The sequence below is a fragment of the Bradyrhizobium sp. USDA 3262 genome, from assembly GCF_054060035.1.
This window is the reverse complement of the sequence record NZ_JBSSCT010000001.1, coordinates 5678093-5791481: the sequence shown is the minus strand read 5'-3', so window position 1 is coordinate 5791481 and position 113389 is coordinate 5678093. Positions and strand designations below refer to the sequence as shown.

102 protein-coding genes, 3 tRNA genes, 1 pseudogene and 1 riboswitch are annotated in these 113389 nt (G+C 65.3%); of the genes and pseudogenes, 61 read left to right on the top strand and 45 right to left on the bottom strand.

All coding sequences use genetic code 11. From position 1 onward, the window contains the following. Positions 1-122: 122 nt before the first annotated feature. From lexA to ACVWYP_RS27080, 9 genes are all read right to left on the bottom strand, one after another. Positions 123-827: a transcriptional repressor LexA gene (gene lexA / locus ACVWYP_RS27120; RefSeq protein ID WP_016841600.1), complete on the bottom strand. Its 705-nt coding sequence runs from the start codon at positions 825-827 to the stop codon at positions 123-125. Between the two features lie 242 nt (positions 828-1069). Beyond that, positions 1070-2281 (bottom strand): molybdopterin molybdotransferase MoeA, encoded by a 1212-nt coding sequence (locus ACVWYP_RS27115; RefSeq protein ID WP_304495520.1) that lies wholly within the window; start codon positions 2279-2281, stop codon positions 1070-1072. A gap of 26 nt (positions 2282-2307) precedes the next feature. Further along, positions 2308-2934 (bottom strand): HAD family hydrolase, encoded by a 627-nt coding sequence (locus ACVWYP_RS27110; RefSeq protein WP_453946000.1) that lies wholly within the window; start codon positions 2932-2934, stop codon positions 2308-2310. A 392-nt stretch (positions 2935-3326) separates the two neighbouring features. After that, positions 3327-3482 carry a hypothetical protein gene (locus ACVWYP_RS27105; RefSeq protein ID WP_168855882.1) on the bottom strand — a complete coding sequence of 52 codons (156 nt, stop codon included), beginning with the start codon at positions 3480-3482 and terminating at the stop codon, positions 3327-3329. A gap of 71 nt (positions 3483-3553) precedes the next feature. Next, a complete protein-coding gene (locus ACVWYP_RS27100) occupies positions 3554-4825 on the bottom strand; it encodes a serine hydroxymethyltransferase (RefSeq protein WP_304495519.1) in 1272 nt (423 codons plus the stop codon). Between the two features lie 36 nt (positions 4826-4861). Further along, a riboswitch (ZMP/ZTP riboswitch) is annotated at positions 4862-4947 on the bottom strand. A gap of 132 nt (positions 4948-5079) precedes the next feature. Further along, a complete protein-coding gene (locus ACVWYP_RS27095; RefSeq protein ID WP_080686678.1) occupies positions 5080-5526 on the bottom strand; it encodes a YybH family protein in 447 nt (148 codons plus the stop codon). 104 nt (positions 5527-5630) lie between these two features. After that, positions 5631-6323, bottom strand: coding sequence for a winged helix-turn-helix transcriptional regulator (locus ACVWYP_RS27090; protein ID WP_028339681.1), 693 nt, complete (start codon positions 6321-6323; stop codon positions 5631-5633). A gap of 213 nt (positions 6324-6536) precedes the next feature. After that, positions 6537-7199 carry a response regulator transcription factor gene (locus tag ACVWYP_RS27085; protein ID WP_304495518.1) on the bottom strand — a complete coding sequence of 221 codons (663 nt, stop codon included), beginning with the start codon at positions 7197-7199 and terminating at the stop codon, positions 6537-6539. Then, positions 7196-8617: a sensor histidine kinase gene (locus ACVWYP_RS27080; RefSeq protein WP_304495517.1), complete on the bottom strand. Its 1422-nt coding sequence runs from the start codon at positions 8615-8617 to the stop codon at positions 7196-7198. The genes ACVWYP_RS27085 and ACVWYP_RS27080 overlap by 4 nt, the downstream gene beginning before the upstream one ends. Positions 8618-8843: 226 nt before the next feature. Between ACVWYP_RS27080 and ACVWYP_RS27075 the strand changes: the two genes are divergently transcribed. The 4 genes from ACVWYP_RS27075 to ACVWYP_RS27060 all read left to right on the top strand — a co-directional run bounded on the left by ACVWYP_RS27075 (position 8844) and on the right by ACVWYP_RS27060 (position 12684). Further along, a complete protein-coding gene (locus tag ACVWYP_RS27075) occupies positions 8844-9773 on the top strand; it encodes a DUF2380 domain-containing protein (RefSeq protein ID WP_453946002.1) in 930 nt (309 codons plus the stop codon). Between the two features lie 137 nt (positions 9774-9910). Then, on the top strand, positions 9911-10822 hold the full coding sequence (locus tag ACVWYP_RS27070; protein ID WP_304495516.1) for an amino acid ABC transporter substrate-binding protein: 912 nt from the start codon (positions 9911-9913) through the stop codon (positions 10820-10822). Positions 10823-11082: 260 nt separating this feature from the next. Beyond that, entirely contained in the window at positions 11083-12099 is a 1017-nt protein-coding gene (locus ACVWYP_RS27065; RefSeq protein ID WP_244435814.1) for an ABC transporter substrate-binding protein, read from the top strand. Positions 12100-12534: 435 nt separating this feature from the next. Next, complete coding sequence (locus tag ACVWYP_RS27060; RefSeq protein ID WP_018271828.1) at positions 12535-12684, top strand: hypothetical protein; 150 nt, start codon at positions 12535-12537, stop codon at positions 12682-12684. A gap of 100 nt (positions 12685-12784) precedes the next feature. Here the strand turns inward: ACVWYP_RS27060 and ACVWYP_RS27055 are convergent, their stop codons facing one another. Further along, complete coding sequence (locus ACVWYP_RS27055) at positions 12785-13189, bottom strand: hypothetical protein (protein WP_439711097.1); 405 nt, start codon at positions 13187-13189, stop codon at positions 12785-12787. Between the two features lie 234 nt (positions 13190-13423). Here ACVWYP_RS27055 and ACVWYP_RS27050 point away from each other — a divergent pair, with 234 nt between their 5' ends. Together ACVWYP_RS27050 and ACVWYP_RS27045 are read left to right on the top strand one after the other, a co-directional pair. Next, positions 13424-14617: an NADH:flavin oxidoreductase/NADH oxidase gene (locus ACVWYP_RS27050; protein WP_304495515.1), complete on the top strand. Its 1194-nt coding sequence runs from the start codon at positions 13424-13426 to the stop codon at positions 14615-14617. A gap of 153 nt (positions 14618-14770) precedes the next feature. After that, positions 14771-16129: a S41 family peptidase gene (locus ACVWYP_RS27045; RefSeq protein ID WP_304495514.1), complete on the top strand. Its 1359-nt coding sequence runs from the start codon at positions 14771-14773 to the stop codon at positions 16127-16129. Positions 16130-16316: 187 nt separating this feature from the next. Here the strand turns inward: ACVWYP_RS27045 and ACVWYP_RS27040 are convergent, their stop codons facing one another. Then, the gene (locus tag ACVWYP_RS27040) at positions 16317-19049 is read right to left on the bottom strand and encodes a bifunctional diguanylate cyclase/phosphodiesterase (RefSeq protein WP_453946004.1); all 2733 of its coding nucleotides are present in this window, start codon (positions 19047-19049) and stop codon (positions 16317-16319) included. A 273-nt stretch (positions 19050-19322) separates the two neighbouring features. Continuing rightward, complete coding sequence (locus ACVWYP_RS27035) at positions 19323-20729, bottom strand: FAD-dependent oxidoreductase (RefSeq protein WP_304495512.1); 1407 nt, start codon at positions 20727-20729, stop codon at positions 19323-19325. A 163-nt stretch (positions 20730-20892) separates the two neighbouring features. On the opposite strand from ACVWYP_RS27035, the gene ACVWYP_RS27030 reads away from it, so the two are divergent. After that, a complete protein-coding gene (locus ACVWYP_RS27030) occupies positions 20893-22146 on the top strand; it encodes an alpha/beta fold hydrolase (protein ID WP_456684231.1) in 1254 nt (417 codons plus the stop codon). Here ACVWYP_RS27030 and moaC read toward each other — a convergent pair. The 4 genes from moaC to ACVWYP_RS27010 form a co-directional block, all read right to left on the bottom strand. Further along, entirely contained in the window at positions 22128-22655 is a 528-nt protein-coding gene (moaC, locus tag ACVWYP_RS27025; RefSeq protein ID WP_304495510.1) for a cyclic pyranopterin monophosphate synthase MoaC, read from the bottom strand. The two genes, ACVWYP_RS27030 and moaC, sit on opposite strands and share 19 nt — an antisense overlap. Before the next feature lie 4 nt (positions 22656-22659). Next, on the bottom strand, positions 22660-23481 hold the full coding sequence (gene trpC, locus ACVWYP_RS27020; protein ID WP_304495509.1) for an indole-3-glycerol phosphate synthase TrpC: 822 nt from the start codon (positions 23479-23481) through the stop codon (positions 22660-22662). A gap of 15 nt (positions 23482-23496) precedes the next feature. Continuing rightward, positions 23497-24510 carry an anthranilate phosphoribosyltransferase gene (trpD, locus tag ACVWYP_RS27015; RefSeq protein ID WP_028334043.1) on the bottom strand — a complete coding sequence of 338 codons (1014 nt, stop codon included), beginning with the start codon at positions 24508-24510 and terminating at the stop codon, positions 23497-23499. A gap of 70 nt (positions 24511-24580) precedes the next feature. Then, positions 24581-26482 (bottom strand): peptidylprolyl isomerase, encoded by a 1902-nt coding sequence (locus ACVWYP_RS27010; RefSeq protein WP_304495508.1) that lies wholly within the window; start codon positions 26480-26482, stop codon positions 24581-24583. Positions 26483-26723: 241 nt separating this feature from the next. On the opposite strand from ACVWYP_RS27010, the gene tpiA reads away from it, so the two are divergent. Beyond that, positions 26724-27476: a triose-phosphate isomerase gene (gene tpiA / locus ACVWYP_RS27005; RefSeq protein ID WP_304495507.1), complete on the top strand. Its 753-nt coding sequence runs from the start codon at positions 26724-26726 to the stop codon at positions 27474-27476. Between the two features lie 206 nt (positions 27477-27682). Here the strand turns inward: tpiA and ACVWYP_RS27000 are convergent, their stop codons facing one another. Both ACVWYP_RS27000 and ACVWYP_RS26995 read right to left on the bottom strand, forming a co-directional pair. Further along, on the bottom strand, positions 27683-28216 hold the full coding sequence (locus ACVWYP_RS27000; protein ID WP_028339694.1) for a GNAT family N-acetyltransferase: 534 nt from the start codon (positions 28214-28216) through the stop codon (positions 27683-27685). A gap of 3 nt (positions 28217-28219) precedes the next feature. Continuing rightward, positions 28220-28786, bottom strand: coding sequence for a helix-turn-helix domain-containing protein (locus tag ACVWYP_RS26995; protein ID WP_028339695.1), 567 nt, complete (start codon positions 28784-28786; stop codon positions 28220-28222). A 205-nt stretch (positions 28787-28991) separates the two neighbouring features. Between ACVWYP_RS26995 and secG the strand changes: the two genes are divergently transcribed. Both secG and ACVWYP_RS26985 read left to right on the top strand, forming a co-directional pair. Further along, a complete protein-coding gene (gene secG / locus ACVWYP_RS26990) occupies positions 28992-29381 on the top strand; it encodes a preprotein translocase subunit SecG (RefSeq protein WP_028339696.1) in 390 nt (129 codons plus the stop codon). A 167-nt stretch (positions 29382-29548) separates the two neighbouring features. Continuing rightward, a complete protein-coding gene (locus ACVWYP_RS26985; RefSeq protein ID WP_304495506.1) occupies positions 29549-31180 on the top strand; it encodes a CTP synthase in 1632 nt (543 codons plus the stop codon). Positions 31181-31203: 23 nt separating this feature from the next. Here the strand turns inward: ACVWYP_RS26985 and ACVWYP_RS26980 are convergent, their stop codons facing one another. The 3 genes from ACVWYP_RS26980 to ACVWYP_RS26970 form a co-directional block, all read right to left on the bottom strand. After that, complete coding sequence (locus ACVWYP_RS26980) at positions 31204-31866, bottom strand: class I SAM-dependent methyltransferase (RefSeq protein WP_304495505.1); 663 nt, start codon at positions 31864-31866, stop codon at positions 31204-31206. Positions 31867-32082: 216 nt separating this feature from the next. Next, positions 32083-33462, bottom strand: coding sequence for a sensor histidine kinase (locus ACVWYP_RS26975; protein ID WP_304495504.1), 1380 nt, complete (start codon positions 33460-33462; stop codon positions 32083-32085). Continuing rightward, a complete protein-coding gene (locus ACVWYP_RS26970) occupies positions 33459-34133 on the bottom strand; it encodes a response regulator (RefSeq protein WP_304495503.1) in 675 nt (224 codons plus the stop codon). Before ACVWYP_RS26970 ends, ACVWYP_RS26975 begins: the two co-directional genes overlap by 4 nt. A 169-nt stretch (positions 34134-34302) precedes the next feature. Between ACVWYP_RS26970 and ACVWYP_RS26965 the strand changes: the two genes are divergently transcribed. Then, a complete protein-coding gene (locus ACVWYP_RS26965) occupies positions 34303-34629 on the top strand; it encodes an NIPSNAP family protein (protein WP_076825453.1) in 327 nt (108 codons plus the stop codon). A gap of 58 nt (positions 34630-34687) precedes the next feature. On the opposite strand, the gene ACVWYP_RS26960 is transcribed toward ACVWYP_RS26965, so the two are convergent. Then, positions 34688-35023 (bottom strand): PAAR domain-containing protein, encoded by a 336-nt coding sequence (locus ACVWYP_RS26960; RefSeq protein WP_304495502.1) that lies wholly within the window; start codon positions 35021-35023, stop codon positions 34688-34690. A gap of 165 nt (positions 35024-35188) precedes the next feature. Here ACVWYP_RS26960 and kdsA point away from each other — a divergent pair, with 165 nt between their 5' ends. From kdsA to glsA, 3 genes are all read left to right on the top strand, one after another. Beyond that, positions 35189-36043 carry a 3-deoxy-8-phosphooctulonate synthase gene (gene kdsA, locus ACVWYP_RS26955; protein ID WP_304495501.1) on the top strand — a complete coding sequence of 285 codons (855 nt, stop codon included), beginning with the start codon at positions 35189-35191 and terminating at the stop codon, positions 36041-36043. 15 nt (positions 36044-36058) lie between these two features. Continuing rightward, the gene (locus tag ACVWYP_RS26950; protein WP_253623842.1) at positions 36059-37252 is read left to right on the top strand and encodes an MFS transporter; all 1194 of its coding nucleotides are present in this window, start codon (positions 36059-36061) and stop codon (positions 37250-37252) included. A gap of 166 nt (positions 37253-37418) precedes the next feature. After that, entirely contained in the window at positions 37419-39269 is a 1851-nt protein-coding gene (gene glsA / locus ACVWYP_RS26945) for a glutaminase A (RefSeq protein ID WP_304500314.1), read from the top strand. 9 nt (positions 39270-39278) lie between these two features. Here the strand turns inward: glsA and queF are convergent, their stop codons facing one another. Then, the gene (queF, locus tag ACVWYP_RS26940) at positions 39279-39740 is read right to left on the bottom strand and encodes a preQ(1) synthase (RefSeq protein ID WP_155258392.1); all 462 of its coding nucleotides are present in this window, start codon (positions 39738-39740) and stop codon (positions 39279-39281) included. A 69-nt stretch (positions 39741-39809) separates the two neighbouring features. After that, positions 39810-40793, bottom strand: coding sequence for a Vgb family protein (locus tag ACVWYP_RS26935; protein ID WP_304495500.1), 984 nt, complete (start codon positions 40791-40793; stop codon positions 39810-39812). Between the two features lie 174 nt (positions 40794-40967). Between ACVWYP_RS26935 and eno the strand changes: the two genes are divergently transcribed. From eno to ACVWYP_RS26870, 13 genes are all read left to right on the top strand, one after another. Beyond that, the gene (gene eno, locus ACVWYP_RS26930; RefSeq protein WP_028334059.1) at positions 40968-42251 is read left to right on the top strand and encodes a phosphopyruvate hydratase; all 1284 of its coding nucleotides are present in this window, start codon (positions 40968-40970) and stop codon (positions 42249-42251) included. 48 nt (positions 42252-42299) lie between these two features. Beyond that, entirely contained in the window at positions 42300-43436 is a 1137-nt protein-coding gene (locus ACVWYP_RS26925; protein ID WP_304495499.1) for a zinc-binding dehydrogenase, read from the top strand. A 170-nt stretch (positions 43437-43606) separates the two neighbouring features. Then, positions 43607-44158, top strand: coding sequence for an NADPH-dependent FMN reductase (locus ACVWYP_RS26920; RefSeq protein ID WP_304495498.1), 552 nt, complete (start codon positions 43607-43609; stop codon positions 44156-44158). A gap of 140 nt (positions 44159-44298) precedes the next feature. After that, on the top strand, positions 44299-44613 hold the full coding sequence (locus ACVWYP_RS26915; protein WP_028339710.1) for an FtsB family cell division protein: 315 nt from the start codon (positions 44299-44301) through the stop codon (positions 44611-44613). A 159-nt stretch (positions 44614-44772) separates the two neighbouring features. Further along, complete coding sequence (gene pdhA / locus ACVWYP_RS26910; protein ID WP_304495497.1) at positions 44773-45792, top strand: pyruvate dehydrogenase (acetyl-transferring) E1 component subunit alpha; 1020 nt, start codon at positions 44773-44775, stop codon at positions 45790-45792. A gap of 44 nt (positions 45793-45836) precedes the next feature. Continuing rightward, the gene (locus tag ACVWYP_RS26905; protein WP_304495496.1) at positions 45837-47243 is read left to right on the top strand and encodes a pyruvate dehydrogenase complex E1 component subunit beta; all 1407 of its coding nucleotides are present in this window, start codon (positions 45837-45839) and stop codon (positions 47241-47243) included. Between the two features lie 5 nt (positions 47244-47248). After that, entirely contained in the window at positions 47249-47554 is a 306-nt protein-coding gene (locus ACVWYP_RS26900; RefSeq protein WP_018271806.1) for a DUF5076 domain-containing protein, read from the top strand. A gap of 2 nt (positions 47555-47556) precedes the next feature. Beyond that, on the top strand, positions 47557-48921 hold the full coding sequence (locus ACVWYP_RS26895) for a pyruvate dehydrogenase complex dihydrolipoamide acetyltransferase (RefSeq protein ID WP_304495495.1): 1365 nt from the start codon (positions 47557-47559) through the stop codon (positions 48919-48921). Between the two features lie 12 nt (positions 48922-48933). Beyond that, a complete protein-coding gene (locus ACVWYP_RS26890; RefSeq protein ID WP_162832423.1) occupies positions 48934-49110 on the top strand; it encodes a hypothetical protein in 177 nt (58 codons plus the stop codon). Continuing rightward, positions 49111-49353, top strand: coding sequence for a hypothetical protein (locus tag ACVWYP_RS26885; protein WP_304495494.1), 243 nt, complete (start codon positions 49111-49113; stop codon positions 49351-49353). It begins immediately after the preceding gene. Between the two features lie 17 nt (positions 49354-49370). After that, positions 49371-50792, top strand: coding sequence for a dihydrolipoyl dehydrogenase (gene lpdA, locus ACVWYP_RS26880; RefSeq protein ID WP_304495493.1), 1422 nt, complete (start codon positions 49371-49373; stop codon positions 50790-50792). Positions 50793-50954: 162 nt separating this feature from the next. Beyond that, complete coding sequence (locus ACVWYP_RS26875) at positions 50955-52196, top strand: threonine synthase (RefSeq protein WP_304495492.1); 1242 nt, start codon at positions 50955-50957, stop codon at positions 52194-52196. A gap of 79 nt (positions 52197-52275) precedes the next feature. Beyond that, on the top strand, positions 52276-53244 hold the full coding sequence (locus ACVWYP_RS26870; protein ID WP_304495491.1) for a tripartite tricarboxylate transporter substrate binding protein BugD: 969 nt from the start codon (positions 52276-52278) through the stop codon (positions 53242-53244). A gap of 159 nt (positions 53245-53403) precedes the next feature. Here ACVWYP_RS26870 and ACVWYP_RS26865 read toward each other — a convergent pair whose 3' ends face one another. Continuing rightward, positions 53404-55623: a lytic transglycosylase domain-containing protein gene (locus ACVWYP_RS26865; protein WP_304495490.1), complete on the bottom strand. Its 2220-nt coding sequence runs from the start codon at positions 55621-55623 to the stop codon at positions 53404-53406. Positions 55624-55923: 300 nt separating this feature from the next. Between ACVWYP_RS26865 and ACVWYP_RS26860 the strand changes: the two genes are divergently transcribed. Further along, a complete protein-coding gene (locus ACVWYP_RS26860) occupies positions 55924-56772 on the top strand; it encodes an SMP-30/gluconolactonase/LRE family protein (protein WP_304495489.1) in 849 nt (282 codons plus the stop codon). Positions 56773-56792: 20 nt separating this feature from the next. Here the strand turns inward: ACVWYP_RS26860 and ACVWYP_RS26855 are convergent, their stop codons facing one another. Then, positions 56793-56954 carry a hypothetical protein gene (locus ACVWYP_RS26855; RefSeq protein ID WP_304495488.1) on the bottom strand — a complete coding sequence of 54 codons (162 nt, stop codon included), beginning with the start codon at positions 56952-56954 and terminating at the stop codon, positions 56793-56795. Positions 56955-57073: 119 nt separating this feature from the next. Here ACVWYP_RS26855 and ACVWYP_RS26850 point away from each other — a divergent pair, with 119 nt between their 5' ends. Further along, positions 57074-57211, top strand: coding sequence for a hypothetical protein (locus ACVWYP_RS26850; protein WP_304495487.1), 138 nt, complete (start codon positions 57074-57076; stop codon positions 57209-57211). 38 nt (positions 57212-57249) lie between these two features. On the opposite strand, the gene ACVWYP_RS26845 is transcribed toward ACVWYP_RS26850, so the two are convergent. Genes ACVWYP_RS26845 through dctP form a run of 3 tightly spaced genes read right to left on the bottom strand, consistent with a single transcriptional unit; the run spans position 57250 to position 60178 of the window. Next, on the bottom strand, positions 57250-58608 hold the full coding sequence (locus ACVWYP_RS26845) for a TRAP transporter large permease (RefSeq protein ID WP_028339719.1): 1359 nt from the start codon (positions 58606-58608) through the stop codon (positions 57250-57252). Then, positions 58605-59159, bottom strand: a complete 555-nt coding sequence (locus ACVWYP_RS26840) for a TRAP transporter small permease (protein WP_016842495.1) — start codon at positions 59157-59159, stop codon at positions 58605-58607. Before ACVWYP_RS26840 ends, ACVWYP_RS26845 begins: the two co-directional genes overlap by 4 nt. Further along, positions 59156-60178 (bottom strand): TRAP transporter substrate-binding protein DctP, encoded by a 1023-nt coding sequence (dctP, locus tag ACVWYP_RS26835; protein ID WP_028334073.1) that lies wholly within the window; start codon positions 60176-60178, stop codon positions 59156-59158. The genes ACVWYP_RS26840 and dctP overlap by 4 nt, the downstream gene beginning before the upstream one ends. 361 nt (positions 60179-60539) lie before the next feature. Between dctP and ACVWYP_RS26830 the strand changes: the two genes are divergently transcribed. After that, complete coding sequence (locus ACVWYP_RS26830; RefSeq protein ID WP_439711096.1) at positions 60540-60773, top strand: pentapeptide MXKDX repeat protein; 234 nt, start codon at positions 60540-60542, stop codon at positions 60771-60773. Between the two features lie 58 nt (positions 60774-60831). Here the strand turns inward: ACVWYP_RS26830 and ACVWYP_RS26825 are convergent, their stop codons facing one another. Together ACVWYP_RS26825 and ACVWYP_RS26820 are read right to left on the bottom strand one after the other, a co-directional pair. Beyond that, on the bottom strand, positions 60832-61188 hold the full coding sequence (locus ACVWYP_RS26825) for a DUF6481 family protein (RefSeq protein WP_304495486.1): 357 nt from the start codon (positions 61186-61188) through the stop codon (positions 60832-60834). A gap of 208 nt (positions 61189-61396) precedes the next feature. Further along, positions 61397-61621 (bottom strand): hypothetical protein, encoded by a 225-nt coding sequence (locus tag ACVWYP_RS26820; protein WP_304495485.1) that lies wholly within the window; start codon positions 61619-61621, stop codon positions 61397-61399. Between the two features lie 188 nt (positions 61622-61809). Between ACVWYP_RS26820 and ACVWYP_RS26815 the strand changes: the two genes are divergently transcribed. Together ACVWYP_RS26815 and ACVWYP_RS26810 are read left to right on the top strand one after the other, a co-directional pair. Continuing rightward, the gene (locus ACVWYP_RS26815) at positions 61810-61986 is read left to right on the top strand and encodes a hypothetical protein (protein ID WP_162832424.1); all 177 of its coding nucleotides are present in this window, start codon (positions 61810-61812) and stop codon (positions 61984-61986) included. 140 nt (positions 61987-62126) lie between these two features. After that, positions 62127-62402, top strand: a complete 276-nt coding sequence (locus ACVWYP_RS26810; protein WP_304495484.1) for a hypothetical protein — start codon at positions 62127-62129, stop codon at positions 62400-62402. Positions 62403-62493: 91 nt separating this feature from the next. Here ACVWYP_RS26810 and ACVWYP_RS26805 read toward each other — a convergent pair whose 3' ends face one another. Further along, the gene (locus tag ACVWYP_RS26805) at positions 62494-62670 is read right to left on the bottom strand and encodes a hypothetical protein (protein ID WP_167350394.1); all 177 of its coding nucleotides are present in this window, start codon (positions 62668-62670) and stop codon (positions 62494-62496) included. 196 nt (positions 62671-62866) lie between these two features. On the opposite strand from ACVWYP_RS26805, the gene ACVWYP_RS26800 reads away from it, so the two are divergent. The 3 genes from ACVWYP_RS26800 to ACVWYP_RS26790 all read left to right on the top strand — a co-directional run bounded on the left by ACVWYP_RS26800 (position 62867) and on the right by ACVWYP_RS26790 (position 64787). Next, on the top strand, positions 62867-63082 hold the full coding sequence (locus ACVWYP_RS26800) for a hypothetical protein (RefSeq protein WP_026192800.1): 216 nt from the start codon (positions 62867-62869) through the stop codon (positions 63080-63082). A 143-nt stretch (positions 63083-63225) separates the two neighbouring features. Continuing rightward, positions 63226-64140 carry a 2-dehydro-3-deoxygalactonokinase gene (locus ACVWYP_RS26795; protein WP_304495483.1) on the top strand — a complete coding sequence of 305 codons (915 nt, stop codon included), beginning with the start codon at positions 63226-63228 and terminating at the stop codon, positions 64138-64140. An 11-nt stretch (positions 64141-64151) separates the two neighbouring features. After that, positions 64152-64787, top strand: coding sequence for a 2-dehydro-3-deoxy-6-phosphogalactonate aldolase (locus tag ACVWYP_RS26790; RefSeq protein WP_028339726.1), 636 nt, complete (start codon positions 64152-64154; stop codon positions 64785-64787). A 16-nt stretch (positions 64788-64803) separates the two neighbouring features. On the opposite strand, the gene ACVWYP_RS26785 is transcribed toward ACVWYP_RS26790, so the two are convergent. Beyond that, positions 64804-65109 (bottom strand): hypothetical protein, encoded by a 306-nt coding sequence (locus tag ACVWYP_RS26785; RefSeq protein ID WP_028339727.1) that lies wholly within the window; start codon positions 65107-65109, stop codon positions 64804-64806. A 233-nt stretch (positions 65110-65342) separates the two neighbouring features. Here ACVWYP_RS26785 and ACVWYP_RS26780 point away from each other — a divergent pair, with 233 nt between their 5' ends. Then, positions 65343-65756, top strand: coding sequence for an SRPBCC family protein (locus tag ACVWYP_RS26780; protein WP_028339728.1), 414 nt, complete (start codon positions 65343-65345; stop codon positions 65754-65756). Positions 65757-66446: 690 nt separating this feature from the next. Here the strand turns inward: ACVWYP_RS26780 and ACVWYP_RS26775 are convergent. After that, positions 66447-66875, bottom strand: a complete 429-nt coding sequence (locus ACVWYP_RS26775) for a DUF992 domain-containing protein (protein WP_453946006.1) — start codon at positions 66873-66875, stop codon at positions 66447-66449. A gap of 1235 nt (positions 66876-68110) precedes the next feature. Between ACVWYP_RS26775 and ACVWYP_RS26770 the strand changes: the two genes are divergently transcribed. Then, positions 68111-68605 (top strand): hypothetical protein, encoded by a 495-nt coding sequence (locus tag ACVWYP_RS26770; protein ID WP_304495481.1) that lies wholly within the window; start codon positions 68111-68113, stop codon positions 68603-68605. A 113-nt stretch (positions 68606-68718) separates the two neighbouring features. Then, positions 68719-70332, top strand: coding sequence for an alpha/beta hydrolase domain-containing protein (locus ACVWYP_RS26765; RefSeq protein WP_456684230.1), 1614 nt, complete (start codon positions 68719-68721; stop codon positions 70330-70332). Here the strand turns inward: ACVWYP_RS26765 and ACVWYP_RS26760 are convergent. Then, a pseudogene (locus ACVWYP_RS26760) lies at positions 70319-70479 on the bottom strand (transposase); the annotation flags it as partial. The gene ACVWYP_RS26765 and the pseudogene ACVWYP_RS26760 sit on opposite strands and share 14 nt — an antisense overlap. Positions 70480-70607: 128 nt before the next feature. Between ACVWYP_RS26760 and acuR the strand changes: the two are divergent. Next, positions 70608-71240, top strand: a complete 633-nt coding sequence (gene acuR, locus ACVWYP_RS26755) for an acrylate utilization transcriptional regulator AcuR (protein ID WP_165123711.1) — start codon at positions 70608-70610, stop codon at positions 71238-71240. 190 nt (positions 71241-71430) lie between these two features. Here acuR and ACVWYP_RS26750 read toward each other — a convergent pair. Further along, a tRNA-Arg gene (locus ACVWYP_RS26750) sits at positions 71431-71507 on the bottom strand. 286 nt (positions 71508-71793) lie between these two features. Between ACVWYP_RS26750 and ACVWYP_RS26745 the strand changes: the two genes are divergently transcribed. From ACVWYP_RS26745 to ACVWYP_RS26715, 7 genes are all read left to right on the top strand, one after another. Further along, positions 71794-77001, top strand: a complete 5208-nt coding sequence (locus ACVWYP_RS26745; RefSeq protein ID WP_304495458.1) for an alpha-2-macroglobulin family protein — start codon at positions 71794-71796, stop codon at positions 76999-77001. Further along, complete coding sequence (gene pbpC / locus ACVWYP_RS26740) at positions 76998-79112, top strand: penicillin-binding protein 1C (protein WP_304495457.1); 2115 nt, start codon at positions 76998-77000, stop codon at positions 79110-79112. Before ACVWYP_RS26745 ends, pbpC begins: the two co-directional genes overlap by 4 nt. A 163-nt stretch (positions 79113-79275) precedes the next feature. After that, positions 79276-80940 (top strand): ArnT family glycosyltransferase, encoded by a 1665-nt coding sequence (locus tag ACVWYP_RS26735; protein WP_304495456.1) that lies wholly within the window; start codon positions 79276-79278, stop codon positions 80938-80940. Position 80941: 1 nt separating this feature from the next. After that, positions 80942-81787, top strand: a complete 846-nt coding sequence (locus ACVWYP_RS26730; protein ID WP_304495455.1) for a phosphatase PAP2 family protein — start codon at positions 80942-80944, stop codon at positions 81785-81787. A 66-nt stretch (positions 81788-81853) separates the two neighbouring features. Then, positions 81854-82645 (top strand): glycosyltransferase family 2 protein, encoded by a 792-nt coding sequence (locus tag ACVWYP_RS26725; RefSeq protein ID WP_304495454.1) that lies wholly within the window; start codon positions 81854-81856, stop codon positions 82643-82645. Beyond that, entirely contained in the window at positions 82645-82983 is a 339-nt protein-coding gene (locus tag ACVWYP_RS26720) for a lipid-A-disaccharide synthase N-terminal domain-containing protein (RefSeq protein ID WP_016845896.1), read from the top strand. The genes ACVWYP_RS26725 and ACVWYP_RS26720 overlap by 1 nt, the downstream gene beginning before the upstream one ends. 141 nt (positions 82984-83124) lie before the next feature. Next, positions 83125-84924, top strand: a complete 1800-nt coding sequence (locus ACVWYP_RS26715; RefSeq protein ID WP_304495453.1) for a M23 family metallopeptidase — start codon at positions 83125-83127, stop codon at positions 84922-84924. Between the two features lie 49 nt (positions 84925-84973). On the opposite strand, the gene ACVWYP_RS26710 is transcribed toward ACVWYP_RS26715, so the two are convergent. Continuing rightward, positions 84974-86671: a Na/Pi cotransporter family protein gene (locus ACVWYP_RS26710; protein ID WP_028339753.1), complete on the bottom strand. Its 1698-nt coding sequence runs from the start codon at positions 86669-86671 to the stop codon at positions 84974-84976. Between the two features lie 338 nt (positions 86672-87009). Here ACVWYP_RS26710 and ACVWYP_RS26705 point away from each other — a divergent pair, with 338 nt between their 5' ends. Further along, on the top strand, positions 87010-87255 hold the full coding sequence (locus ACVWYP_RS26705) for a PilZ domain-containing protein (protein ID WP_026192789.1): 246 nt from the start codon (positions 87010-87012) through the stop codon (positions 87253-87255). Between the two features lie 140 nt (positions 87256-87395). Next, positions 87396-88220: a tetratricopeptide repeat protein gene (locus ACVWYP_RS26700; RefSeq protein WP_411780475.1), complete on the top strand. Its 825-nt coding sequence runs from the start codon at positions 87396-87398 to the stop codon at positions 88218-88220. A gap of 19 nt (positions 88221-88239) precedes the next feature. Here ACVWYP_RS26700 and ACVWYP_RS26695 read toward each other — a convergent pair whose 3' ends face one another. The 5 genes from ACVWYP_RS26695 to metC form a co-directional block, all read right to left on the bottom strand. After that, entirely contained in the window at positions 88240-89508 is a 1269-nt protein-coding gene (locus ACVWYP_RS26695; RefSeq protein ID WP_028339755.1) for an AAA family ATPase, read from the bottom strand. Beyond that, on the bottom strand, positions 89505-90242 hold the full coding sequence (locus ACVWYP_RS26690) for a CpaD family pilus assembly protein (RefSeq protein ID WP_304500312.1): 738 nt from the start codon (positions 90240-90242) through the stop codon (positions 89505-89507). Before ACVWYP_RS26690 ends, ACVWYP_RS26695 begins: the two co-directional genes overlap by 4 nt. A 33-nt stretch (positions 90243-90275) precedes the next feature. Then, on the bottom strand, positions 90276-91724 hold the full coding sequence (locus ACVWYP_RS26685; RefSeq protein ID WP_411780476.1) for a type II and III secretion system protein family protein: 1449 nt from the start codon (positions 91722-91724) through the stop codon (positions 90276-90278). A 34-nt stretch (positions 91725-91758) separates the two neighbouring features. Beyond that, positions 91759-92559, bottom strand: a complete 801-nt coding sequence (cpaB, locus tag ACVWYP_RS26680; RefSeq protein WP_304495452.1) for a Flp pilus assembly protein CpaB — start codon at positions 92557-92559, stop codon at positions 91759-91761. A gap of 287 nt (positions 92560-92846) precedes the next feature. After that, the gene (metC, locus tag ACVWYP_RS26675) at positions 92847-94043 is read right to left on the bottom strand and encodes a cystathionine beta-lyase (RefSeq protein ID WP_304495451.1); all 1197 of its coding nucleotides are present in this window, start codon (positions 94041-94043) and stop codon (positions 92847-92849) included. A gap of 334 nt (positions 94044-94377) precedes the next feature. Here metC and ACVWYP_RS26670 point away from each other — a divergent pair, with 334 nt between their 5' ends. The 4 genes from ACVWYP_RS26670 to ACVWYP_RS26655 are packed head-to-tail and all read left to right on the top strand — an operon-like array spanning position 94378 to position 98892. Then, positions 94378-95394: an amino acid ABC transporter substrate-binding protein gene (locus ACVWYP_RS26670; RefSeq protein ID WP_028331912.1), complete on the top strand. Its 1017-nt coding sequence runs from the start codon at positions 94378-94380 to the stop codon at positions 95392-95394. A gap of 23 nt (positions 95395-95417) precedes the next feature. Continuing rightward, the gene (locus ACVWYP_RS26665) at positions 95418-96623 is read left to right on the top strand and encodes an amino acid ABC transporter permease (protein ID WP_304495450.1); all 1206 of its coding nucleotides are present in this window, start codon (positions 95418-95420) and stop codon (positions 96621-96623) included. Then, positions 96620-98140: an amino acid ABC transporter permease gene (locus tag ACVWYP_RS26660; RefSeq protein ID WP_304495449.1), complete on the top strand. Its 1521-nt coding sequence runs from the start codon at positions 96620-96622 to the stop codon at positions 98138-98140. Before ACVWYP_RS26665 ends, ACVWYP_RS26660 begins: the two co-directional genes overlap by 4 nt. Positions 98141-98151: 11 nt before the next feature. Next, on the top strand, positions 98152-98892 hold the full coding sequence (locus ACVWYP_RS26655) for an amino acid ABC transporter ATP-binding protein (protein WP_028339762.1): 741 nt from the start codon (positions 98152-98154) through the stop codon (positions 98890-98892). Positions 98893-99038: 146 nt separating this feature from the next. Here ACVWYP_RS26655 and ACVWYP_RS26650 read toward each other — a convergent pair whose 3' ends face one another. Beyond that, positions 99039-100073, bottom strand: a complete 1035-nt coding sequence (locus tag ACVWYP_RS26650; RefSeq protein ID WP_304495448.1) for a cysteine synthase A — start codon at positions 100071-100073, stop codon at positions 99039-99041. Between the two features lie 587 nt (positions 100074-100660). Here ACVWYP_RS26650 and ACVWYP_RS26645 point away from each other — a divergent pair. The 6 genes from ACVWYP_RS26645 to ACVWYP_RS26620 all read left to right on the top strand — a co-directional run bounded on the left by ACVWYP_RS26645 (position 100661) and on the right by ACVWYP_RS26620 (position 110825). Then, positions 100661-102157: an efflux transporter outer membrane subunit gene (locus ACVWYP_RS26645; RefSeq protein ID WP_304495447.1), complete on the top strand. Its 1497-nt coding sequence runs from the start codon at positions 100661-100663 to the stop codon at positions 102155-102157. Next, the gene (locus ACVWYP_RS26640) at positions 102147-103595 is read left to right on the top strand and encodes an efflux RND transporter periplasmic adaptor subunit (protein ID WP_304495446.1); all 1449 of its coding nucleotides are present in this window, start codon (positions 102147-102149) and stop codon (positions 103593-103595) included. Before ACVWYP_RS26645 ends, ACVWYP_RS26640 begins: the two co-directional genes overlap by 11 nt. Before the next feature lie 48 nt (positions 103596-103643). Next, positions 103644-106772 carry an efflux RND transporter permease subunit gene (locus tag ACVWYP_RS26635; protein WP_304495445.1) on the top strand — a complete coding sequence of 1043 codons (3129 nt, stop codon included), beginning with the start codon at positions 103644-103646 and terminating at the stop codon, positions 106770-106772. Then, the gene (locus ACVWYP_RS26630; RefSeq protein WP_453946009.1) at positions 106769-109873 is read left to right on the top strand and encodes an efflux RND transporter permease subunit; all 3105 of its coding nucleotides are present in this window, start codon (positions 106769-106771) and stop codon (positions 109871-109873) included. The genes ACVWYP_RS26635 and ACVWYP_RS26630 overlap by 4 nt, the downstream gene beginning before the upstream one ends. 35 nt (positions 109874-109908) lie before the next feature. Beyond that, entirely contained in the window at positions 109909-110631 is a 723-nt protein-coding gene (locus tag ACVWYP_RS26625) for a tRNA-uridine aminocarboxypropyltransferase (protein WP_304495444.1), read from the top strand. A 120-nt stretch (positions 110632-110751) separates the two neighbouring features. Next, a tRNA-Cys gene (locus ACVWYP_RS26620) sits at positions 110752-110825 on the top strand. A gap of 43 nt (positions 110826-110868) precedes the next feature. On the opposite strand, the gene ACVWYP_RS26615 is transcribed toward ACVWYP_RS26620, so the two are convergent. Next, entirely contained in the window at positions 110869-111051 is a 183-nt protein-coding gene (locus ACVWYP_RS26615) for a hypothetical protein (RefSeq protein ID WP_304495443.1), read from the bottom strand. Positions 111052-111489: 438 nt separating this feature from the next. Then, positions 111490-112134, bottom strand: coding sequence for a TetR family transcriptional regulator (locus ACVWYP_RS26610; RefSeq protein ID WP_304495442.1), 645 nt, complete (start codon positions 112132-112134; stop codon positions 111490-111492). Between the two features lie 94 nt (positions 112135-112228). On the opposite strand from ACVWYP_RS26610, the gene ACVWYP_RS26605 reads away from it, so the two are divergent. The 3 genes from ACVWYP_RS26605 to ACVWYP_RS26595 all read left to right on the top strand — a co-directional run bounded on the left by ACVWYP_RS26605 (position 112229) and on the right by ACVWYP_RS26595 (position 113374). Further along, positions 112229-112714 (top strand): anthrone oxygenase family protein, encoded by a 486-nt coding sequence (locus ACVWYP_RS26605; RefSeq protein ID WP_453946011.1) that lies wholly within the window; start codon positions 112229-112231, stop codon positions 112712-112714. Between the two features lie 273 nt (positions 112715-112987). Further along, positions 112988-113062, top strand: a tRNA-Asn gene (locus ACVWYP_RS26600). 132 nt (positions 113063-113194) lie between these two features. Continuing rightward, positions 113195-113374: a hypothetical protein gene (locus ACVWYP_RS26595; RefSeq protein WP_016842100.1), complete on the top strand. Its 180-nt coding sequence runs from the start codon at positions 113195-113197 to the stop codon at positions 113372-113374. Positions 113375-113389 lie beyond the last annotated feature (15 nt).

Genomic DNA, 113389 nt, shown 5'->3' with positions numbered 1-113389 from the left:
TCACAAACACGCGACGCTGCGCGAGAGGTATCGGAGCGCATCGGGCAGGCCGTACGCTACACTATCATGCAAGGAACGATCCGACGTGTTGCTCGTTCCCGGCCGCCGCAAGTATTTGCAATTCAGTATTTGCGATAAAGGCCGATCAGCTTGCCCTGGATGCGGACCCGGTTCGGCGGCAGGATGCGCACTTCATAGGCGGTGTTGGCCGGCTCGAGTGCGATCGATGCGCCGCGGCGGCGGAAGCGCTTCAGGGTGGCTTCCTCCTCGTCGATCAGCGCCACCACGATGTCGCCGGTATTGGCGACGTCGTTGCGCTGGATCAGCGCCATGTCGCCGTCGAGGATGCCGGCATCGACCATCGAGTCGCCGCGCACTTCGAGCGCATAGTGCTCGCCGGCGCCGAGCATGTCGGGCGGCACGCTGATGGTGTGGCTGCGGGTCTGCAGCGCCTCGATCGGCGTACCGGCGGCGATCCGGCCCATCACGGGGACCGCGACCGGACGGTTGCCGTCGTCCTCGGCGATCGGCGGCGTGCTGGCGCGCCGGCCGAGGGTGCCTTCGATGACGCTGGGCGTGAAGCCGCGGCGGCCGTTGCCCCCGCCGGCCGAGAGTTCGGGCAGCTTGATGACCTCGATGGCGCGGGCGCGGTTCGGCAGGCGGCGGATGAAGCCGCGCTCCTCCAGCGCAGTGATCAGGCGGTGGATACCGGACTTCGAGCGCAGGTCGAGCGCATCCTTCATCTCGTCGAAGGAGGGCGGTACGCCGGCCTCTTTCAGACGTTCATTGATGAAACGCAGAAGTTCGTACTGTTTGCGCGTGAGCATCTCGAGTATCCCCCGGTTGATAGCGTCGTTCGATTCCGAGACTCTTCTGGTGGGGCCTGCAGGCGGGGCCTGACCTCAGGAGCATGTGCTCGTTGCACCTGCTTCCACCCGGCTTCCCGATTGTAGACACCAGTACTCGAAACAAATCATGAACGGACACTATATGTTCGATATGTGTTCCGCAACCACTTAATTTCCGGTGAACGGATCAGGCAACGCACAAGCGGCGGGGCGCAAAAACCCTATTCGGGCAGTGTCAGGATCTCGCATTCGCTGCCTTTGACGGCCGCAGCCGCGAACGGCGGACGCACGAGAAGTGCCCGTGCCGCAGCGAGATTCCCGAGCAGCGACGAGTCCTGCTGCGTCACCGGCGTCGCGATCAGCGTGCCGTCCTCGCGCGCTTCGAGCCGTGCACGCAGATAGTCCTCGCGCTGGTCGTTGGCGGCGAGGTCGCGGCCGAGCAGGGCGCTCGTGCGGCGATGATGGATCACTTCCCGGCCGCTCAGCGCCCGAATCAACGGCACCAGGAACAGGAAGGCGCAGACATAGGACGACACCGGATTGCCGGGCAGGCCGATCACCCGCATCGCATCGAGCCAGCCATGCATCATCGGCTTGCCGGGCCGCATCGCAATCCGCCAGAACGTCATGTCGACGCCCTCGGCTTCCAGCGACCGCTTGACGAGATCGTGGTCGCCGACCGAGGCGCCGCCTGTCGTGATGAGGACGTCGGCGCCGGCCTCGCGCGCCCGGCGAATGCCGGCCGTGGTCGCCTCCACCGTGTCGGCGGCAACGCCGAGGTCGACGGTCTCGGCGCCCTCGGCGCGCGCCAGCGCCCGCAGCGCGTAGCCGTTGGAATAGACGATCTGGCCGGGGCCGGGCCGCGAGCCCGGCATCACCAGCTCGTCGCCGGTCGCCAGCACCGCGACCTTCGGGCGGCGGCGCACCGCAAGTTCCGGATAGTTCATGGCGGCCGCCAGCGACAGCGCGCGGTCGGACAGGCGGCTGCCGCCGCTGAGCAGCACCTCGCCCGCGCGGAAGTCGACCCCGGCCGGGCGGATGTGCCGTCCGACGCTGGCGGCCTCCGTGATCGTGATGTGGTCGCCGTCGACGGTGGTGTCTTCCTGGATGATCACCGCGTCGGCGCCATTGGGGATCACGCCGCCGGTGAAGATCCGCACCGCCTCGCCGGCGCCGACCGTCCGCTCGAACGGCCGGCCGGCGGCGACTTCGCCGATCACCTTGAGCCGGGCCTTTAGATCAGCCGCATCGGCGGCGCGCACCGCATAGCCGTCCATCGCCGACATCGGCTGCGGCGGCTGGGTGCGCAGCGCGGCGAGGTCGTGCGCCAGGGTGCGGTGGTAGGCGGCATCGAGCGCGATCATCTCCTCCGGCAGCGGTTCGGCGCCGGCGAGGACGGCGGACAGGGCATCGGCAACCGGCATCAGGGCCACGCTCAGAGCTCCTCAATTCCTCATGTTCAAATACCAAGTGCGGTCAAAGCCCTTGCCACGTCATCCGTCGACGTCACGTGGATAGCATGAAGGCCGCGCGCCCGCGCACCTTCGATATTGGCGGCCAGGTCGTCGAAAAACAGGATCCGCGACGCCGGCACGCCGATGGCTTTTACCACATGATCGTAGGCCTCGGCGTCGGGTTTGCGGAAGCCGATGCTCGAGGACAGGAAGACGTTGCGGAAATGGCTGAGCAGCTCGGCATGGGTGACCGAGAAATGCGCGACATGGGCCGGATTGGTGTTGGAGAAGGCGTAGAGCGGCATCCGCTCGGCGGCCGCCGCGAGCAGCGGGGCGATGCCCGGCATCTCGCCGGTGAAGATCGCGTTCCAGCCTTCGAGGAACTGGGCGTCCGTGATGTCGATGCCGAGCGTCAGGCGCAGGCTTTCGAAGAACGCCGCGTCGTCGATCCGACCGATCTCGTGATGCTTGAAACTGTCGTCGACGACAAAGCGGGTGGCGAGCTCGGCGGGCGCACAGCCGGCATGCTGCGCCCAGTGCGCCATCACCTTCTCAAAGTTGATGTCGAGCACGACGCGGCCGATATCGAACAGCAGCACGTCGACGGAGTTGGGAGAGAATTGCGAGGTCATTGCATGAAACCGTGTACGAGAATTGCGGACAGGCGGCAATGTCCTCGATTTCAGTGACGGGTGTGTGGATTGTACGTGGCGTTGCATTCATCGCGAGACTGTGCCCGCGCGCACCACCGTCGTCCCGGCGAAGGCCGGGACCCATACGCCGCAGCGGGTGTTGAGAACGGGACGCGTGTCGTCCCAGCATCGTTCAACAATCAGCATTTGTGGTTATGGGTCCCTGCTCCCGTGCGCAATTGCGCACTAGGCAGGGACGACACCCAATATAAGTCGTCGTTTGTGGGTCGGGCAACTCAGTGGCACGCGCCAGCTTTCAGCGCACCAAGCGACTTGATGCTTGCCGGCGGCTTGATGCCAGCCGGCGGCTTGGTGCCCGCCGGACGTGGCTCTCACAGCCTGGACAGCGCCAGGCCGAGGTAACCGATCAGCGCACCGGTGCTGAGAATGATGACGACGAGCGCCTGTTCCGAGCGTGCTTGCAAGGTTTTCCGGGTCACGGCGTTGGACGCTCCGTCTTCGAGATCATGCGGTCCAACGAACAGCATCAATTTCCGTTCCGGTCCTTCCCCCGGGAACCTTCACGACCTGCCGAGTGACGCGAATGCGGCTGGGCCGCCTATGAGGGCGGCGCGATCCCCGGAACGGGGAAAGCGCGGCACATCTCGACGCTGTTCGACCTCAGTCGCTTGACGACCGCTGCATCTCCCTTCGATCGGAGGGACTCCACAATGAGTTCGGCGATGAGGCGCATTTCGGGCTCGCCCATGCCGCGCGTGGTCGCCGCCGGCGTCCCGAGGCGAATGCCGCTCGGCTTGAGCGGCGGACGCGGATCGTCGGGAATGATCTGCTTGTTTGCGGTGATCCCCACGGTGTCGAGGATGTTCTCGGCCGCACCGCCGTCCACGCCGACGCTGGCCACCGTATCCACAACCATCATGTGATTGTCGGTTCCGCCGGTGATCAACGTCATGCCGCGTTCCATCAACGCTTCGGCCAGGACCTTCGCGTTGCGCATGACCAGCCTTGCATAGGCCTGAAAATCGGACGTCGAAGCCTTCTTCAGCGTGACCGCGGTTCCGGCCACAACGTTCATGTGCGGACCTCCCTGCAATCCCGGGAACACCGACGCGTCGATCTTGCCGGCGAACTCCCGGCGACAGAGAACGATGCCGCCGCGCGGCCCGCGAAGCGTCTTGTGCGATGTCGTCGTCATCACGTCGAAACCCGCATCGAGCGGATTGCGCAAGGCGTTGCCGGCGATCAGGCCGCCGTAATGGCTGACGTCGGCCATGGTCAGTGCACCCACCTCACCGGCGATGCTCTTGAAGGACGCATAATCCAGATCGCGCGGATAAGAGCTGTAGCCGCACAGCACCAGCTTCGGGCGGACGTGCCGGGCCATGGCGCGGAGCTCATCGAAATCGATGGCGCCGCCGTTTGACGGCTGCGTCTTGTAGCGGGCGAAGTTGAAGAGCCGCCCCATGTGCGACACGGGCGCGCCATGGGTGAGATGGCCGCCGTGTGACAGGTCCATCGCCAATATCGTATCGCCGGGCTGCAGCAGGCCGAGATACACGGCCTGGTTCATTGGCGATCCGGACAGAGGCTGAACGTTGGCATGTTCGGCGCGGAACAGCGCGCACGCTCGCTGTCGGGCAAGGTTCTCTATCTGGTCGGTAAATTCCTGGCCGCCGTAATAGCGGCGTCCCGGATAGCCCTCGGAATACTTGTTGGTGAACACCGATCCGAGCAGCTCGAGAACCTCGGGATAGGTGTAGTTCTCCGACGGAATCAGCTCGACGCCGTCTTGCTGGCGGCGCTCTTCGCCCTCGAGCGCAAGGGCAACTTCGGAATCGTTGAGGTGGAGTTCATTGCGGAATGACGGCATGGTCCGGGCTCCCTAAGACGCTGGATCATCAGCTGAACGGGTTGCCCAGGCGAACGGCCATAGAACCCTTCGCGCTTCACCGTGGTCAATTCCACGTAAGCTCGCCAGTCGCGCGAGGGGCGAATGAGCCTGCGAGCTCATCGCGAGCAGAAGGCTATTCAATCCTCGGCGGTCCCGCAAGGGTTCCATAGCTGGCAGGGTTCCATAGCTGGCGTCGCCGGGAGGCTGACTGTGTAGCAGTAGCACCCGCGAATCTATTCCTTGACGAAAATGTGGGACTTTATCTTCCACTGCCCGTCGGGTTGGCGTTCAAGCAGTCTCACGGTGCTGCCAGAAATTGGCGCCGCCTTCTCATTTACCACTAGCGTGGCCGTGAAATGCGAGGTGGTGTAGGCGTAGTTTCCCATGGACAACACATCGACCAGCTCAACCTTGTGCTCTCTGACGCTTCTTCCCCGCCCGGCAAAGAAACTACGGATTGCCAAAGGGCCGGTGACCGGCTGCGCACCGGGCGGCATCAATCTGCCGTCAGCGGTATACAATGGAAGTAGGGCATCGAAGTCTGCGTTGTTGATGGCGGCATCCCACTTGGCAGCCACAGAGGAAAGTTCGTCGGCAAGTGGGTCTGCTGCTGCATGACCAACGCAAGCACAAGTGAAGATCAAAAGCAGGGCGTATGAAAGAAGAGAAGGGCGGCTCATCCTTGCCTCCTTTAGCTGAGATGCTCAGCGCATGAGCGCATTCGCAAACGCTACAGCTGGGGGAAGCAGGGTCACTAGTCCAAAAAGTGGACTGGAGGTGTCTTTCAGCTAGCTAAGACTTGCCCCGCGGCCGCAGACGCCTCACTGGCATATTTGCTACGTGGAAACCAAGCCCGCATGCTGTTCACAAGATGCTTAGGACCGTCGATCTCGATTTTGCCGAGCTCACGCGCCCGTAGCAGCGGCATCTCGTCTACGAAAATCTGCACAAGCGTCAGCAGACTCGCATAGAGGCTGATATCGACCTTGAAGCCGGGGTCATCCCAGCAGAGATCGGCTTCCTCCTTCTTCACAACAAACCACCAGCGCTTCGGCCGAGCGTCCGCAATCTCAATGTACAGCACGAAGTCGCATGGAATGTGCCTTAGATCGAACGAACGGCGCATATTCCACATGAGCCGGCCCGCGTGGAGTTCGTTCGGTGTGAGCTGGCTGCGAGCCCATTTGTGGCCCCAATAGCCCATTGCATCGATAATTGGCCTGGCTTCCCTGGCCGCCTGGGTTGGATGGTACTCCCAATGCCCGTTGTCGCCTGGTTGGCGTGAGACTAGCCCGGCCTCTTCTAGAGTTTGCAGGCGCTTGGAGAGGAGGGTCGGCGACATCTGTGGAATGCCGCGGCGAAGCTGGTTGAAGTGGCGGGACCCCAGCAGCAGTTCGCGGAGCAAGAGCGGGGTCCACCGCTCCGTGAGAATTTCCGCAGCTTTGGCTACGGGGCAAAATGATCCATAGCCTTTCATGACGAGAACTTTAGCATCACGAGGGCCACCAAGGTAGTCCAGTCTCTGGACTATGGTCCCAGGCGCGCCAGTATCGAGGCTCTCCTGTTACGCCTGGTACGCGACTTTCTCGGGACTCGGCCATTCGACGATGCGGCTCGATGTTCGGTTTGCCCGGAGGCAAATGCGGCTCGATTTACCGGTACGCGGCCTCGCTGGCGCCGCCACGGAGGCTCAGCGTTCGCCGAGGTCGGTCTGCGTCAGGATACCCTGCCGCAACGCGAGGCGGACCAGCTCGATATCCGTGCCGACGCCGAGCTTGTCCTTGATCAGGGAATGCAGGTTCGCGACCGTCTTCGGGCTGAGGTGCAGCGCCTCGGCGATCTCCTCGGTGGTGTTCTCCGCGAGCAGCATCCGCAGCACCTCGAATTCCCGCGCGGTCAGGAGGTCGGCAGCCTTCCTCTCGCCGGCAAGGTGGCTGAGCGCGAGCTCGTGGTCGATATCCGGGCTGATCGCGATCTTGCCCGACAGCGCATCCATCACGGCGTGCACCAGCGTCTCCGGCGGGCTGGTCTTGGTGACATAGCCGATCGCGCCGGCGCGGATCGCCTGCACGGCAAAGGCCGCGTTCTGGTGCATGGTGAACACCAGGATTTTTGCGCGCCTGTCCCACTGCCGGAGGCGGCGGATGGCCTCGATGCCGCCGATACCGGGCATCGACAGGTCCATGATGACGAGGTCGGGCCCGGTCTCCTTGTAGAGGCGGTAGGCCTCGACGCCGTCGGAGGCTTCGGCGACGACGCAGAGGCCCGGCTGCTTCTGCAGCATCGCCCGGTAGCCCTCCCGGACGACGGCGTGGTCGTCGACCAGCATGATGGTTCGCGCCGCATTGCTCATGCCGCGCGCTCCACCGGTGCGGCCTCTCGGCTGGCCGCGACGGGAACGATGACGCGGAGCGAGGAGCCGCTGGGCTGTCCGGTCTCGAAGCTGAGCCGCCCGCCCAGCGCGGCGACCCGTTCGCGCATGCCGAGCAGGCCGAGGCCGGACTTGAGCTGGGGATCGCCTTGCGGATCGCCGGGCTGGCCGTCATCGTCGATCGCGAGCACGATCGCGCTGCCGCCGCCGCCAGGCGGCGCCTCGCGCATCTCAAGCCGCAGCATCACGCGCGTGGCGCCGGCATGCTTGGCGGCGTTGGTGAGCGCCTCCTGCACGATGCGGTAGAGATTGGCGCTGACGGAGGCGGCAAGGCGCTCGAACGATCCCGATATGGTGATCTCGAACCGCGGCTGTCCCCGGCTGCGGCCGTTCCAGCCGGCGACCAGACCCTCGAGGCTGGCCGCAAGTCCGAGCTCGTCGACATCGGGCGGGCGGAGCCGGAAGAGGGCGCCGCGCAACGTCTCCATCATGTCGGTCGCGGTCCGCGCGATGCCGTCGCATTCGGCGAGCAAAGGCTGGCAATCCGCCGCCGCGGTCTGGCGCGCCGAGGCGGCGAGCGCACGGATGGCGGCCAGCGACTGCCCGAACTCGTCATGCAGCTCGCGCGCGAGGTGTCGGCGCTCCTCATCCTGCACCAGGATCAGTTTCTGCGTCAGCGCGTTGCGGTCGGAGAGCGCGGCGGCGAGGCGCTCGGCGAGCTGGTTGAAGACGTCGCCGATCGCCGACAGTTCGGCAAGATCGAACGCTGGCAGGCGCGCGGCGAGGTCGCCTGCTGCGATCCGCTCGAGCCCGTCGCGGATCTGCCGCGTCGGACGCAGCGCGCGCGCCAGCGCCGCATAGACCAAAGCGCAGAGCAGCGGCAGCGCGATCATGAACACCGCCATCAGCCGGCCGGCATCGTGCCAGGCCTCGGCGGTCGGCACCGCCGGATCGATCCAGGCCACCGCCTCGCCGATGGCGTTGCCGCGCGAAACCACCTGCCGCACCGCCTCGCGGCCGGGATCGAACAGGCGGCGATAGAGAGCCGCGAAGGCCAGCGGCGGCGCGGCCGTGTCAGTCTGCGCGCCGCCGCAGAAGCGTTGGCTGATCTCGCCGCTATTGCTGCGAAAGGCAATGCACAATCCCGGCGTCATGACCGTAGCGGCAACGCTGTCGAGATCGGGAAAGTCGGAACGCGCATTGTTCAGCCACTGGATCTTGCTCTGCTGCAGCTCCAGCGTCTTGGCGGCGACATCGGCAACCGCCGCGATCCGCCCGCGCACCGAGCGGTCGGCCTCGATCAGGAAATAGCCGGAGATGACGGCAAAGCAGAGCGTCGAGACGATCGCCACGCGCAACGTCAGCCGCAGTTTCAGATCGCTTCCGGACCAATTCCACATTGGCGTATCCTCAAGATCGCAGACGAGCCTCAGTGCGCGATCGCGGGCAGGGCCGTCATGCACATTAAACGGCAGAACGGAGCCGCCGAGAAGCGCCGCTATGGGCGCGGACCATCGTCGTGAAATTTTCCCGGCACCAGGCGGGAGGCACTCCGCTGCGGCGCTGAGGCCCGCCGGCCTAGGCTGAGGCCGACCCGCCCGCGCCAGCAGCTGAAAGGCCCCAATCATGCGTCAGTCCCGTCTCGTTGTGCTCTCTGTTGCCTTGATCGGCCTGCTGGCCGGAATCTGCCCTCTGCGCGCCGAGACCGGCGCCGCGACGGTACTCCCGCCTGGCGTCAGCATCGACGATTTCGGCTATGTTGATACGTCGGGCGAGGTGATCGACCAGACCGCTGCGCACCAGAGGCGGCTGGATGCGTTGATGCGGACGTTGCGCGCCGATGTCGCCGCGGAGCCGCACTATCGCCTGGTGCCATCGACGGCGCCCGCGGGCGAGGCCCGGATCAAGGTTATCGGCGGCGTGCAGAAGATGAGCACGCTGATCCAGTGGGCCAAGGTGGCGGTCATCGACGTCAGCGCGAGCCAGGTGCTCTACGAGAAGCTCTACACGTTTCGCGGCGACACTGACGAGGCATGGGACCACGCGGCGATGTTCGTGTCGCGCGAGGTGCGCCGCGCCCTTGCGGCCGCGCTGCCGCCGACCGCCGCTGCGGCGCCGATCGGGCTTGCGGTGTTCGAATTCGAGCTTGAGGATACCTCGGCGGCAACCGCGTCCGGCCCTGCCGGCTCCGATGCAGCCTATCTCGCCGATGTCACGAAGGGCGTGCGTGACCGGCTTGCGCAGTCGGGCCGCTACCGCCTGGTCGATACCGGCAGTGCGACCGAGGAGCCCGTCAAGGCACATACGCTGCGCGACTGCGACGGCTGCGAGGCCGCGATCGCGCAGCAGCTCGGCGCCGATCAATCGCTGATCGGCGTAATCAGGCGGGTCAGCCGGACCGAATACACGGTCGGCTTCCAGCTGCGCGACGCCCGCAGCGGCGCGGTCGTCTCACGCGGCGACAGCGGCCTGCGGATGGGCGCCGATTATTCCTGGACCCGGGGCGCGGTCCGCCTGGTCGGCGACCGCCTGCTCGAGGGCGGGGCGCAGCGCTAGGGATGCGTCGCGGCCGCGGCTGCAACTCTGGCAGGCGGACCATAGCAAAGTGCGATAGCTGCTAGACACACCGTCATCTGGCTCCGGGCTCATGCGTGCGCTATCACCGCCGTCTGATCACCGCACAGGAGCCGCCGATGCGTTTGCCCGCCATCCTCTTCGCTCTCACGCTCGCCGCAAGCCCCGCGGCGGCGGAGGAGCCGTCGGGCACGCTGCAGAAGATCAAGGAAACGAAGAAGGTCACGCTCGGCTTTCAGGAGGCTTCCGTTCCCTTCAGCTATCTCGACGACAATCAGCGGCCGATCGGCTTTGCGCTCGACATCTGCCTGAAGATCGTCGATGCCGTGAAGAAGGAGCTCGGCGTATCTGACATCGCCGTCGACTACCTCCCGGTGACCTCGTCGAACCGCATTCCGTTGATGGTCAACGGCACGATCGATCTGCATTGCTCGGCGACCACCAACAGCGCCGACCGCCAGAAGCAGGTGACCTTCACCAACACGCACTTCCTCAGCGCGACACGCTTTGCCGCCAAGAAATCCGCTGGGATCAACACGATCGACGATCTCAAGGGGAAGTCCGTCACCGCTGTTGCGGGCTCGGTGAACCTCACGCAGCTCATCAAGGTCAACACCGAACGCAAGCTCGGCATCAACGTCCTCCCGGCCAAGGACCAGGCCGAGGCGTTCCTGATGCTGGAGACCGATCGCGCCCAGGCCTACGCGCTCGACGACGTCCAGCTCGCCGTCGCGATCGCGCGATCGAAGCAGCCGGCGGTCTACATGATCAGCGAGGAGGCCTTCTCGAAGGCAGAGCCCTTCGGCATCATGCTGCGCAGGGAGGACACCCCGTTCAAGACGCTCGCCGACCGCGCCACGGCGGAGCTCTACAAGAGCCCCGAGATCGAGATCATGTACAGGAAGTGGCTGGAAGCGCCGACCCCGCCGAAAGGCATCAATTACAACGTGCCGATATCGCCGGCGCTGCGCCACGCCTTCGCCAATCCGAGCTCGAGCTTCGATCCCGATGTATACGAGGTCGGCAAGTAGTAGAAAGTAGCCCGCATGAGCAAAACGACATGCGGGTAAGGTCCAGCTTGAATCGATGGCGGGACCCCGGATATCGCGCTCGCTCATCCGGGCTACAATTGGCCGACAGGGCGGCGGAAAACAGATCGCCGCGTCCGGCCATCAATCCATGGAACGGCTTTTCGCGCGCATGGCGAAAAACGAAATAGCGTCTCATATACATCGGGCGGTTTTCTCTTAAGCTCGCAGCAGTTGTGACTGTTGTTCAGGAGCTCAAGCCGGTGACTACGCCATTTTCGCTTTCGCGACGTTCTGCGCTCGGCGTGCTTGCCGGAAGTCTGATCACCGGCGGTGCGCGCGCGGAGACCGGGGCGGGGGGCGGCACCGATCTCAGCGGCGTTACATTGCGCGTTGCCTACTACAAGGGCGGCTGGCGCCAGCTGTTGCAGGCCGCGGGCGAGGACAAGACGCCGTACAGGATCGAGTGGAAGGAGCTCAACAACGGTGTGCTCCACATCGAGGCCTTGAACGGGGACGCGCTCGACATCGGTTCGGGCAGCGAGATTCCGGCGATGTTCGCGGCGCGCCAGAATGCCAAGGTGCGCTTCGTCGCCGTCACCCATGAGGATCTCAACATCCAGGTCACGGTGGCGGCGAAAGACGCGCCGATCCATTCGATCGCTGATCTCAAGGGAAAGCGCGTCGGCTATGTGCGCGCGACCACGGCGCATTATTTCCTCGCCAAGCAACTCGAGGAAGCCGGCCTTGCGTTTGGCGATATCGAGGCCATCAATCTGACGCCGTCCGACGGCTATTCGGCGTTCGCCTCCGGCAAGCTCGATGCCTGGGCGATCTACGGTTATAACGGGCAACTCGCGATCGCCAAGCAGGGCGCGCGGCTGCTCAAGACCGGCGCCGGCTATCTCTCGGGGAATTTCCCGATCTACGCCAATCCGAAGGCCGTCGACGATCCGCTGCGTCACGCGGCCGTGAGCGATCTGCTGCTGCGGATCCAGCGCGCTTATGCGTTCGCCAACAAGAATTTTCCGGTGTATGCGGCCGCGCAGGTGGCGGAGACGCATCTGCCGTTGCAGGACATCCTCGACCAGTTCGCCCGTCGCAGCGACGACTTCGCGCTCGCCGGGGTGACGCCTGACGTGCCGGAGACGCACCAGAAGGTCGCCGACACCTTCCTCAAGCTCGGCGTGCTCGACGCGCGCGCGGAGGTTGGAAAATTCTGGGACACCAGCTTCAACGAAGCAATCGCGGCGGGCGCGGCGAGGCTCGCGAAGCTCTGACCGCGATCTGTATAGGCTACGTCATTTGCGGGCCCGCCCCGCGCAAATCGATTGTGGTTCTCGGAGATCGTTCACTCACCCCGCGACCAACAGCAGTCCGCGTGCACCTCCAATGATTTACGGCCCCAGCGTGACGGCTGGGGCCGCAGGAGGTGGTGTGTGCCTCTGGGGCAATGAATCAGAGGACAGCCTCTGAACCGCACACCGATGACAATGTTCCAACAGGCTGCGGCCAGCCGTGCCATGCTGCCATGCAGACTGAGAAGCTTGCGGACCGCACCAGGACCGTACCATCATGACGTCGGCCGGCCCGAATCGAATGCGGGCCCGGTGGACGCCCCCCAGCGTCGGCTCTCGGCCCCAAAGGGTGCCGGGGTCACATTTCCGCTTGCAGCTGATTTTTTCCGTTATGCCGATTGTTCTGCGGAGCCGACATTGAACCACGACGCATTGGCCAAGCTCACCGTCACCATCATTGTCCTGGTCGCGTTGCTGGTATGGCGCGTCGCCGACCAGAAGAAGTCGATTGAATGCGGAGCAAATTGCCCGACCGACCTCTCCGCGAGCCGCAAGGCCGCTCAATAGGATCGGAACACCTTCGCTCGACGGCTCGTGTCGAACCTGCGCCGATCAGCGAACTTTGCCGGCCCGGGTTACGGCCGCCTGGTCAGCATGGCGGTGCAGCCTAGCGCTTTGCGGGTGGACCGCTCTTGTTGCCGGGCTGTCCCTTGATGTTCGACGAATCCTGTTCCTGGACATGCAGGTTTTGCGAGTTCGAGCCGACCGTGCCTTGCTTGGCGGGCGGCCCGCTCTTGTTGCCCGGCGCGCCGGCGATCCCGGTTCCGGAACTCTGAGCGCTCGGAGACGTAGTGGCATCTGGGGAACCGGCGGCCGTATCGGGGCGTCCGGGAGGCGTTGCGGCCGCGCCGGGCCTGTCCTGATCGCCGACATAACCGGATTCACCGGAGTTGCGGGTCTTGGCGCCCTTGTCGGCCTCGTTTTGCAGGTTCTGGGCAACCGCGTGTTGCGCCAGGATCGGGCCGGTTGCCATGGCACCGGCGATGAGCAGTGCGATCGTGCGGGTCCTCATGAGTGTCCCTCCTCTGGGTTGCCGGGGGACAACACGCATCGCGATCATCATTTCCTATGCGGGCGAAAAGTCGCCGCGAGGGAACAGGCATGGCGAACGTGCCGCGGCTCGCTACAGCGATCCGTTTGAGTGGCCGCCGCGTGCCTCTATCGGCCATCGCGCGGTGCGTATATCGTCCGCGCCAAACACAAGATCGGTCCCGCGCGCCGGGTAACGACGAATAATGAGGAAGCGATGTCCGACAAGCTGCTGTTTTCGCCAATGACCATCCGCGGCGTCACGCTGAAGAACCGCATCGTGGTGCCGCCGATGCACCAGTATTCCGCCGAGAAGGGCTTTCCGACCGACTGGCATCTGATGAATGCCGGCAAGTTCGCCGCCGGCGGCGCCGGTCTCGTGATCGTCGAATCGACCAAGGTCGAGCGGCGCGGCTGCGGCACGATCGGCGATCTCGGCATCTGGGACGACAAGTTCATCGCGCCGCTCAGCCGCCTCGTCGGCTTCATCAAGCAGCAGAACGCGGTCGCCGGCATCCAGCTCGGCCATTCCGGCCGCAAGGCGCGCGCAAGCCGGCCCTGGGAGGGCGATCGTCCGCTCGAACGCACCGCCGAGATCGAGGATTGGGATGCCTGGACGCCGGTGGCGCCGAGCGCGATCGCCCATAGCGAGCGCTGGCCGCTGCCGCGCGCGCTGGACACGCACGAGGTGAAGGATCTCGTCGCGGCCTGGGGGCAGGCGGCACGGCGCGCGCATCAGGCAGGGTTCGAGGTGCTGGAACTGCACGGCGCCCATGGCTATCTCGTGCACGAATTCCTCTCCGGGCGCTCCAACCAGCGCAGCGACGAATATGGCGGCTCGGAAGCCAACCGGATGCGCTTCCTGACCGAGGTCACCGAGGCGGTGCGGGCGCACTGGCCGGATCACAAGCCGCTGTTCGTGCGGCTGTCGGTCGAGGACAATGCCGGCTGGGGCCCTGAGCAGAGCGCGCGGCTCGCCAGGATCCTGAAAGCGAAGGGCGTCGATGTGATCGACTGCTCATCGGGCGGAATCAGCGAGATGGCGCCGATCCTGGGCAAGGAGATCAAATACAACTATCAGGTGCCGCTCGCGGAATATGTCCGCGCCCATGCCGATATCATGACCATGGCGGTCGGCCTGATCATCCACGGGGACCAGGCCGAACAAATCCTGCGTGATAAACAAGCAGATTTGATCGCCGTCGGCCGGGAAATCCTCAATAACCCGAACTGGCCGATGGACGCCGCGCTCAAGCTCGGCGTCGAGGGGCCGTTCCGCAATGTTCCTCCGCAGTTCGGCTATTGGCTGGGCACGCGGGCCAAGCGCGGATTCGGCACCCAGCCGTCGACCTGGCAGAACGGGTTGCAGGAGACTGGGCCAAAGGCCGACGAAAGGCTGACAGGGGGCTGACAAGAGGCCGATCCGGGCAGCGTGACAGGACCGTAATGGTCCGGTGACAAGGCGGCCTTGATCCGACCAAAAAGCCGTTGTGTGGTGCCCCGCGTCGGGGTGGGGCCGAATGTTGCGAAACGTTGCCGGCCGTTAGCGAAGGGATCACGGATAATGCGCAAACATGTTGGCTTCTTGCTCGGAACGGTCGCGGGCGCGTGTCTCACCTTGCTCGTGGCCTCGCCGCAGGGCGCGCATCTGTTCGCCGTCGCCAACGCCGCCGCACATTCCGACAACAGCAACACCTATTCGCAGCTCAATCTGTTCGGCGAGGTGTTCGAGAAGGTCAAGACCGACTACGTCGAGAAGCCCGAGGACTCCAAGCTCGTCGAGGGCGCGATCAACGGCATGATCTCCTCGCTCGATCCGCACTCTCGCTACATGAACGAGAAGGGCTGGGCGGAGATGCAGGAGACCACGCATGGCGAGTTCGGCGGGCTCGGCATCGAGGTCACGATGGAGGACGGCTTCGTCAAGGTGGTGGCGCCGATCGACGACACGCCGGCCTCGCGCGCCGGCATCATGTCGGGCGACGTGATCACCTCGATCGACGATGACCAGATCCAGGGCATGACGCTCGACCAGGCCGTCAACAAGATGAAGGGTGCGCCCAACAGCTCGATCCGGCTGAAGATCATCCGCAAGGACGCCGACAAGCCGATCGAGGTCTCGATTACGCGCGAGATCATCCGCGTCCGTCCGGTGAAGTATCACGTCGAGGGCGGCGACATCGGCTATATCAGGATCACCTCTTTCAACGAGCAGACCACCGAAGGTCTGCGCAAGGCGATCGGCGATATCCAGAAGCAGGTCCCGCAGGACAAGCTCGCCGGCTACGTCGTCGACCTCCGCAACAATCCGGGCGGTCTGCTCGACCAGGCAGTCTCGGTAACCTCGACCCTGATGCAGCGCGGCGAGGTGGTCTCGACCCGCGGCCGCAATCCCGAGGAAACCCAGCGCTTCACCGCGCATGGCGGCGACATGACCAAGGGCAAGCCGCTCGTCGTCTTGATCAACGGCGGTTCGGCCTCGGCCTCCGAGATCGTCGCCGGCGCGCTGCACGACCACAAGCGCGCAACCCTGATCGGCACCCGCTCGTTCGGCAAGGGCTCGGTGCAGACCATCATTCCGCTCGGCACCGGCAATGGTGCGCTGGCGCTGACCACGGCGCGCTATTTCACCCCGTCGGGCCATTCGATCCAGGCGCTTGGCATCAAGCCCGACATCGAGGTGCTGCAGGACGTGCCGGACGAGTTCAAGACCCGCTCGGAAATCAAGGGCGAGGCCTCGATGCGTGGCCATCTCTCCGCCGAGGGCGCCGAGCAGACCGGCTCGCAGTCCTACGTCCCGCCGGACGAGAAGAACGACAAGGCGCTGGCCGCGGCGTTCAACCAGCTGCGCGGCGTCACCGTCAACGCCGACGCCAAGAACGCCGACACCAAGGCCGCGCAGAAGCGGCCGGTGCCGAACTAGAACCGGTGGCCCGGATGGCTCCATCCGGGCTACGCAGCTGCCAAAATATCGAAAACAACCCCATGCAAAGTAGCGTGGTGGCTCGCGCTCGACCAGGCAACTTGACACGTCGGGCAATTTCAAGGTATTCTTCTAATATTCCGAAATCGTGCAGGTGCCCCCTCGGGCTCGCGACTTCCGAGCAGCCTTACGCCGCGCCGGCGACGGGTTTGCGCCGGCGCGTGGTGCTCGCTCCCGCGGCGGGGCCGCGGCGATGCCCGGCCAGCAGCTCGCGGATCTGGGCGGCGGGCTTCGGCGGGCTGAACAGATAGCCCTGCATTTCCGAGCAGCCGAGCTCGCGCAGCAATTGCTGCTGCTGCGCGGTCTCGACGCCTTCCGCCGTCGTCGTCATGCTGCGCTCGGCGGCGATGTTGACGACCGCCTCGACGATGCCGGCCGAGCCTTGCGGATCGGCGATGTCGGTGACGAAGCAGCGGTCGATCTTGATCTTGTCGAACGGGAACCGCTTCAGGTAGCTCAGCGACGAATAGCCGGTGCCGAAATCGTCGAGCGCGATCCTGATCCCGATGGCGCGCAGCTGGTGCAGCGCGGCCAGCGCCGTCTCGTCGTCGCGGATCAGCACCGCCTCGGTGATCTCGAGCTCGAGCCGGCTCGCTGACAGCCCCGACGATGCAAGCGCCGCGATCACCTTGAGCGCCAGCGTGCCGCTGCGGAACTGCACCGGCGAGACATTGACGGCGAGCCTGACGTGGTCCGGCCAGTTCACGGCTTCCTTGCAGGCCGTCATCAGCACCCATTCGCCGAGCTGGTTGATCAGGCCGGTCTCTTCCGCGATAGGCACGAATTCGGCCGGCGAGATCATGCCGCGCTGTGGATGACGCCAGCGCACCAGCGCCTCGCAGCCGGTGATCTCGTTGCTGCGCAGGTCGACGCAGGGCTGGTAATGCACTTCGAGCCCGCTGCCGGCGGCGATCGTCTGCCGCAACTCCACCTCGAGCTCGCGGCGGGCGCGGGCGTCGGCATCCATCGCCGGCTCGAAGAAGCGAAAGACGCGCCGGCCGGCCGACTTCGCTGCATACATCGCAAGATCGGCGTTCTTCATGATCTGGTCGAGATCCGTGCCGTCCTTCGGCGCTAGCGCGATGCCGATGCTGGCGTCGGTCGTGACCTGGTGGCCGAGGCATTGATAGGGCGCGCGGATCACCTCGTAGATGCGCGCGACGAGGTCGGTGACCTCGGCCTCGCTCTTCACCCCGGTCTGCACGATCGCGAACTCGTCGCCGCCGAGGCGGGCGACGAAATCGCCTTCGCCGATCACGCCGCTCAGCGTCCGCGCCACGGACTTGAGAAGCTCGTCGCCCACCATATGGCCGAGCGAGTCGTTGACGCCCTTGAATTCGTCGATGTCGATATAGAGCACCGCAAGCTGGCTGTCGGGCGTGACATGCGGCAGCTCGCGCCTGATCTCCTCGTGGAACAGCGCGCGGTTCGGCAGGTCGGTGAGCGCATCGTAGTGGGCGAGATGCGTGATGCGCTCCTCGGCGCGGCGGCGCTCGGTGACGTCCTCGTGGGTGGCAAGCCAGCCGCCGTCGGCCAGCGGCTCGTTGACGACCTGGATCGAGCGCCCGTCGGGCGTCGTGATCACCATGGTGTTGCGGATGCCGACGTCGCGCAGCACGAGATTGACGTAGCGCTCGACGTCGCCCTGGAACGAGCCGGTCCGGTGACGATGCACGATGACGTCGCGGAAGCTGCAGCCGGGCTTGATGATGTCGGCCGACAACCCGTACATCTCGATATAGCGCCTGTTGCAGATCACGAGGCGCTGCGCGGCATCGAACAGCAACAGCCCCTGCGTCATGTTGTTGACGGCGGTGTCGAGCCGCAGCTTCTCCAGCGTCAGGCGCTGCTGCTGGGCGCGATGCTGCTGCACCAGCTTGCGCACCACCAGCGTCAGCAGGATCGCAATCGCCAGCACCGAGATGCTGGTCACCGCGATCAGGATGCCGATCTGCTCGCGCCAGTTGGCGAGCGCCGCCTCCGTGGTGCTCGTCGCAACGACGACGATCGGGAATTTGGTCAGTGCCCGCGACGACACCAGGCGGTCCTTGCCGTCGACGGGGCTGGCGAGCCGCGTCGTGCTCTGCGGCAGCTCGAACACCTGCTGCTGATTGACCGGACCGTTGCGGAAGTTCCTCCCGATCAGCTCCTCGACATGGGGATAGCGCGCCAGCAGCGTGCCGTCGCGATGATGCATCGAGATCGCGGCGCCGTCGCCGAGCGCCACCGTGGAGAAGAACTTCTCGAAGGTCGCCGGCTCGATGCCGCGGCCAACCACGCCGAGGAATTCGCCATGCGGTCCGGTGACCTTGCGGACGATGACGGTGGTCCAGTTTCCGGTGACGCGGCTGACCACCGGCGCGACCTGCATGTCGGGCGAATAGGGGCTCGACTTGAAGATCTGGAAGTAGGGGCGATCGGCAATGCTGGCCTGCGGCAGCGGCCAGGCACCCGAGCTGTTGATCAGAACGCCGTCGGCGTCGAACACGTTGAGGCTGCCGACATTGGACAGCGCGTCCATCTTGGATTTGAGCATCGCATGGATGTCGGCGGCCGACATCCGGCGCCTGTAATTCTCCGGTGTCGCGATTGCGTTGTCGCGCATGAACGCGATCAGGTCGCGCTGGACGACCTCGAGATCGTCGAGCTGCTGGTCGAAATGCCGCGCCAGCAGCAGCACGGTGTTCTCGAGCTCGCGCTCGCTGTTGTGCAGGGCGCGATCGCGGAAATTCTCCGCCATCAGCGTGGCGCCGATCGCGATCGCGGCCATCAAGACGGCGCCGCCGAGGATCAGCCAGCGGATCGGACCGCTGCCGATCACCGAGGTGATGTTGAACGAGGCGCTGCCGTTTGGATTCATGTGCCGCAATCGCTTCCAGGCGTTTCACCCGGAAGTAGGTTTCGTGCACCCCCGGCCCGCGAAAGTCGCATCCAATCGAAATGGAGCGCGGGTTAGCGAGATTGGTTAACGAGTGGTTGATGAGGGCGGCGAGGGGGCAGAGCTCACGCCGCATTTGCGCTATGGCGCGACGGCTCAGAGTCCGCCTCAGCATCATGCTCGTCGCGATTCCACAGAATTGCCACGCGCCGGAAGTCAGGCAGTGAATGCTTGGGCGGCGCGGCAGTTCGAAGATCAGCCGTCCAGCAGCGCTGCCATCCGATGTCGATCGATGATGCCGGGAGCCGACGCCAACGGCTGGTCGTCCAGTGCGGCCAGCTTCTCCGCGACATGCGGTCTGGCGATGACCTCCTGAGGCAATGCAACGCACATCGCGATTTCAAGCATGCCGCGAAACACATCGGCGTCGTGGGATGCGGCAGCAAGAAGCCTGGCCATGACCGGATTGGGCGCCGGCATCGGCAAACCTTCGTCCAGCGCGTTCATCTCGGCGACGCGCGCGCGGTCGGCGGCGATCTGGTTTCGATAAAACGGACCGACCTGGCGTTCGGTCTCCGCGTCGTAGTCCCGGGTGAACGCTTCGGGATCGTTGATATGCCGGCGCGCGACATCGCGCAGCACCTGCGCGTGCAGAAGACCGACGCTCAAGCCCCGCCCGGCGGACGGGTTCGTGCAGGCCCACGCGTCACCGACAGCGGCGAATCCCGTGACGACGGGCCGGTCGTCGACGACGAACCGCCGGTACCGGTCGAGAACTCCCGCCAGCAAAAGGACTGGCGTGATCGGCTCCCCATCGAGCCAGTGGGCGTGCTGCGGGCACGCGGACACGACGCGATGGAATGTGACCGGATTACGCAAGGCGCGCATCGCCTTGTTTTTCGACGAGGTATACAGAGTGACCGACCAGGTGTCGTTGTCTCCGTCCAGCGTCAGGATCGAGACCAGGCCCATCGGCGTGAGTGTGCTGCCCATCCTGCGTGGCCGTTGCCGCCCCGAGAAATAGCGTCCGAAATAGACGAAGTTGCAATCTTCGGCTTCCTCGATCGGACTGCGGCCGCCTGCATTGAGGATCCATTCGCGGGCCGGGCTCCCCCGTCCCATGGCGTCCACGACCAGATTGGCGCGGATCTCTTCGCCGGACATCGTACGGACCCCGGCGATATGCGGCACCCCTGACATGGCCGATCTGCCCGTGATCAATTCGCGAACCTTCACGCCCCGGCGGATGGTCACGTTCGGCGCCGTTTGCGCCATCGCGGCCACCGCCCATTCGACGGTCGGCCTGCGACCGGCGATGCATCGCATGGCTTCATCGCCCGGACGCGGCGCCCGGTCCGTGATCGTTGGGGGAAGGAATTGACAGTCGAGATAATCCACCCAGACGCATCCGGCGCGAAGCAGGCCGTCCGTGAGCCCTGGCAGTTCACGATCGCTGATCATCCGAAATCGCGAATGGAGGCTATGGGGTTGTCTGAATTGGGCAACCCCGGGGCGCTGCCACGAATCCCAGCCCTCGATGGAGGTCGAAGGTTGATCTTCGGGGTCGGCCTCCAGCACCGTGACGCGGTGGCCGTCGCGGCCAAGCATCATCGCCGCGCACAACCCGATCACGCCGCCGCCGCAAACCAGGATTTTGCTCATGTCTTCTCCCCTTGCTGCCGTGGATGGCTCCGGAGCGCGGGGCGAGCCAAATCCCGACCTTAGCGTTATCAAACGACCGTGGTATTGCCTTTCAGAAAGCCTTGATTTTCGCTTGAGAAGCTTGTGATTTGTATGCGAGCCAAGCTCACCCCTGAGGGGCCTTATGCGCTTCAAGTTCGGCGACTACGTTCTGGATGCGGGGCGACGCGAGCTGCAATGCGGCGTTCAAACAATTTCCATCGAACCGCAGGTCTTCGATCTGCTTCTGTACCTCGTTCGGCAACGTCATCGGATTGTTTCCAAAGATGATCTCGTGACCTCGGTCTGGTGCGGCCGGATCGTCTCGGACTCGACGATAGCCAGCCGCATCAACGCCGCTCGCCGCGCCGTCGGGGATGACGGCGTCAACCAGCGATATATTCGGACAGCCGCGCGGCGTGGAATCCGCTTTGTCGGTGAGGTGCAGCAGGAGGAGACACGAGCAGCCTCAGAACATGCCTCGCCCCGTTTTCCAAGAGGTGCGTCGGGGCCGCCCAAGGAACTTGGATTGCGCGAGGAGATCACGTTCTGCAAATCGGCGGATGGCGTCCATCTTGCCGCGGCGAGCGTTGGCCAAGGTTCTCCCATCGTCAAGACGGCGAGTTGGCTGACCCATATCGAGCATGACTGGCAAATGGAGGTTTCGAGTCCGCTTCTCGCTCAACTGGCTGCCCGGCACAAGCTGGTTCGATACGATCAGCGCGGTAACGGTTTGTCCGACTGGCGCGTCGCCGACTTCTCGTTTGCAGCTCTCATGCAGGACCTTGAGACTGTCGTCGATGCGTTGTCGCTCGAGCGCTTCGCCTTGTTTGGCATATCGCAGGGCGCCGCGGTTGCCATTGCATATGCCGCGCGACATCCCGATCGCGTGTCGCACCTCATCCTGCACGGTGGATACTCGCGCGGCTTCCGCAAACGGGGTGCTCCGGACCAGATTGCCAGGTGCGAAGCTCTCGCGACTCTGATTCGGGAGGGGTGGGGCAAAGACACCCCGGCATTCCGTCAGGTCTTCACCTCGCTGGTGCATCCAAACGCGACGCAGGAGCAGATGCGCGACTTCAACGAGGTGCAGCGCATTTCGACATCGCCGGAAAACGCTGCGGCGCTATTCCTGGCCTTTGGCGACATTGACGTTTCCGAGGCGCTGCAACAAATCGCGGCGCCGACACTCGTCATGCACAGCCGCGACGATGCATTGGTTCCCTTCGATCAAGGTCTGGCACTCGCGCATGCTATTCCGAATGCACGGTTCGTTCCGCTTGAAAGCCGCAATCATATTCTTGATTCCAGACGAACCTGCATGGCCCGGTTTTGTCGCCGAGATATGCGATTTTCTCGAGTAGTCGGGCGCCAAAAAATTCACGCGCCGGCGCGATAGTGCCCCGACTTGCCGCCGATCTTCTCGACGAGGTGGATGCCCTCGATGCGGATGCCGCGGTCGACCGCCTTGACCATGTCGTAGATCGTCAGGCATGCGACCGAGACTGCGGTCAGCGCCTCCATTTCGACGCCGGTCGGCCCTGTCACCTTGACGCTGGCGCGGACGATGCAGCCGGGCAGCTTGCGGTCGGGCGTGATGTCGATCGTGACTTTGGTCAGCGCCAGTGGATGGCAGAGCGGGATCAATTCCGAGGTCCGCTTCGCCGCCATGATGCCGGCGATCCGCGCGGTCGCCAGCACGTCGCCCTTCTTGGCCTGGCCGGTCTCGATCAGCGCCAGCGTCGCCTTGCTCATCACGACGCGGCCTTCGGCGACGGCGGTCCGCTCGGTGGCGGGCTTGGCCGAGACGTCGACCATGCGCGCCTCGCCCTTGGCGTCGATGTGGGTGAGGGCGGTGCCGGGGCCGGACTGCTCGGCCTTGGTCTTGCCCTTGCTCTTCCGCGCCATTGCGTCAGCGCGTTGCGGTGGCGCGCGGGGCGGCCCGCCGCGTCAGCAAGGCGCGGGTGGCCGCGGTGACGTCCTGCTGCCGCATCAGGCTTTCACCGACCAGGAAGGTCGACATCCCGACCCGTTCGAGCCGGGCGAGATCGTCAGGCGTGAAGATGCCGCTCTCGCCGACCATCAGGCGGTCGCGCGGGATCAGCGGCGCCAGCGCCTCGCTGGTCGCGAGCGTGGTCTCGAAGGTGCGCAGATTGCGGTTGTTGACGCCGATCATCGGCGAGCGGAGCTTCAAGGCACGGTCAAGCTCGGCGCGATCATGGATCTCGACCAGCACGTCCATGCCGTAGCCGAGCGCGGCGTCCTCGATCTCCCCGGCCGCCGTGTCGTCGAGCGCGGCCATGATGATCAGGATACAGTCGGCGCCATGGGCGCGCGCTTCCGCCACCTGGTAGGTGTCGAACATGAAATCCTTGCGCAGCACCGGCAGGCTGGTCGCGGCGCGGGCCGCAACCATGAAGTCGAGATGGCCCTGGAACGAGGGCGCATCGGTCAGCACCGACAGGCAGGCCGCGCCGCCGGCCTCATAGGCTTTCGCGAGCACGGGCGGATCGAAATCGGCCCGGATCAAGCCCTTCGAGGGCGAGGCCTTCTTCACTTCCGCGATCAGCGCGTAGTCGCCGCGCGCATGCTTGTCTTTGAGGGCGCGGACGAAGCCGCGCGGGGCCGAGGCCGATCTGGCCTGCGCCTCGACCTCGGCGAGCGGATGGGCGCGTTTCGCGGCGGCGATCTCCTCGCGCTTGTAGGCCTCGATCTTGGTCAGGATGTCGGACATCGCTTAACGCCTTGCTTAGCCGTTGGAAACCGCGACCAGATGCTTCAGCCGCGCAGCGGCGGCGCCGCTGTCGAGCGACTGCGCCCCGATCGCGACGCCTTCCTTGAGGTCCTTGGCGCGGCCGGCCACGATCAGCGCGGCGGCGGCGTTGAGCAGGGCGACGTCGCGATAGGCGCTCGGCTTGCCCTGCAGCACGCTGGAGAGCGCGATCGCATTGGCATCGGCGTCACCGCCCTTCAGCGCCTCGCCGCCGACGCGGCCAAGGCCGGCATCCTCGGGCGTCACCTCTGATGTCCTAATCTCGCCGTTCTCGAGCGTCGCAACGAAGGTCGGGCCGGTGAGGGTGATCTCGTCGAGGCCATCGGAGCCATGCACGACCCAGACCTTGTCCGAGCCGAGGTTCTTCAGCACCTGCGCCAGCGGCTGCACCCATTGCCGCGAGAACACACCGACCATCTGCCGCTTGACGCCGGCCGGGTTCGACAGCGGCCCGAGCAGGTTGAAGATGGTGCGGGTGGCGAGTTCGACCCGGGTCGGACCGACATTCTTCATCGCCGGATGATGCGCGGGCGCGAACATGAAGCCGATGCCGGCTTCCTTGACGCAGCGCCCGACTTGTTCGGGCGTCAAATCGAGCTTGACGCCGAGCGAGGCCAGCACGTCGGCGGCGCCCGAGCGCGACGACAATGCGCGGTTGCCGTGCTTCGCCACAGGCACGCCGGCGCCGGCCACGATGAAGGCCGCGCAGGTCGAGACGTTGACCGAGCCGGAGCCGTCGCCGCCGGTGCCGACGATGTCGACGGCCTCCGCCGGCGCCGTGACCGGCAGCATCTTGCCGCGCATCGCGGTGACGGCGCCGGTGATCTCCTCGACGGTCTCGCCGCGCACCCGCAGCGCCATCAATAGCCCGCCCATCTGCGAGGGCGTGGCTTCGCCCGACATCATGCTGTCGAAGGCGGACGCCGCCTCTTCACGCGTCAGCGTGGCGCCGGTGGCGACTTTTCCGATGATCGATTTCAGGTCGTCCATTCGCTGGCTCAGGGTCTGTTGTTGGAGCTTGATCGCCGCGCAGCGCGCCGTCGCGCTGTCCCGATCATGCTCAATTATTTGCGCCTGTCACCTGTGCGAAGGCTGCCTGGTTGATGGTCACGCCGATATCGGACTCGATCTTCGTGACATATTGCGCGACCTGCTCGTCGCTGAGCGACCGCCGCAGCGCCTCGGTGAGCTGCTTGGCCGCATCCGACGCGAAGTCGACCGGCGGCACCGTCACGTTGGTGACGCGGAAGACCACCCACTGGCTGCCGCCGGCGACGGAGGTCTGTCCGTCGCCGTCCTTGGCGGCCCGGAACGCGGCCGCAATCACGCCTGCCGGCACGGCAGGCAGCGAGGCCTCGCGGTTGAAATTCGCCGCGGTTTCGACCTTGACGCCGGCCGCGGCGGCTTCGTCGGCGAGCTTGGCGCCGCTGTCGAGCTTCTGGACGATCTCGGTCGCCTTGGCGCGCAGCTTGGCGGAGATCTGATCCTCGCGCCACTTGGCCTCGACCTGGTCGCGAACCTCGTCGAGGCTGCGCTCGCGCGACGGCGTGATGCCGAGCACGTCGTACCAGACATAGCCGCCACTGAACTGGATCGGGTCGTTGTCGACGCCGACGTCGCTGTTGAAGGCCTGCGACACCACGTCGAGGCCGCGCGGGATGTTGGTCGCGACCTGGCCGTTCGGCAGCCGCCCGGAGCGATCGACCGCGTCGATGGTGACGGGCGTCAGCTTCAGCTTCTGTGCGGCTTCGACGACGCTGGCGCCGCCGCCGCGCTCGTCTTCCATCTTGTCGCGCAGCTCGGCGACCTTGGTGCGGGCGCGCTCGGAGGCGATCTCGTTCTTTACCTGCTGGGCGAGGCTCTCATAGCTCGGGGTCGCGCCGGGCTCGACCTTGCCGACCTTGACCAGTGCGACGCCGAAGCGGCCCTGCACCGGCTGGCTCACTTCGCCTGCGGGCAGCGAGAAGGCGGCATCGGCGACGGCCGGATCGAGGATCGCCGACTTCGCGACCAGGCCGAGATTGACGTCGGCCAGATTGAGGTTGCGCTCCTTGGCGATGTCGTCGAACGACGCGCCCGACGCAATCCGCCCGCGTGCGGCCTGCGCCTCGCCGGCGTCCGGAAACACGATCTGCGAGACCTCGCGCTTCTCCGGCGTGCTGAGCCGGTCCTTGCGCTCCTCGAAGATCTTCCTGGCGTCCTCGTCCGACACCGTTTCCCACTTGCCGATCTCCTCGGGCGTGATCGCGACGAAGGAGATCTTGCGGTATTCGGGCGCGCGGAACTGGACCTTGTGGTCCTCGAAATAAGCGGCGAGTGCCTCGGGCGAGGGTGGATCGATGGTGCCGGTCTGCGCGGCGCCGAGCGTGATGTAGTCGATCGAACGCTGCTCGTTCTGGAACCGGGTCAGCGCCTCGACCAGCGATTTCGGCGGCTCGATCCCGGACGAGATGGTGCCGGCGATCTGGCGCCTGAGGCCAACGCGGCGCTGCTCGGCGATGTAGCGGCCTTCGGTATAGCCATAGTTGCGGATCACGGCCTGGAAGCGCTGCGGGTCGAACTGGTTGTTGAGGCCCTTGAAGTTCGGATCGTTGTAGATCGCGCGCAGCACCTCGGCGTCGGACACATTGAGGCCCATGCGGCGCGCCTCCTCGTCCAGCGCGGCTTCCGCAAGCGTCTGCTGCAGCACCTGGCGGTCAATGCCGAAGGCGCGCGCCTGGTCCGGCGTCAGCGGACGGCCGAACTGGCGGCCAAGCTGCTGCAGGCGGTCGGTATAGATCTGGCGGAACTGCTCGGCCGAAATCTCGGTCCCGCCCACCTTGGCGAAGGTCGACTGGCCAAACCCCTTGAAAATGTCGGCAATGCCCCAAATTCCGAAACTGACGATCAAAACGCCCATCACCACGGCCATAATCGTCTTGCCGAGCCAGTTTGATGAGGCTTTCCGCATTCCTCGAAGCATGGGTCCAACTTGTTTTACAGGAGGGGAACCGGGTCGTGCCCAATGGGGAGCCGAAAGTCGAGGCTTTTGTCCCGCAGCAGGGCGTCACCGGGTTGAAAACCCATCATAAAGTGGCCGAAGCGCCCCCGCAACCTTGGCCGCGCGGGCGGAAGCGTCGCACGGTGAGCGCGAAGCCGCGCTCTGGAAGTCGCCGCCCGGCTCTGGTAGCGCAGGGACACGCTTGAACGATGGGACATCCGACATGACCGACGCCATCCGGCCGCTGATCGCCGGCAACTGGAAAATGAACGGCCTGAAATCCTCTTTTGTCGAGTTCGACGCGATGCTGGCGGGCGCCGGCGATGTCGCCGGAAGGGCCGATCTCCTGGTCTGTCCGCCGGCGACGTTGGTCGGGGCCTTTGCCGACAAGGCGCGCGGCTCGAAGGTCGCGGTCGGCGCCCAGGATTGCCATCCCAAGGCATCGGGTGCCCACACCGGCGATCTCTCGGCGGAGATGTTCAAAGACCTCGGCGCGGTCGCGATCATCGTCGGCCATTCCGAGCGGCGCGCCGACCACGGCGAGACCGATGCCTTGATTCGGCAGAAGGCGGAGGCCGTCTGGCGCGCCGGATTGACCGCGATCGTCTGCATCGGCGAGACGCGCGAGCAGCGCGACGCCGGCAAGACGCTCGATCTCTGCGGCACCCAGCTTGCGGGCTCGCTGCCCGACGGCTCGACCGCGGCCAACCTGGTCGTGGCCTATGAGCCGGTCTGGGCGATCGGCACCGGCCTGACCCCGACGGCCAAGGATGTCGAGGAAGTTCACAGGTTTATCCGAGGTCAGCTCACCGATCGCTTCATGGGCGAGGGAAACAGGATCAGGATCCTCTACGGCGGCTCGGTCAAGCCGTCGAACGCGGCCGAGCTGATGGCCGTCGCCAATGTCAACGGCGCACTGGTCGGCGGCGCCAGCCTGAAGGCGTCCGACTTTTTGGCGATCGCCGCGGGGTGTTAGGCGGCCGCGGCCGTGCCTCGAATTGGGCTCGCTCACCGTCACCCTGAGGTGCGAGCGGAGCGAGCCTCGAAGGGGCGACGGCCCGGCTGGTGGCCGTGCACCCTTCGAGACGCCGCTACGCGGCTCCTCCAGCGACAAAGGCTTCGCCTTTGCGCGGGGGTGACGGGATTGGCAGTTGGCCGTAGGCACCTTTATTGAGTGGCGGGCTAGGCAGCCGCAGCCGCGCCGATCCGCTTCCAGTAGATCATCGTCCCGGTGAGGCCGCCATGCGGCTTCAGCGCGTAGTCCGGGATGATGCCGGTGAGCTGAAATCCCAGCCGTTCGTAGAGTGGCGCGGCGCCATCCTCTTCGGCGGTGTCGAGCACGAGCAGCGTGCGTCCGTGCGCGATCGCAAGCTGCTCGGCCGCGCGCATCAATTCGGTCGCCACGCCGCGATGGCGGTGGGCGATGCGTGTCATCATCTTTGCAATTTCCGCCCGATGCGGCTGGTTCGGCGGCAGGTTGAGCAGAAGCGTCACGGTGCCGATCAGATCATTGCCGGTGAAGGCGCCGAGCACGATGCGTTCGCCGCGCGCGGCGGCGCCGAGCGAGTCCTGCCAGAACGCATCGGCGTCATCCGGCGACAGCGGATGCATGAAGCTCACCGAGCCGCCGCCGGCGACGGTCTCGATCAGCAGCTCGCGAAGCGCGCTGCGAATCGCGGGCGCGTCCTCGAGCGGCTTGATGGCAAGGTGCGACATGCATCAGCTCCGGGCCAGGGTGACCACATAGGTGCACCCGACGTTGGTCTCGTTGGCGAAGGTCGTCTCGGCCGGCGGGCCAAAACCGAGGCAATCGCCGGCGGCGAGCACGTGGCGTGCGCCGCCTTCGGTGATGACGAGGCTGCCGCTGAGCACCCAGACCAGTTGGCGGATATGCGCGTAGGAGGAGGCGGGCAGGGTCACGGTCTGCTTCGGCGGCAACTCGACCCGCACCAGCTCGACCGGATGGTCGGGACGGCTGAACACCTGGCGGCGCAGATAGCCGGTTTCCGGATCGCGCCAGACCGGTTGCGCGGCGGCGCGCGACAGCCGTTCGCCCTGGCCTTCGGCGCGCAACATCAGCCCGGCCAAAGTGAGATCGAAAGCCGAGGCGAGGCGCACCAGCACGACCGCGGTGGGGCTGACCTCGGCGCGCTCGATCTTGCTGATCGTGGCCTTCGAGACGCCTGCACGTTCGGCGAGGTCGGCCAGCGACCAGCCGCGGCTATCGCGTTCGAGCCTGATCCGCTGTGCCAGTCGTTGGCTCAGATCGTCTACCAAAGTATCCATGTGTCTATTATAATAGAAATCGCCGGTTCCGGGCAAGGCCCGGCCGGGCCGCGATCGGCGCGGCTTGTGATCATCGACAGTGCGACTATCTCGGGGGTGACAATGCCCGGTGCAATCGTGTAACAGGGCGCGACTTCACGAAAACCCGTAAAGCCGATAGCGCCGTTTGTCTGGCCGCTTGGCGGCTTATGACGGAAGGCTTGCGATGCAGACTGTCGTTATCATTATTCATCTCATGATTGTCAGCGTCATGATCGGCGCCGTGCTGTTGCAGAAATCCGAAGGCGGCGGCCTTGGCATGGGTGGCGGCGCCGGCTTCATGTCGAGCCGCGGCACCGCCAATTTGCTGACGCGGACCACGGCGATCCTCGCGGTGGGCTTCTTCATCACCAGCCTGTTCCTGTCCTGGTACGCAGGCTACGACCGCAAGCCGAGCTCGATCATCGGCACCGGCGCACCGGCGCAGACGCAGCCGGCCGGCGGCACGCCGATGAACGCGCCGACCTCGGGCGGCATCCTCGATTCGCTGAAGAAGGCCGACGAGCAGCAGGGGCAGCAGGCCCCGAGCGGCCCGCAGGCGCCACGGTCGCAATAAAGCAGGGTGGCCATGCAGGATGCCCCGCTGGCATCCTGCATCAGAAACCCCCATCAATGCTTTGAAATCGCTTCCAGTTTGATGCAACCCACAGCCCGGCGAATTGTTTGCCGGGAACAGCCGATTCGTTTTGCGAATCGCCGGAGTCGGATTAAAGGTAAAGTCCCATGGCGCGGTACATATTCATCACCGGCGGCGTGGTCTCCTCGCTCGGCAAGGGTCTGGCTTCAGCGGCGCTCGGCGCTTTGCTGCAGGCCAGGGGCTACAAAGTCCGCCTTCGCAAGCTCGATCCCTATCTCAACCTCGATCCCGGAACGATGTCGCCGTATCAGCACGGCGAAGTGTTCGTGACCGACGACGGCGCCGAGACCGACCTCGATCTCGGCCATTACGAGCGCTTCACCGGTCGTCCGGCCACCAAGGCCGACAACATCACGACCGGTCGGATCTACCAGGATATTATCTCCAAGGAGCGCCGCGGCGACTATCTCGGTGCCACCATCCAGGTGGTCCCGCACGTCACCAACGCGATCAAGGAATTCGTGCTGTCGGGTAACGACGAGTTCGATTTCGTGCTGGTCGAGATCGGCGGCACCGTCGGCGACATCGAGGGCCTGCCGTTCTTCGAGGCGATCCGCCAGCTCAAGAACGAGCTGCCGCGCGATCATGCCGTCTACATTCACCTGACGCTTCTGCCGTACATTCCAAGTGCCGGCGAACTCAAGACAAAGCCGACGCAGCACTCGGTGAAGGAGCTGCGCTCGATCGGCATCCAGCCGGACATCCTGCTGTGCCGCACCGACCGCGAGATTCCCAAGGAGGAGCGGCGCAAGCTCGGCCTGTTCTGTAACGTGCGCGAGAGCGCCGTGATCGAGGCGCGCGACGTCGACAACATCTACGCCGTGCCGGAGGCCTATCACGCCGCCGGCCTCGACGACGAGGTGCTGGCCGCGTTCGGCATCACCGCGAAGATTCCGCCGGCGCTGCAGAGCTGGCACGTCATCAACGAGCGCGTCCGCAATCCGGAAGGTGCGGTGACGATCGCCATCGTCGGCAAATACACCGGCATGAAGGACGCCTACAAATCGCTGATCGAGGCGCTGTCGCATGGTGGCATCGCCAACAAGGTGAAGGTCAATCTCGACTGGATCGAGAGCGAGGTGTTCGAGAACGAGGACCCGGCGCCGTTCCTCGAGCACGTCAACGGCATCCTGGTGCCCGGCGGCTTCGGCCAGCGCGGCGCCGAGGGCAAGATCCGCGCGGCGCAGTTCGCGCGCGAGCGTGACGTGCCGTATTTCGGCATCTGCTTCGGCATGCAGATGGCGGTGATCGAGGCGGCGCGCAACCTGGTCGGCATCGAGGACGCCAACTCGACCGAGTTCGGCCCGACCAAGGAGCCGCTGGTCGGCCTGATGACGGAATGGCTGCGCGGCAACGAGCTCGAGAAGCGCTCGCAGAGCGGCGATCTTGGCGGCACGATGCGGCTCGGCGCCTATCCCGCGGCGCTCAACCGCGGCAGCCGCGTCTCGCAGGTCTATGGCGGCGCGACCGAGATCTCCGAGCGGCACCGCCATCGCTACGAGGTCAACACCGCCTACAAGGACCGCCTCGAGCAGCACGGCCTGCGCTTCTCCGGCATGTCGCCTGACGGCGTGCTGCCGGAGATCGTGGAGTACGAGGACCATCCCTGGTTCATCGGCGTCCAGTTCCATCCCGAGCTGAAGTCGCGGCCGTTCGAGCCGCATCCGCTGTTTGCCTCGTTCATCGAGGCCGCAGCGAAGCAGAGCCGGCTGGTCTAACCAAGCGGCCGTCAGCTGCGCCGCTATGCGGCGCAGTCCTCGCTGGCCCGGCGTTCTTTCTTGATCGGTGAAACGTTTGCACCAGCCGCCGGCGTGCCGTCGCGCGTCATCAGCTTGTATTGCGGGCGGCGCGTCAGCCGGTAGACTGCGGCCGGCGGCACGTTGAGGATGGCGCGATCGACCAGCGTGGCGCGCAGGCCGAGCCGGTCGAGGATCGGCCGCGGCACCGGGCAGCGCATGCCGTAGGTGAATTGATAGAACGCGCCGCCGGGACGCAGATAGCTGAACGCGCCGCCGACGATCGAGATCACCTTGCGCGGCGACATGTTGAGCAGCGGCAGTCCGCTGACGACGGCGCCGACCGGCGCGCCCTCATATAGCCGTTCCGAGGCCAGCCGCGCCGCGTCCATCCACAGCACGCGCGCGCCGGGAAAACGGAGCTGCAACAGCCGCATGAAATCCGAGCCGTACTCGATCAGCGTAAGATCCTGCTGGCGCACGCCGCGCTTCAACAGCTGATAGGTAAACGCGCCGGTGCCCGGACCGAGCTCGAGCACCGGGCCGGTGTCGGCGGTGATGTCGCGCGTGATGAGTTCGGCGAGCGCGGCGCCCGACGGCGCGATGGCGCCGACGCGGCCGGGGGCCGCCATCCACGCCGTGAAGAAAGACAGCAGATCATGTGACATTGGGATTCCCAACAGAGTGTCGCGGCGCTTCGACTCAAGATGCGAAGCGTGACGCCTTGTTTGCGGGAGCTGCATTGCGACAACATTGCGCGAGAGCCCCGTTCCGATTGAATCGGAACGGGGCTCTCGATTCTAGTTTTGACGCGTTTGCTTCACGCGAACCGGTGCCCATCCCGCATCGAGTGCGGGACAGGCTTCGCTCGAAAACGCTTGGTATCACGATGCGAACGGCGCCGGCGGTAATGTGAGGCGGAAGCACGCGCCGCCCTTCGGACCATCGAGCACGGAGACGTGACCGCCGTGCAGCCTTGCGATCTCGCGCACCATGTTGAGGCCGAGGCCGGCGCCGCGGTCGAGCGGCGCGAGCCGATAGAACGGGTCGAAGATCCGCGTGCGCTGGTCCTGGGGAATGCCGTCGCCTTCATCCGATACGTCGATCGTCGCGGCGCTGCCGACATGGATGGTGATGGTGCCGCGGCGGCCGCCATGCTGGATGGCGTTCTGCACCAGATTGGTCAGCGCGCGCTCCAGCGCCGCGCGATCGCCGGATGTTTCCACGCGATCGACCGAAGTATCGAGCGACAGCTCGTAGCCGGCCGCGATCGCCAGCGGCGCAAGGTCGGCCGCGACATTGCGTGCGACCGCGACGAGATCGACGCGGACGAACGGATTGCGGCACTGGTCGAAGCGCTGGATGTCGAGCAGTTGCTCGGCCAATGTCGCAAGCCGCGCCGAGTCCTCGAGCAGGCGGGTTTTCTCCGGGCCCGGCGGCAGCGACTCCAGCCGCGTGTTGAGGATCGCGATCGGCGTGCGCAATTCATGTGCCGCGTCGGCGACGAAGCGCTGGTGCCGGGAATAGCCGTCGTCGAGCCGCTTCAGCGCATCGTTGATGGCGGTCACCAGCGGCGCGACCTCTAGCGGCAGATGATCCGCCGACAGCCGGCTGCCGCGCTGGCGGAAATCGATCCGGCGCGCTTCGTCGGCGGTGGTATCGAGACCGGCGAAGGCGCGCTTCACCACCATCGGCGTCGCGATGAAGGTGGCGCATGCCATCAGGAAAAGGCCGGGCAGGGCAATGGCGAGGAACGCCAGCGTCGTGGCGAGCGCGGTCTTGACGCTCGACATCGGCCCTTGCGTCGCGGTGAGCACCTGCACGGGGCCGGCATCGGAATTGACGCGCTTCAGCCGCGCCGGCGGCTTGCGCGGATCATCCTCGAACATCTGCCAGCCGAGCCGCGCCTGGCTGATCTGGTCGAGCGCGCCACCGATCCTGGCGAATTCCGGCGGCACCGCGCCTTCCGTCAGCGAACGGCCTTGCCGGTCGCGGACCAGGAACCAGAGGTCGGGCGTGTCGTCACGAAGCTTTTGCAGTTCGGCCGTCGGGCGCAGGATCAGCTCGCCCTTGCCGTCGCGTGCGACCGCGCCCTGCACGATGGAAATCACATGATCCTCATCGCGCGGAACGATCAGGAAACCGGTGGCACACAACGCGCTGATCAGGCAGACGATCAGCATCGCAAGCAGCAGCGCCTGCAGCGTCACCAGCCGCCAGCTCAGTTGCGAGCGCAGGCAATAGTGCTCGGCCTGTTCGCTCATGACGTTTGCTTCAGAAGATAGCCGACGCCGCGGATGCTATGGATCTCGACCCCGGCGTTGGCGTCCGCGAGTTTGCGGCGCAGCCGCGAGACGTGGGCGTCGAGCGCGTTGGACTGGATCTCGTCCTCGAAATTATAGACGGCTTCCTCCAGCGTCGCGCGCAGCACGGTGCGGCCCATGCGGCGCAGCAGCGTCTCCAGCACCAGCAGCTCGCGCCGCGGCAGCTCGAGCGGATGGCCGTCGACGCTGGCCTCGCGATGGCTGCAATCGAACGCCACGCGACCGGCCCTGATGATCTCGAGCTGCAGTCCGGCGGGGCGGCGCAGCACGGCGCGCAGCCGCGCCAGCAGCTCCTCGACGGCGAACGGCTTGGCCAGATAGTCGTCGGCGCCACTGTCGAGGCCGGTGATGCGGTCGGTGAGATCGCCGCGCGCGGTCAGCACGATGATCGGAACGCCGTCGGCCTTGGCGCGCAGCTTCGGGATCAGGGTGAGGCCGTCGCCGTCCGGAAGCTGGCGGTCGAGCAGGACCGCGCCATGCACGTCGGCACAGATCGCTTCCTCGGCCTCGGCAAGGTTCGGCACGTGGTCGACCACCATGTCATAGCCCTTCAGCGCCTGCGACAGCGCCGCCGCCATTTCGGCCTCGTCCTCAACCAGCAGTATCCGCATGTCCTTGTGGGTCCAGCTCCTGAAGGCAGGTTTTAAGGCAAGTAACATTGCAACAACATTGCGGAAATGGCCGCCTGTCGCGAGCAGGGGTGCCATGTTGTCACCCCCTCAAGACAGTCCGGAAGGCGCTGGCTATAACCGCCCGCACACAAATCTGGGAGGACCGCCAATGATCTACGAGACCCGCGTCTATCGCTGCCTGCCGGGACGGCTGCCGGCGCTGCTCAAGCGCTTCGAGACCATCACGCTGAAGCTCTGGGACAAGCACGGCATCAGGCAGGCCGGCTTCTTCACGACGCTGGTCGGGGAATCCAACCAGGACCTGACCTATCTGCTGGCCTGGGAATCGCTCGCCGAGCGCGAGAAGAAGTGGACCGCGTTCCAGACCGATCCGGAGTGGATCACCGCGCGCGCCAAGACCGAGGAGGACGGCCAGATCGTTCTCAACATCGTCAACCAGCTGCTGGTGCCGACGGCGTTTTCGTCGGTCAAGTGACGCGGTGGCCGCAGGGGGCGCGATGACGAAACTTCGTCGCGCCCAGTGACCGGCGCGGCTATTGCGGGCAGCCGGACGTCTGATCGCCCTCGCGGACCATCGGCTTGCCGTTGATGAGGACGCCGTGGCTGCCGGAGGTCGTCTTGCCGCCGCAATGCGTGCGATCGCCCATGACCACCGCCGGCTTGCCGTTGATCAGGACATTGGGCACGCCCTCGACGAGCGGGCCGCCATTGCTGGTGGTATCGCCGCTGCGCGCTGCCGGCTTGCCATTGACGGTCACGCCGGTGGCGCCGCCGGTGACGACCCCGGGCTGGCTGCTGGTCTGGCCGTAGGCGAGGCCCGACATCGCCGACAGGGCGGCGACGGCTCCGATCATCAGCGGGATGCGCATGTCTTCCCCATGGGAATCTGTTCCGAGCCAGTTTATAGGCGCTGTTCGGGCAGGATTGTGTTAGCACGGCGCACCCACGGCGTCAGCGCAACCCCCTCATCGTGCGGGATGGCTTGATCCGTCCCGCGCGGGACTGCATGGTCGCCGGCAAAAGGATGCAGCATTTTGACCAATCAGGTTTCCGCGCCAGCCGCCGCGCCGATCGTTGCCGTCGGATCGGCCAAATTCGGCAATGCCTTGCCCATCTCAATCATCGCCGGTCCCTGCCAGCTCGAGAGCCGCGCGCATGCGCTTGAAGTGGCCTCCGCGCTGAAGGAGATCGCGGCGCGGCTGAAGATCGGTATGGTGTACAAGACCTCGTTCGACAAGGCGAACCGCACCAGCGCGACGGCGGCGCGCGGCATCGGATTGGCGCAGGCGCTGCCGATCTTCGCCGAAATCCGGTCTTCGCTCGGCTTGCCGGTGCTGACCGACGTGCATGAGGCGACCCAGTGCGCCGACGTGGCGCAGGCGGTCGACGTGCTGCAGATCCCGGCCTTCCTGTGCCGGCAGACCGATCTCTTGCTGGCCGCGGCCGCGACCGGCAAGGTCGTCAATGTCAAGAAGGGCCAGTTCCTGGCGCCGTGGGACATGGCCAATGTGGTCAGCAAGATCACCGGCGCCGGCAACGCCAATGTGCTGGTCACCGAGCGCGGCGCGTCGTTCGGCTACAACACGCTGGTCTCGGATATGCGCGCGCTGCCGATCCTTTCGCGCACCACCGGCGCGCCCGTCATCTTCGACGCCACCCATTCGGTGCAGCAGCCGGGTGGCAAGGGCACCTCGTCGGGCGGCGAGCGTGAATTCGTCCCGGTGCTGGCGCGGGCCGCGGTCGCGGTCGGCGTCGCCGGCGTGTTCATCGAGACCCATCCCGATCCGGACCATGCGCCGTCAGACGGCCCCAACATGGTGCCGCTCCGTGACTTCGAGTCCCTCGTCAAGCGGCTGATGCAGTTCGACGCGCTCGCCAAGACGGCCTGACCGGCGGACGACGACATGACCGCAACCAGCGGCATGCCGCCGGCCCTCAACGTGATCACGCTGGCGACCTTCGCGGCGAGCCTGTCGGTGCGCGCGCTCGATCCGGTGCTGCCGCATGTCGCCGAGGACTTTGGCGTCAGCATCGCGACCGCGGCGAGCTTTGCCGCGGTGTTCGCCTTCACCTTTGCCGCGGTGCAGCCGGCGATCGGCGCCGCTGCCGACCTGTTCGGCAAGGCGCGGCTGATGACGATCTGCCTCGGACTGCTCGGCGTCGCCAACATCCTCGGCGCGCTGTCGACTTCGTTCCCGATGCTGTTCGTGACCCGCATCCTCGCCGGCATCGGCTCCGGCGGCGTATTTCCGGTGGCGCTGTCGTTGACCAGCGATCTGGTCGGCCCGGACAAGCGGCAGCTCGCGATCGGGCGAACCCTTGCGGGCTCGATGACCGGCAATCTGCTTGGCGCCACGGCCTCGGGCCTGATCGGCGACTTCCTCGGCTGGCGCGGCGTGCTCGCGGTGCTCGGCGGCCTCGTGATCATCGTCGCGCTTGCGGTCGCGGCCGGTTTCCGCGGCGCCGCGCTGAACCGTCCGCCGCGCACCAGCCTGAAGGCCCTTCGCCACGGTTATCGCACCATCTTCACCAATCCGAACGCCCGCATCTGTTACTCGGCGGTCTTCATCGAAGGCTGCTGCGTGCTCGGGCTGTTTCCCTTCATCGCCTCGTTCCTGTTCGAGCTCGGCGAGACCTCGCTGTCGATCGCCGGCATCGTGATCGCCGGCTTTGCGATCGGCGGATTGCTCTACACGCTGACGGTGTCGCGCCTGCTGCCGTGGATCGGGGTGAGGGGCATGATGGTCGTCGGCGCCACCCTGGTCGCTATCCAGCTCGTCGGCGTCGCCTTCGGGCCGCACTGGAAGCTGCAGATGGCGGGCCTCTTGGTGATGGGCCTCGGCTTCTACATGATCCACGGCTGCCTGCAGGTGTTCGCCAGCGAGCTGTCGGTCGAGGCGCGCGCCACCGCGCTGTCGCTGCACTCGTTCTTCTTTTTCATGGGCCAGACCGTCGGCCCGATCGCCTATGGCTTCGGCCTGCAACACGTCGGCAAGACCGCGACGCTGGTGTCAGCCGCCGCCGTGATGGTGGTGCTCGGCTTCATCTGCGCGCGGTTTCTGCGGCAGACCAGGCCCGCCGATGCGCAGACAACCTAGGCGTCCACGGGCCCGCCGGCGGTGGCAGACACAACATGCAGGGAAGCGGGGTGCAGCGTCAGGATGACGCATGTCGCAGCAGCGTTCGGACGACCGCGCATGGCATGAGGATTGCTTATTTCTCGCCATTTGAGGTGAGAGCGTGGACGTCCAGACTGGCTGGCCTATTCGAGGGAATGCGGACGTCAGGACAACGGGATATGGCACCGAGCCTCCACTTCAACGTTTTCTGGCCTCCTGCCACCAAGAATTCAAATCGGACAATTCCGGCGCGCTCGCCGACTACATTCCGGAGCTGAAACGGGCCAACCCTGCGCATTTCGGCATCAGCCTCGTCACCATCGATGGCCATGTCTACGAAGTCGGCGACAGCGCCGCTCCTTTCACCATCCAGTCCGTTTCGAAGGCGTTCGTGTTTGCGCTGGCCCTCGATCTCGTCGGCGAAGCGCGCGTCGCGTCGGCGATCGGCGTCGAGCCGAGCGGTGAGGCATTCAACTCGATCCGGCTGACCAACGACAACAAGCCGTTCAATCCGATGGTCAATGCCGGCGCGATTGCCTGCTCCGGGCTGATCCACGAGGTCGATGGCCGCGCCGCATTCGAGCGCATCCGGGACAAGCTCGGCCAGTTTGCCGGCCGCGAACTCGACGTCGACGACGCGGTCCATGCGTCGGAGACGGCGACCGGCAACCGCAATCGCGCGATCGCCTGGCTGCTGCGCAACTACCTCGTGCTGCAGGACGACGTCGATGCCGTGCTCGACATCTATTTCCGGCAATGCGCCATTCTCGTCACCGCGCGCGACCTCGCGGTGATGGCCGCAACGCTCGCCAATCGCGGCGTCAATCCGGTCACCGGCGTCCAGGTGGTGACGCCGCACGTCGTCGCGCGCACGCTGTCGGTGATGACGAGCTCGGGCATGTACGACTATGCCGGCGAGTGGATCTATCGCGTCGGAATGCCCGCCAAGAGTGGGGTCGGCGGCGGCATCGTCGCAGCGCTCCCGTCGCAATTGGGGCTCGGCACCTTTTCGCCGCTGCTCGATGGGCACTTCAACAGCGTGCGAGGCCTGAAGGTTTGCGAGGCGCTGTCGGCACGATTTGATCTGCATATGCTCAACCGCAGCGGCGACGTCCGCACCTGCATCATCGCCGACTACGACATCTTCGGCATCACCTCCCGCCGCAGCCGCCAGCCGCACGAACAGCAGATCCTCGATGACCGCCACAGCGACACCCGTGTCATCGAGCTGGTGGGGGCGCTCAACTTCGCGTCGATCGACTACGTCACTCGCCGGCTGTCCAGCGAGCCGCCCGGCGCGCCGCTGCTGATCCTTGATTTCCACCGCGTGCCCGACATCACGGCAGCCGGCGCCCGGCTGCTGGCTGAGAAAATCGCCACGCTCGGAAATTCCGGTGTCACCACGATCATCTCCGGTGTCGAGACGACGTCGCCGGTCTGGGCCACGATCCGCGCGCAGATCGAAGAGCCGAAGCGGTTGCGGCATTTTCCGCTGCTCGACGACGCCGTTGAATGGGCCGAGGATCAACTGATCTACCGCTATGGCGGCTTCACCGAGACCAAGGAGACCGCCCATCTCGGCGAGCAGGCGCTGTTGGCCGATCTCGCGCCCGAGGAGATCGCCGCGCTCGCCGAACTCTCGACGCCGCGCCGCTACGACGCCGGCCAGCGCATCGTCGTGGCCGGCGAGCCGGCCAATTCGTTGTTCTTCCTGCAAAGCGGGATGGTGAGCGTGAAGCTGCCGAGCGGCGTGCGGCTTGCCTCGCTCGGGCCGGGGATGGAGTTCGGCGAGATGGCGATCATCGAGGGCCACCGCAGCGCCGACGTCTGGGCGGACACGCCGGTCAAATGCCTCGAGCTGCCGATCGACAGCTTTGCCGACTATCGTCAGCTCCACCCGCAGATTTCGATGAAGATCATGCGCAATCTTTCCGCACTGCTGGCGCGCCGCCTCATCCTCGCCAATGCCAAGGTCGATCTGCTGAGCGCCTATTGAGACGCCGGATCAGCCCCGGCCTCGATAGGGCGCGACGCCCTGATCGGGAACCCAGACGCCCTTCGGCAGCCGGCCGGTCTGGAAGAACACGTCGATCGGGATGCCGCCGCGCGGATACCAGTAACCGCCGATCCGCAGCCATTTCGGTTTGATTTCCCCGACGATGCGCTTCCCGATCATGACGGTGCAATCCTCGTGGAAGGCGCCGTGATTGCGGAAGCTCGCCGCATAGAGTTTCAGCGACTTAGATTCCAGGAGCCACCGGCCCGGCACATAGTCGAGCACCAGATGGGCGAAGTCCGGCTGGCCGGTGATCGGGCAGACCGAGGTGAATTCCGGGATAGCGAAGCGCACCAGATAATCCGTGCCGGCCTGCGGATTGGGGACGCGGTCGAGCACCGCCTTGTCCGGGCTATCCGGCCACGCGACGGCACGGCCGAGTTGCAGGGTTTTCTTCGCCATGGGCCTCATCCTTTTGGGAGCGGCCGAAATGAACGGAAGCGGGCGGTTCGTCAACCGTCCGCGTGCTGGGGCAGGGTGCTACGCGGGCGCGGCAGTCTGGATCAGGACCAAGCGGTCTTGGCCGGATTCACAGCCCCAGACCTCGCCGGGCCGGCCATCGAGTTGCCGGACATTCGCGCCGGCGCGGTCGCTCGGAAAGGCGTTGAAGGTCGCGCCCACCGGATCGAAGCGCATGATCGCGTTGGCCGAGAAATCGGTGAGCCAGACCTTGTCCTTATCGTCGACATAGACGGCATAGGTCCGTGGATTGCTGCCGGGCAGCTTCCAGGCCCTCCACGTCCCGTCGGCGGGATCGTGCACCGACACGTTGCCGCTGTTCCATTCGCTGACCCAGATCCGCCCCCGCGAATCCGACCACACCCGTCGCGCGCCCTGTTTCGGCGTCGGCGGCTGGACCACGCTGGCGTTGCCGGTCGCAAGGTCAATCCGTGCGATATAGCTGCCGGCAAGCGAGGCGTACCAGATGTCGCCGTTTGGGGTCACGGTGATGCCGTAGGGGCCGACGCCGCGCGGTGCCTCGAACACCTTCATCTCACCGGATTTCGGATCGAGCCGGCCGTAGAAGCCGGACTGGCCGGTGAACCAGTAGACGCCGCGCTTGTCGAACACGCCGGTATTGAGATTGGCGTCAGTGGCTTTCTCAGGCAGGCGGAACAGCGTCACCTTGTGGTCGCCGGGGTCGACGCGGGCGATCGCATTCTGCCCGCCCTCGGTTACCCATGGCGCGCCGTCGGGGCCGATCGTGACGCCGTGCGGGGCCGCACCCTTGCCGAGGCTGACCAGCTTGAACGCACTGTCGCGCGGATTGAGCCGGCCCAGCGCACCGCTCCGCTGGCCCGTGAACCAGACGGTGCCATCGGGCGCCGGCGTGACATCGTGCAGGCCGGTCCCGGCGTCGACATTGAAATATTTCACCCGGAACGGCGTCTGGGCATCCTGCGCCTGCGCTCTCGTGGTCAAAATCGCGGCAGTGGTGGAGGCGAGAAACTGGCGACGGTTCATTGCGTTATCCCGGCTTCGTGAAACAATGGGCCAGCACGCGAAGGCAATCCCCGACAGCATAAACCCACCACATTGCACCGTCAGACGGGCCGGGCGGGCGGGCCGTTCACATTTGCTTGCGCGCCGTGTATGACGCGGCGCATCAGCCAACCCCATATCGAGAAAGAGCACGTCATGACTGACATCGTCGACATCATCGGCCGCGAAATCCTTGATAGCCGCGGCAACCCCACGGTCGAGGTCGATGTGGTGCTGGAGGATGGGTCAATCGGTCGCGCGGCGGTGCCGTCGGGAGCGTCCACCGGCGCGCATGAGGCGGTGGAACTGCGCGATGGCGACAAGTCGCGCTATCTCGGCAAGGGCGTCGAGAAGGCGGTCGCCGCCATCAACGGCGAGATCTTCGAGGCGCTCAGCGACCAGGCCGTCGAGGAGCAGGTCGCGATCGACCAGATCATGATCGAGCTCGACGGCACGCCGAACAAGAGCCGGCTCGGGGCCAACGCCATCCTCGGCGTCTCGCTGGCCTGCGCCAAGGCCGCCGCCGAATCCTTCGACATGCCGCTGTATCGTTATGTCGGCGGCACCTCGGCGCGGACGCTGCCGGTGCCGATGATGAACATCATCAATGGCGGCGTGCATGCCGACAACCCGATCGACTTCCAGGAATTCATGATCCTGCCGGTCGGCGCCACGTCGTTCGCCGAGGCGCTGCGTTGCGGTTCGGAAATCTTCCACACGCTGCGCGGCGAATTGAAGAAGGCCGGCCACAACACCAATGTCGGCGACGAGGGCGGCTTCGCGCCGAACCTGCCGTCGGCCGACGCCGCGCTCGAGTTCGTCATGAACGCGATCGGCAAGGCCGGCTACAAGGCGGGCGACGACGTCGTGCTCGGCCTCGACTGCGCCTCTACCGAATTCTTCAAGGAAGGCTCCTACGTCTATGGCGGCGAGAACAAGACCCGCTCGCGCTCCGAGCAGGTGAAGTATCTCGCCGATCTCGTCGGCCGCTATCCGATCGTCACCATCGAGGACGGCATGTCGGAGGACGACATGGACGGCTGGAAGGAGCTGACGGATGCGATCGGCAAGAAGTGCCAGCTGGTCGGCGACGATCTGTTCGTCACCAACGTCACCCGGCTTGCCGACGGCATCAAGAACGGCCGCGCCAATTCGATCCTGGTCAAGGTCAACCAGATCGGCACGCTGACCGAGACGCTTGCGGCGATCGAGATGGCCTACAAGGCCGGCTACACCGCCGTGATGTCGCACCGCTCCGGCGAGACCGAGGATTCCACGATCGCCGATCTCGCGGTCGCCACCAATTGCGGGCAGATCAAGACCGGCTCGCTGGCACGCTCCGACCGCACCGCCAAGTACAACCAGCTGCTGCGCATCGAGCAGCAGCTCGGCACCCAGGCGAAATACGCGGGCAGGGCGGCCTTGAAGGCGCTGGCGTAGCGCCCCAATTTGATCGGGATCCAACAAACGCAAAAACGGGAGGTCGGGATGAGCGACGGCAAGAGCGGTCTGCAACTGCGTTCGCTGCTCAAGAAGAATGGCGAGCTCGAGATATCGCTGGTCAATGTCCCGACCCCCGAGCCCGGCCCCGACGAGGTCGTGGTCCGGGTCGAGGCGACCCCGATCAATCCGTCCGACCTCGGTCTTCTGATCGGCCCGGCCGACATGTCGGCCGCCAAGGTCTCCGGCAGCAAGGAATTGCCCGTGGTGACCGCGCGCGTGCCGGAAGCGGCATTGCCGGGCCTTGCCGCGCGGCTCGACGAGTCCATGCCGGTCGGCAATGAAGGTGCCGGCGTCGTGATCAGGACCGGTTCATCGGATGCGGCGAAAGCGCTGATCGGCCGCACCGTCGCGATGATCGGTGGCGCGATGTATGCGCAATACCGCACGCTGCGCGTCAACGAATGCCTGCCGCTGCCCGACGGCACCACGCCGGCGGAAGGCGCGTCCTGCTTCGTCAATCCGCTGACCGCGCTCGGCATGACCGAGACGATGCGGCGCGAGGGGCACAAGGCGCTGGTGCACACCGCGGCGGCGTCCAATCTCGGCCAGATGCTCAACAAGATCTGCCTCAAGGACGGCATCGGCCTCGTCAACATCGTGCGCAACAAGGAGCAGGCCGACATCCTGCACAAGATCGGCGCCAAGCATGTCGTCGATTCCTCCGCGCCCGATTTCATGGACAAGCTCACCGGCGCGTTGGTCGAGACCGGCGCGACCATCGCCTTCGATGCGATCGGCGGCGGCAAGCTCGCGGGCCAGATCCTGGTCGCGATGGAGACCGCGATCAACAAGACCGCCAAGGCCTACAGCCGCTACGGCTCGAACGTACACAAGCAGGTCTATGTCTATGGCAGCCTCGACACCCGCTCGATCGAATTGCCGCGCGGCTTCGGCATGGCCTGGGGCGTCGGCGGCTGGCTGCTGTTCCCGTTCCTGATGAAGATCGGTCCGGAGGCCGGCAACAAGCTGCGCCAGCGCGTGGTGGCCGAGTTGAAGACGACCTTCGCCAGTCACTACACCAAGGTGGTCTCGTTGCAGGAGACCCTGCAGCTCGACAACATCGCCGTCTACAACAAGCGCGCGACCGGCGAGAAATTCCTGATCAACCCGAACAAGGGCTGAGGATCGAAAACGAAGGGCCGTCCCGACAGGGGCGGCCTTTTTGCTTTGCATAGACCAATTCGGCGAAACGCTGCGTTTCCGGAATTGAACGATCCATGCACTTGCATCTTTCTTGGTGCGCCGGTAGGTGAGGCCCACCAGTTTCACGCGCAACCCGAGGGGAATTTGCTATGGCCTATAACATCGTCACCATCGTCGGCAGCATCCGCAAGCAGAGCTTCTCGCTCAAGATCGCCAATGCGCTGGCCAAGCTTGCACCGGCGTCGCTGAAGCTCGATGTGACGACGCTTCAGGAAATTTCCTTCTTCAACCAGGACCTCGAGGCCGCACCGCCGGCGAACTGGCTCGCCTTCCGCGAGAAGCTGCAGAAGTCGAACGGCGTGCTGTTCGTGACCCCCGAATACAACCGCTCGATCCCGGGCGTGCTGAAGAACGCGATCGACGTCGCCTCGCGGCCCTACGGCAAGAGCTCTTTCATCGGCAAGCCGATCGGCATCATCGGCAATTCGCCCGGACCGCTCGGCGGCGTCAGCGCGGTGAAGCACCTGCAGAACATCCTGCCGGGCATTTCCGGTCCGATCCTCGGTCAGCCGGAAGCCTATCTCAACGGCGTCGGCGATGCCTTCGACGACAACGGCGAACTGACCAAGGAGTCGCTCAAGGGCGTGCTGCAGCAGTATCTCGACGCCTTCGCGGCCTTTATCGAAAAGCAGAACCGCTGAGCAAGAGCCCCGTTCGGATTGAATCGGAACGGGACTCTGAACTTGTTTTGACGCGTTGTCTTCACGCGAACCGGTATCCACTTCGCTCGAAAACGCTCCGGTTCAGCCTTCATTAACCCCATGGCCGCATGCTCGCGGCCATGGTTTCCCGCACACGCCTCAAATCGATTCTGACCGGGCTCGCCCTCTATACGCTGGCGGCGCTGATGGTCGGCTATTTCGGCGTCAACGCCTACACCGGCAAATACGGCTTGAACGCGCGGCAGGAGCTCGATCAGGAGATCATCGCGCTGACCTCCGAGCTGGCGCGGCTGAAGAAGGAGCGGGCCGAGGGCGAGCAGCGGGTGTCGCTGTTGCGGTCGGACCGGGTCGATCCCGACATGCTGGACGAGCGTGCGCGCTTCCAGCTCGACTACGCCAATCCGCGTGATCTCGTTCGGATCAACAAGAACTGACGCGTTCTCAAATTTCAAAATCATTCGCGTGCTATCACAAAAATGTCGCGCTGCGCTGCAGTGCGGCATAGCAAAATTCCATCGGGCGAACGCAATCCTTCCAAGGCGATTTGAGTTGGGTTAGAGAGGGTTCTCCGACTTCTCTCACCCGGAATTGCCATGGCCGCACCCAAGAAAAGCGTCGCAAAAGAATCAGGGCAGGAGAAGGCCGGTTCTCCCCCCGAATTCACCAAGGAGCAGGAGCTCAAGGCACTGCGGGACATGCTCCTAATCCGGCGCTTCGAGGAGAAGGCCGGTCAACTCTACGGCATGGGTGCGATCGGCGGTTTCTGCCATCTCTATATCGGCCAGGAAGCAGTCGTGGTCGGCATGCAGATGGCGCTGAAGCCGGGCGACGAGGTCATAACCGGCTACCGGGACCACGGCCACATGCTGGCCTGCGACATGGAAGCCAAGGGCGTGATGGCCGAATTGACCGGACGCCGCGGCGGCTATTCCCGCGGCAAGGGTGGCTCCATGCACATGTTCAGCAAGGAGAAGCACTTTTACGGCGGTCACGGGATCGTGGGCGCGCAGGTCTCGCTCGGTACCGGCCTTGCGTTCGCCAACCGCTATCGCGGCAACGATAACGTCAGCGTGACCTATTTCGGCGACGGCGCGGCCAACCAGGGCCAGGTCTATGAAAGCTTCAACATGGCGGAGCTGTGGAAGCTGCCGGTGATCTACGTGATCGAGAACAACCGCTACGCGATGGGCACCTCGGTGTCGCGTGCATCGGCCCAGCAGGACTTCTCCAAGCGTGGCGCCTCCTTCAACATTCCCGGCAAGCAGGTCGACGGCATGGACGTGCGCGCCGTCAAGGCCGCCGCCGATGAGGCCGTGGCCTGGTGCCGCGGCGGCAACGGTCCGATGATTCTGGAGATGCAGACCTACCGCTACCGCGGCCACTCGATGTCCGATCCGGCGAAGTACCGCACGCGCGAGGAGGTCGAGAAGGTGCGTCACGACCAGGACCCGATCGAGCAGGTGCGCAACCGCTTGCTGGCCTCGGGCCTCAGCGAGCAGGACCTGAAGGCGATCGACGCCGAGGTGCGCGAGATCGTCAACGCGGCCGCCGACTTCGCGCAGCACGATCCGGAGCCGGATCCGTCCGAACTCTACACCGACATCTACCGCTGACCCCACCGCGCAGACGAATTTCAAGACCGATTTCGGGAGCCGATATGCCCATTCAAGTGCTGATGCCTGCGCTGTCGCCCACCATGGAGAAGGGCAACCTCGCCAAATGGCTGAAAAAGGAAGGCGAGACCATCAAGTCCGGTGACGTCATCGCCGAGATCGAGACCGACAAGGCGACGATGGAGGTCGAGGCAACCGACGAGGGCACGCTCGGCAAGATCCTGATCCCGGAAGGCACCGCGGACGTTGCGGTGAACACGCCGATCGCCACCATTCTCGTCGACGGCGAGAGCGCCGCCGACCTCGCCAAGGCGCCGGCGGCACCGGTGCCGCAGCCGAAGGCCGCCGAGGCCGCGCCGGCCGAAGCCAAGGGGGATGCAAAGGCGGAAGCGCCGCAGCCCGCGGCGAAAGCACCGGCCGCGCCCGCGACCGAGCCGCTGCCTGATCCGGAAATCCCTGCGGGGACCGAGATGGTCACGCAGACCATTCGCGAGGCGCTGCGCGATGCGATGGCCGAGGAGATGCGCCGCGACGGCGACGTCTTCATCATGGGCGAGGAGGTCGCGGAGTATCAGGGCGCCTACAAGGTGACGCAGGGCCTGTTGCAGGAATTCGGCGCCCGCCGCGTGATCGATACGCCGATCACCGAGCACGGCTTTGCCGGCGTCGGCGTCGGCGCGGCGATGGCGGGCTTGAAGCCGATCGTCGAGTTCATGACTTTCAACTTCGCCATGCAGGCGATCGACCAGATCATCAACTCCGCCGCCAAGACGCTTTATATGTCTGGCGGCCAGATGGGATGCTCGATCGTGTTCCGCGGCCCGAACGGCGCCGCCGCGCGCGTCGCCGCGCAGCACAGCCAGGACTACGCGGCGTGGTACTCGCAGATCCCGGGCCTCAAGGTGATCGCGCCGTATTCGGCCGCCGATTACAAGGGCCTGCTCAAGGCCGCGATCCGCGATCCCAATCCGGTGATCTTCCTCGAGAACGAGGTGCTGTACGGCCACACCGGCGAGGTGCCGAAGCTGGCTGATTTCGTGGTGCCGATCGGCAAGGCGCGGATTGCCCGCGCCGGCAAGGACGTCACCATCGTCTCCTGGGCAATGGGCATGTCCTATGCGCTGAAGGCTGCCGACGAACTCGCCAAGGAAGGCATCGAGGCCGAGGTCGTCGATCTGCGCACCATCCGTCCGATGGACACCGAGACCGTCATCAACTCGGTGAAGAAGACCGGCCGCGCGGTCACGGTCGAGGAGGGCTGGCAGCAGAGCGGCGTCGGCTCCGAGGTCGCCGCGCGCATCATGGAGCACGCCTTCGACTATCTCGACGCGCCGGTGGCGCGCGTCTCCGGCAAGGACGTGCCGATGCCCTATGCCGCCAACCTCGAAAAGCTCGCTCTGCCCTCCGTCGCCGAGGTGGTCGCCGCCGCCAAGGCCGTATCCTACCGGTAACGCCGATGGCCGGTCCCAAGGAGCAGCCGCTGCCGCCTGACGTGATGGGCCGCGACGACGCCATCGAGGTGCTGCGCGCCTTCGTCGTCGATGGCGGCCTGTCGATCGCGTTCCAGCGCGCTTTCGAGGAGCCGGACATGTGGGGGCTCATGCTGGTCGACATCGCCCGTCACGCCGCGCGCGCCTATGCGCGCGAGAGCGAATACACCGAGGACGAGGCGCTCGCGCGCATCGTCGAGATGTTCGAAGCCGAAATCGCCCGGCCGACCGACATGGGCCAAACCAAACCGCGGTCGCAACAAGGTCACTGACAATGCCGATCAATATTCTCATGCCCGCGCTGTCGCCGACGATGGAAAAGGGCAACCTCGCCAAGTGGCTCAAGAAAGAGGGCGACAAGGTCAAGTCCGGCGACGTGATCGCGGAGATCGAGACCGACAAGGCGACGATGGAAGTCGAGGCGGTCGATGAAGGCACGATCGCCAGGATCCTGGTGCCCGAGGGCACCCAGGACGTGCCGGTCAACGACGTCATCGCGGTCATGGCCGGCGACGGCGAGGATGTGAAGGCGGCGGCCAGCGCCGGAGCGGGCGCCGCACCGGCCGCGAAACCCGCCGAGGCGCCGAAGCCCGCAGCCCAGGCCGCGCCGGCGGCGGCTCCCGCACCGGCGGCAGCGCCTGCGCCGAAGCCGGCCGCAGCGCCCGCCGCGGCGCCTCAGGCCGCCGCACCCGCCGCGCAGGCCAACGGCCACGCCCGCGTCTTCTCGTCGCCGCTGGCGCGCCGGCTGGCCAAGGAAGCCGGCATCGATCTCGCCCGCATCACCGGCACCGGCCCGCATGGCCGGGTCATCGCGCGCGACGTCGACGAGGCCAAGTCCGGCAAGGGCCTGAAGGCGCCGGCGGCCGCGCCCGCCGCGGGACCGAGCATCGCGCCGTCGATGTCGGACAAGCAGATCCTCGCGCTGTTCGAGCCGGGCTCCTACGAGGTGGTGCCGCATGACGGCATGCGCCGCACCATCGCGCAGCGTCTCACCGCCTCGGTGCAGAACGTCCCGCACTTCTACCTCACCATCGACTGCGACATCGGCAAGCTGCTCGCCGCGCGCGAGGAGATCAACGCCGCAGCGCCGAAGGACAAGGAGAAGAAGCCGCTCTACAAGATCTCGGTCAACGACTTCGTCATCAAGGCGATGGCGGTCGCGTTGCAGAAGATTCCGAACTGCAACGTCAGCTGGACCGAAGGCGGCATGCTCAAGCACAAGCATTCCGACGTCGGCGTCGCGGTGGCGATGCCGGGCGGCCTGATCACGCCGATCATCCGCAAGGCCGAGACCAAGACGCTCTCGATCATCTCCAACGAGATGAAGGATTTCGCCGCGCGTGCCCGCGCCCGCAAGCTGAAGCCGGAGGAATATCAGGGCGGCACCACCGCGGTCTCCAACCTCGGCATGTACGGCATCAACCACTTCACCGCCGTGATCAATCCGCCGCATGCCTCGATTCTCGCGGTCGGCACCTCGGAGGAACGTCCGGTGGTGCGCGGCGGCAAGATCGAGATCGCGCACATGATGAGCGTGACGCTGTCGTGCGATCACCGCGCGATCGACGGCGCGCTCGGCGCCGAGCTGATCGGCGCCTTCAAGCAGCTGATCGAAAACCCCGTGATGATGATGGTGTGACGGGCATCCGCCATGTACGCGATCTACGGTCCGTACGTCCTGCTCGCCGCCGTCGCCGTCGCGTTGCTGGTCGCGGTCAATCGCGACCTGATATCGACGATCCAGTTCAGGATCATGATGATCGGCGCCGCGGTGCTGGCGCTGGCGTGGTCCGTGTTCCTCGGTGCGGTATGGCGGGAGTACGGATGAATGGCCGGCACGGCTCGCACGCGCTGGCCCTGGATCTCGCTGTTGCTGTCGGCCGCGCTGGTCTGCAATCCGGTCGGGTTCGATTTTCTGCACTCCGCGTTCTTCGCCGGCGAACAGCTGGCGCGGAACATCGCCCAGCCGCTCGTGCTGACGGCCCTGGCCATCATGGCCCTGGTGATCGGGCTCGAATGGCTGGTCAGGTCATTGATCGCAAGAAGCCGCGCCCGCGGCGTCACACGTTGAGTTGAACGGGAGCCGCCATGGCCGACACATCCTTTGACGTTATCATCATCGGCTCCGGCCCCGGCGGCTACGTGACCGCGATCCGCGCCGCGCAGCTCGGTTTCAAGACCGCGATCGTCGAGAAATCCTATCTCGGCGGCATCTGCCTGAACTGGGGCTGCATCCCGACCAAAGCGCTGCTGCGCTCCGCCGAGATCTATCACTACATGCAGCACGCCAAGGATTACGGCCTGTCGGCCGACAACGTCTCGTTCGATCCGAAGGCGGTGGTGCAGCGCTCGCGCGGCGTCTCGAAGCGCCTCAATGACGGCGTCGGCTTCCTGATGAAGAAGAACAAGGTCACGGTGATCTGGGGCGACGCCACGATCGATGCGCCCGGCAAGATCACGGTGAAGAAGTCGGCGGTCGAGGCGCCGAAGGGCGCCAGCGGCGAGGGCACCTATCAGGCCAAGCACATCATCGTGGCGACCGGCGCGCGGCCGCGCGTGCTGCCCGGGCTCGAGCCCGACAAGAAGCTGATCTGGACCTATTTCGAGGCGATGGTGCCGGAGCGGATGCCGAAGTCGCTGCTGGTGGTCGGCTCCGGCGCGATCGGCATCGAGTTCGCCTCGTTCTTCCACACGATGGGCGCCGATGTCACCGTGGTCGAGGTGCTGCCGCAGATTCTCCCGGTCGAGGACGCGGAGATTGCCGGGCTCGCCCGCAAGCGGTTTGAGAAGATGGGGATCAAGATCCTCACCTCGACCAAGGTGACAAAGCTCGAGAAGAAGGCCGACAGCGTGGTTGCGACCATCGACGACGGCAAGGAGAAGCCGCAAGCGGTGGAGTTCGAGCGCGTGATTTCGGCGGTCGGCGTGGTCGGCAATATCGAGAATCTCGGGCTGGAGAAGCTCGGCGTCAAAACCGACCGCGGCTGCATCGTGATCGACGGCCTCGGCAAGACCAGCGTCCCCGGCATCTATGCGATCGGCGACGTCGCGGGGCCGCCGATGCTCGCGCACAAGGCCGAGCATGAAGGCGTGATCTGCATCGAGGCGATCAAGGGCCTGCATCCGCATCCGATGGACAAGCTGATGATCCCGGGCTGCACCTACTGCAACCCGCAGGTCGCCTCCGTCGGCCTCACCGAGGCCAACGCCAAGGAAGGCGGCCGCGAGATCCGGGTCGGCCGCTTTCCCTTCGTCGGCAACGGCAAGGCGATTGCGCTCGGCGAGGACCAGGGCCTCGTCAAGGTGATCTTCGACAAGAAGACCGGACAGCTGCTCGGCGCCCACATGATCGGCGCCGAGGTCACCGAGCTGATCCAGGGCTACGTCGTGGCGATGAATCTGGAGACCACGGAAGAGGAATTGATGCACACCGTATTCCCGCATCCGACCTTGTCGGAGATGATGAAGGAAGCAGTGCTCGACGCCTATGGGCGCGTGCTGAATATCTAGTCTCAGCTCCGTCATCCTGAGGTGCGAGCGCAGCGAGCCTCGAAGGATGCACGGCCGAGACCTAGCAGCCGGGCTCGTCGCCCTTCGAGACGCGCTTCGCGCTCCTCAGGGTGACGGATCCGGCAGGGAAGAACTCAAGAAGAACAAGAAGGACAGAATCTCGTGAAAGACAACGACAACCTCACCATCGAACGCCCGACTTTCGTCACCCATCTCGAATGCGCGATGGAGGGCGATCATTATCCCGCCGACCAGGTGCACAACCTCTCCAAGGCCGGCAAGCCGCTGCTGGTGCGCTACGACCTTGCCGGGGTGAAGAAGACGCTGACCAAGGATGCGCTGGCGCAGCGTCCCGCCGATCTGTGGCGCTACCGCGAGCTGCTGCCGGTGCGCAAATGCCAGGACATCGTCTCGCTCGGCGAGGTCACGACGCCGCTGATCCGGCTGCCGCGGCTCGGCGCCAGGCTTGGCGGTGGCGAGATCATCGTCAAGGACGAGGGGCGACTGCCGACCGGCTCGTTCAAGGCGCGCGGCCTCGTGATGGCGGTGTCGATGGGCAAGGCGCTCGGCATCAAGCACATGGCGATGCCGACCAACGGCAATGCCGGAGCGGCGCTGGCGGCCTACGCCACCTCCTGCGGCATCAAGACCACGATCTTCTGCCCGGCAGACACGCCGGAGGTGAATGTCAGCGAGATCGAGCTGCAGGGCGCCACCGTCTATCGCGTCAACGGCTATATCGACGACTGCGGCAAGATCGTCGGCGAGGGCAAGGCCAAAGTCGGCTGGTTCGACACCTCGACGCTGAAGGAGCCGTACCGGATCGAGGGCAAGAAGACCATGGGCCTCGAGCTCGCCGAGCAGCTCGGCTGGGACGTGCCCGACGTGATCTTCTATCCGACCGGTGGCGGCACCGGCCTGATCGGCATGTGGAAGGCGTTCGACGAGCTCGAGAAGATCGGCTTCATCGGTTCGAAGCGCCCGCGCATGGTCGCGGTGCAGGCCTCGGGCTGCGCGCCGATGGTGCGGGCCTATGAGGCCGGCACCGAGCACGCCGCGCGCTGGGAGGACGCCCACACCATCGCCTCGGGCATCCGTGTGCCGCAGGCGATCGGCGACTTCCTGATTTTGCGCGCGGTGCGCGAGAGCAAGGGCTTTGCGATCGCCGTCGATGACGACAAGATCAGCGCCGCCCTCAACGAGGTCGCGCGCGAGGAGGGGCTGTTGCTGTGCCCCGAGGGCGCCGCGACCTATGCCGCCTACAAGGCGAGCCTCGCCGACGGCCGTGTCAGCAAGACCGACCGCGTGATGCTGTTCAACTGCGCCAGCGGCCTGAAATACCCGTTGCCGCCGATCACCCGCACGCTCGACCGGCACAAGCCGATCGACTTCTCGCAGTTCTGACGCCTCATCCGAAGGGCCATCTTGTCGAGAGGTGGCCCTTCAAAAATAATTGGAAACAAGAAAATTGAGGGAGAGCGTGATGCGGAAGCTGGTTCTGGCCGTGTTGGCGATGTTGGCGTTGACGGGGACCGTTTCCGCGGAAACCTATCCCGCGCACCCGATCACCATCGTGGTGCCGTTTGCTGCCGGTGGCCCCTCGGATGCGATGGCGCGCATCCTCGGCGAGCGCATGAAGCAGTCGCTGGGCGAGGTGCTTCTGATCGAGAACGTGACCGGTGCGGGCGGCTCGATCGGCGTCGGCCGTGCGGTGCGCTCGGCGCCCGACGGCTACACCATCTCGTTCGGCCATCTCGGCACCCATGTCGCCAACGGCGCGATCTACAAGCTCGGCTACGACCTCGTCACCGATCTCGAGCCGGTGGTGCTGCTGCCGAGCAACCCGATGATCATCGTCAGCAAGAACGCCGTGCCGGCGAAATCGCTGAAGGAATTGCTGGAGTGGCTGAAGTCGCGGCCGGCGCCGCCGACCGCGGGTACCGCCGGCGCCGGCAGCGGCAGCCATATCGCCGGGCTCTATTTCGAGAACGTCTCCGGCATCAAGCTGCAATATGTGCCGTATCGCGGCACCGGGCCGGCGCTGAACGACCTCGTCGCCGGCCAGATCGACATCATCGTCGACCAGACCTCGAACTCGATCAACCAGGTCCGCGCCGGCAATATCCGCGCCTATGCGGTCACCGATTCCAAGCGGGTCGCGAATGCGCCCGACGTCCCGACGGTGGACGAGGCCGGTCTGCCGGGCTTCCACATGACGCTGTGGTCCGGCCTCTGGGTGCCGAAGGGCACCCCGAAGGAGATCGTGGCCAAGCTCAACGCCGCGGCGGTCGAGGCGATGGCCGATCCGGCCGTGCAGAAGCAACTCGAGAATTTGGGCTTGCAGATGCCGCCGAAGGACCAGCTCACGCCGGAAGCGCTCGGCGCCTGGCAGAAGGCGGAAATCGCAAAATGGTGGCCGATGATCAAGGCCGCCAACGTGAAGGTGGATTAAAGACCGCTTCTCTGCGTCGTCCCGGCCTAGTGCGCAATTGCGCACGGGGCCGGGACCCATTATCCCAAATGTTGGTGTTGCGCGACGCTGGGGCCACGTTCCCGATCACAATCAAATGCAGTGGTTATGGGTCCCGGCTTTCGCCGGGACGACGCTGCATTATTGCGCCGGCATTGCCTCAGCCGGCGCCGCGTTGCTCTCCTGAGTCACGACGCGCTCGCCGTTCTTGGCCACCGCCGTGCCGGCGTCCTCGAACCGTGCTTGGTAGACCGCGAAATTCTCCATCACGCGCTGGACGTAGTTGCGCGTCTCGGAGATCGGGATCCGCTCCACCCAGTCGACCGGATCGACCTTGGGATCGCGCGGGTCGCCATAGGCCTTGATCCAGTCGCGAACGCGGCCGCGGCCGGCGTTGTAGCCGGCAAAGGTCATGATGTGGCAGTTGCGATATTCCGACAGCAACGCGCTGAGCTCGGCTGCGCCCATCTGGGTGTTGTAGACGGGATCGGACACCATCCGGCTCCAGTCGTAGCTGACGCCGAAGCGCTTGGCGGTGTCGCGGCCGGCTTCGGGGGTCACCTGCATCAGGCCGACGGCGTTGGCCGCCGACTTGTCGCGCTGGTCGAACGCGCTTTCGGTGCGCGCGATCGAGTAGGTCATGCTGCGCCCGATATCGGGCGCGATCGGCGTGTGCTTGGGAATGCCGATCACGGGGAAAGCGTAATGGTCGAAGGCAAAGCCGCGCGCGAGCGCGATCTTGCCGATCTGCAGCATGGCGCGGGCATCGTCGCGGCGGCCGGTCAGCTCGCCGAGCGCTTCGAGCATCCCGACATCGGTGCTTTCCTCGGCGAGGTCGGCGGCGAAATAGAGCACGATGTCGGGCTCGCCGATCGCATAGAGCATATCGGCGGCGCGGACCCGCTCGTCGGCCGCCATACCGCCGGCGCTGGCGGCCGGCGAGGGCGCGCGCAGCTCGACGCCACCATCACGGCCGAGCCTGGCCAGCGCGAGCTGACCGTAATAGGCCGTCGGGTAGCGCGCGGCGGCCTGGTAATCGGCCCGCATCCCCGCGGAATTGCCGAGAGCCTCGGCGGCGCGGCCGCGCCAATAGGCGGCGCGCGCCAGCACGGTCGGGTTGGTCTGGCCCTCGTCGATATGCGCGAAATGCGCCGCGGCGATCTTGGCGTCGTTGAGATAGCGCAGCGCGATCCAGCCGCGCATGAAGTGCATGTCGGAGCGGTAATAAGGATTGTCCGGCGCCGCCGCGGGCCGGATCACGTCATAGGCCGCCTGGTACTCGCCCTGGTCAAGCAGCTTGCGGGAGAGGATGCGGCGCTCGCGCCACCACTGGTCGGTGTCCTGCTGCGCCATCGTCTCGGGCTCAGCCGCGATCGTCACGCGCGCCGCTTCGTCGACCTTGTTCTTCGCAAGCAGCCACTGAATTCGGCACAGCGTGTAGCCGAGATCGCGGCGGGCATCGGCCGGCACATCGTTGAGTGTGTCCTCTGCCTTGCTGGATTGTCCGCGGACCGCGCCACAGGCTTTCACGATCGCCAGATCGTCGCTGCCGAGCCGCTGCGCCGCGCGCCGCGCGCCGGCGAGATCCTTGGCGCCGATCCGCTTGTCCATGCGTGCGCGATGGTCGTCGCGCGTCAGCAGGTCCTTGAACGCATCATAGGCGTCGCTCTCGGTGCGATCGGACAGCTCCTCCGAGCGCCAGGCTTCGCGCACCAGGCGGGTGGCGCCGTCGCGGTCGCCTTCGGCCAGCAGCGTGCGGGCGAGCGCGAACTTGCCCTTGGCGCTGATCGGCTGATCGAGGGTGAAGCCGTGCACCGTGGCCGGATCGCTGCGCTCCTGCCACATCCGCGCTTCGGCGCGCTTGCGCAACAGCGTGACGCTTGGCCAATCCGGATTGGCCGTCACGAATGCCGCATAGCGGGTGAAGGGCGCGCTCGATTCCGAGTGGCGCAGCAGATACCACTCGACGAGTTTTCGCCCGACCGGGTCGGTGATCTTGGCCTGGATGTCGGTCGCGTCGCTGGTCTTGCCTCTGCGCGCGGCGAGGATCGCGTCCCTGACCGTGGCGAGATCGCCCGACAATTGCGGCCCGGCGGGTTTCTCCGGCTCGGGCGCCTTCTCAGCGGATTTGGAAGGAGCGGATTTGGCCTTCGCGGATTTCCGTTTGTCGGCGCCATGTCTGGCGTGCCGCCGCTTGCCGGAGGCACTCTCGCGCGCGGCCTTGCCGCCATGCGCCTTCTTGTCCCCGTGGCCGCTCTTGGCCTGGTGCTGGTGATGCGGCTTGGCGGTCGCCTGGACCGGAAGCAGCGCGAGCGCGGCGGCGGTGGCGAAGCACGCCAGCGGACGTAGGCAACGGTTCATTCCCTGGTCCCCCCTGAGAAACCATGAGGCACAACAGAACGCGTCATACGGCGGCACAACCGCCGCAGATTATCACTACCCTCGATTCTCGAGTGTTAATGCAGCTGCAACTCAACAGGGAAAACGCGGCGAAATATGGAATATGGCGTGTGGAACCCGCGGGAACCGGGGTTTTTACGGGCGGAAACGGACAGGCCGCGCCGAGCTTTGACCGGTTCCTCCTGAGTTGTATCGTCGTTGCGAGCGCGCGTGGGGGTTGCCGATGTCGCTGATCGATCACTTTTTGCAAGCCGGTGCGCCATGACGGCGCGCCTCAGAACCATCCTCGACGGCGGCCGCTATTTCGAAGGCCCGCGCTGGCATCGCCGGCGGCTCTGGTTCGTCGATTGCATGGCGCGGACGCTTCTGAGCATCAGCCCATCGGGCGAGTTGCAGGAGCATGCTGCGCTGACCGACGACACGCCGTGTGGGCTCGGCGTCCTGCCTGATGGCGACATCGTCGTGCTGACGATGTTCAGGAAGCGGCTGCTGCGGTTTTCCGATGGAGCACTGTCCCTCTATGCCGATCTCTCCGAGGTCGCGACCGGCACGATCGACGACATGATCATCGACGGGCAGGGACGCGCCTATGTCGGCGATCTCGGCTTCAACCTGCCGCCGCCGGAGCGCCGCGGTGCGGTCGGCCGGATCATCCTCGTGACGCCCGACGGCAGTGCGCGCGTCGTCGCGGAAGGCTTGCGGTTTCCCAACGGCATTGCCGTCTCCTCCGACCATCGCCGGCTCGTCGTTGCCGAAATGGATGGCGCAGGTCTCGCCGATTACGACATCGCGCCGGACGGCAGCCTGAGCCTGCACGGGCGGTTCGGCAGCATCAACGATCCCGACGGCATCTGCCTCGATGCCGACGGGGCGACCTGGGTCGCGTCTTTCACGGAGGATGCTTTTGTCCGGATCGATCGCACCGGTGTGGAGCGTGAGCGCATCACGGTGTCCGGCCGCCGCGCGCTTGCCTGCGCGCTCGGTGGTGCGGACCGCAGGACGCTGTTCTGCCTGAGTGCGGAGACGTCCTACGAGGAGCTACGCAAGGGCAGGTCCACGTCGCGGATCGATGTGGTCGAGGTCGACACGCCGGGTGATGGCTATCCCTGAGCCGCGACCGCAGGCGCGTCTCACTTCCTCTTTTTCTTCTCTTTCTTCTTCAGGATATCGGCCTGGCTCCTGAAGGCACGGGCGAGGGAGCGCATCTGGTTTGCGACAAGTGCGTCGGCCGTCATCAATGCGACCCGCTCCGCGGTCTGCGCCTGCTTGCGAATTGCCTTGGCCATTTTCATGAAGGAACCAATCGCGCCGCGTCGCTCTGGTTCCTGGACGAGCGACTGCGTCTTGATCTCGGGGTCTTGAGTTTCGTTCTCGTTTCGTTCATATTGGCGCGCTCCGGGAGAGTGCCGCCATGGACGCCGAGCGAGACCGCGAAATCATCAGGCTGTGGAACGAGCTCCGCCGGCTGCAGCGCGAGGGGCGTCCGACGGTGTTGCTGGTCCGCCGGATCGAGAAGGCGCTCGCGGAACGCGAGCAGGAGGCGGCCTGAAGCTCCGGTCCTGCCCCGTCCCCCTGCGCGAAAACGGTCTAGCGCCCGCCGTCCGGCCCCATGATCAGATTCGGCAGCCAGGTCGAGATCTGCGGAAAGAAGCAGAGCAACAGCACCGCGAACATCATCAGCAGCACGAACGGCAGCGTGCCCCAGATCACCTCGCTCAAGGGGATGTCGGGCGCTACGTTGCGGATGACGAAGATGTTGAGCCCGACCGGCGGATGGATCAGGCCCATCTCCATCACGATGGTCATGACGACGCCGAACCAGATGATGTCGAACTCGGCCGCGCGCAGCGGCGGCAGGATGATCGGCGCGGTCATCAGGATGATCGAGACCGGCGGCAGGAAGAAGCCGAGCACGATCACCATCACGAGGATCGCAAACAAGAGCTCCCAGCGCGGCAGGTGCATTGCGACGATCGCTTCCGCCGCCGACTGCGAGATGTGCAGGTAGCTCATCACATAGGAATAGAGCAGCGACATGCCGATGATCAGCATCAGCATGGTGGACTCGCGGATGGTCGATTTCAGGATCGGCGACAGGTCGCTGGGCGTCCACACGCTGTAGATCACGGCGATCAGCCCGAGCGCCAGGAGGCCGCCGAGGCCGGCGGTTTCCGACGGCGTGGCGTAGCCGCCATAGAGCGCGATCATCACGCCGGTCAGCAGCAGCACGAACGGGATTACGCGCGGCAGCGCGCTGAAGCGCTCGGCCATGGTGAATTCGTCATGCTGCAGGATCGCCGCGTCCTTGCCGGTCGCGTCATAGACCGCGCGGGCCATGGCGTATTCCTTGCGGAAGCGGAACACGGCGTAGAAACCGAACAGCGTCACCAGCAGCAGGCCGGGGCCGATGCCGGCGAGAAACAGCCGTCCCAGCGATTTCTCGGCTGCGACGGCGAACAGGATCATCGTGATCGAGGGCGGCAGCAGGATGCCGAGCGTGCCGCCGGCGGCGATGATCCCCGCGGCAAAGCCGCCGGAATAGCCGCGCTTGCGCATCTCCGGAATGCCGGCGGAACCGATCGCCGAGCAGGTCGCCGGCGAGGAGCCGGCCATCGCCGCGAACAGGGCGCAGGCGAACACATTGGCGACGCCGAGGCCGCCGGGCACGCGGTGCAGCCAGGCGTGCAACGCCGAATAGAGATCCTGGCCGGCGCGCGATTTGCCGATTGCCGCGCCCTTCAGGATGAACAGCGGGATCGACAGCAGCGTGATCGAGGCCATCTCCTCGTAGACGTTCTGCGTCACCGTATCGAGCGAGGCCGCCGGCATGAAGATCGCCATGAACACGACCGCGACGGCACCGAGCGCGAACGCGATCGGCATGCCGGAGAACATCGCAAACAGGGTGGCAAGTCCGTAGGAGATACCAATACCAAACACGGTCATCGGCGCGCGCCACCCGTCAACGGAATGATGATTTGCAGGAGGATCTGCACGCAGAGCAGCGTCATGCCCAGCGCCATCAGCACGTAGGGGATGGCGAGCGGCGGCGACCACATCGAGTTGGATACCTGGCCGTCGACATAGGCCTCATGCGCCAGGGTCCAGGACTTCCAGGCGAAGAAGGCGCAGAACGCGAAGCTCGCGACGTCGACCAGCCACAGCCTGATGGCGTTGGCGCGCGCCGAGAGCAGCCCGACGAACGCCTCGATGCTGACATGGCCGCGCTGGCTCTGCACATAGGCCGAGGTCATGAAGGTGGCGCCGACCAGGAGGAACACGGCGGCCTCGTCCTGCCAGTAGTTCGGGCTGTGGAACAGGGCGCGGCCGAGCACGCTGTAGCTCAGGATCACGCAGGCCGCGACCAGGGCGAGGGCGGCGAACACCACGATGATGTTGTTGCAGATGGACAGCGCGCGCCCAAGCAAGGCCACGGGCGTGTTGCCCGCGGCGATGCTTGCGGTTTCGGCCTGATCCGCGACCGGACCATGCATCATGCGGCGACGTCGCTTGCGAGCTTCAAAAGGTTGGCGGCGGTGGCGGTCTTGGCGCCATAATCCTTCCACGCGGTATCGCGCGCGATGTCGCGCCACTTGCCGACAATGGTTGCATCGAGCGCGCTGACCTTGGCGCCGGCCTTCTCATAGACCTTGGCGACTTCGGTATCGTCGTCCTGCGCGCCCTTGCGGCCGAACGCCTCGAGTTCGGTGCCGACGGCGAGGATGATGTCCTGCTGGTTTTTCGGCAGCTTGTCGAAGATCGCCTTCGACATCATCAACGGCTCCAGCATGAACCAGTAGGAGGCGCCGGCGCCCGAGGTCAGCGATTTCGCGACCTCCTCGAGGCGGAACGAGATCAGGCTGGTGGAGGAGGTGATGCCGGCGTCGCAGGCGCCGGTCTGCATCGCGGCGTAGAGCTCGTTCGACGGCACCGACAGGACGGCGGCGCCGGCGGTCTGCAGCACCATATCCATCTCGCGCGAGCCGCCGCGCACCTTGAGGCCCTTGGCATCTTCAGGCGCCACGATCGCCTTGGAGCGGCTGGCGACGCCGCCGGCCTGCCAGACCCAGGAAATCAGCAGAATGCCCTTGTCGGCGAGGAAGTCGGTCAGCGCCTTGCCGACCGGCTCCTTCTTCCAGCGCAGGCCCTGATCGTAGGTGGTGACGAGGCCCGGCATCAGGCCGATATTGGTCTCCGGCAATTCGCCGCCGGCATAAGGCATCGGATACAGGCTGAGATCGAGCGCGCCCTTGCGCATCGCCGAGAACTGCGCGTTGGTCTTGATCAACGACGAGTTCGGGTAGACCTCGGCGGTCAGCTCGCCGCCGGAGCGCTTGGCGACCTCGGCCGCGAACATCCTGCACAGCCGGTCGCGGAAGTCGCCCTTGTCGATGGTGCCGCCGGGGAACTGGTGGGAGATCTTCAGCGTGGTCGCGGCATGCGCGGTCCCGATGCCCATCCGCAGGACGGCGGGTGCGGCGAGGGCGGAAGCGAGGACGTGGCGGCGTGTAAGCATGGTTCTCCCCTGAGAGCTTCTTAAGTGGCTGTTAGGCCGGCGCGGAGTTTTAGCTTAGCCGGTCTTCGCGTGAATTTTCTCTAGTCTGATAGTTCGAGGCGCCCTGATAGTGCGAGCCGATACGGGGCTGCAAGTCCTGACGTTCAAGTCCTGACGTTCAAGCCTTGCCGTTGTTGCGGCGCACACTGATGCGCGGTGACGCCGCGTCGTCACGCAACCGTCGCGCGACCAGCCGCCGGGCGACCGCAGCCGTGCTGCTTCAAGAATTCGTTATTGGAGGTAACGACGGCCGGCGCAAGTGCGTCGAGCAGAGAGCGGCAAGTCGTCGCGCTCACATTCGACCACACAAGGGATCATCACCATGACCACCAAGACCCGCCTCGGCCTTTCCGCCGCGCTGCTCTCGTTCAGCGTGGCGCTGGCGCCCGCCGCCTTCGCTCAGGACAAGATGGGCAAGGATGACGCGATGAAGAAGGAAGACACGATGTCCAAGGATGCCATGAAGAAGGACGGTGGCATGATGAAGAAGGACGACGCCATGAAGAAGGACGGCGGCGGGATGATGAAGAAAGACGACGGCATGAAGAAGAACTGACTGCCGTCATCGCCCGCTGTCCGCAGGCCCGCCGCTCTGGCGGGCCTGGTTGCGCGCCTTAGCGCTTCTTCTTGCCGCGTTCCTTGCGTGCCGCGTAGCGGGCATCGCGCTTGGCCTTCTGCTCGGCAAGCAGCGCCTCCTCGCGGGCGGTTTCCTCTTCCTTCTCGCGCGCAATGCGGGCGGCCTCGGCGGCTGCGGCCTCTTCCCCGCGGCGCTTCTGCTCGGCCTTTTCGGCCTCACGGGTTTCCTTGGCCTTGGCGCGGCGGTCGGCGATCGCCGCGCGCTCCTCGGCACGTGCCTTCACAGCGGGATCGTCAGCTCCCGGCTGGGAGCGAAACTTGTTGAGGAGGTTTTGCCGCGCCTGCAGGGCCGCTTTCTGGCGGTCGGCAAAACCCGGTTCCTTGAAGCCACTCATAGAGGAAGCCTTGCTGCTTTCTGTTCGGGTGATGGATGGGGTTGGTTCGGCGTTTCAATAAGTGAATGGCGACGAAATTGCCAGTGGCGAACGGAGGGCTGTGGAGCAAGGGAGATATGAGCCAGCGTCAAGCGGCCATCGTTCGCCCCGCGGGCGCGTGGTGAGTGGCTGGTCACCAAGGGCTGTTGAACAAGCGCTGTTGAAAAGTTCAGCCGCGCTGGAGGTGCTCGCGTCGTCCGTTACCCAGGACCTTGGCGACGGTCTCGGCGGTCATCGCGCTCCGGTCCGAGGCGCGCTGGGCTTCCAGCCTGTCGCGCGCCTTTTCGGCGATCAGCAGGCTGATCAGCTGCAGCCTGCTGCTCTCATCGACAGCCTCCGAGAGCAACTGCCTGTAACGCTGATAGTCGTACGTCGTCGCTTCTTGTTCGCTCATCGGCACGCCCCGCACACGCGCTCCACTTCAGCGAGTACTCTTTCGCGAGTCGCCCCTGGCGCGCAACGGAATTGCGGTGCCGACGGCCGCGGCCGTGCATTTCGTAGTGCGACTGTTGCAGAATTGATCGCACGCAACCGTGCAAACCGTCATGATGCGGACCGTGGCAATCGGGAACCGAAGCTGGCATGAGCGAATCCGACGACGGAGGCAGCAGAAGGGGCGCGCTGATCGGACTGCTGGTCGCAGCGGTCATGCTCGCGGTCGGCCTCTGGCTCGCGCATGACCTGACGGCGGCGAGCAAGATGCAGGACTGCCTGATGTCGGGCCGGACCAACTGTAATGTGATTGAGCCGGCGCGCTGACCCCGTCTTGCGGCAGTGCAATATCGATCCCACATCAAGCGCAAAGACTCGGGCTGAACTGTTTGATCTCGGTTGTGATTCCGGTCACACGCGGACGGGCGGGCTGCCTCGACTCCTGGAGATCGGCGGGAACCAAGGCCATGATGTCCAAGCTGTGGTCCGGAAAGGGCGCGGCGCTGGCTGCCGCAGGCGCGGCGGGTGCCGTTTTGGTGGCGTATCTATCCCTGACGCTGGCGTCGCCCGAGCCGGTGTCCAATGCGGCGCTCGGGCCGGAATGGCAATGCAGCCGGGTTGCCTTCGTGCTGACCACCTGCACCCGGGCGACCGAGGCGGAGGCGGAGGCTGAGGCCAAGCCGCAGGGCGAGGTCAAGGCGATCCCGGTGCGGGCGAAGGACGATTGCCCGCCGGAGCTCTAGATCTTTTTCTGGCGCGTTGTCCGCACGCGAAGCGGTGCCGATTTCGCTGGAAGGCGCGCCGGCCGGGCCGCCGCAGCGGCCGCATTTCAGGTTATTTCTTGGTGGTACCGCGCGGCTTGATCGACAGGCCGAGGCGCATGGCCATCTTCTTGATCCGCTCCGGCGAGCGGCCGGTCGCCTTCACGACCTCCTCCAGCGACTTCGAGGAGCGTGCCAGTTCCATCAGTCGTCGGTCCTCCTTGAACGACCACCGCGGCTTTCGGGCCATCTTGTTGGTATCCTTATGCATTGCTGGGCAACAAAGCCGCCAGGCGGGGTCGCCTGACGGCCTTGCCGGTGTGGGCCCGGACCTTGGGGAAATGTCCGGTGGATAAGCAATACTGCTTCCGAATAAGGTCGCAATTGAAACCAGAATTTAACCTAACCGATCAAGGTTACTCGGATAGAGCGTGGCAGGAGGCCTTATGCGCAAGGTCGCCATTTTGAGTGCCGCAGCATTTTTACTGTCCGGTTGCTGGTCCGACCCGGAGGTCACGGGATCGACCAACAGCTGTGCGGCCAATCTTTACAGTCAGTACAATCCCAAGGTCATGGATCAGTGCGTCAATGCCTGCATCAAATGTGACCGCGGCAACGTTACGACCTGCACGACCTCCTGCACGCTGAAGGGCGCGCGGTAATCGCAGCCGCGCATCTGATGCCAGGCGAGGCCTCGTGATGTCACGCCAGCGGGCCGCCTTGCGTGAGGCGATGATCGCCTTTATCGCGTCTGAGCAGCGGCGCCGTCGGTGCGCCGGACACTGAGAGCGTGGAACAGGGCGCGATGAGCGGGCTTTCCTATGTCGCGGTCGACTGGGGCACCAGCAGCTTCCGGCTCTGGCTGATGAGTGCCGGTGGCAGGGTGCTCGGTGAGCGGCGCAGCGATGAAGGCATGACCGCGGCCGCCAGGACCGGCTTTGCGGCCGTGCTGCAATCGCATCTCGATGCGCTGGGCGCGGCGGCCGACTTGCCGGTCGTGATCTGCGGCATGGCGGGCGCGCGGCAGGGCTGGGTCGAGGCCGGCTATATCGATACGCCGGCGCATCTCTCGGACATCCTCAACGGCGCCGTCGTAGTCGGCGGGCAGGCGCGCGATATCCGTATCCTGCCTGGGATTGCGCAGCGTGATACCGCCGCGCCCGACGTCATGCGGGGCGAGGAGACCCAGCTGCTGGGGGCGCTCGGCTTGAACGCGCCGGGCGAGGCGCTCGTCTGCATGCCGGGAACGCATTCCAAATGGGTCAGGGTCCGCGGTGGAACGGTCGAGCGCTTTGCGACCTTCATGACCGGAGAGTTGTTCAGTGCTGTCGCGCGCGACACCATCCTGTCGCACGCCGTCGCCGGCGCAGAGGAGGTGGTTGACGGCGATGCGTTCCGCGCGGCCGTCGCGGAGGCCTTCGCGGCGCCGGCGCTATCGGCCAATCTGCTGTTTCGCGTGCGATCGCGGCAGCTGTTGTTCGGCGGCAGCGCCGAGGCCGCGCGTGAGACGATCTCGGGTACGCTGATCGGCGTCGAGCTGGCGGCGGGCCTTGCGGAGCGAAAGCAGGGAGCGCCGGTTACGCTGATTGCCTCGGGCCGGTTGCAGCGGCTCTATCAGATGGCGCTCGAATGCCTTTTGATTCCGCTCGATGCCGTGGACGCGGAGGAGGCGGTTCGCCGTGGTCTCGCCGGCGCGGCGGCGGCGATCTGGAAGAACTGAGGGATCAACGCATGAGCATTCCGTTTCCGCCGATGAAGCGACCGCTGGTCGCGATCCTGCGCGGCGTCAAGCCGGACGAGGCGCCGGGCATCGTCAGCGCGCTGCTCGACGCCGGCATGACCGCGATCGAGATTCCGCTGAACTCGCCCGAGCCGTTCCGCTCGATCGAGATCGCGGCGAAGCGCGCGCCGGCCGATGTTCTGATCGGCGCCGGCACGGTGCTGACTGCCGCAGACGTCGATCGCCTGCACGACGTCGGCGGCCGCCTCATGGTGTCGCCGAATGTCGATGTCGAGGTGCTGGCGCGCGCGCGGGACCATGCGATGATCACGATGCCCGGCGTGTTCTCGCCGACGGAAGCGCTGCTCGCCGCGCGCGCGGGGGCGTCGAGCCTGAAATTCTTTCCGGCCAACGTGCTCGGCGCCGCCGGCATCACCGCGATCCGCGCCGTGCTGCCGCCGGATGTGATGATCGCCGCGGTCGGTGGCGTCTCGGACCAGAGTTTCGCCGAGTATGTGAAGGCGGGCATTCGCGCCTTCGGTCTCGGTAGCAGCCTCTACAAGCCGGGCATGACGGCCGCGGATATTGCTCTCAGGGCAAAGGTGACGATCGAGGCGTATGACAGGGCCGTGGCGGACGCCGGCTAGGCTCGGTGCAAGCGCGCTAATCGTCCCGCTTGCCGCCGTCGATCACCCTGAACAGCGGCGCCGCCTCACGCGGATTCTCAAGCAGCTCTTCGACCATGGCGATCGCGGCCGCGACGTATTTCCCGGTCGCGGCGTCCAGCGGCCGTTCGGCTTCGTCTGACAGCGCGAGCTTGGCGCCTTCGAGCAGCTTGCGGGTGCGGACGGCTGACTCGTCGCCGGCGGTGAGGGCGGCGCGCGCGATCGATCGCAGCACGAACAGTTCGCCCTCCAGCCGCAGCAGGCGGTCATTCAGCTTACTCAGGACGGTGTTCAGGTTCCGCATGACGCGCTCTCCGGGCATTGGACCCGTCTTGCATACACGGTCATTGCTGACGAAATTCTTGTGGCGGCCACGCACCATTTGGTTGGTTGAATGGCGTCTCCGGTCTCCTCATGTTCCCGATGGTCCGGGCGTTGTCATTTGACGAAGGCATCTATGGCCCTAATAGAATGGCCGCGGTCCGGCGCCGCCCGGGAAGCGCGTCAATTTCACCCCATCGCGACGAGGGAATACATATGAAGATTGCCGTCGAAACGACCGTTGCCGCGCCGATCGCGGATGTCTGGCGCGCCTACACGACACCTGACGACATCAAGCAGTGGAACGCGGCTTCCGACGATTGGCACACGACCGCCGCGACGGTCGACCTGCGCACCGGCGGCGCCTTCTCGTCGCGAATGGAAGCCAAGGACGGCAGCATGGGGTTCGATTTCGCGGGCACCTACACCAGGGTCGAGGAGCCCCGTCTGCTCGAATATTCGTTCGGCGATCGCAGCGCGCAGGTCGCATTCACGCCGGAGACCGGCGGCGTCAAGGTGCAGGTCAGCTTCGACAGCGAGGATACCCATTCGGTCGAGCAGCAGCGCGGCGGTTGGCAGGCGATCCTGGATAACTTCAAGCGTTACGTCGAAGCCAAGCGGCGGTCCTGATCCGGCGATCGGAGGGCGGCGTGACACTGAAGCGACCGCGCGCGGCGTGATCGCTGCGTGCTGCGTCCGCATTGCTCGCTTGATGTTTGAGTCGTGCGAATCCTCATCGAGGAAAAAGGACGATCCCGGAATCGTCCATCGCGGTCCCTGCTATATCGACGACCGAGGCGTGCACTCACAATCCCCTAAGAACGCATTCTTGGATTAAGAAATTGCGAAGCGCGCTCCCGGCGCTCACGGCAAGTGTTGGAACCTGCAACGCACGAACAGAAAGCGATCGGTCTCTCAATCGCCGTCGGAACTTTGTTCACGCACGGAGAACTACGGAATCGTTTCGTGCGCTGAATGATAAAGACGGCGACTGATTTCGGCACACGGCGAACATCAAAAAAAGAAAGGCCTCAGCGCGTGGGCCACGCTGAGGCCAAGTAGACACTTTGGTCGTGAGGCACCGTCGCCGGCGCCTCGGTGCCTAACTTATCTTCGTTTCTGTGTTTCCAAATGGCCCATTTGGGCCATGCCGCGTGATAGCCAATTTGGGACATGCGCCGCTGGCACAAAGTGTGCATTCTTGGAGCTGTCAGGATTTTGCATCACCTTCCTGGGGCTAGGGCCAACGCCGTTCGCATGTATTTCAAGCGGACGGCGTTGTGCATTCTGGCGTCCGCGCGAGCCATCACCCGGCTGCGCTCAGGGCCAGCGGTCCACCGGCCGAATCTCGAGGTTCTTGATTTTCAGGGGCGGCGTTGAGGGGGCGTTCTGCTCGTTCAACGGATGCAACGTGATCGGTGTATTCGTGCCGCCGGCGAGAACGTTGACGCCGGCGCCGTCGGCATGGGCGTAGCCGCCGGCGAGATCGTCGCTTCCAAGCCACGGCACGGGCGCCATCACCTTCCAGGTCACAGCGACTTCTTGATCTCCGATCAGAACACCGAGATTGCGGATGGCCGCGACATAACGACTGTCCGGCGCGCTATCGACGTGCAGCACGCAATTCAGGTTGGTCACCGGACCCACGACGAACCCGGTATCGGGTCCGCCACGACACTCAAGCGTTCCGGCCTGCACCTGCTGCGCATTGGCGGCTGCGAGCGGCGCAGCGAGAACCGCCCACCACACAGAGCAGAGGCGATCGAACGGCTTGACATACGCATGGTGCTGGACAACGCGGATCGGCGCGCAACGGCCAATGACCCCGCGTGCGGCCTTCGTTTGTGGTTAAGAGAGCCTTAGAGATTGGTTTGATTGCTGGCGACGGTCGGGAGCGACCGACCAGGAGGACGACGATCAACCAACGGCGATATTTCTTCGCCGTCGTCCCGGCCAACACCTCGATGGTGGATCTATCGACGTCGAACGAGCGTGCGCGCGCAAGGTCGATTTCCAGGCAGGAGAGGCAACGGGGCGAAGTAAGGGACCGACCCTGGCACTAACGCCAAGGCGGTCGGATCACCGCGTGAGCCTGTCCCGAAAAATTACGCCGCCGGGCTCGAAATTCATTGTCCCGGCAGCGCCCTGTTCCAATCTGGGCCCGCAATCCCAGTCATGTTTATGTCTGCAAAACCGGCGCCAAGGTTCGAGCGCCCCCGTAGTCATACGGGGACTGGCGTCCCGTGATGGACTGATGTTGGCGACTTGTGCGCTGGCGAAGGTCCGATTGTCGGGGTGATCCAAGCCGTGCGGCGAGAACGGCTGATCGCCATCAATGCTCCGCCCGATCAGCTATGGTGCTCCAGCTTCCGCATCTCCTGCAGGCGAGCGAGGCAAAAATCCCGATACAATTCGTTGATGAAATCCCACATGACCGAATCCCCTTTGGTCCAATGATCGGACGCTACGCCGCCTTTGTTTCCGGCAGGCTTCGCGGCTTGCGGAAAATGGTTTCATTGAGGGGAGCAGGGTGGCGATCCCGGCAGGATTCGAACCTGCAACCCGCGGAGTAGAAACAAACCGGGCGCCGTGCCGCCGCGCGATCTCCTCCTCGCAATCGGCATTGAGCTGCCGCGCCTGGCGCGCTGCCCATGCCCGGTCACGCTCGCGGCGCGCGTGGCGCTCGCCTTCGTCGTTGACGTCGGGCATCGAGACGCTGCCTTCGCGGCAGGAAACGTGTGCCGACAAAGCGTCGTCAATAAAGAGTGATTCGCGAAATCGCTCTCAGCCAAATATTAGACGATCGGTCTAATTTAATGGGTCCCGGTAAAATGCAGTGATATCGGCTTTGGCGGAGTTCGGTCGCTGCCGAGCGCTGACGGATTGATCGAGACACCTTCAACAAACAACGTCCGCCGACTCCTTCGCGGTTGGCTGGTTTCCAACAAGAGAGGTCACGTATGGTTCACAGGATCGCGCTTGGAATGACGATCGCTCTCGCAATGGCTCTGACCGTTCCGGTGGCCATGGCCCAGCAGAAGCACCATGTCAGCTACGATACCCCGGCAACTCAGACGATATACACCCACCAACATATCATCGACGTTGGCGATATTCCGGGACATCAAGCTCGGCTCTTCGAAATTCGGCGGACCTATGGGGACGATGCCCCCATGATCAACGGGTCGAAGTTGAAGGAGCAGTGGACGCGCGGCATGTCGGACTACATCGATAACAATGGTCCGGCCCTCATCTACAACGTCTGGATACTGGAGAATGGCGACAAGTTTTTTGTCAGGACGTCTCTGGTCGCCCAAAGCAGTGGAGACGGGAAGCTTACAAACATGACATCGGGCGTCATTACTGGAGGCACAGGTAGCCTCGCCAGGATGCGTGGCATCATTAGCAGCCATGGGCCGTCCGAGCCGAAGGCCGGCGTCAATGCCAATCAGACCGACATCGACTATTGGATGGAGTGAGAAGGTCTTCGCGACAGGCGATGGACCGGTGAGAAATTGCCGGTCCATTATGTCCGTTTCCACGATGTCTCCCCCTGTGACGATATCTGGACAACGGCGACACCAAAAACGTCATGGCGATCAAGCCGGGAGGATTCCAAATGTTGCACCTGAACAGGCCCATCGTGTCGTTTCTGCTCTGCCTGCTCAGCCTCATCGCTGTGACGCGATCTGCGTCCGCGGAAGTCACCAAAATCGAATTCACCTCGAAGCAGCCGTACGGTACGTTTCGCACCGGCGACTATGTGATCTGGCAGGGCATGATCCATGGCGACCTGGCGCCGCAAGAGGCCATTCCGGGCATCGACAAGGCGGCGCGCAATGAACGCGGGCGCGTCGACTACGCGGCAAAGATCATTCTCATGATGCCGGCGGCTCTGCGCGCCGGCAACGGCGCATTGCTGGTGGATGTGCCCAACCGCGGTCGCGTCTACGCCGAGGCGCTCTACAACTCGCCGCGCGACGCGCCGTTTCTCTCCGGCACGCTGGAGCAGGGCACCGGCTTTCTCCAGGACCACGGTTTTGCGATCGCCGAGGTGCATTGGGAGCTCGGACAGGGCGCGGAGCTACCTTCGTTCGCCGACAGCGACGGCAAGACGCGCTACGTCGAGGGGGTAGGCTTTGCGATCGTGCGCGATGCCGCGGATTTCCTCGCGCACGCAGCCACTGACGCCGGAGGAACGCCGAACCCGCTCAAGGGCGCTATCAGCCGCGTGCTCGCGAGCGGCAAATCCCAGGACGGACGCTTCCTGAAGACCTTTCTCTTGAACGGCTTCAACATGGTGGGCAACCGGCGCGTATTCGACGGCATGCATGTGTTCGTCTCGGCTGCTGGTCTTCTTCCGATCCTGCAGACCGGCCTTGGGCCGAAATCGAGCGGCGAGGAGGCTCCCAGCTTCGCCAATCCGGACTTTCCCGGCGTGAATGACGGGCCGCTCACGATCGGCGAGATCACCGCCAAGGTCGCGGCGCGCGGCGAGGTGCCGCCGAAGATGATGCTGGTCAACTCGACCACCGATTACTACTCGCTGCGCGCTTCGCTTGGCCGCACCGGCGTGTCCGGTACCGCGGACCAGCCGCTCCCCGCCAATGTGCGGATGTACGATGTCGCCGGCGGTTCGCATGTGGTGGTTCTAAAGGCGCCCACGTGCACGCAATCGCCCGGCCGTCTCGATTGGGCTCCCTTGTCGCGGGCCTTGTTGCTGCATCTCGATGACTGGGTGAGCCGCAACGCCGAGCCGCCCGCCAGCGAACTGATGCCGCTCGATACCGCGAGCGGCGATCCGCCCGCGCTGCGCGCACCGACCGCGCTTTCCGCTGCCGTGATCCAGGTGCCGAAGCGCGATCAGGACGGCAACGCGCTCGGCGGCGTCCGGCTGCCTGACATCGCGGTGCCGACCGGCACCAATGGCGGACAGAACCAGCCGCAGACGTTCACCTGCATGCTGGTTGGATCCTTCTCGCCCTTCGCTGCGACGAAAGCGGAACGGGAACGCACGCCAGACACCCGTCCGTCGATCGAGGAGCGCTATCGCACCCGCGACGATTACGTGAACCGGATCCGCATCGCCGCGCAGGACCTCGTGACGCGCGGCCTCATGCTGCCGGAAGATGCCGCGGTGGTCGTTCAGGAAGCCGCGTCGAGCAAACTGTTCGCACCCGCCCCTGCGAATGACGCGCCACGCTGAGGGACGCCCGGGTCACGTGCGATCGCCACTTGTAGAACGTCGCATCACTGATGCCGTGCTTCCGACACAGATCACCTGGCGACGGCCGGCAGCATGCTCCTTCAGCACCTTGATGATCTGCTCTTCCGAGAACCTGCTCTTACGCATGGTCGTCTCTTCACTGGAGAACAGAACCGTAACTTAAAACCGGGGCGTTTCAGGGGAGCAGGTCAATCCAAGCAGGCGCCGTCACTTGCTGCTTCCTTCTCCTAGACGATCGGTCTATTATAATCTGCATGAGCAAGACGCTGCCTCTCCGCCGTCGCGGGCGACCGCCTAAAGAATTTGCGGGCTATAGCGCGACCCGTGACGCGCTGGTCCGTGCAGGTGTCGTCATGCTGACGGAGAAGGGCTATTCCGCGACGGGAATCGAGGAAGTCTTGCGTAGCGTCGACGTGCCAAAGGGTTCGTTCTACCACTACTTTCCGAGCAAGGAAGCATTTGGAGCGGAACTGATCGACAGCTACGCTGCCTATTTTTCGCGGAAGCTCGACAGCTTCTTCCTGAACGAGCAACACCCCCCGCTGGAGAGGCTTAGGGGTTTTACCGACGATGCTGCGTTTGCCATGAAGCGCTTCCGTTATACGCGCGGCTGTTTGGTCGGCAATCTTGGCCAGGAGATGGGCGCACTTCCACAATCTTTTCGTCAGCAACTATTCGCTGTGTTCATCGACTGGCAGCAGCGCACAGCCAAGTGCTTGAGGTCTGCTCAAACCATGGGTGCGATCTCTTCCAGCCACGATTGCGATTGGCTTGCCGAATTCTTCTGGATCGGCTGGGAGGGCGCGGTCCTGCGCGCCAAACTCGAGCGCCGTTCCGAGCCGCTTCACTCCTTCTCGAAAGGTTTTTTCAAGCTCCTCAGTAAATGAGCCTTTTTTTCATTGGGTCGTTCAATATCAAACAATCGTTTCGCTGCGGAATTGGTTCGGGGATTGGTGCAACATTTGGCGTCAAACAGCTGCATTGATCGGCATCTGTTCTACACAAAGAGTGAATTAGCTTTGCACCGCAAACCAGCTAAAGGCCTTTGAAATCCAAGGAATTTTGGCCTCTGAAATCTGGCGATCCCGGCAGGATTCGAACCTGCAACCCGCGGAGTAGAAATCCGCTACTCTATCCAGTTGAGCTACGGGACCGTGGCGGCCTTGTAGCACCGCCAATATGAAAAATCCGCCTTTCCGCCAAGTCCGGCCGAACCGATTTTTGTGGTCGAGCGACAAAGGCGAGCAGGGACCCGCCCTGCGTTGGCCTGTCCAGCCCGTCGCGCCGCACGATGCTGCCGCCGGGGCTGGTCAAAGGAATGTCGGCAATGCGATCTGCGACGTTTTCGTCCGTTCATGTCCGCGCCTTCACTCCGTCACCTTTTCGCGCATTTTTGGCCCCAACGCGGCGTTCGACCGCGGGGCGTTCAGGAGCTCCATCATGATCGGATTGGTTCGTGCCGCCACGATATGCGCCACGCTGCTGCTCGCCCTGGTGAGCGCCCAGGCCGCGGACAAGGCCTTCAAGCGCGACGATCTCGCCGATTCCGCGATCAAGCTGGAAGCCCAGATCAAGAGCGAGGCCGGCGCGGTCAACAAATCGGCCGCGACCCTGCGCACCGACGCCGACGCCGCCTTCAAGCGCAATGATTTCCGCGGCGGGCTGCAGATCCTCGGCCAGATCGCGGCGACCACGCCGGAGGACGGCGCCAACTGGCTGCGCCTCGCCCGGACGATCTTCCAGATCCGGTCGGCGAGCTCCAGCGAACAGACGTTTCTGATGGAGCGCGCCTCGACCGCCGCCTACATCGCCTATCAGCGCGCCGGCAATGCGGGCGAGGAGGCGGACGCGCTCGCCGTGCTCGGCAAAGCGCTTGCCGAGCGCAAGCTGTGGCGCCCGGCGCTGGACAGCTTGCGGCTGTCGCTCGACATGCGTGAGGTCGCCGACGTCCGCGGCCAGTACGAGAAGATGCGCGACGAGCACGGTTTCCGGCTGCTCGATTATACCGTCGATTCCGACGCGGCCTCGCCGCGGGCCTGCTTCCAGTTCTCCGAGGAGCTCGCCAAGCGCGTCGACTTCGCGCCCTATCTGGCGCTCGCCGGCACCGACAAGCCGGCCTTGTCGGCGGAAGGCCAGCAGCTCTGCGTCGACGGGCTGAAGCACGGCGAGCGGTACAACATCAATCTGCGCGCCGGCCTGCCTTCGACCGTCAAGGAGACCCTGCCGAAATCGGCCGAGTTCAACATCTATGTCCGCGACCGCAAGCCGTTCGTGCGGTTCACCGGGCGGGCCTATGTGCTGCCGCGGACCGGACAGCGCGGTATCCCGGTGGTCAGCGTCAACACGCCGGCGGTCAAGGTCGACGTCTTCCGGATCGGCGACCGCAACCTGATCAACACGGTGATCGACAGCGACTTCCAGAGCACGCTGAGCCGCTACCAGCTCTCCGATCTCGGCGACCAGCGCGGCGTCAAGGTGTGGTCGGGCGAGCTTGCGACCGCCACGACGCTGAATCAGGACGTCGTCACGGCATTTCCGGTCGACCAGGCGCTCGGCGACCTGCAGCCCGGTGTCTATGTCATGACCGCCGCGGCCAAGGGGCCGGGCACCGACGACGACGGCACACTGGCGACGCAATGGTTCATCGTCTCGGACATGGGCCTGTCGGCCTTCTCCGGCAATGACGGTATCCACGTCTTCGTCAACTCGCTGGCTTCCACCGAACCGGTCGCCAACGCCGATGTGAAGCTGGTCGCCCGCAACAACGAGATCCTGGCCACCCGCAAGACCGATGCCGCCGGCCACGTGCTGTTCGAGCAAGGCCTGGCCCGCGGCGAGGGAGGGTTGTCGCCGGCGTTGCTGACGGTCATGGGCGAGAAGGCCGACTACGCCTTCCTGAGCCTGAAGACCAATGCGTTCGATCTCACCGACCGCGGCGTTGCGGGCCGGGCGATCCCGGCCGGCGCGGACGCCTTCGTCTACGCCGAGCGTGGCGTCTACCGCTCCAACGAGACCGTCTATCTGACCGCGCTGCTGCGCGACGGGCAGGGCAACGCCCTGACCGGGACGCCGCTCACCATGGTGATCGAGCGCCCCGACGGCGTCGAATTCCGCCGTGCCGTGCTGCCCGACCAGGGCGCCGGCGGCCGCATGCTGGCGGTGGCGCTCAATTCGGCGGTGCCGACCGGCACCTGGCGCGCCCGCGTCTTTACCGATCCGAAGGGCTCCTCGGTCGGCGAGACCACCTTCATGGTCGAGGATTACATCCCCGAACGGGTCGAATTCGATCTGACCAGCAAGGAGAAGGTGATCAAAGCTGAAGTTCCAGTGGAACTTCAGGTCTCCGGCCACTTCCTCTACGGCGCGCCGGCCTCGGGCCTGCAGCTCGAGGGCGACATGCTGGTGGCGCCCGCGGCGAACGGTCGGCCCGGTTATGTCGGCTATCAGTTCGGCGTCGACGACGAGCCGACCGCGAGCAACGAGCGGACCCCGATCGAGGACCTGCCGGAGGCCGATGCCAACGGCGCGGCGACGTTCCCGGTGAAGCTCGAGAAGGTGCCGACCTCGACCCGCCCACAGGAGGCCCAGATCTACATCCGCATGGCGGAGACCGGCGGCCGCTCGGTGGAGCGCAAGATCGTACTGCCGGTGGCCCCGGTGGCCTCGCTGATCGGCGTCAAGCCGCTATTCGGCGACAAGAGCGTGGCCGAGGGCGACAAGGCCGAGTTCGACGTCGTGTTCGTCGCGCCCGACGGCAAGCAGCTGCCGCGCAACGGGCTGCGCTACGAGCTGTTGAAGCTCGAGTCGCGTTACCAGTGGTACCGGCAGAATTCGTCCTGGCAGTATGAGCCGGTCAAGTCGACCCGCCGCGTTGCCGATGGCGACGTCAACCTTGCCGCCGACAAGCCGATGCGCCTGACCTTCCAGCCGCAGCCCGGCCGCTACCGGCTCGATGTGAAATCGACCGATGCCGACGGTCCGGTGACTTCGGTGCAGTTCGATGTCGGCTGGTATTCCGACGGCAGTGCCGACACGCCCGACCTGCTGGAAACCTCGATCGACAAGCCGGAATATCAATCCGGCGACACCATGACGGTGTCGGTCAACGCGCGCACATCAGGCAAGCTGACGGTCTATGTGCTTGGCGACCGCCTGCTGACCACCCAAAGCGTCGACGTCAAGGAGGGTACCCAGCAGGTCAAGCTCCCCGTCGGCAAGGATTGGGGCACCGGCGCCTATGTCATGACGACGCTGCGTCGTCCGCTCGATGCCGCCGCCGGGCGCATGCCCGGCCGCGCGATCGGGCTGAAATGGTTCGGCATCGACAAGAAGGCGCGCACGCTTGCCGTCGAACTGTCGCCGCCCGCGTTGGTGCGGCCGGCCTCGACGCTGAAGATCCCGGTCAAGCTCGGCGGCCTCAATCCCGGCGAGGACGCCAAGGTGGTGCTGGCCGCGGTCGATGTCGGCATTCTCAATTTGACCAATTACAAGCCGCCGGCGCCGGACGACTACTATCTCGGTCAGCGCCGCCTGACCGCCGAGATCCGCGACCTCTACGGCCAGCTGATCGACGGCATGCAGGGCACCCGCGGCCAGATCCGCAGCGGCGGCGACTCCGCCGGCGCCGAGCTGCAGGGCTCGCCGCCGACGCAGAAGCCGCTGGCGCTCTATTCCGGCATCGTCACGGTCGGGCCTGACGGCACTGCCGAGGTGAGCTTCGACATCCCGGAATTCGCCGGCACCGCGCGGGTGATGGCGGTGGCGTGGAGCGCAACCAAGGTTGGCCGCGCCAATGTCGACGTGATCGTGCGCGATCCCGTGGTGGTGACCGCGACATTGCCGCGCTTCCTGCTGACCGGTGACAAGGGCACCATCAGCATGGATATCGACAATGTCGAAGGCGCAGCAGGCAACTACGCCATCAGCGTCAAGGCGAGCGGCCCGATCAAGGCTTCGGGCAATTCGACCACGACGGTGAAGCTCGCCGCCAAGCAGCGCTCCTCGCTGTCGCTGGGCCTCGAGGCCGGCGGCGCCGGACGTGCCGAGTTCGACGTCGACATCTCCGGGCCGAACGGGCTGACGCTGGCGCGGCATTATGCGCTCGACGTCAAGCCGGCGACGCAAGTCCTGGCGCGCCGCTCGATCCGCACGCTGGCGAAGGGCGAGAGCCTGACACTGACCTCGGACATGTTCTCCGATCTCGTGCCGGGCACCGGCAGCGTGTCGGTCTCGGCGAGCCTGTCGACCGCGCTCGATGCCGCGAGCATTCTGAAGGCGCTAGACCGCTACCCCTATGGCTGCTCCGAGCAGATCACGAGCCGCGCGCTGCCGCTGCTTTATGTCAACGATCTCGCCGCCGGCGCCCATCTCGCGATGGACACAGCAGTCGACCAGCGCATCCGCGACGCGATCGAACGGCTCCTCGCTCGGCAAGGCTCGAACGGTTCGTTCGGCCTGTGGTCGGCGGGCGGCGACGATGCCTGGCTCGATGCCTACGTCACAGACTTCCTGACCCGGGCCCGCGAAAAGGGCTTTGCGGTGCCGGACGTGCTGTTCAAGAACGCGCTCGACCGCGTCAGGAACTCGGTGGTCAATGCCAACGAGCCGGAGAAGGACGGCGGCCGCGATCTGGCCTACGGCCTCTACGTGCTCGCGCGCAACGGCGCAGCACCGATCGGTGATCTGCGCTATCTCGCCGACACCAAGCTGAACAATCTGGCGACCCCGATCTCCAAGGCCCAACTTGCCGCGGCGCTGGCGCTGGTCGGCGACAAGGCGAGGGCCGAGCGGGTCTATGGTGCCGCGCTCGATGCGCTGAACCCGAAACCCGTGATCGAGTTCGGCCGGGTCGACTACGGCTCGGCATTGCGCGACGCTGCTGCGCTGGTCTCGCTTGCCGGCGAGGGCAATGCACCGCGCACCACGCTGACGCAGGCCGTGCTGCGGGTCGAGGCGGCGCGGGGACTGTCGCCCTACACCTCGACGCAGGAAAATGCGTGGATGGTGCTGGCGGCGCGGGCGCTCGCCAAGGAAACGCTGGCGCTCGATATCAACGGCCAGCCGGTCAAGACCGCGGTCTATCGCAGCTACAAGGCCGAGGAGATGACCGGCCAGCCGCTCAGGATCACCAACACCGGAGACGCACCTGTGCAGGCGGTGATCTCGGTGTCGGGCTCGCCGGTCACGCCGGAGCCGGCGGCCTCCAACGGTTTCAAGATCGAGCGCAGCTATTTCACGCTCGATGGCAAGCCGGCCGATGTCGCCAAGGCGAAACAGAATGACCGCTTCGCGGTTGTCCTGAAGGTCACGGAAGCAAAACCGGAATTTGGGCACATCATGGTGGCCGACTATCTGCCGGCCGGGCTCGAGATCGACAACCCGAACCTGGTGTCGTCGGGCGACTCCGGTACGCTCGCGTGGATCGAGGACGGCGTCGAGCCGAAGAACACCGAGTTCCGCGATGACCGCTTCACGGCGGCGATCGACCGGGGCGCCAATGACAAATCGGTGTTTACGGTCGCCTATGTCGTGCGCGCGGTGTCGCCGGGCAAATATGTGCTGCCGCAGGCCTATGTCGAGGACATGTACAATCCCTCGCGCTACGGCCGCAGCGGAACCGGCGCAGTTGAGGTGAAGCCGGCGAAATGAGTAGAACGTTGAGGACAGCACCGGTACGCGGATCGCGCTGGCCACGGATCAAGACGGTCCTTGCGATCTGTGCCGTCGCGACGCTGTGCGCAGCCGGCGCCTTCGCCGCCTGGGTCGTGTCGCTCGGGCCGCTGCCGCTCGACAAGGCCCAGCAGGTCTCGACCACGGTGATCGATCGCAACGGCAAGCTGCTCCGCGCCTATGCGATGGCGGACGGGCGCTGGCGGCTGCCGGTCGACGCCAAGACGTCCGTCGATCCCGCCTATCTGAAGCTCTTGTTCGCCTATGAGGACAAGCGCTTCTATGAGCATCACGGCATCGATCCGCTGGCGCTGTCGCGCGCCGCATTCCAGCTGCTCACGAGCGGCCATATCGTCTCGGGCGGTTCGACGATCACGATGCAGCTGGCGCGGCTGATCGAGCCGCGCCACCAGCGCTCGGTCTACGCAAAGCTGCGGCAGATGGTGCGCGCGGTCGAACTGGAGCGGCAGCTTTCGAAGGACCAGATCCTCGATCTCTATCTTGCGCTGGCGCCGTTCGGCGGCAATCTCGAGGGCATCCGCGCCGCCTCGATCGCCTATTTCGGCAAGGAGCCGAAGCGGCTGTCGCTCGCCGAGGCCGCGCTGCTGGTGGCGCTGCCGCAATCGCCGGAGCGGCGGCGGCTCGACCGTTACCCGGACGCCGCCCACGCCGCGCGCGACCGCGTGCTCGAGCGCATGGTCGAGGATGGCGTGGTGTCGAAGGACGATGCCGCGCAGGCAACGGCGACGGCGGTGCCGAAGATGCGCAAGCAGATTCCGATCCTGGCGCCGCATTCGTCCGATCAGGCGATCGCGACGATGAAGGATGCGCCCGTCGTCAAGCTGACGCTCGACGCCACGCTGCAACGGAACCTGGAGGCGCTGGCGCGCGACCGCGCCATCGCGCAGGGGCCTGACGTCTCGGTCGCGATCGTCGTGGTCGACAATGAGACGGGCGATGTGCTCGCGCGCGTCGGCTCGGCGGATTATTTCGACGAGCGGCGGGCCGGGCAGGTCGACATGACGCGCGCCGTGCGCTCGCCGGGCTCGACCTTGAAGCCGTTCATCTATGGCCTTGCCTTCGAGGATGGCTTTGTCCATCCCGACAGCCTGATCGAGGACCGGCCGATCCGCTTCGGCACCTACGCGCCGGAAAATTTCGACATGACGTTCCAGGGCACGGTGCCGATCCGCAAGGCGCTGCAATTGTCGCTGAACGTGCCGGCGATCGCGCTACTCGACCGGGTCGGTGCCAGCCGGCTGTCGTCGCGGCTGAAGCAGGCCGGCACCAGTCTCGTGTTGCCGAAGGACGAGGCTCCGGGCCTTGCGATGGGTCTCGGCGGTGTCGGCATCACGCTGCAGGATCTCGCCCAGCTCTATTCCGGCCTGGCGCGGCTTGGCGCGACCAAGCCGCTGCGCGAGATCATGCAGGCCAATGACGGCCGCGACACGATGCGGCTGATGGATCAGGCTGCGGCCTGGCAGGTCGGCAACGTCCTGCTCGGCACGCCGCCGCCGGAGAACGGCGTGCACAACCGGATCGCGTTCAAGACCGGAACCAGCTACGGCTATCGCGATGCCTGGTCGGTCGGCTTCGACGGCCGCGTCACGATCGGCGTCTGGGTCGGCCGTCCCGACGGCGCGCCAGTGCCGGGTCTGGTCGGCCGTACGGCCGCGGCGCCGATCCTGTTCGACGCCTTTGCGCGCACCGGCAAAATCCCGGCGGCATTGCCGAAGCCGCCACGCGGCGTTCTGGTCGCCTCCAACGCGAAACTGCCGCCGCCGCTGCGCCGCTTCCGGCCGCTCGGCGAACTGGTCCGTAGCGGCAATGACCAGGCCCCGCACATTCAGTTTCCGCTGAACGGCTCACGCATCGACGTCGATCTATCCGAGGGCGGCCGCAATGCCGCGCTGCCGGTCAAGGTTGCCGGCGGGGTGCTACCACTGACGGTCCTTGTGAACGGTGTCTCAGCCGGGGACATCGACAGCCGGCGCCAGCGCCTGATCGACCCGCCGGGGCCGGGCTTCGCCCGGCTCACCGTGATCGACGCCACAGGGGCCGCGGATACCGTTGTGATCCGCGTGCAATGATCGCACGGGAAAGCGGACCAGTAAGGTCGGAAAGCGGAACAGCACAGTTGTTTGCGCTGCGGTTTCATCGTATGCGAAACCCATGGTGGATGGCCTCCAACCCCGGCGCTTCGGAGCAGGGCAACAGTCTGTAAAACCTGCGCATTCGAGCCGCAGGCTGTTCATGGCGTTCGAGTTCGCAACGGCCAGCCAATGGCGTTCGGTCCTGTTCCTGACGCTGACCTGCCTGGTGCTGTTCCTGCCGGGCTTCTTCACCATCCCGCCGATTGACCGTGACGAGGTCCGCTTTGCCCAGGCGACCAAGCAGATGGTCGAGAGCGGCGATTTCGTCGACATCCGCTTCCAGGACGACGTCCGTTACAAGAAACCGGTCGGCATCTACTGGATGCAGGCGGCGGCGCTGAAGACTGTCTCCGCGCTCGGGGTGCCGCGCGCCCAGGTCCGCATCTGGGTGTACCGCCTGCCGTCCCTGATCGGCGCCATCGGCGCCGTTTTGCTGACCTATTGGACGGCGCTGGCCTTCGTGACGCGGCAGGGGGCGGTGCTGGCCGCCCTGATGATGGCAAGCTGCGTATTGCTCGGGGTCGAAGCCCGGCTCGCCAAGACCGACGCGATGCTGCTGCTGACGGTCACCGCGGCGATGGGCGCGATGGCGCGGGTCTATCTGTCGTGGCAGCGCGGCGAGGACCCCGCGCACCCGTCATGGGTCCCGCCTGCGGTCTTCTGGACGGCGCTGGCGGTCGGCATTCTGCTCAAGGGGCCGCTGATCCTGATGTTCGTCGGCCTTGCGATGGCGGGGCTTGCGATTCTCGACCGGTCGGCGGCCTGGTTCTGGCGCATGCGTCCGGTCTGGGGCCTGATGTGGACCCTGGTGCTGGTGCTGCCGTGGTTCGTGCTGATCTTCCTGCGCGCCGGCGAGACCTTCTTTGCCGACTCGGTCGGCGGCGACATGCTGAGCAAGCTCGGTGCGCAGGAATCCCACGGCGCGCCGCCTGGAATCTATCTGCTGCTGTTCTGGATCACGTTCTGGCCCGGCGCGCCGCTGGCCGGCATGGCGGCGCCTGCGGTTTGGCGCGCGCGGCGCGAGCCCGGCGCGCAGTTCCTGCTGGCGTGGCTGATCCCGTCCTGGATCGTGTTCGAGGCCGTGCTGACCAAGCTGCCGCATTACGTGCTGCCGCTCTATCCGGCGATCGCGATCCTGACCGTCGGTGCGCTGGAGCGGCGCGTGTTGTCGCGTTCGCCCTGGCTGTTGCGGGGCGCCGCCTGGTGGTTCGCGATCCCCGCCTTCGGCGCGGTGCTGGTGATCGTCGGCGCGATCAAGGCGATCCATCAGCCGGTGTTTCCGGCCTGGCCGTTGTTCGCGGTCGCGATGGTGTTCGGCCTGTTCGCGTGGTGGTTGTTCGAGGACAGCCGCGCCGAGCGCTCGCTGCTCAATGCGGTGATTGCCGCGGCGCTGATGGCAGCCGGCACCTATGGCGTGGTGCTGCCGCGGCTCACCACCGTATTTCCGAGCCAGGAGGTCGCACGCGCCTTGCGCAACGTGACCTGCGTCGGCCCGAAGGCGGCAGCCGCCGGGTTCCACGAGCCGAGCCTCGTGTTCATGACCGATACCTCGACGCTGCTCACCGACGGATCGGGCGCCGCGGATTTCCTCGGGCAGGGCTCCTGCCGCTTCGCGCTGGTCGAACAGCGCTCGGAGCGCGCCTTCGTGCAGCGCGCCGAGGCGATCGGCCTGCGCTACAACGCGCCGGTGCGCGTCGAGGGCTACAACATCTCGCAGGGCAAGGCGGTCTCGATCGCGATCTTCCGTTCCGAAGGGACGGAATGACATGCCGGCGCCGCCAGCGACCCCGGAATCCGCCAACTATTTCGGACGATTGCTGACGCTGGTTTGGCTGTCCCTCGCCCAGCTCGTGCGGGCGCCATCGCATTCGCGCCGCGCCGAGGCGGCGCGCCGCTCCGCGCGCCACGGACTTTTGCTCGTCGTCATTGTCGGTGCCGTGATCATCACGCTGATGTATGCGTTCGATGTGACCGAGATCAGTCTGATGCCGCCACGCGGCACGCCGGGTCTCTGGTGGGTGAAGACGCTCACCGATTTCGGCAAGGACGAGTATGTGCTGTGCGCGCTTGGCCTGCTGCTGATCGCGGTCGCGTTGGCGGCGCCTGCGCTGCGCGGCGTGCCGCGCGCCACCTTGCTTGGCCTCGGGACAAGGCTGCAATACCTGTTTCTGTCGGTCGTGCTCTCGGTCGCTGTCGGTGAATTGATCAAGTGGACCGTCGGCCGCGGACGGCCCTTTGTCGGCGGTAAGGCCAATGCCTTCAACTTCCAGCATTTCGCCGGCACCGAGGCCTATTCGAGCTTTCCATCGGGACATTCGATCACCGCGTTCGCGCTGGCCTTTGCCGTGTCCGCGGTGTGGCCGGGCGCGCGGTTCGCGATGCTGGTCTATGCGCTGGTGATCGCCGCGACCCGGCTCGTGCTGCTGGCGCATCATCCAAGCGACGTGGTGGCCGGGGCGCTGGTCGGGGTGATCGGCGCAATGGTCGTGCGCTACTGGTTCGCCGCCCGCCGCCTTGGTTTTGCCATTCATCGCGACGGCACTGTGGTGGCGCTGTCAGGACCGTCGGACGGGCGTCTCAAAAGGGTTGCGAGGAGCGCCTTCGCCCCATAAAAGCGGTCGCCCGACGGTCGGATCGGGCTGGTTCCATCGCCGACAATACCAACCACGAGTGCCGATTTGCCTGCTCCCGACCAGACGCCGGTCGCCGTTTCCATCGTCGTGCCTGTGCGCAACGAGGCGGACAATATCGCGCCGCTGATCGCCGAGATCGCGGCCGCGCTCGACGGACGCTGGGCCTACGAGATCATCTACATCAATGACGGTTCGACCGATGCCACCGGCGAGCGGCTGAGCGCGGTCATGGCCGAGCGGCGCAATCTCCGGCAGCTCCGCCACGCAGTCTCGTCGGGCCAGTCGGCGGCCGTGCGCAGCGGCGTGCGCGCCGCGCGCGGCGGGATCGTGGCGACGCTCGACGGTGACGGGCAGAACAATCCCGCCTTCCTGCCGGACCTGATCGCGGCGGTCGAAAGCGGCAACGGTCGCGTCGGCCTCGCCGCGGGCCAGCGCGTCGGGCGCAAGGACACCGGCTTCAAGAAGCTGCAATCGCGCATCGCCAACACGGTGCGCGGTATCATCCTGCGCGACGGCACCCGCGACACCGGATGCGGTCTGAAGGCGTTTCCGCGCGAGGTGTTTCTGGCGATGCCTTACTTCGACGGGCTGCATCGTTTTCTTCCGGCACTGGTCCGCCGCGAGGGGCTGACGATTGCCTATGTCGACGTCGTCGACCGGCCGCGCCATTCCGGCGTGTCGAACTATGGATTCTTCGACCGGCTCTGGATCGGGATCATGGATCTCGCCGGCGTGTGGTGGCTGATCCGCCGCAAGAAGCCGACGCCGGTCGTCACTGAAGTGGTCGCTGAAGTGCCCGATGTCGCCGGCGTGCCGGGCGTGACCGAGGTGAAGTGATGCTGATTCAGTACGGTCAGGCGTTGAGCGCCTATCTCTACGACGTGTTCATCGCCAAGTTCGACTTCTGGCTGGCGTTCGGCCTGATCGCGCAACTGTTCTTCACCGCGCGCTTCCTCGTGCAGTGGATCTCCAGCGAGCGCGCCGGCCAGAGCGTGGTGCCGATGGCGTTCTGGTTCTTTTCGATGGGCGGTGGCCTGATGACGCTGATCTACGGGCTTGCCAAGCGCGAGCCCGTCATCATCATCGGGCAGGGGCTCGCCACGCTGATCTATATCCGCAACATCATGCTGATCGTGAAGAACCGCGGCCGCGGGTCGAAGACGCTCGATAGCTGATTGCCGTCACCGTCAGCCCGGCATCAATTGCGACCGGATCTGAACCAAGGTCAAAGATTCGCCCCAAGGCGCATGGCATCTACGGCCTGCCGTGGGCGTGGCGGCATCTCGAGACCGTGCCCCAGGGGATGAGGGGCGTTGATGACCAGCCGTGACGAAGCGACGAAAGCGGGTGGTTATTTATCGGGCGTCCGCGATGTTCCGTCGCTTGACGAGCCGCCGCTGACCGGCGAGCGCAAATTGCCTGACCGGCGCGCCGTCAGTTTCCGCTGGATGGCGGGAACGATTCTGATCGGATCCGCGGCCGTCGCTCTTCTTGCTGGCGCGCTTCGCGGGGCGTTTGGCGATCACGCGCGATTCGCAAGCGCGCCGGTCGTGTCACTTCCGCGCTTCGCAGGGCAGGTGGTTGACGAGGCGCGGCGCGGCGATCGTCTCGACCGCAGGCTCGGCTCGCAAGGCAGTTCCGCTGCGCTCAAGATTGAGCAGCTGAGCGATGCCGGCGCGGTCCGTCGATTTACCCGCGTGTCAGCGCGGCTCGCGGAGATCGATCTCGAACCACGACAGGAAGCGCGGGGAGACGAAAAGGACGACGCGCGACCGGGCTCGCAACGCGACCTGCTGTCGGAACTGCCAGCCATCATACGGACAGGTCCATCGCGCCGCCCACTGCCGGGCGGCACCAGCGCCTATGCTGACGGTGAGGACGTGCCGCATCCGCCGGCTCCGATAGGTGAGGCTGTCAACGTCACCAACCTTCCGAAGTCTCCTTCGTCGTCGCGTCACCGGCGACATGTCGTTATCGCGAGAAGCGGCGACACGCTGGCCGCCATTCTGCGGGCGCTGACGGCGGCCGCGGAGGACGCGCCGGCGATCCTCGCCGCCTTCCCATCGCCGGGCGCTCGAGAGAGTCTGTCCGGTGGCGACAAAATCACGGTCATCGAACAAGGCGGAGACGCCGGTTCGGCGCGCGGCCATGTCGCGAAGGTGTCGATCGAACGGGCCGGCTCCAATGTGTCCGCCGTCGGTCGCACCGATGGCGGCCAATACCGGGCGATCGTGCCGGAACAGCCCGACATTGCCGTGCGGAGCGATAGCCCGCTGCGTGAGTCGATCGATACGCATTCCGTTCCGGGCGAAACGCTCCGTGACGGCCTTAACGCGCTTGCGCGCTCCAACCACGTCGATCAGGGAATCGTTGCTGAACTGATGCGGCTCTGTGGTCGCGATTTCGATCTCGACGAGCCGCTCGGCGACGCCGATGTGGCTGAGATCATCTACGCGCCGAACGACATCGGTCAGCCGGAGTTGGTCTTCATTGACTTGACGGCGGGCGGGCAGGCCCGCCGGTACTATCGCTTCACGGCGCCGGACGATAACAGCTCCGATTTCTATGATGAGACCGGCCAGTCCATCACCAAATTCCTGTTGCGCAAGCCGGTCGTGAGCGGGCGGCTCGGCGACGGCTTTGGCTGGCGGATTCATCCGATCCTTGGCGACCGCCGCTTCCATGAGGGCGTCGATTATGCGGCGCCCTATGGGTCGCCCATCGCGGCCGCCGGCGCCGGCGTCGTCGAGACCGAAGGGTACGAACGGGGGTACGGGAAATATATCCGCGTGCGGCACGACCGCGGCTATGAGACGACCTATGCCCACGTCGCGAGCTTCCCGTCCGGGCTGAAGATCGGCGACCGCGTTCGTCAGGGCGAGACGATTGCCTTTGTCGGATCGACCGGGCTCTCGACCGGACCACATCTCTATTACGAGGTGCGGATCAACGGCCGCAACGTCGATCCGCTTCGGATGAAGCTCTCAGGCGGCCGGCTGCTGCAAGGCGACCTGCTTGGGGCCTTCGATCGCCAGCGTGACAGCATCAACCAACTCGCCGCCGTCTCCGCGCTTCCACAGCGGCGTTTCGGCTCCGAACATCGGCCGCCGACATAGCGAGCGCAGATCGCATCAGGCCATGTCGCCGTCGCGGGCCTTGCAGGGGTCAGGAGCCCGGAGAGCTCGAAGGCACGGGCGCCGCAACGTCGGTCGTCGCCATCGTGCTCTCGCGATCGGCGGCGGTCTCGCCGGCGGCATCGAGTACGGGATAGGCGACCGAGCAGATGTGCGAATGGATGCGGCGAAGGTCGCGCAGCACGTCGAGATGCAGCGAAGTGGTCTCGATGGTTTCGGGCCGGCCTTCGCGCAGGCGCTCCAGATGACGCTCGACGGCGGCCAATTCGGCCGCGCGCAGCGCCGCCTTCTCGGTGAGCAGCTTGCGCGCCTCGTTGGCGTCGCCCGACATGAACACGCCGAATGCGATCCGCAGCGAGTCGATCGTGCGCTTGTGGAATGCCGACAGTTCCTCGGCGCCTTCGGTGGAGAATTGCAGGCGATGCTTGATCTTCTTGGTCGCGAGCTCGCTCAGGTTCTTGTCGACGATGTCGCCGATATGTTCGAGATTGATCGCGAACGCGACGATCTCCATCGCGCGCTGGCCCTCGCGCTCGTCCAGGCTGCCGCGGGTGAGTTTCGTGACGTAAAGCTTGATCGCCTCGTTCAGCCGGTCGACGGTGTTGTCCATCTTCGACACCTGGTCGACCAGGGCGCGATCGTTGGTCAGCATCGCCGCCATCACCTTGCGCAGCATGGCCTCGGTGTGATCGCCCATATGCAGCACCTCGCGCGCCGCATCGGCCAGCGCCAGTGAAGGCGTCTCCAGCGCGCTCTCGTCGAGATAGCGCGGCCGTGATGGATCGGTCTCCTGCGCTCGCTTCGGCAACAGACGCTCGAGCAGCCGCGCCATGTGATCGAGCACGCCGATGAACAGCAGCGCGGTCGCAACGTTGAAGGCGATGTGGAACAGCGCAGTCGCCTTGGCGAGATCGGGCTGCCAGGCGTAGATGATCTCGGTGATCGGGCGCAGGAACGGCGCCACCAGCAGGATGCCGACGACGCGGTTGACGAGGTTGCCGACCGGCAGCCGGTAGCTCGCCGGGTTGTCGCGCCGCGCGCCCTCCAGCAACGGATTGATGGCGCTGCCGAGGTTGGCGCCGAGCACCAGGGCAAATGCGGCATAGGGCGAGATGAACTGGGAAAAGGCCAGCGACATCACCAGCAGCACGCTGGCGACACTGGAATGGACCAGCCAGGTGACGACGGCGCCGATCAGGATGCAGAGCACCGGATCGCCGGTGATCGCGCCCAGGAACACGCGCACGCCCGGGGCATTCTCGGCGGGCGCCATCGTATCGAGCAGGATGTGCAGCGCCAGCAGCATCAGGCCGAGGCCGATCGAGACGCGGCCGAGATCCTTGATCCGGGAGCGCGGTCCGCTGCGGAACGCGACGAGGCCGACAATGAACAGAACCGGCGCGATGGCGGCGACGTTGAACGACAGCACCTGCACGATCAGCGTGGTGCCGATATTGGCGCCGAGCATGATCGCGAGCGCCGGCACCAGGCTGACGATCTCTTCGGCGGCGAAGGAACTGGTGATCAGGGCTGTCGCGGTCGAACTCTGGAGCAGGGCGGTCAGGCCGAGACCGGCGCCAAGGGCGGTAAAGCGGTTGCGCAGCGCCCGGGCGAGCAGCAACCGCAAATCCGGCCCGAAGGCACGCAGAATCCCGCTATGGACCATGTGCAGGCCCCACAGCAGGAGCGCCACGCCCCCCATCAGATCGAGCAGAACAATGCTTCCCATGCTTCCTGGCATCCCGGCGAATTCGAGTCGAAAGGATATAGGTATCGTCTATCGACTGGCGATCAACCCCTTTTTGTTCTCATGCGAGCCCGGGCGGGAGCGACGCACGCAGCTGAGTGGATTGGCCCATCGGGAGAGCGTTATGCGACCTGCAGCGACAATTCTCAACTATTCAATCTTTGATTGAAGCAAGCTTCTGGGGCCCCGACGAGGGCGCCCCGGGTAAACGAATCTCGAACGCGACCGCTCAATTGCGATCGGTTCCGCTAGGCAGTTTCCAATCTTTCCCGGTTATGACGATAGGCCAGGAAGTTGCCCAGAAAGGCTTGGGGATCAGAATGTTTATGAATCGCCGCAAGAGCGAACGCCGCCCGTGCCGGAGCGTCGCCAAAATTCAGCTGGGCACAGGGTCGCTGCCACGCGACTGCATGATCACCGATATTTCGGCCGGCGGCGTCAAGGTGATCGCCGAATATCTGGAGATCCCGCCGGAATTCACCATCATCCTGTCGACCGGCAGTCCGCGTCAGTGCCGGCTGGCCTGGCAAATCGGGCACGAGTTCGGCGCCCAGTTCGTCGACTGAACCAGCGATTTCGCTGCTTTCTCGCCGGGCGTCCGGCACCGGATCTGGGCCGGATGACGGCGACATGATGGCATCCTTAACCGGACCTTAGGGTTAAGCTGTGAGCATCCCGGAACCTTCGCCGTTCCGAGTCTCGCTTTATGTTTGAGAAATTACCCCGACCCTCAGGCCGCGCGCGCCGTCTCGCGGGCACGGTATCTGCCGCGATCCTGCTGATCGGGTTGTCCGCCTGTCAAACCTCCGGCCCGTCTGACATCACCGGCTCATTGGGCGACACGGCGGAGGCCACGCCGGCACCCGCCGATCCGCGGCGCGACATCGCGACCTACCACGAGCGCGTCCGCGCCAACCCGAAAGACACCGACGCTGCGCTGAAATACGCCCGGGCATTGCGCGCCACCGGACAGCGGGCCCAGGCGGTCGCCGTCATGGAGCAGGCGGTGTTGGCGCAGCCCAGCAACAAGGCACTGCTCGCGGGTTACGGACGGGCGCTCGCCGACAACGGCAATTTCCAGCAGGCATTCGACGTGCTCGGGCGCGCGCATACGCCGGAAGATCCGGACTGGCGCATCCTGTCGGCGCAGGGCGCCGTGCTCGATCAGCTCGATCGCCACGACGAGGCGCGGCAGTACTATGCGAGTGCGCTGAAGATCGTGCCTGACGATCCGTCAGTGCTCTCCAATATCGGGTTGTCCTATTTGCTGTCGAAGGACCTGCCGAAGGCCGAGGAGACGCTGCGCCGTGCCCGCGAGCGCGCCCCCGGCGACATGCGGGTGCGGACCAATCTCGCCGTCGTGGTTGGCTTGCAGGGCCGCCAGTCCGAGGCGGAAACCATCATGAAGGCCGATCTGACGCCGGAGCAGGGCTCAGCCAACGTCGCCGCGCTGAAACGGCTGTTGGCGCGCAGGGATGCGAGCCGCACCGACGCCGAGAAGATCCCGGTCGCGGCCAGTCGCCGCGACTAGGACGGTTTCAAGCGGGACGCTAGCCGGCGGCCCGGCGCCCGTCGTTTCGGCGCGACTGCAGCTTCTTGAGGATCGGCGACAGGAACGACTCGCGGGCTTCGGCGAGATCGGGGCGGCCGGTGAGGCGCTGCGCGATCTGCAGGAAAGTCCTTGTGGTGCGGTGACGCGCGGAGACTTCCGCGATCATCTGGCCGTTGTTGGCGGCTTCACCGAACAGCCTGCAGTCGAACGGGATCGCCGCGATGGGCTGGCTCTCGATCGTCTTGGCGAAATCCTTGACCTCGATCTCGGGGCGCTTGGACATGCCGACCTGGTTCAGGCAGTAGAGCGGCGGGCGGTCGTTCGGACGCGCGGTCCTCAACAGGTTCATCATGTTCTTGGTGTTGCGCATGTTGGCGAGGTCGGGCTCTGCAACGATCAGGATATCGTCGGCACCGACCAGCACGCGTTTGGTCCAGGCGGTCCATTGATGCGGCACGTCGAGCACGATGCAGGACGTCGTCATGCGCATCGTATCGAAGATGGCATCGAACGCTTCGGCGCCGAAATCGTAGACCTGGTCGAGGGTGGCCGGCGCCGCCAGCAAGCTGAGATGATCGCCGCACTTTGCGAGCAGGCGTTCCATGAACGCGGAGTCCGGACGTTCGGGCGAGAACACGGCGTTGGCGATGCCCTGCACCGGGTCCTGATTGTAGTCCAGGCCGGCGGTACCGAAGGCGAGGTCGAGATCGACGACCACCGAGTCCAGCCCAAGGTCGCGCGCGATGGTCCAGGCGACATTGTGGGCAACGGTCGAAGCGCCGACGCCGCCCTTGGCGCCCGCGACCGCGATCAGGCGGCCGACCGAGACCGCTTCGGAGGCCGAGAACAGGCTGCAGATCGAGCGCACGATGTCGAGCACCTTGACCGGCCCGATGACGTAGTCGTTGACGCCGCGCCGGACCAATTCGCGATACGGCGCAGTCTCGCCGGGCATGCCGAGCACCACGACGCGGGTGCCGGGATCGCAGACCGTGGCGAGCTCGTCGAGACCGGCGAGGAAATCATGATCCGGCTCGGTCTCCAGCATGATGACGTTGGGCGTCGGCGCCTTGTGGTAGGCGTCGATCGCCGCGGCGATGCCGCCCATATGGACCGAGAGATGAGCCTTGGCGAGCCGGCGGTCGTCGGCAGCCGCGCGTGCGTTCGCGGCGGTCGCGACGCTGGCGCAGAACGCCTGCACGGAAATCCGCGGCGCCGGCGCGATGTAATCGTTGGCGTGCTGCGGCTCGTCTTGCTGTTCGGTCATTTCGCGGCGTCGCTCAGCTTGGCTTTCTCGGTTTCGGGGTAGGCGGTCGCGGTCGACTCACCCTTGCGGTATTTATCGAACGCGATCGTACGGCGCGGCGTATAGGCTGCGGTCTCGGTTCGCGGCTGTTCGAGGTCGGACGGATTGGCGACCATCGCGGCAAGGTTACGCTGCGTGGCGCAGCCGAAATTGTCGTACTGTTTGTTCTCGTTGTAGCTCGGATTGTAGATCGAGGGACCGAGGTCGCTCGGCCACACTCCGCAGGGACCGGCGACGGCGGCCATCTTCGGATAGCTCAGCCGAATGGTCGGAAGCGCACGCGGATCATCGAGATGATAGGAGCGCCTGGTGATGGCATGGGCGGGCACGCCCATCGACGCCAGCAGGCCGCGGATCTCCTGATACACCGCCTGTGCCGAGCGCGCGTTCGAGCTGTCGGCCGGCACGTCGATCGCAATCGCGCCGGTGCCTTCGCGGCGCCAGGTGCGCGCCAGCCCCATGACGTCGTCGCGCTGGGTTTCGGTGAGGTTGCCGCGGGCGCGGCCGACGAAGACGACGATCGATTGCTCGCCTTCGGTGACGGCGATCGGATGCCGCTGCCGGTAGTCGTCGGGCACCGTGCCGGTGACGACATCGCTCGTCAGATTGCAGCCGCCGAGCGCGATCGCGCTGACGGCGAGGGCGCCGAACAGCCACAGCGTCCTGGCACGACCGGCTTGTGTGTTGCGTGTCATCATAGGATCCCCCAACCCCTTCAGGTCCGCGCCTCAGTCGATGATGAAGCCGAAATTGACCGGCGTGGCGCCGATCGGCTCGCTGCGGGCGGCAACGCCGTAGATGCGATTGACGCGCGCCAGCAGCGCCGACTGCGCGTCGGAAGCCGGGGCAAATCCGTCGTCGGGACGAGACAGCTCCTTCTGCGCAACGGCGCGCACCACGTAGGGCGTCACGATGACCATGAGCTCGGTCTCGTTGTTGACGAAGTCCTGGCTCCTGAAGAGCTGGCCGAGGATCGGGATCTGATCGACGCCGGGCATGCCGTTGATGGCCTGCTTGGTCTGCTCCTGGATCAAACCGGCCATCGCAATCGAGCCGCCGGAGGGCACCTCCAGCGTGGTGTCGGCGCGGCGGGTCTTGATCGAGGGAATGGTCGTGCCGTTCTGACCGCCGGTCAGGGCGTTCTCCATCGAGACTTCGGAGACCTCGGTCATCACCTTCAGGCTGATCCGTCCCTCGGTCAGCACTACCGGAGTGAAGTTGAGCGAGATGCCGAACTTCTTGAAGCTGACGGTCTGGACGCAATTGCCGATCGTGCCCGACGTCGTCGTCTGGCAGGTGACACCGGTCGGAATCGGAAACTCGCCACCCGAAATGAAGGTCGCCGACTCGCCGGAGATCGCGGTGAGGTTGGGTTCGGCCAGCGTCTTGACGACGCCCGCGCTCTCCATCGCGCGCAGCGTCGCGGTGACGGTCGGTACGCCGAGCTTGTTCAGGGCTGCGCCCGTCAGCCCGTTGCTGGGGGCGAGCGCACCATTATTGGCGGTAAAGGCGTTGGCGTTGTTGAAGACCACCGCGGCGGTGCCGTAGTTCATGTTGGCGCTGAGGTCGACGCCGAGCTGTTTCACGACGTCCCGGCGGACTTCGGCGACGGTGACTTTCAGCATCACCTGGTCGCGGCCGCGGACCACGATGGAATTGACGACCTTGTCGGCGCTGCCGACCAGTTTGGCGGCGATGTCACCGGCCTGCTGGGCCTCGACCGGGCTTGCCACCGTGCCGGTCAGGACGACGCTGTCGCCGACGCCCTCGATCTGGACGCCGGGCAGCATCTGCTTCAGCGCGGCGCGCATGCCGTTGAGGTCGCGCTTGATCGCGATGTCGTAGGAGGCGACCTGGTTGCCGTCGGCGTCGAAGAACACCACGTTGGTCTGGCCGACCGCCGCGCCGATGATATAGGCGCGCTGCGCCGAGCGGATCACGGCGTTGGCGATCTTGGGATCGGCGACCAGAACGTCCTTGGCCTCGCGCGGCAGATCGACCACGACCGACTTGCCAACGCCGAGCGAGACGGAGCGCGTCTTGGCGGCGATGCTGCTCGTCACCGCGACATCCGCGTTCTTGTCGGGATCGGTCGCGCTGGCAAGGGCAGGGATCAGCATCAGCGCAGTGATCGCCGAGAATGACAGCGCGCGGACCAGCGTGGTCGACGTCGCCATTTGTTTCGCACCCGTCGTCATATCGAAGCCCCCATCACTTCTGTGTCGTCAGAGAGCTCGGGATGCCGAAGCGCACCACCTTGATGCTCTCGCCCCGCTTCGGGGCATGGTCTCTGGTCTCGTCGGTCTGTTCGTTGACGTCGGCGATGCTGCGCAGCGCCAGCGCCAGCGTGCCGCTCTGCCGGGCGCGCGCCAGCGTCTCGGCCTGTTCAGGCTTGAGCTCGAGGGTCACGGTCTTGCCGACGAGGGAGTTGTTGCCGTCCTTCTCCTTCGGCGCCTGGTCGATCGCCAGCACGCGGACGTTGGACAGCAGGATTTCAGTGGTAACGATATCGCGGCCGCCTTGCTGGTCTGGATTCTTGTCGCGTCGCGACAGGATCACATCGACGCGGTCGTTCGGCAGAATGAAGCCGCCGGCGCCGGTCTCCGGCGAGATTTCGGTGGAGATCGCGCGCATGCCGGAGGGCAGGATCGCGGCCATGAAGCCGCTTCCATTGGCCTTGACCAGCTTTTGCTCGCGGATCGGTTCGCCGACGATGAAGGGCGCGCGTGCGATCGAACCGATGACGTCGTTCATGGCATTGGCGTTGGCGTCGTGACGGATGAACGCGCTGCTGGCAGTTTCAGCCGGCCAGCGCTGCCACTGGATGTCTTCGGCCTTGACCGATTGACCGAGCCCGATGTCGGACTTTGCGACCAGCACTTCGACGGTCGGCAGTTGCGCGACGGGCGGCGCAAGCGGCGCCGGTTTGCGATCGCCAACGCTCGCGAGATACATGGCCGCGAGGCCTGCGACGCCGGCGATGCCGAGGACCACGATGCGTGCCGTTTTCATGCGATTGTCTGAATGCCCTTCACACAGGGCAGTCGCGTCCTTGCGGCACTGACAGCCCTTCCCGAGGCATCACTACGGCCGCAAAAGTATAAGGGAACTTGATGGAAGGTCCGGACAATTAAGGGATTGGTGGGGATGGTGAACGGCGAGTTATCGGCGCCGTCGCATCTCCGCAGAATCCCGGAGATCGCGCTCGCGCAACGTGTGCGATGTGGGAGTCGCAACGCGGCGTCACAGCCGGTCGGTCGTGGTTAATGTCGCCTGATGCGCAATCCCGCGCGCACGGATCAGAGCGCGGCTTTCAACGCGGCAAAGCCGCGATCGAGATCGGCCTTGAGGTCATCGAGGTTCTCGAGCCCGATATGCAGCCGCAGCGTCGGGCCGCCCGGCGACCATTTGGTCGCGGTGCGATAGTCGCTGCAGTCGAACGGGATGGCGAGGCTTTCGAAGCCGCCCCAGGAAAAGCCCATGCCGAACAGCGTGAGCGCGTTCAGCATTGCATCGACCGCGGTCTGCGGCACCGGCTTCAGCACGATGCCGAACAACCCGGAGGCGCCGGTGAAGTCGCGTTTCCAGATCGCGTGCCCGGGATCGGTGTCGAGGGCAGGGTGCAGCACGCGATCGACCTCGGGCCGCGCGCCGAGCCAGCGCGCGATCTCGAGCCCGGAGCGGTGGTGCTGCGCAAGCCGCACCGATAGCGTGCGAACCCCGCGCAGCGCGAGATAGACGTCGTCGGGGCCGGCGCAGACGCCGAGCAGGCGGATCGCCTCCTGGATCAGCGGCCAGGCTTTCGCATTGGCTGCGACGGTGCCGAACATGATGTCGGAGTGGCCGCCGATATATTTGGTGCCGGCCTGCATGCTGATGTCGACGCCCTGTTCGAGCGAGCGGTGATAGAGCGGCGTCGCCCAGGTGTTGTCGTCGATCATGAGCGCGCCGCGGGCGTGCGCCACGGCCGACATCGCCCGCACGTCCGGCATCTCGAACGTCTGCGAGCCGGGCGCTTCGATCAGCACCGCGCGGGTGTTCGGCTTGAACAGCGTCTCGATGCCGGCGCCGATCAGCGGGTCGAAATAGCTGGTCTCGATGCCGTAGCGCTTGAGCATGTTGTCGCAGAAATTGCGGGTCGGCCGATAGGCATTGTCGCACACCAGGAGGTGATCGCCGGCCTTCAGCACGGCAAGCAGCGTGGTGCTGATCGCCGCCAGCCCCGACGGGGCGAGGCCGACGCCGGCGCATTGCGGGCCTTCCAGCGCCATCAGCACGTCCTGCAGCGCCCGCGTGGTCGGGCTGCCATGGCGGCCATAGGTAAATTCGGCGCGATGGGCGTGGAGGTCCTCCGCGGTCGGATAGAGCACGGTCGAGCCGTGAAACACCGGCGGATTGACAAAGCCCTTCTGGGCTTTGGTGTCACGGCCGGCCGTGACCAGACGGGTCGCGGCCTGTTGCGGGTGGGAGGGCGTGGAGCCGTCGGAGGAGGTCATGGAGCGCTGCCGTTAGACTTTAGACTTTAGACTTTTTGCCGCAGCCCTACCGCGTCGGAAGACAGGGCTGGGCCGGGAGGTGTTACTAACAAGAGGTAGAAGACATGCGTCAACCCCTTGACCCGGCTCGTCAGTCGCTATGTGATGCGCCGCAACTACCAGTCGCCGCACGTTGAGGGGCCTGCCGCGACCTACGATCCGTTGCCTGACCGGTTTGCAGGTCAAACTGCCGGTCAAGTCGGCATTTTTGCTGCAAGGGATCATTGGGATGGCCCGTGAACGCGAGGCGATCACAAAGTAACCGTCCACCGGACGACCCTGAAAGGCCCCGCCCATGAAACGCGTATCCCTGGCTGTCACCCTTGCCGCTGCCGCCGCCCTGTCGGTCCAGGCCGCCTCGGCGCAAACCCTCAAGACGGTCAAGGACCGAGGCCAGCTGTCCTGCGGCGTCAGCGGCGGCCTGCCGGGCTTCTCGTCGCCGGACGACAAGGGGAACTGGACCGGCATCGACGTCGACATCTGCCGTGGCATCGCCGCGGCGATCTTCGACGATCCGTCCAAGGTCAAGTTCGTGCCGCTGTCGGCCAAGGACCGCTTCACCGCGCTGCAGTCGGGCGAGATCGACGTGCTGTCGCGCAACACCACCTGGACGCTGTCGCGCGATACCTCGCTCGGCGCCAACTTCACCGGCGTGACCTATTATGACGGGCAGGGCTTTCTGGTGAAGAAGTCGCTGAAAGTGAACTCGGCGCTGGAGCTGAACAGCGCGTCGGTCTGCGTGCAGACCGGCACCACGACCGAGCAGAACCTCGCCGACTACTTCAAGGGCAACAACATGAAGTACGAGGTGATCGCGTTCGCCGGCGCCGACGAGACCGTGAAGGCCTATGAGACCGGCCGCTGCGACGTGTTCACCTCCGACGTGTCCCAGCTGTATGCGCAGCGGCTGAAGCTCGCCAACCCGGCCGACCACGTCGTGCTGCCCGAGATCATCTCCAAGGAGCCGCTGGGCCCGATGGTTCGCCATGGCGACGACCAGTGGTTCGACATCGTGAAGTGGGCGCTGTTCGCCCAGATCAATGCCGAGGAACTCGGTGTCACCCAGAAGAACGTCGACGAGATGGCCAAGTCGGACAAGCCCGACCTCAAGCGCGCCTTCGGCACCGACGGCAATCTCGGTGAGCAGCTCGGCCTGACCAAGGACTGGTTCTCCCGCATCATCAAGGCCGTCGGCAATTACGGCGAGATGTACGATCGCAACGTCGGCGCCGGATCGAAGCTGCAGATCGCACGCGGGCTCAATAATCTCTGGAACAAGGGCGGCATCCAGTACGCGCCTCCGATCCGCTGATCGGCGACGAGGCGGCTGCGGCGATGACGACCGAGCCCCGAAAACCACCGCCGCAGTTCATCTTCCGCCTGAAGCGCGCGCTCGGCGGCCAGTCCGGCTGGACTGGCCTTGCCGTGCAGATCGTGTTCGCGGCGGTGTTGGCCTGGGTCGCCTATGAGATCGTGGCCAATGCCCGCGCCAACCTGGAGACGCAGCGCATTGCCTCCGGGTTCGGGTTTCTCAAAAACAATGCGGGCTTTGACGTCAGCCTGAACCTGATCCCGTATTCGGGATCGGACACCTATACGCGGGTGTTCTTTGTCGGCCTGTTCAACACGCTGCTGGTTGCGGGCATTGGCATCGTCTTCGCCACCATTATCGGCTTCATCGTCGCGCTGTGCCGGCTGTCGCCGAACTGGCTGCTGGCGCGGCTCGGCGAGATCTATGTCGAGATCGTCCGCAACCTGCCGCTGCTGTTCCAGCTGTTGTTCTGGTACCTTGCGGTGCTGGCGGCGCTGCCCGGGCCGCGCCAGAGCATCTCGCTGTTCAACGCCTTCTTCCTCTCCAATCGCGGGCTGGTGATCCCGCGGCCGATCGGCGAGGCCGGACTTGATCCGTTTCTGATCGCGCTCGCGATCGGCATCGCAGGCGCTCTGGCGCTGCGCGGCTACGCAAGGCGGGCGCTGTTTCAACGCGGGCAGGCGATCCGGATCTGGCCCTACGTGCTCGGCCTGCTGGCTGGATTGCCGCTGGTGACGGTGCTGGTGTTCGGGCTGCCGGTGACCTTCGAGTTGCCGCAACTCAAGGGCTTCAACTTCGCCGGCGGCGCGCGGGTCATTCCGGAGCTGGTTGCGCTGGTGGTTGCGCTGTCGACCTATACGGCGGCCTTCATCGCCGAGATCGTCCGCGCCGGTATTCTGTCGGTCCATAAGGGACAGATGGAAGCCGGCTCGTCGCTCGGCCTGTCGCGCGGCACCACCTTGCGGCTGATCGTCGTGCCGCAGGCGATGCGCGTCATCGTTCCGCCGCTGACCAACCAGTATCTCAACCTGACCAAGAATTCGTCGCTGGCGGTCGCGATCGGCTATCCCGACCTGGTCTCGGTATTTGCCGGAACGACCCTGAGCCAGACCGGCCAGGCGATCGAGATCATCGCCATCACCATGGGCGTGTACCTGCTGATCTCGCTGGTCACCAGCGCGGTCATGAGCGTCTATGGCTGGCGCATCAACCGGAGCCTTGGGGCATGACCGACGTCACCGCGTCATCCTTTGTCCGGCAGGACCTGGTGCCCGAGCGCCGGGCGCCGGTGAGGACCACCGGCCTCGTCGGTTTCATCCGCACGCGGCTCTTGAATTCGCCGACCAACATCCTGCTGACGATCCTGGCGCTGGGGCTGCTCTGGTACATGATCGTTCCCGCGTTCAGGTTCCTGCTGGTCGATGCGGTCTGGAGTGGCAAGGACCGCAATGCGTGCCTCGCCGAGACCGCCGGCCGTCAGGTCGGCGCCTGCTGGCCCTATATCCAGGCCAAGCTCACCCAGCTGATCTATGGCTTCTATCCGGAAGCCGAACGCTGGCGCGTCAACCTGACCTTCGTCCTCGCGGCTGTCTTGTTGCTGCCACTCCTTATTCCGCGGCTGCCGGCGAAGGGCTTGAATGCGAGCCTGTTCTTCTTCGCGTTTCCCGCGGTCGCATTCTTCCTGCTGCGCGGCGGCGGGCTGACCGGTTTCGGCGTGAGCTGGGTCGCGAGCCTGTTGCAGCTGTTCGACGACAGCATCGGCAATGCCGGGCAGGTACTGGTCAATCTCAGCCAGAATTCGGCGATCGGACCGCCGCTGTGGGCCGTCGGCAAGATCATCGTGCTCGTCGGCAGCCTGATCGGCTGGCTGATCTCCCCGATGACCTGGCTGCGCGAGCAGCTTCAGATGTCGAGCCAGCCGCTCTGGTTCGACTTCCTGCTGACCACGGCGATCGTCTCGCTGATCCTGTTCTTCCTCGGCGGCGGCATGCGAACCGGACAACGGGCGCTGCTCGGGAGCATCGTGAGCTTTGCCGGCATCGCGATCGTGATCAAGCTGATGGGGCTCGACCGCGGCGGACTGCCCATCGTCGACACCAGGCTGTGGGGCGGCCTTTTGGTGACGCTGGTGGTGTCGGTCACCGGTATCGTCACCTCGATGCCGATCGGGATCGCGCTGGCGCTGGGCCGCCGCTCGACCATTCCGCTGATCCGGATCTTCTCGATCGCCTTCATCGAGTTCTGGCGCGGCGTGCCGCTGATCACGGTGCTGTTCTTCGCAACCTACATGCTGCCGCTGTTCCTGCCGGGCAACTTCAACGTCGACGGGCTGGTCCGTGCGCTGATCGGCATTGCGCTGTTTGCCGGCGCCTACCAGGCCGAGGTGGTGCGCGGCGGCCTTGCCGCGATCCCGCGCGGACAGGGCGAGGCGGCGAGCGCGCTCGGCCTGTCCTGGTGGAAGACCACGTCGCTGATCGTGATGCCGCAGGCGCTGCGCCACGTCATTCCGGGTCTCGTCAACAGCTTCATCGCGCTGTTCAAGGACACCTCGCTGGTCTCGATCGTCGCGCTGTTCGACCTCTTGGGGTCGTTGCATGCGACGTTCTCCGATCCGACCTGGTCGACGCCGACCACGGCCTTTACCGGCTTCGCTTTCGCTGGAATGATCTACTTCGTGTTCTGCTTTGGAATGTCGCGCTACTCGCTGTTCGTCGAAAACCGGCTCAACGCTCACCGCCGCCACTGAACAAGGTCACCATGTCCACAACCCCGATCGTCAACATTTCCGCTCTCAACAAATGGTACGGCGACTTCCACGTGCTGCGCGACATCAACCTGGAGGTCGGCAAGGGCGAGCGCATCGTGATCTGCGGCCCGTCCGGTTCGGGCAAGTCGACCCTGATCCGCTGCATCAACGCGCTGGAGGAATTCCAGGAGGGCGAGATCGTGGTCGACGGCATCGACCTCGGCCCGAACCTGCGCCGTGTCGACGAAGTCCGCCGCGAGGTCGGCATGGTGTTCCAGAGCTTCAACCTGTTCCCGCATCTCACCGTGCTCGACAATTGCACGCTGGCGCCGATCTGGGTGCGCAACATCCCGAAGAAGGATGCCGAGGCCGCCGCGATGAAGTTCCTCGAGCGGGTCAAGATCCCGCATCAGGCCAATAAGTTTCCCGGCCAGATGTCGGGCGGTCAGCAGCAACGCGTTGCGATCGCCCGCGCGCTGACGATGAACCCGAAGGTGATGCTGTTCGACGAGCCGACCTCGGCGCTCGACCCGGAAATGGTCAAGGAAGTGCTCGACACCATGGTCGATCTTGCCAAGGAGGGCATGACCATGCTGGTCGTGACCCATGAAATGGGCTTTGCCCGCGAGGTCGCCAACCGCGTCGTCTTCATGGACGCGGGCCAGATCATCGAATCGAACACGCCGCAGGAATTCTTCGCCAACCCGCAACACGCGCGGTCGAAGCTGTTCCTAAGCCAGATTCTCCGGTGATTTCCGCCGTCATTGCGAGCCACCCGGTCGGCGCAAAGCGCCGCCGGATGACAGGCTCCGCGAAGCAATCCAATCTTCCGCATCGGAAGCATGGATTGCTTCGTCGCAATAGCTCCTCGCAATGACGTCTGCGGGGACGCGGTTCGTCACACCAGCGGCAGCTCGATCTTGCTGCGCTTTTCCAGCCATTCCGGGACCGGCAGGTTCTTCGAGCGCATGAAGGCCGGATTGAACAGCTTGGACTGATAGCGGTTGCCGGAGTCGCAGAGGATGGTGACGATGGTCTTGCCGGGGCCGAGCTGCTTGGCGAGCTGGATCGCGCCCGCGATGTTGACGCCGGTCGAGCCGCCGAGGCACAGGCCTTCGTGCTCCAAAAGCTCATAGATGATGGTCACGGCTTCCTCGTCGGAGATCAGGAACGCGGTGTCGACCTTCGCCGTCTCGACCACAGGCGTGACGCGTCCGAGCCCGATGCCTTCCGTGATCGAATCGCCCGGCGTCGATTTGACCTGCCCATTCTTGAACAGTTCGTACATCCCGAAGCCGTGCGGATCGGCACAGGCGGTGACGATGGCCGGGTTCTTTTCCTTCAGGTAGCGGCTGACGCCGGCAAGCGTGCCGCCGGTGCCGACCGAGCAGATGAAGCCGTCGACCTTGCCGTCGGTCTGCTGCCAGATTTCCGGTCCGGTCGAGTCGTAGTGAGCCTTGGGATTGTCGAGGTTGTTCCACTGGTCGGCGAACAGCACGCCGTTCGGTTCGGTCTTGCGCAGCTGCTCGGCGAGACGCTTGCCGAGATGCTGATAGTTGTTCGGATTGGCGAAGGGCAGCGCCGGCGCCTCGACGAGTTCGGCGCCGCACAGCCGCAGCATGTCCTTCTTTTCCTGGCTCTGCGTCTCCGGAATGACGATCAGGGTGCGATAGCCGCGCGCACTCGCCACGACCGCAAGCCCGATCCCGGTATTGCCCGCGGTTGACTCGACCACGAGGCCGCCGGGCTTCAGCGCGCCGCGCCTCTCGGCCTCCAGGATCATCCATTTGCCGGCACGATCCTTCACCGACTGGCCCGGGTTCATGAATTCGGCCTTGCCGAGAATGGTGCAGCCGGTCAGTTCGGACGCGCGTTTCAGCTTGATGAGCGGGGTGTTGCCGATCGCTTCGATGACGTCTTTGTTGAATATCATGTCGGGGAATTTCTTTGCCGGTCTGTGTCTTGCTTGGCGAACCTAGTGTGCTGATCGAAAAAGGGAAGGGCTTTTGCACTGCGGCAAGAGGCGGGTTCAACACGCTTGACCTCACAAGCGCGAATGTTGCGGACTTGGGGAGAACGCCGTTTTTCGGCGGTCGGGTCGGCCAGCAGAATCATCCTGCGGTCCGCGGTTTTGCATGAGTTGCGCGCTCCAGGCCGATCGAGACCTGACGGCGCGGTGCGCGGTGGCGCGACTTTCGCGCCGCGCCGGCACATCTTGCGGATTCAATGCAACAGGAGCCGAGAAATCCCCATGAAATCTTTGTAAGAATCGTGACTTCCGGCACGGGTCCGAAATGCGCGGAAATGCGGTAAAAAATAGGGAAAAGTCGGCATTCAAGGTAGCCACGAATCGCTTGCGATGCGACGCCACGCAATCGTGACGGGGCTGTCCGCCCCCTTGTCCCAAGGGTAGGATGGGACAGGCAGGTTCCATTGGAAGCATACCCCCGTGAACGTCACCCAGACCATCGCTGAACGCGTCATTCGTGCGCCATGGGCGAGGTCTGGCTTCGGCGGAGAATGGGTGTGACCCAGCCCGTACCCGTGATGGTGCCTGGAGGCCGGTTCGGCCTCGCCGTCCGCGCGCGCCGGCTCGCGGGACGCTCGCTTGTTGCGCTCGGCCTGGTCGCTGGTTCTGCCGGCTGCATTCTGACCCAGGACATCCCTGATCCGGCGCTCGATGTGCCGCAGGGCTACAAGGCCGCGCGTCTCGGCCGGCCGGGCGACGCGCTTCCGATGCTCGATTGGTGGCGGGGCTTCCGTTCCAAGGAGCTGACCCAGCTGATGGAGGAGGCGCAGACCGTCAACCTCGACATTGCCGCTGCGATTGCGCGCTTCCGCCAGGCCGACGCGCTGGCGCGGCAGGCCGGCGCGGCGCTGCTGCCGACCCTCAATCTCAACGGATCGGAAACCTACTCGCGCACCTCCGGCTCCAGCGCCAGCGGCCTCACCAATGGCGGGCGCGAGGTGGTGAACTACAATGCCTCGCTGAGCGCGAGCTATCAGCTCGACTTCTGGGGCCAGAACCGCGACGCCGCGCAGGCGGCGGAGGAGACCGCCGTTGCCAACCGGTTCGATCGCGAGGTGGTGGCGCTGACCACGCTGGCGAGCGTCGCCAATGCCTATTTCACGGTGCTCGCGACGCAGGACCGGCTGCGCACCGCGCAGCGCAACATCGCCAGCGCCGAGCGCATCCTTAATGCGATCAAGGAGCGCTTCAAGGCCGGCACCGGCTCCGATCTCGACGTCGCGCAGCAGGAGAGCGTGCTCGCCAACCAGCGCGCGCTGGTGCCGCCGCTGCGGCAGACGCTCGACCAGAATATCAACGCGCTCGCGGTGCTGGTGTCGCGGCCGCCGGAAAGCGTGCGCGTCTCCGGCGGCTCGCTCAACGCCGTCGCGATCCCGCGCGTCACGCCGGGCCTGCCGTCTGAATTGCTGACCCAGCGTCCCGATATCCGCCGGCAGGAAGCGCAGCTTGCATCCGCCACCGCCAATGTCGGCAGCGCGCGGGCGCAGTTCTTCCCGAGCATCCAGCTGACCGGAACGGGCGGCTACCAGAGCCAGGCGCTGGTCTCGCTGTTCCAGCCGCATGCCGCCTTCTTCAACCTGGTCGGCAGCATGACCCAGCCGATCTTCGACGGCGGCCGGATCCTCGGCAATTTCGAATACACCAAGGCCAAGCAGGACGAGTTGCTGCAGACCTACCGCAAGACGGTGGTGCAGTCGTTCACCGACGTCGACAATGCGCTGGTCGCGATCCGCGAGACCACGCGGCGGTTGCAGCTGCAGCGCGACGTGCTGTCGTCGTCAAGGCGGGCCTTCGACCTCGCCGAGCAGCAGCTCAAGGCCGGCACCGCCGATATCGTAACTGTGCTAAACACGCAGCTGACCCTATTCCAGGCGGAAGATGCCTATTCGCAGGCCCAACTGGCCCGGCTATTGGCGATCGTGAGCCTATATCAGGCATTAGGGGGCGGCTGGGAACCGAAGATGGAAAGACCGGTCGATGCTCTTTAAGCCCGACTCGACGGACGACGAGAAACGCACGGCGCCGCGCAAGCGGAGCCTTCTCTCGCGCCTGCTTGGGCGCATGGTGTCCTTGCTCATCACGCTCGTGATCCTGGGCGGCCTCGGCTATCTCGGCTGGCTCGCCTTCCAGCCCAAGCAAAACGGTGGCGGCGGGCGCGGTGCAAACGGGCGGCCCGATCTGCCGGTGCCGGTGCTTGCAGCCACCCCGCATGTGCAGGACGTGCCCGTTTATCTCGACGGCGTCGGTTCGGTGAAGGCGCTCAACACGGTCACCGTGCGCTCGCAGGTCGATGGCAAGCTGCTCAAGGTAAATTTCGTCGAGGGCCAGGACGTCAAGAAGGACGACGTGCTGGGCGAGATCGATCCCGCGATCTATCAGGCGCAATACGATCAGGCGGTGGCCACGAAGGCCAAGGACGAAGCGCTGCTCGCCAATCAGAAGATCGACCTCGCCCGCTATGAGCAGCTCGCCGCTAGCAACGCGGGCTCCAAGCAGCAGGCCGACACGCAGCGCGCGCTGGTCGCGCAGCAGGAGGCCATCATCAAGGCCGACCAGGCCCAGATCGACAATGCGCGCACCACGCTCGGCTATACCAAGATCGTCGCACCGATCGCGGGGCGGGCCGGCCTGCGCCAGGTCGACCAGGGCAACATCATCCACGCCGCCGATACCACGGGCCTCGTGATCCTGACCCAGTTGCGGCCGATCGCGGTGTGGTTCAGCTTGCCGCAACAGCAGATCATGCGCGTCAACGCCGCGGCGGCGAAGGGCCAGCTTGCGGTCGATGTGTTCGGCAATGACGGCGTCACCGTGATCGATGCCGGCAAGCTGACCGGCATCGACAACCAGGTCGATCCGACCACCGGCACGCTGAAGCTGAAGGCCGAATTCCCCAACGCCAGCTACCAGCTCTGGCCCGGCCAGTTCGTCAATGTGCGGCTCAAGGTCGAGACCCTGCCGCAGGCGATCGTGGTGCCGACCTCGGCGGTACAGCGCGGTCCGGCCGGCACCTTCAGCTACGTGATCGGCGAGGGCGACATCGTCACCGCCAAGCCGGTCACGGTCACCCAGCAGAACGAGCATGAGGCCGTCATCGCCAGCGGCCTGACCACGTCGGACCGTGTCGTGACGACCGGCTTTGCCAATCTCGCCGATGGCGCGAAGGTCGTGGTCGGCAAGGATGACGGGCCGCCGGCCGCCGATCTCGCGCCGCGCAAGCGCAGCCGCAATCCCGACGGCAAGCGCGGCGCAGGTCAAGGCGAAGGGCAGGGCAAGGACGGTAAGAAAGACTGGCAGGGCAAGGACGGCGAGCATCGCGGCCGGCACGAGCATAGCGAAGGCGATCAGAAGGGGCAGACCGGACCGGCGCCCGCGCCGGCAGCAGGGGGCGAACAGTCGGGCGGCGCGCCGAAGGCGCAGCCATGACCAGCATCCTGACCTCGTAATGTCCGATCCAACAGCGAGCACGCAGCCATGAGCGTCTCCGAACCGTTCATCCGCCGGCCGATCGCCACCTCGCTGCTCGGCATCGCCCTGATGATCGGCGGCGCGCTCGGCTATTGGGCGCTGCCGGTCTCGGCGCTGCCGCAGGTCGACTTCCCGACTGTGCAGGTGACGACGCAACTGCCCGGCGCGAGCCCCGACGTGGTGGCCTCGCTGATCACGGCGCCGCTGGAGCGGCAACTCGGGCAGATCCCGTCGCTGTCGTCGATGAACTCGACCAGCTCGTTCGGTGTCAGCCAGATCTCGCTGCAGTTCGACCTCAACCGCGACATCGACGGCGCCACGCAGGATGTGCAGGCCGCGATCAACGCCGCCGCCGGCATCTTGCCGAAGACGCTGCCGTATCCGCCGGTCTACGCCAAGGTGAACCCGGCGGACGCGCCTGTCATGACGCTGGCGTTGACCTCGGACACGATCTCGCTGCGGGCGATGAGCGATCTCGCCGATACCATCCTGGGCCAACGGTTGAGCCAGATTTCCGGCGTCGGCCGGGTCTCGATCCTCGGCGGTCTCAAGCCGGCGGTGCGCGTGCAGGCCGATCTGGCCCGGCTTGCGGCCTATGGCATCGCGATGGAGGATTTGCGTAACGCGATCGCCGGCGCCAACGTGTCGGGGCCGAAGGGTTCGCTCGACGGCGCCCAGCAATCCTACACCATCGCCGCCAACGACCAGATCGCCGCCGCCGACGCCTACCGGCCGATCATCATCGCCTATCGCAACGGCTCGCCGGTCACGATCGGCGACGTCGCCCAGATCGTCGACGGGCTGGAGAACGACCGCACCGGCGGCTGGTACCAGGGCACGCCGGCCGTCATCATCGACATCCAGCGCCAGCCGGGCGCCAATGTCATCGACGTCGTCAAGCAGATCCGCGGCGAAATCCCGCGGCTGCAGCGGGCGGTCCCGGCCGGCGTCAAGCTGACCATCGTCTCCGACCGTACCGTGACGATCCGCGCCTCCGTGCGCGATGTCCAGTTCACGCTCATCCTGAGCGTCGTGCTGGTGACACTGGTGGTACTCCTGTTCCTGCGATCGCTGCGGGCGACCCTGATCGCCGGCGTCGCGCTGCCGCTGTCGCTGATCACGAGCTTCGGCATCATGTATTTCGCGGGCTTCAGCCTCGACAATCTGTCACTGATGGCGCTGACCATCGGAACCGGCTTTGTGGTCGACGACGCCATCGTCATGATCGAGAACATCGTCCGCCACATGGAAGGCGGCGAGACGGTGATGGAGGCCTCGCTGAAGGGGGCCAGCGAGATCGGCTTCACCGTGATCTCGCTGACGGTGTCGTTGATCGCCGTGTTCATCCCGCTGCTGTTCATGTCCGGCCTGGTTGGCCGCATGTTCCGCGAATTCGCGCTCACCTTGACGATCGCGGTCGTGACCTCGGCGATCGTCTCGCTGACGCTGACGCCGATGATGTGTTCGCGGCTGCTCAAGAACATCCATGAGGAGATGGCGGTCCCGGGCCTGGCCGCGGTCAGCCGTTTCATCGACCGCATGGTGGAGTTCTACCATCGAACGCTGCTCTGGGTGTTGCGGCGCCAGCGCGCGACGCTGCTGGTGACGTTCGCGACCATCGCGTTGACGCTGATCATGTATGTGCTGGCGCCGAAGGGTTTTCTGCCGCTGCAGGACACCTCGTCGATCACCGCGGTGACCGAGGCCGGGCCCGACGTCTCGTTTGCCGAGATGCAGCGGCGGCAGAGCGCGGTCTCCGACATCATCAAGGCCGATCCCGATGTGGTTGGCGTGGTCTCGGTGATCGGTTCGGGCTCGGTCAATCCGACCACCAATGTCGGCCGTCTGGTGATGACGCTGAAGCCGCTCGATGAGCGGCGCGAGGGCGTCGTCAAGGTGATCGAGCGCCTCAAGCAGAAGGTCGCGACGGTGCCCGGCATGACGGTCTACTTCCAGCCGGTGCAGGACGTGCAGATCTCGACCCAGTCGAGCCGCTCGCAATACCAGTACACGCTGACCGCGACCGACGCCGCCGAGGTCTCGCAATGGGCGCAAAAGCTCGTCGCCGAGATGCGGCGCGACCCGATCTTCCGCGATGTCTCCTCGGAGGCGCAGGAGGGCGGCTTGCGCGCGGCGCTCGACGTCAACCGCCAGCGTGCCGGCCAGCTCGGCGTCAGTCTGCAGGGCGTCACCGACACGCTGAACGATGCCTTCGCGCAGCGGCAGATCTCGACGATCTACGGCCAGGCCAACCAGTACCGCGTCGTGCTCGAGGCGCTGCCGATGTATCAGCGCGACCCGTCGATCCTCGACAAGCTCTATCTGCCCGGCGCCAACGGCGCGCAGGTGCCGCTGTCGGCGGTGGCGACGCTGGTCCGGACCACGGCGCCGCTCGCGATCTCGCACCAGGCGCAATTCCCGTCGGTCTCGCTCAGCTTCAACCTGGCGCCGGGCGAGGCGCTGGGCGACGCGGTCGCGGCCGTAAAGGCGATCGAGGGCAGGATCGGGATGCCCGGCAGCATCGTCGGGATCTATTCCGGCGACGCCGCCGAATTCGCGCGCTCGCTCGCCGGACAGCCCTGGCTGATCCTGGCGGCGATCATCACGATCTACATCGTGCTCGGCGTGCTCTACGAGAGCTATATCCATCCGATCACGATCCTGTCGACGCTGCCCTCGGCCGGCGTCGGCGCCATCCTCGCCTTGATGCTGTGCGGGCAGGACCTCTCGGTGATCGGCCTGATCGGCATCATCCTGTTGATGGGCATCGTCAAGAAGAACGCGATCATGATGATCGACTTCGCGCTGGAGGCCGAGCGTCACCAGGGCATGTCGTCCTATGACGCCATCGTGCAGGCCTGCCTGCTGCGCTTCCGCCCGATCATGATGACGACGCTGGCGGCGTTGTTCGGCGCGCTGCCGCTCGCGATCGAGAGCGGCACCGGCGCCGAACTGCGCTTCCCGCTCGGTATCTCGATCATCGGCGGTCTGCTGCTGAGCCAGCTGCTGACGCTCTACACCACGCCGGTGATCTACCTGGCGCTCGACCGGCTCAACCGCCGGATCGAGCGGGCCGTGCCGGAGCCAGGTCCCAGCGGCCCGCCGATCGCGGGCGCCACCGAGGGCATGCAGTGATCTCGATCTCGGAGCCCTTCATCCGCAGGCCGGTGGGCACCACACTGCTTGCGATCGGGCTGTTCCTGGTCGGGATCGTCGCCTACCAGTTCCTGCCGGTGTCGTCGGTCCCGAATGTCGACTTCCCGACCATCCGGGTGTCGGCGTCCAGGCCGGGAGCCGATCCCTCGGTGATGGCCGCGACCGTCGCCGCACCGCTGGAGCGCAAGCTCGGCACCATTTCTGGCGTCGACCAGATCACCTCGACGAGCTCGCTCGGCACCACCAGCATCCAGGTGCAGTTCTCGATCGGCCGCAACATCGACCGCGCCGCGCGCGACGTGCAGGCCGCGATCAACGCCTCGCTCGCCGATCTGCCGAGCGACCTGCCGTCGCTGCCCAGGTTCCGCAAGGCCAACCCGGCCGCGTCGCCGGTATTCGTGCTGGCGCTGACCTCGAAGACGATCTCGACCAGCGCGATGTACGACGTCGCCGACACGGTGCTGGCGCAGCGCATCTCGCAGGTGCCGGGAGTGGGCGAGGTCACCGTCAGCGGCGCCGACCAGCCGGCGGTGCGCATCGCGCTCAATCCGGTGTCGCTGGCGAACGCCGGGATCGCGACCGACGACGTTCGGCTCGCGATCATCAATGCCAACCCGCTGGGGCCGGTCGGCATCTTCAATGGCGGCCGGCTGAGCGAGACGCTCTCGATCAACAAGCAGATGCGCACCGCGGCCGAGTTCCGCGACATCGTCATCAAGAGCTCGAACGGCAATTTCGTCCGCCTCGCCGACGTCGCCGAGGTCGAGGATTCCGTGCGCAATTCGCGCTCGATCGCCTGGTTCAACAAGCAGCCGGCAGTGCTGATCCAGATCACCAAGCAGGGCGACGCCAACGTCATCGACACCGTCGACGGCGTTCGCAGGTTGCTGCCGGAGCTGAGGAAATGGATTCCGGCGGGCGTCGAGATCTCGACCCTGGTCGACCGCACCGGAACGATCCGCGCCAGCGTCGAGGACATGCAGTTCACGCTGCTGGCGACCGCCGTGCTTGTGATGATTGTGGTGTTCGTGTTCCTGCGCCGGGTGGTGCCGACGATCGCCGCCGGCGTCTCGGTACCGCTGGCGCTGGCCGGTACCTGCGCCGGAATGTGGCTCGCCGGCTTCTCGATCGACAATCTGTCGCTGATGGCGCTGGCGATCTCCGTCGGCTTCGTGGTCGACGACGCCATCGTGATGATCGAGAACATGTACCGCAATCTCGAGCAGGGCATGGCGCCATATCCGGCCGCCGTCGAAGGCGCCAAGCAGATCGGCTTCACGGTGCTGTCGATCTCGCTGTCGCTGATCGCGGCCTTCACGCCGCTGATCTTCATGGATGGCATCGTCGGGCGGCTGCTGCGCGAATTCTCGCTGACGCTGGTGTTCGCGATCGCGGTCTCGACCGTGGTGTCGCTGACCATCACACCGATGATCTGCGCGCACTACATTAGGGAGGCGACCTCGGATCACGCCACCTGGTACGACCGCGTCATCGAGGGCACGCTGTCCCGTGTCGTGGCGTTCTACGCAGCGACGCTGCGGATCGTGCTCGGCTATCCCTTCCTGACCCTGGTGGTGTTCTTCGCCACCGTCGCGCTGACGGTGACGCTCTACATCAAGACGCCGAAGGGCTATTTTCCGACCGACGACAGCGGCTTCGTGATCGGCTCGACGCGGGCGTCGGCGGACATCTCGTTCCAGGCGATGCTTCAGCTGCAGCAGCGGCTCGCCGACATCGTGATGGCCGATCCCGCGGTCGCCGGCATCGGCTCCTCGGTCGGCTCCGGCGGCGGCCCGGGCGGCGCCACCTCCAACCGCGGCACCATGTTCATCAGCCTGAAACCGCCGGAGGAGCGGGGCGGCCTGTCGACCGCGCAGGTGATCGACCGGCTGCGCCGCAACCTGTTCATGGTGCCGGGCATCCGCCTGTTCATGTTCGCCGCCCAGGACATCCGCACCGGCGGCCGGCAGAGCGATTCCGACTATCAGTACACGCTCGCTTCGACCGATCTCGAGCTGTTGCAGAAATGGGCGCCGATCGTGGCCAAGCGCATGGAGACGGTGGAGGGCATCACGGACGTCTCCTCCGACCGCGATCCCGGCGGCCTGCAGCTCAACCTCGTGATCGACCGCAAGACCGCCTCCAGCCTCGGCGTCCGCGTGCAGGACATCGACAACGCGCTCAACAACGCCTTCTCGCAGCGGCAGATCTCGTACATCTACACCCAGCGCAACCAGTACGTGGTGGTGCTCGAGATCGATCCGAAATTCCAGAGCGATCCGTCGAACCTCGAGCGCATCTACGTTGCCGGCGCCAACGACGTGCAGGTGCCGCTGTCGGCGCTGGTGCACTACCAGCGCGGATTATCGGCGCTCGCGGTCTATCACTCCGGCGGCTTCCCCTCGACCACGGTGTCGTTCAACTTGCTGCCGGACGTGCCGCTGGAGGTCGCGACCACCAACGTCCAGCAGGCGGTCGACGAGCTGCACATGCCCGAGGGCATTCGCGGCAGCTTCGACGGCAATGCCGGCGATTTCAACAAGACCAGCGGGCGGCAGCCGCTGCTGATCCTCGGCGCGCTGGTCGCGATGTATATCGTGCTCGGCGTGCTCTATGAGAGCCTGGCGCATCCGATCACGATCATCTCGACATTGCCGTCGGCCGGCCTCGGCGCCTTGCTCGCCTTGCAGGTGACCAACACGCCGCTGACGGTGATCGCCTTCGTCGGCATCATCCTCTTGATTGGCATCGTCAAGAAGAACGGCATCATGATGGTCGACTTCGCGCTCGAGGCCGAGCGGCATCAGGGCCTGTCGTCGCGGGACGCGATCTTCGAGGCCTGCCGCGCGCGCTTCCGTCCCATCCTGATGACGACCATGGCCGCGCTGTTCGCCGGCATTCCGCTGGTCATTGCGACCGGCCCCGGCACCGAGCTGCGCCGGCCGCTCGGCATCACCATCATTGGCGGCCTGTTCGTGTCGCAGATCCTGACGCTCTACACCACGCCGGTGATCTACCTGCTGATCGACCGGCTGCGCCAGCGCCGCGAGCCGTCTGGCGTGCACGCACCCGCGGAATAGTTTGAATTGCGCGGTTGCAAGCGTATAGCGGAGCAATGTCCGAACCGACCGAAGCAAAAACCACCATTGTCGCCGAGATCGAGGAGTGCCCGCATTGCGGCAAGCCGTTGCCGCTGTGCATCTGCGACAGCGTCACGCCGATCGAGAGCCGCATCCAGCTCCTGATCCTGATCCATCCGCAGGAGCAGGACAGGGCGCTCGGCACCGCGCGACTGCTGGCGCGGCATTTCGAGAACGCCGTGGTCCGGATCGGGCTGTCCTGGCCGAGCCTTGCCAAGGCACTCGGCCGGCCGGTGCCCGATCCGTCGCGCTGGGCGGTGCTCTATCTCGGCTCCGCCAAGGTCGAGGACCTCGAGACTGCCGAGATCGTCGCGATCAACCGCAAGGGCGAGCTGGAGCCGCATCAGCGCGCCATCCTGGCCGACATCGAGGGCATCGTGCTGCTCGACGGCACCTGGAGCCAGGCCAAGGCGCTGTGGTGGCGCAATGCCTGGATGCTGAAGTGCCAGCGGGTGATTCTCGGACCGAAACGGCCCTCGCTCTACGGCAGACTGCGGCGGGAACCGCGCCGCGACGGCCTGGCCACCATCGAGGCGGCCGCGATCCTGCTGGCGGGGCTGGAGAAGCGGCCGGACATTGCCGCAACGTTGTCAGGTAGTTTCGAGCGGATGCTGGCGAGGTTCCGGGAAGTGCAGGCCAAATTGCCGGAATTGGCGCCAAAACCGAAGAAGCGGGATTTCCGGAGGCGCCGGCGTTAGAGCTTGGCCCGGAAAGCTGCGAAGCGGTTTTCCGAAAGGATCATGCTCAAACAAGGGGCACCTTACCTTCCGGCTCGGTTGCCTATCGGAGAGAGGCCGTATATGAAGTCCGCCGCAAGGGGCCACGTGGCGGAGTGGTTACGCAACGGTCTGCAAAACCGTGTACACCAGTTCAATTCTGGTCGTGGCCTCCACTCATCTCATCAATGGCTTGCAGCCAATCAATGAGAAGCCGCATTAGATCGCGGCGTACCAACCTTCAGGAAATGGAATCAGCGGCCACGGCGCCTGGTTGTCATTGGCCGCGCGCGGTGGCGGCTGAATGCGGGGCGAGGGCTGAGCCACAAGATCCTCCTGAGCAGTGGGCGCGATCGCCGTTCGCACGGCGTCCAGCAGCAGATCAAATTCGACTTCGCTCATCGCGCTCTCCGAGGTTCGAGAGCGCCATGGTCGCAAAACTGTCTTCGGTCCGGATTGAGCGATTCGTTCGAATTTTATGAAAAGAACGATGGCGCCCGTGTTGGTTAATAATTCGTTGGTGACCCCTTCGGGAACCTAGGTCGGCGTAGCCGCACCTCATGTGAGACAGATCACATCTCTTGCGAAAAACTCTGCCCGGAATTCCCGGCAATACTCATAGCCGTCAAATATCGCAGGAATTTTAGGGTGCTGTGACAATGAGGGCGTGCGTCGCGGGATACTCGTTGATCGCATGCCACCTCGTTCCTCGGCTCTTGCTGACGTGGTTTCACCGGTGGGCAGCGTTGGGCGCTGCGGGCAGCTCCCGGACAGCGCAAATCGTCGACGCCCGCTGTCTATCGCCCCGGGCTGGAGGAAATTCCCGACGTCTGCGCGCGGTTATGTCAGCCCAGTGAGGTCGTGCGGCAGCATGGACTTGAACTGCGTCAGGGCCTGCCGCGCCTTCCTCGGTGGCAGCGTGATCGCATGACGCACGGCGGCTGCGATCAGCGTCATGGTCAGTGCTGAAAAGGTGGCGAGGGCGGCAGTCGGCATGTCGGGCGCAATCCGGATGACCGCATCGGACAACAGGCCGGAGAGCACGGCCATGTCGTCCGCATCGAGCTTCTGCAGGGCGCGGTCGGCTTGCGTCGCCTGCCAGATGTCGCGCATGACCGGCTCGCGCATGAACATCTCGTAGTAGCTGTCGACGATCCGGCAAAGTGCCGGGTGCAGGTCGCGCGCGGTCGTCACCGTGGCCAGATCGCGCCTGACGCAATCGCGTCCGACCGCGTTATGGCGTTCGGCCAGGGTGCCGATGATCGCGGCCTTGTCCGGGAAATATTGATAGAGCGAGCCGAATGCGACGCCGCTGCGCGCGACGACGTCGCTCATGCGGAAAGCCTCGCTGCCCTTTTCCGCCATGATCTCGGTCGCGCAGGCGAGGATGCGCTCGAAGCGCTCGCGGCTGCGCTGCTGCGTCGGGGTAAGCCGCGCCAGCCCGGGCAGGGGGACTTCCACGGGCGCGGCCTTTCGTCTCGACATCTCTTTCTTCCCTGCGATCGGGGTTGACGGCTCTAATACGAGAGTTTATCGCATTTCTCAAATACGAGCATGTCTCGCATTTGGAGGCGGAACGATGCGCCAGATCCTGACCTCGGGCTTGCTGTGGTTTTCCGCGCTCGGCTGCGGCCTGCTCGCCGGGCTCTATTTCGCGTTCTCGGCTTTCGTCATGACTGCGCTCGGCCGCATCGATCAGGCCGCCGGCATCTCGGCGATGAACGCGATCAATGTCGATATCGTCCGCTCGCCGTTCATGCCGGTGTTCCTCGGCACCACGCTGTCCTGCGCCGTGCTGGTCGTGCTCGGCGGGCTCAGATGGCAGGAGCCGGGAGCGATTGCGATGATTTGCGGCGGCGGCCTCTACGTGGTCGGCATGTTCGTCGTGACCATCGTCTTCAACGTTCCCCTGAACGATCAGCTTGCGGCTACTGACCCCGCGGGCACGTCGGCGGCATCGGTCTGGGCGCGCTATCTGACCGACTGGACCTTCTGGAACCACGTGCGGACCATCGCCTCGCTGGCCGCAACCGCGCTGTTCATCGCTGCCATCGCCGGGCGGTAGCCAGCCCCGTTTGCACGAGGAGCTGGGCCGTGCTGCCCGAGACCAGAATCATAGGCGCGGCCCGATCGCCGCGCTGGCGGTGTTTCTAGGCGCCCACAGGAGCGCGGCCGGGCCGGCGGACTGGGCATGTACCAAGCCGGGGCGATGGGTAAGCCCTTGTATCGCAGAGGCTTACCGTGCGCGCTAAAGTTTCGCCGGAGGGGCCATTTGGTTCTTTGCAAGGCCGAAAGGCTTTGTTATACGCTGCCCGCGCGCGAACAGATGTTCGCCTATTCCTCGGTAGCTCAGCGGTAGAGCATTCGACTGTTAATCGAATGGTCGCTGGTTCGAATCCAGCCCGGGGAGCCAGTTCGGTCTGGCCCCATCACACTCATCAACAATCACAAGCCCGTGGCCCGCATCGGACAGGCCGAAAACGTCGTCAAATCGACTCAATAGCCGTCGACACTTATTCTCGCCGGGTCTTGAGAGGTGATTTTGATGGCCATTAACCTGATCGACCTGTCGATGCCGCAGCCGACGCTGGTTCCGAATGATGCCCCCGACATCAGTGACGATGAGTGCGTCCGGCGGCTCGCGAGGGCCGTCGAGGAGCATGATTCCGAGCATCTCGATGAAGTGGCCCGCCTGATCGGCAGACTCGCCGTCACGATCGAATAGACCGCGCCGTGCAGC

Coding starts and splice junctions, on each gene's coding strand:
- ACVWYP_RS26720 (WP_016845896.1), top strand. CDS start 82,645: ATGCTGATTCAGTACGGTCAGGCGTTGAGCGCCTATCTCTACGACGTG.
- ACVWYP_RS27050 (WP_304495515.1), top strand. CDS start 13,424: ATGTCCGACAAGCTGCTGTTTTCGCCAATGACCATCCGCGGCGTCACG.
- ACVWYP_RS26960 (WP_304495502.1), bottom strand. CDS start 35,023: ATGCGCATCCCGCTGATGATCGGAGCCGTCGCCGCCCTGTCGGCGATG.
- lexA (WP_016841600.1), bottom strand. CDS start 827: ATGCTCACGCGCAAACAGTACGAACTTCTGCGTTTCATCAATGAACGT.
- ACVWYP_RS26735 (WP_304495456.1), top strand. CDS start 79,276: ATGGCGTTCGAGTTCGCAACGGCCAGCCAATGGCGTTCGGTCCTGTTC.
- ACVWYP_RS26780 (WP_028339728.1), top strand. CDS start 65,343: ATGAAGATTGCCGTCGAAACGACCGTTGCCGCGCCGATCGCGGATGTC.
- ACVWYP_RS26830 (WP_439711096.1), top strand. CDS start 60,540: ATGACCACCAAGACCCGCCTCGGCCTTTCCGCCGCGCTGCTCTCGTTC.
- ACVWYP_RS27110 (WP_453946000.1), bottom strand. CDS start 2,934: ATGACCTCGCAATTCTCTCCCAACTCCGTCGACGTGCTGCTGTTCGAT.
- ACVWYP_RS26855 (WP_304495488.1), bottom strand. CDS start 56,954: ATGAAAATGGCCAAGGCAATTCGCAAGCAGGCGCAGACCGCGGAGCGG.
- ACVWYP_RS26650 (WP_304495448.1), bottom strand. CDS start 100,073: ATGATATTCAACAAAGACGTCATCGAAGCGATCGGCAACACCCCGCTC.
- ACVWYP_RS26850 (WP_304495487.1), top strand. CDS start 57,074: ATGGACGCCGAGCGAGACCGCGAAATCATCAGGCTGTGGAACGAGCTC.
- ACVWYP_RS26670 (WP_028331912.1), top strand. CDS start 94,378: ATGAAACGCGTATCCCTGGCTGTCACCCTTGCCGCTGCCGCCGCCCTG.
- ACVWYP_RS26765 (WP_456684230.1), top strand. CDS start 68,719: ATGGCGATCAAGCCGGGAGGATTCCAAATGTTGCACCTGAACAGGCCC.
- lpdA (WP_304495493.1), top strand. CDS start 49,371: ATGGCCGACACATCCTTTGACGTTATCATCATCGGCTCCGGCCCCGGC.
- trpC (WP_304495509.1), bottom strand. CDS start 23,481: ATGTCCGACATCCTGACCAAGATCGAGGCCTACAAGCGCGAGGAGATC.
- ACVWYP_RS27070 (WP_304495516.1), top strand. CDS start 9,911: ATGCGTTTGCCCGCCATCCTCTTCGCTCTCACGCTCGCCGCAAGCCCC.
- ACVWYP_RS26640 (WP_304495446.1), top strand. CDS start 102,147: ATGCTCTTTAAGCCCGACTCGACGGACGACGAGAAACGCACGGCGCCG.
- ACVWYP_RS26920 (WP_304495498.1), top strand. CDS start 43,607: ATGGCCTATAACATCGTCACCATCGTCGGCAGCATCCGCAAGCAGAGC.
- ACVWYP_RS26985 (WP_304495506.1), top strand. CDS start 29,549: ATGGCGCGGTACATATTCATCACCGGCGGCGTGGTCTCCTCGCTCGGC.
- tpiA (WP_304495507.1), top strand. CDS start 26,724: ATGACCGACGCCATCCGGCCGCTGATCGCCGGCAACTGGAAAATGAAC.
- ACVWYP_RS26625 (WP_304495444.1), top strand. CDS start 109,909: ATGTCCGAACCGACCGAAGCAAAAACCACCATTGTCGCCGAGATCGAG.
- pdhA (WP_304495497.1), top strand. CDS start 44,773: ATGGCCGCACCCAAGAAAAGCGTCGCAAAAGAATCAGGGCAGGAGAAG.
- ACVWYP_RS26695 (WP_028339755.1), bottom strand. CDS start 89,508: ATGACCGAACAGCAAGACGAGCCGCAGCACGCCAACGATTACATCGCG.
- ACVWYP_RS26890 (WP_162832423.1), top strand. CDS start 48,934: ATGTACGCGATCTACGGTCCGTACGTCCTGCTCGCCGCCGTCGCCGTC.
- ACVWYP_RS26745 (WP_304495458.1), top strand. CDS start 71,794: ATGATCGGATTGGTTCGTGCCGCCACGATATGCGCCACGCTGCTGCTC.
- ACVWYP_RS26995 (WP_028339695.1), bottom strand. CDS start 28,786: ATGGATACTTTGGTAGACGATCTGAGCCAACGACTGGCACAGCGGATC.
- pbpC (WP_304495457.1), top strand. CDS start 76,998: ATGAGTAGAACGTTGAGGACAGCACCGGTACGCGGATCGCGCTGGCCA.
- ACVWYP_RS26595 (WP_016842100.1), top strand. CDS start 113,195: ATGGCCATTAACCTGATCGACCTGTCGATGCCGCAGCCGACGCTGGTT.
- ACVWYP_RS26915 (WP_028339710.1), top strand. CDS start 44,299: ATGGTTTCCCGCACACGCCTCAAATCGATTCTGACCGGGCTCGCCCTC.
- ACVWYP_RS27085 (WP_304495518.1), bottom strand. CDS start 7,199: ATGAGCAATGCGGCGCGAACCATCATGCTGGTCGACGACCACGCCGTC.
- ACVWYP_RS26710 (WP_028339753.1), bottom strand. CDS start 86,671: ATGGGAAGCATTGTTCTGCTCGATCTGATGGGGGGCGTGGCGCTCCTG.
- secG (WP_028339696.1), top strand. CDS start 28,992: ATGCAGACTGTCGTTATCATTATTCATCTCATGATTGTCAGCGTCATG.
- ACVWYP_RS27100 (WP_304495519.1), bottom strand. CDS start 4,825: ATGCCGTCATTCCGCAATGAACTCCACCTCAACGATTCCGAAGTTGCC.
- ACVWYP_RS26685 (WP_411780476.1), bottom strand. CDS start 91,724: ATGGCGACGTCGACCACGCTGGTCCGCGCGCTGTCATTCTCGGCGATC.
- ACVWYP_RS26950 (WP_253623842.1), top strand. CDS start 36,059: ATGACCGCAACCAGCGGCATGCCGCCGGCCCTCAACGTGATCACGCTG.
- ACVWYP_RS26795 (WP_304495483.1), top strand. CDS start 63,226: ATGAGCGGGCTTTCCTATGTCGCGGTCGACTGGGGCACCAGCAGCTTC.
- ACVWYP_RS26845 (WP_028339719.1), bottom strand. CDS start 58,608: ATGACCGTGTTTGGTATTGGTATCTCCTACGGACTTGCCACCCTGTTT.
- ACVWYP_RS26610 (WP_304495442.1), bottom strand. CDS start 112,134: ATGTCGAGACGAAAGGCCGCGCCCGTGGAAGTCCCCCTGCCCGGGCTG.
- ACVWYP_RS27010 (WP_304495508.1), bottom strand. CDS start 26,482: ATGCTTCGAGGAATGCGGAAAGCCTCATCAAACTGGCTCGGCAAGACG.
- ACVWYP_RS27090 (WP_028339681.1), bottom strand. CDS start 6,323: ATGAAAGGCTATGGATCATTTTGCCCCGTAGCCAAAGCTGCGGAAATT.
- ACVWYP_RS26885 (WP_304495494.1), top strand. CDS start 49,111: ATGGCCGGCACGGCTCGCACGCGCTGGCCCTGGATCTCGCTGTTGCTG.
- ACVWYP_RS26865 (WP_304495490.1), bottom strand. CDS start 55,623: ATGAACCGTTGCCTACGTCCGCTGGCGTGCTTCGCCACCGCCGCCGCG.
- ACVWYP_RS26925 (WP_304495499.1), top strand. CDS start 42,300: ATGAGCGACGGCAAGAGCGGTCTGCAACTGCGTTCGCTGCTCAAGAAG.
- ACVWYP_RS26810 (WP_304495484.1), top strand. CDS start 62,127: ATGATGTCCAAGCTGTGGTCCGGAAAGGGCGCGGCGCTGGCTGCCGCA.
- ACVWYP_RS27030 (WP_456684231.1), top strand. CDS start 20,893: ATGCGCTTCAAGTTCGGCGACTACGTTCTGGATGCGGGGCGACGCGAG.
- ACVWYP_RS27045 (WP_304495514.1), top strand. CDS start 14,771: ATGCGCAAACATGTTGGCTTCTTGCTCGGAACGGTCGCGGGCGCGTGT.
- ACVWYP_RS26820 (WP_304495485.1), bottom strand. CDS start 61,621: ATGAGCGAACAAGAAGCGACGACGTACGACTATCAGCGTTACAGGCAG.
- ACVWYP_RS26790 (WP_028339726.1), top strand. CDS start 64,152: ATGAGCATTCCGTTTCCGCCGATGAAGCGACCGCTGGTCGCGATCCTG.
- ACVWYP_RS26825 (WP_304495486.1), bottom strand. CDS start 61,188: ATGAGTGGCTTCAAGGAACCGGGTTTTGCCGACCGCCAGAAAGCGGCC.
- ACVWYP_RS26805 (WP_167350394.1), bottom strand. CDS start 62,670: ATGGCCCGAAAGCCGCGGTGGTCGTTCAAGGAGGACCGACGACTGATG.
- eno (WP_028334059.1), top strand. CDS start 40,968: ATGACTGACATCGTCGACATCATCGGCCGCGAAATCCTTGATAGCCGC.
- ACVWYP_RS27055 (WP_439711097.1), bottom strand. CDS start 13,189: ATGAGGACCCGCACGATCGCACTGCTCATCGCCGGTGCCATGGCAACC.
- ACVWYP_RS26980 (WP_304495505.1), bottom strand. CDS start 31,866: ATGTCACATGATCTGCTGTCTTTCTTCACGGCGTGGATGGCGGCCCCC.
- queF (WP_155258392.1), bottom strand. CDS start 39,740: ATGAGGCCCATGGCGAAGAAAACCCTGCAACTCGGCCGTGCCGTCGCG.
- ACVWYP_RS26785 (WP_028339727.1), bottom strand. CDS start 65,109: ATGCGGAACCTGAACACCGTCCTGAGTAAGCTGAATGACCGCCTGCTG.
- ACVWYP_RS26970 (WP_304495503.1), bottom strand. CDS start 34,133: ATGCGGATACTGCTGGTTGAGGACGAGGCCGAAATGGCGGCGGCGCTG.
- ACVWYP_RS26770 (WP_304495481.1), top strand. CDS start 68,111: ATGACGATCGCTCTCGCAATGGCTCTGACCGTTCCGGTGGCCATGGCC.
- ACVWYP_RS26715 (WP_304495453.1), top strand. CDS start 83,125: ATGACCAGCCGTGACGAAGCGACGAAAGCGGGTGGTTATTTATCGGGC.
- ACVWYP_RS26615 (WP_304495443.1), bottom strand. CDS start 111,051: ATGAGCGAAGTCGAATTTGATCTGCTGCTGGACGCCGTGCGAACGGCG.
- ACVWYP_RS26905 (WP_304495496.1), top strand. CDS start 45,837: ATGCCCATTCAAGTGCTGATGCCTGCGCTGTCGCCCACCATGGAGAAG.
- ACVWYP_RS26800 (WP_026192800.1), top strand. CDS start 62,867: ATGCGCAAGGTCGCCATTTTGAGTGCCGCAGCATTTTTACTGTCCGGT.
- ACVWYP_RS27105 (WP_168855882.1), bottom strand. CDS start 3,482: ATGCTGTTCGTTGGACCGCATGATCTCGAAGACGGAGCGTCCAACGCC.
- acuR (WP_165123711.1), top strand. CDS start 70,608: ATGAGCAAGACGCTGCCTCTCCGCCGTCGCGGGCGACCGCCTAAAGAA.
- cpaB (WP_304495452.1), bottom strand. CDS start 92,559: ATGAAAACGGCACGCATCGTGGTCCTCGGCATCGCCGGCGTCGCAGGC.
- ACVWYP_RS26705 (WP_026192789.1), top strand. CDS start 87,010: ATGTTTATGAATCGCCGCAAGAGCGAACGCCGCCCGTGCCGGAGCGTC.
- ACVWYP_RS26690 (WP_304500312.1), bottom strand. CDS start 90,242: ATGACACGCAACACACAAGCCGGTCGTGCCAGGACGCTGTGGCTGTTC.
- ACVWYP_RS27040 (WP_453946004.1), bottom strand. CDS start 19,049: ATGAATCCAAACGGCAGCGCCTCGTTCAACATCACCTCGGTGATCGGC.
- ACVWYP_RS26730 (WP_304495455.1), top strand. CDS start 80,942: ATGCCGGCGCCGCCAGCGACCCCGGAATCCGCCAACTATTTCGGACGA.
- trpD (WP_028334043.1), bottom strand. CDS start 24,510: ATGGACGACCTGAAATCGATCATCGGAAAAGTCGCCACCGGCGCCACG.
- ACVWYP_RS27000 (WP_028339694.1), bottom strand. CDS start 28,216: ATGTCGCACCTTGCCATCAAGCCGCTCGAGGACGCGCCCGCGATTCGC.
- ACVWYP_RS26975 (WP_304495504.1), bottom strand. CDS start 33,462: ATGAGCGAACAGGCCGAGCACTATTGCCTGCGCTCGCAACTGAGCTGG.
- ACVWYP_RS26665 (WP_304495450.1), top strand. CDS start 95,418: ATGACGACCGAGCCCCGAAAACCACCGCCGCAGTTCATCTTCCGCCTG.
- ACVWYP_RS26935 (WP_304495500.1), bottom strand. CDS start 40,793: ATGAACCGTCGCCAGTTTCTCGCCTCCACCACTGCCGCGATTTTGACC.
- ACVWYP_RS26900 (WP_018271806.1), top strand. CDS start 47,249: ATGGCCGGTCCCAAGGAGCAGCCGCTGCCGCCTGACGTGATGGGCCGC.
- ACVWYP_RS27095 (WP_080686678.1), bottom strand. CDS start 5,526: ATGAGCCGCCCTTCTCTTCTTTCATACGCCCTGCTTTTGATCTTCACT.
- ACVWYP_RS26895 (WP_304495495.1), top strand. CDS start 47,557: ATGCCGATCAATATTCTCATGCCCGCGCTGTCGCCGACGATGGAAAAG.
- ACVWYP_RS26645 (WP_304495447.1), top strand. CDS start 100,661: ATGGGTGTGACCCAGCCCGTACCCGTGATGGTGCCTGGAGGCCGGTTC.
- ACVWYP_RS26605 (WP_453946011.1), top strand. CDS start 112,229: ATGCGCCAGATCCTGACCTCGGGCTTGCTGTGGTTTTCCGCGCTCGGC.
- ACVWYP_RS26965 (WP_076825453.1), top strand. CDS start 34,303: ATGATCTACGAGACCCGCGTCTATCGCTGCCTGCCGGGACGGCTGCCG.
- ACVWYP_RS27080 (WP_304495517.1), bottom strand. CDS start 8,617: ATGTGGAATTGGTCCGGAAGCGATCTGAAACTGCGGCTGACGTTGCGC.
- ACVWYP_RS27075 (WP_453946002.1), top strand. CDS start 8,844: ATGCGTCAGTCCCGTCTCGTTGTGCTCTCTGTTGCCTTGATCGGCCTG.
- moaC (WP_304495510.1), bottom strand. CDS start 22,655: ATGGCGCGGAAGAGCAAGGGCAAGACCAAGGCCGAGCAGTCCGGCCCC.
- ACVWYP_RS26815 (WP_162832424.1), top strand. CDS start 61,810: ATGAGCGAATCCGACGACGGAGGCAGCAGAAGGGGCGCGCTGATCGGA.
- ACVWYP_RS26660 (WP_304495449.1), top strand. CDS start 96,620: ATGACCGACGTCACCGCGTCATCCTTTGTCCGGCAGGACCTGGTGCCC.
- ACVWYP_RS26655 (WP_028339762.1), top strand. CDS start 98,152: ATGTCCACAACCCCGATCGTCAACATTTCCGCTCTCAACAAATGGTAC.
- metC (WP_304495451.1), bottom strand. CDS start 94,043: ATGACCTCCTCCGACGGCTCCACGCCCTCCCACCCGCAACAGGCCGCG.
- ACVWYP_RS26870 (WP_304495491.1), top strand. CDS start 52,276: ATGCGGAAGCTGGTTCTGGCCGTGTTGGCGATGTTGGCGTTGACGGGG.
- ACVWYP_RS26840 (WP_016842495.1), bottom strand. CDS start 59,159: ATGATGCATGGTCCGGTCGCGGATCAGGCCGAAACCGCAAGCATCGCC.
- ACVWYP_RS27035 (WP_304495512.1), bottom strand. CDS start 20,729: ATGAGCAAAATCCTGGTTTGCGGCGGCGGCGTGATCGGGTTGTGCGCG.
- dctP (WP_028334073.1), bottom strand. CDS start 60,178: ATGCTTACACGCCGCCACGTCCTCGCTTCCGCCCTCGCCGCACCCGCC.
- ACVWYP_RS26860 (WP_304495489.1), top strand. CDS start 55,924: ATGACGGCGCGCCTCAGAACCATCCTCGACGGCGGCCGCTATTTCGAA.
- ACVWYP_RS26635 (WP_304495445.1), top strand. CDS start 103,644: ATGAGCGTCTCCGAACCGTTCATCCGCCGGCCGATCGCCACCTCGCTG.
- ACVWYP_RS26700 (WP_411780475.1), top strand. CDS start 87,396: ATGTTTGAGAAATTACCCCGACCCTCAGGCCGCGCGCGCCGTCTCGCG.